The following is a 104,308-nucleotide window of genomic DNA, read 5'->3' on the forward strand; positions in this document are numbered from 1 at the left end:
TGGAATAAACGCATCGTCTTGCAAGGCCTTAACAACAGCAGGATTAATCGCTTCAATCTCGCCGACAAATCCCAAGTCAATTGTTCCGCCAGGCTGCTTCTCATCAGCAACCAGCATTTTCTTAGCGCGAATCAGCCCGCCATCTTTGCCAGTCAAACCAACGGCCTGACCCCCAAAATGGTTAATTAACATCACGATATCTTGTTGCACTTCGCCACCGAGAACCCACTCAACTACTTCCATGGTTTCTTCATCGGTCACGCGCATCCCCTGAATAAAGGTGCCAGTTTTGCCAATCTTCTTGAGGGCTTCATCAATTTGTGGTCCGCCACCATGAACCACTACTGGATTCATGCCAACGAGTTTCAACAAAATCACATCGCGCGCAAAACTTTCTTTTAAGCGCTCTTCAACCATAGCGTTTCCACCGTACTTGATAACGATAGTTTTGCCGTGGTACGAGCGGATGTACGGCAAAGCCTCAGCAAGAATCTCCGCCTTTAATAATAAAGGGGAGATGTCACTAATTGTCGGTAAATGCTTAGTCATTGCTACTTAAATTTATTCGCCAAATAATTTTTGACGGAGTTCGCGACGCTCTTGAGCCTCAAGAGATAAATTGGCTATAGGCCTTGCAATTAAACGGTTCAAACCAATTGGTTCACCAGTTTCTTCACACCAACCATAGTCACCGGATTCAATGCGCGCCAATGCTTGCTCTACTTTTTTGAGCAGCTTGCGTTCGCGATCGCGTGTGCGCAATTCCAACGCATGCTCTTCTTCAATCGTCGCACGATCGGCAGGATCTGGAACCAAAATATTTTCACGCAGATGCTCTGTTGTCTCAGACGCATTCTTCAAAATGTCGTCTTTGAGCGTCAACAATTTTTGACGGAAAAAATCTAACTGCGCAGCATTCATGTAGTCCTTGTCGGACATCTTGAGCAATTCCGCTTCAGTCAATGGCGCACCTTTGGCGACTTTAGCGCTCGCAGCCTTGCCGCTAGTCTTTGCAGCAGTCGCTGGTTTTGTTGCCGTTTTTACCGTCATCTCATTCTTTCCTGGTTTGAAGCATTATTGCCTCATTCTGCCAAACTTTTATTACCTCGGAATCAATCTTCAGCAATATTGACCGTGGCGGCGGATTTTACCCGAATCTTTCTAGGCCAAACATCCCTCAAGCCCAGCCAGTAGGGTGTCTTTGGGCAAATCGATGCCAATAAACACCATACGGGTTTGTTTGGGTTCGGCACCCCATGGACCAGCCGAATCGCTGTCCATCATCTGATGAACCCCCTGAAACACCACTTTTCGAGAGCGCCCCCTCACATAAAGCACCCCTTTATAGCGCAACATCTTCTCGCCAAAGACCTCCAAAATGCCCCCGAGGCAGTCTTCCAACTTTTTGTGATCAAAGGGTTTATCACTACGAAAAACGAAGGATTGGATGCGGTCTGTATGGCCTGCGTGACCATGGTGATGATGGTCATGACTGTGATCATGTCCGTATGCGCTGTGGTCGTGATCTTCTTGCTCCAAGAAATGGGGGTGAATATCTAGCTTGGCATTGAGATTGACGCCCTTAAGATCTAAGACGGCATTCAAAGGCACCACACCATTGGAAATGCCGGCAATAGGCGCCCTTGGGTTCATGTGCATGAGGCGATTACGCAAGGCATCAACTTCGGCAGGCGTAACCAGATCCGTCTTAGTGATAAAGATTTGATCCGCAAAGCCAACCTGGCGTTGCGCTTCTTCATGCTCATTGAGTTGTTGCTGACCGTGCTTGGCATCCACCAGGGTGACAACGGCATCTAGGACATAGTGATCCGCAACATCATCATCCATAAAAAATGTCTGGGCTACAGGGCCAGGGTTGGCCACACCAGTGGTTTCAATCACAACCCGATCAAAACTACTCTTCTTGTCTTTGCGCTGCTCCCAAAGCTCGTTTAGCGCATCCACCAGATCACCACGGATGGTGCAGCAAATGCAGCCATTACTCATTTGCACAATATTTTCTTCCCCGCATTCATTCTCGATCACGGCAATTTTTTTGCCGTGCTCTTCACTCAAGATGTGTTTGAGCAAAGTAGTTTTGCCGCTTCCTAAGAAGCCCGTCAAAATGGTTACCGGAATTAATGCCATGGATGATCCAATCAAAATCTAAAAAAACCATAGATTCCCAAAGCGGGAAACCTTCTGTCTTACCGAGTTCCTCAGCCTTTGCCAGCCTTTGCGCGTGGATGCGCCTTATCGTATGCCTGAGCTAGGTGCTGAAAGTCTAGGGAGGTGTAAATCTGGGTACTGGCGATACTGGCATGCCCCAACATCTCTTGCACAGCACGCAAATCTTGTGAGGACTGCAATACATGACTCGCGAAACTATGCCTCATCATATGGGGGTGCACATGCGTCGGCAAACCAGCGCGCATGGCTAAGGTGCGTAAGCGCGCTTGAGCGGTGCGAGGGGATAGACGCTTGCCGGTAGCGGATAAAAATAAGGCAATTGATCTTTCGGCGTACTCACCGGCATCACGCAATTCTCGCCACGCCGCAAGTGATTTCATCGCTGGCACGCCAACCGGTACAGAACGCCTGTTACCGCCCTTACCCAAAACCGTTACTTCAGCAGCATCCCAATCTAACCAGCCAGCAGATTCATGCTGACGATCTTTGCTTTGCATCACATCAATACCCAAGAGCTCTGACAGGCGCAATCCTGAGGAGTAGAGCAAATCAATCATCGCCGCATCCCGAATGGATTCGAAATCTTTTTGCTCTTCCACCTCCTTGACGGCTTGATTTACCAAAGCCAATGCTTGCTCAACAGATAAGGCTTTGGGCAACGACTTTAGGCGCTTAGGCGCTTTCACGTCATCGACAGGATTTGCAATCAAGCCGCCAGTGACTTTGCCATCACGCACATTGCGCCGCGCATCTTTTTCACTAAGCCAGTCATACCAACCGCGCCATGCGGAAAGGGCTCTTGCAATACTTCTTGAAGATTTGCCTTTGGAATGCAAGCGACCCGCCCAGCGACGCACGTGACCATTACTTACCTTCAGTAATTCAACGGTATCTTCAGATGCAAAATTTTGTAGATCACTCAAATCGATGCCATACGCCTTGAGCGTATGTGGCGAGAGTTGACGCAACACATGTAGCTCATGCAAATACTCTTGCATGAGGGGGTGAAGTTCAGTCGCCTTTAATTTCATAAGCCTGGATACGATCCAAAGCTGCTGCAGTTAGTTCGGCGATCTGGCGCAAATAGAAAGCACCCATATCGGCAGTAAAACGTGATTCATCTTTACTTGCGAACAGCAATACTGCTGGAGATTGATTGGCGCCAACACTCTTCCCCAAAGGCAGGCCAATAGCCACCATGCTTTGCCATTCAGGGTCGATCGTGGTTTGGCTGGCCAATAAATCTACGCTGGCGGCAGCCAATTCTTTTGCCGAACCGCATAAAGGCGTATCTACCCACGGGCTAAAAGCAGAGTTAGGCGATAACAATTGTGCAGGCTCCACCTCAAACACTTCCGCCAAGCCAGAGGTAATTGCAGCCTCCGCATCAGATTTATTGTTTGCCTTCATTAAGCGTAACAACCAGGCAACTAAACTTTGCTGTGTTTTATCGTTGCGACTACCAAAGTGCAACATCTCACTTAAGCGGCGATTGAGCTCCTGATTTTGTGTCCGCAATACTGTCATCTGACGCTCTTGCAAAGAGATGGCCCGATCTTCGTGCGGAGGCTTAATTCGAATCTCATTCAAGAGATCGGCATAGCGATCGAAGAACCCATGGGTTACACGTAACCACTCAGCCACCAACGCTTCTTGCTCGGCTTGCTTTGGATCGATTGCACTCATCTTTCTTCTGACTGTTCGTTTGTTAGCCAAGCTTTTTACGCAAGAGCTCATTCACTTGGCCAGGATTAGCCTTGCCTTGTGAGGCTTTCATAATCTGACCCACCAGCGCATTAAATGCCTTCTCTTTGCCAGAGAGGAACTCTTCAACAGACTTCTGGTTTGCGGCAAGCACTTGATCAATGATGGCCTCAATGGCTCCACTATCGCTAATTTGCTTCAAGTCTTTGGCATCAATCACTTGATCAACCGTGCTAATGGCTTTGCCTGCAAGCGCTTCTTCCCAAAGAATGGCAAAGATATCTTTAGCAATCTTGTTAGAGATCGTGCCATCAGCAACGCGAGTAAGTAATGGCGCTAAATGCGCCGCTTTTAATGGCGCGTCCGCTGTAGCGATGCCGGCACGATTTAGCGAGGAAGCAAATTCACCAGCAATTAAATTGGCCGCCGCTTTTTCCAAAGGCTTACCTACGATAGCCAACAATTCCTCGAACACTTTTGCAGTGTCGCGATCTTGCGTCAGCAGCTGCGCATCATATGCACTCAAACTAAATTCGCTTTGCCACTGTTCGCGCAGTTGCGCTGGCAGCGCTGGCATCTTGCTGCGCACATCCGCAATCCAAGCATCATCAATTACCACTGGCAAAAGATCGGGATCAGGGAAGTAGCGGTAGTCGTTCGCGTCTTCTTTGCTACGTATGCTACGGGTTTCACCACGATCGGGATCATACAGACGTGTTTCTTGAACAACCGTGCCACCATCTTCAATTAATTCAATTTGACGACGCACTTCGTATTGAATTGCCCCTTCCAAGAAGCGGAAGGAGTTCAGATTTTTAATTTCACAGCGAGTCCCAAACTCAGCTTGACCCTTGGGTCGAACCGATACATTTGCGTCACAACGGAAAGAGCCTTCTTGCATATTGCCGTCACAAACACCGAGCCAAACTACGAGGCCATGCAAAGCCTTAGCATAGGCAACGGCCTCGGCAGCACTACGCATGACTGGCTCAGTCACGATCTCGAGGAGCGGCGTACCAGCGCGGTTTAAATCGATCCCGCTTGAAGGCTCACCATGAGGGCCAGCAAAACCTTCTTCGTGAACCGACTTACCGGCATCTTCTTCCATGTGCGCGCGAGTGAGCTCCACCACTTTGATCTCATCGCCAACCAGAATCTCCACCTGACCTCCAACCACAACCGGGATCTCCATCTGGCTAATCTGATAGCCCTTAGGAAGATCGGGATAAAAATAGTTCTTACGCGCAAAAATACTCGCTGGCGAAATCTTGGCATTCACCGCCAAACCAAATCGAATGGCATGCTCAACCGCTTGACGATTCAATACTGGCAATACACCAGGCAGCGCTAAATCCACTGCGCATGCTTGAGTGTTTGGTGCCGCGCCAAAGCGAGTACTTGCACCACTAAAAATTTTAGATTGCGTTTGTAACTGCGCGTGGGTCTCTAGACCAATAACGACTTCCCATTGCATCATGCCACCCCACTTGCTTGACGCAAATGCCAATCGCTGGCTTGCTGATATTGATGGGCCACTTGGAGCAAGCGTGCTTCTGAAAAATAATTGCCAATCAGTTGCATGCCAATAGGTAAATTATTACCGCTAAATCCACACGGAACGCTCATGGCTGGCAAGCCTGCCAAGTTAGTAGAAAGTGTGTAAATATCTTCTAAGTACATTTGCACTGGATCTTTTGATTTCTCGCCTAAGCGCCAAGCTACATCAGGGGCTACGGGCCCGAGGATGACATCACATTGATTAAACGCCGCCTGAAAATCCGCCGCAATAATGCGACGAATCTTTTGCGCTTGAAGATAGTAGGCATCGTAATAGCCATGACAAAGAACATAGGTTCCAATCATGATGCGGCGCTTCACTTCAGAACCAAAACCTTCGGTACGAGACTTTGCATACATATCACCAAGATCGCGATACTCATTCGCGCGATAGCCATAACGCACGCCGTCAAAACGACTCAGATTGCTTGATGCTTCCGCTGGCGCTAAAACGTAATACACCGGAATAGATAATTTTGTTTTAGGCAACCTGACTTCAACTAATGTCGCGCCTAAATTTTCTAAGAGCTTCGCTGCTTCATTTACGGATTTAGCAACATCAGCAGCTAAACCTTCCGCGAAAAATTCTTTTGGCAAACCGACACGCAAACCTTCCAATGGTTTTGCAGCATTTGTATTGCCTTCTTTCCACGCTTGATTTAGATAACGACCATAGTCTTCTCCCGAATCAGCCAAAGAAGTGGAGTCACGAAGATCGTGTGATGACATTGCCGAAAGAAGCAATGCGCAATCTTCCGCAGTCTTGCCCATCGGACCAGCTTGATCAAGTGAAGAGGCATAAGCAATCATGCCGTAGCGAGAAACGCGCCCATAACTGGGCTTAATTCCGGTAAGGCCACAAAATGCGGCTGGCTGACGAATCGACCCACCTGTATCAGTACCTGTAGCGATAGGGGCCAAGCCAGCAGCAACCGCTGCAGCAGAGCCGCCCGAAGAACCGCCGGCTACGTGAGCCGCATTCCAAGGATTTAAAACCGGTCCAAAGGCGGAGTTTTCGTTGGATGAGCCCATAGCGAATTCATCCATATTCGTTTTGCCCAGACAAACCATGCCAGCGCCATGGGGATTGTTTTCATCTGGGAGACCCAGATTGGCTACCACTGTAGCGTCGAAAGGACTTTGATATCCAGCCAAGATTTTTGAGGCAGCAGTGGACTTCCAACCGCGCGTTACAAAGACGTCCTTGTGCGCAACAGGAATCCCCGTTAACTTGCCCGATTTTCCAGAAGAAATCAGCTGATCTGCTTTATTTGCTTGCTCTAAGCTTAACTGAGCATTCACATCAAGATAGGCATTCCACTGTTTTCCAGCATCAATGCGGCCCAAAAAGTATTGGGTTATCTCGGTACTAGAGACCTCTTTGGCCGCCAGTGCTTTTGCCATTAAGGCGATAGAAGTGTTGTGCCAACTCATTCGATCACCCTTGGCACCAAGAAATAGCCATCCTGCTGGGCAGTGGCAGATTGCATGTTTTCAGCGCGATGGTCTGATTCAGTGACTTGGTCAACACGCATTGGTTGGGCCAAATCACGCAAAAAGAGGATGGGGTGAGCCAAAGGTTCAAGACCAGTCGTGTCGACAGCCTGCATGTCCTCAACCAAGGAAAAAATGGCCTGTAATTGAGGCAAAACTGCCTCGGCTTCTGCCTGATTTAACTCAAGCCTAGAAAGGTGCGCAATGCGCTGGACATCATCAAGTTTCATGCGGCGCTAGAGTATCATGCCTATATAGTTTCATTAACACTTTCTATTTTCCCACTACAATCATGTTTGGTTTTTTCCGCAGCTACTTTTCCAATGACCTAGCCATCGACCTAGGAACCGCCAACACCTTAATTTATATGCGTGAGCGGGGTATTGTCCTCGATGAACCATCGGTCGTGGCAATTCGCCAAGAAGGTGGTCCAAACGGCAAAAAGACCATTTTGGCTGTCGGCAAAGATGCGAAAGCGATGTTGGGTCGCGTTCCAGGGAATATTGAAGCAATTCGCCCAATGAAAGACGGCGTTATTGCCGACTTTACGATTACCGAACAAATGCTCAAGCAATTTATCAAGCTTGTGCATGAAAGCAAATTATTAAAGCCGAGTCCACGCATCATCATTTGCGTTCCTTGCGGCTCTACTCAAGTTGAGCGTCGCGCGATTCGTGAATCTGCATTAGGTGCTGGCGCTTCACAAGTATTTTTGATTGAAGAACCAATGGCTGCTGCAATTGGTTCTGGCTTGCCAGTTTCCGAAGCTGCTGGCTCGATGGTTGTCGACATTGGCGGCGGTACAACTGAAGTTGGCGTGATGTCATTAGGCGGCATGGTTTACAAAGGCTCAGTTCGTGTTGGTGGTGACAAGTTTGATGAAGCCATTACCAATTACATTCGTCGCAACTACGGCATGTTGATTGGCGAGCAAACTGCCGAGTTGATCAAGAAAACGATTGGTTCTGCTTTCCCTGGTGCTGAAGTACTCGAGATGGAAGTAAAAGGTCGCAATCTTTCCGAAGGTATCCCACGTAGCTTTACCGTTACCAGCAATGAAATCCTCGAAGCATTGACTGATCCCCTGAAGCAAATCGTAACTGCAGTTAAAGCGGCTCTCGAGCAGATTCCACCTGAGTTGGCCTCCGACATTGCTGAGCGCGGCATGATGCTCACTGGCGGCGGCGCCTTATTGCGCGACCTCGATCGCCTCCTGTTGGAAGAAACTGGCTTGCCGATTCATGTTGCAGAAGATCCTTTAACTTGCGTGGCTCGTGGTTGCGGTATCGCACTTGAGCGCATGGATAAGTTAGGCGGAGTGTTCTCGCACGAGTAAGCGACATACACGTCGACCAGGGAATTGCAACATAGCGCTCCACCACTTTTCAGACAGGGCATTCCGGCCTTACTCAAACTGATTGTCTGCCTGTCGATCAGCATCGCTCTGATGCTGATCGATTTTCGTTTCAAAGCACTCGATCCCATTCGCAATAATGTGAATTGGATTTTGCGTCCTCTTGAATATGTCATGATGGCACCGCGCAATGCATTCGAGGCGACCTCAGAATATTTCACAACCCGTGCAACCCTTGATCAAGAAAATCAAGTGATGAAAGTTCGCCAAGCGGAGCTCTCGTTATTGGCAAATCAATCTGCATTTCTGATGGTAGAGAATCAGAATTTGCGCGAGCTCATGGCCCTACAAAAACAAGTTCCGTTCAAAACACTGCCAGTAGAAATTCTGTTCAATCCACCCAATCCGATTTCACAACGGATTGTGATTAATCGTGGTAGCAACGATGGCCTGAAGCTAGGCAACCCAATCGCCAATGGTTCCGGCATATTGGGCCAGGTAGTCCGCCTCTATGACCGGTCTGCCGAGGTTTCTTTGCTAGAAGACCGAGACTTTGCAGTTCCCGTCCAAGCAGCCCGAAATGGCTTGCGTGCGGCCGTTTTTGGCGCAGGGCGCGGCCATCCTCTAGAACTTCGCTATCTGCCCGTAGCCAGCGATTTAGAAGTCGGCGACATTTTGCTGACTTCTGGAATTGATGGTGTCTACCCTCCCGGTTTTGCGGTAGCTGTCATTAGCAAAATTGAACGCGATGTAGACAAAAATTCATCGAATGTATTTTGCGTGCCAGTTGCCGCAGTCAATCGCTATCGCCAGGCATTAGCGCTTTTATATGATCCGCGGTTTGATGCCAAAGCATCAACGAACAATAAATCAGTAACTGGCGCTCCGCTGACAAATACGCCAGGTCGCCGACAAACACGCGCGCGGGGAATGCAATGATTGATTGCCAGAGCGGCTATATTCTGCGCCAGGTAAATCCGGTCTTTATTTACTTCAGCTTGTTTTGCGCGCTGCTATTAAACCTATTGCCTATTGGTAATTATGGTTGGGTGCCCGATTGGTTAATTCTATGTATTGTGTTTTGGAATATTCATCAACATCGATATGTAAGCGTGATCACCGCCTTCATTTTTGGCTTGATGATGGATGTGCACAATGCTGACTTGCTGGGCCTGCATACGTTTAGTTACTCATTAGTCGCCTATCTTGCGATTTCATGGCACAGACGTATTGTGGCTCTCACGGTGCTGTCACAAGCCCTACACCTACTTCCCATTTTCTTATTGGTATCATTATTTCCCGTGCTAGCCCATTGGCTACTCAGCGGCGAACTCTATTGGTGGGCTCTTACAGGAGCCATGCAGGCCTTAATTGAAGCGATGCTCTGGCCTTTGGCTACACGCATATTGCTTGCACCACAGCGTCGTCCTATAGATGTTGATCACAATCGACCTCTCTAAGAAGCAGCATGGTTTCTTTTAAAAAACCGGGTCTCGACTCATTTCAAGAGCGCATTCATATTGCGACTCTATTTGTCTCATTTTGCTTTCTCTTGCTAGTCACTCGTCTTGTGTGGCTGCAACTCGTTAGCCACGGCAAATACGCGCTACTTGCGGAAAGCAATCGTATCGCCCTCGTTCCTGCACCAGCAAATCGCGGTCTTTTAATTGACCGCAATGGCATCGTCATTGGCAGAAATTACTCCGCCCTCACCCTAGACGTCAATGCTGAAGAAGTAAAAGGTAACGTAGATCAGTTAATCAATGATCTTTCCGAAATTATTGATATTTCCCCTAGAGACCGTCGTAATTTCAAGCGCTCACTGGAAGATTCCCGCAATATGGGCGCTGTTCCCCTGCGCTCCATGCTCAATGAGACCGAAACAGCCCGTTTTATGGCCACTCGCTACCGTTTTCCTGGGGTAGAAATCCACGCTAGAAGCTTTCGGGAGTACCCCTACAACGAATTGGCCTCCCATTTAATTGGCTATATTGGCCGCGTTTCTCAGAAAGACAAGGAACGCATGCAAGCTGAAATTGAGAGTGCAAAAGCAGATAATCCAGATGCTTTACAAGCTTCGTTCTTGCCAGGCATTCAGTACGTTGGAAAAATTGGTTTGGAGCAAAGTTATGAAACTGTGCTGCGCGGAGTGCCTGGATATGATCAAGTAGAAATTACCGCGGGTGGCAAACCCGTTCGCACTCTTTCTAGCTCACCTTCGGTTCCTGGCAAGAATGTGGTTCTCTCGATTGATATCAAGCTGCAATACCTGGTTGAACAACTATATGGAAATTTCCGGGGCGCATTTGTAGCGATTGAACCTAAGACGGGCGATGTATTGGCATTTGTATCTAAGCCTAACTTCAATCCAAATGATTTTGTTGAAGGCATTGATTCACTCACCTGGAAAGAGTTGAATGACTCGCCACAGAAACCCCTCTACAACCGCCCACTTAAAGGCATCTACCCACCAGGATCGACATACAAACCGTTCATGGCATTAGCGGCTTTAGAAAATAAAAAACGCACACCATCACAAACGATTTCAGATCCTGGTTACTTTGGCTTTGGCAATCACACTTTCCGCGACGATAAAAAAGGTGGTCACGGTATTGTTGATATGCAAAAGTCTATTGTGGAATCTTGCGATACTTACTACTACATGCTTGCGCGTGATATGGGTGTCAACATGATCGCTGAATTTATGAAGCCACTGGGCTTTGGCCAAATTACTGGCATTGATCTGCAAGGTGAAGCGAGGGGTGTTTTGCCATCTACCGAATGGAAGAAAAATACTTTCAAAAAACCAGAGCAGCAAAAATGGTACGCAGGTGAAACGATTTCGCTAGGCATTGGTCAGGGCTATAACGCTTTCACTATTTTGCAATTAGCTCATGCCATGGCAAACGTTGCCAATAACGGCATCGTCATGAAACCCCATTTAGTCAACGCCATTGAAGATCCATTTACGCGCAACAGAGTTCTTACAACACCCAAAGAAAGTTATCGCATCGATCTGAATGCGGACAATATTGAAGTGATTAAGAAAGCCATGCTTGAAGTCAATAATTCTGGCACTTCAGCAGCTGCATTTAAAGGAACTGGGTACCAAGTTGGTGGCAAAACAGGGACTGCGCAAGTTTTTAGTTTGAACTCGAAAGAATATAAGCATGGAGCAACTGCAGAGTTCTTGCGTGACCATGCTTTGTATATTGCATTTGCACCCGCTGATAAACATACTATCGTGATCGCGATGGTTGTAGAGAACGCAGGCTTTGGCGCGCAGTACGCGGCACCAATCGCACGTAAAGCATTGGATTACTACATTGAGGGCAAGTGGCCTAAGGAGATTCCTGAATGGAAAAGAGCCCCTTAATTAAAGTAAAAGCATTTTTCTTTGGTATTTTTTCTGGCCTTGATCGCCAGCTCGGCCTTATTTTACTTGGCTTAGCGGCTGTCGGCTTTTTTACTTTTTTATCCGCCAGTCAAAATACGCCCGTACAAATTGCAGATGAATTGCGCAACCTCGCGCTCTCTTTTGTGGTGATGTGGCTTGTCTCTCGTATTCCACCAAAATGGTTGGAGATGGGTGCCATTTGGATCTACGGACTTGGTGTCGCGCTTTTAATTGCCGTGGCCGCATTTGGACTTATTAAAAAAGGCGCGCGTCGTTGGCTCAACATTGGCGTTGTCATTCAACCATCAGAAATTATGAAAATTGCTATGCCGCTGATGCTTGCGTGGTACTTCCAGAAGCGCGAAGGCATACAAAAAACTTGGGACCATGCGGTTGCTGGAATTATTTTGGCAATTCCCGTCTTCTTAATTGCGCGTCAGCCTGACCTCGGTACCGCCTTGCTTGTTTTTGCGGCAGGGCTTTATGTGATTATTCTGGCAGACCTTCCTTGGAAATGGATTCTGCCATTCGTAGGACTTGGTGTTGTTGGCATTTTATTAATTATTATTTTCGGTAGCACCAGTTGCGCCCATGATGTTGTTTGGCCGTTTGTACACAAGTATCAAAAACATCGCATTTGCACTTTGCTAGACCCCACTAGCGATCCATTAGGAAAAGGCTTCCACACCATTCAGTCAATGATCGCAATTGGCTCTGGCGGATTCTTTGGCAAGGGCTGGTTTCAAGGAACACAAGCGCATTTGGAATTCATTCCAGAAAAACATACTGACTTTGTATTTGCCGTTTTCTCTGAAGAGTTTGGCTTACTAGGAAACCTAGTATTGTTAGCACTGTTTTTTGCGCTGATCAAAAGAGGGCTTGCAATTTCGGCAAGCGCGCCAAATTTATTTACCCGTTTATTGGGCGCATCTGTCACACTGATCTTCTTTACTTATGCATTTGTAAACATTGGCATGGTCAGCGGACTTCTGCCAGTGGTTGGCATACCGCTGCCATTTATTAGTTACGGTGGAACGGCGTTAGTCACCCTTGGTTTTGGTGCCGGTATTTTGATGAGTATTCATCGTCACCGCCGTTTAGTACAAAGCTAAATAAAAAAAATTGCTTTAGAAGCCTGAGGTTTCTGTAGGAAATAAAAAAGCCCTGCATGCCGTGCTTTTTTATCAACAAAGGAAGAATTACTTCTTACGCTTGTTAACTGAATCTTTAAATGTTTTACCAGCAGAAAACTTAACAGTTTTTGCAGCAGCGATTTTGAGCGGCTCGCCAGTTTTTGGGTTACGACCCATACGTGCAGCACTTTTGCCAGAAGAAAAAGTACCAAAGCCGATCAGTTGTACTGAGTCACCTTTAGTAACAGCTTTGATGATGTTCTCGATAGCAGAATTCAATGCAAATTCAGCTTTGGCTTTAGAAATCTCCGCGTCGTCAGCAATCGCCGCGATTAGTTCGGATTTGTTCAAGTGAAGCTCCTTATAGATATTGATGTCAGCGCACATTACGCTTACATGATTTTAACCACAAAAAATTACAAAAATATGGTTGCGTTACAGCAATTTTTTACTACGACTACACATTACTCATCCAAAACTGTAATATCAGAAACAAAATACTCGGTATCGCCAAAACAGGTAGTAGGCAATCCAATGTGTTGCTCATACTTTAGTGCTACTTTTTTTCCTAAATTAGCATTTATTTTTTGCGCCACAACATCTTCACGCACCGTAAAGAGGAATTTTTCTGACATGGTGCCTGGCACGGAAACCATCGCTAATTCACCTTCCCAGGTCTTGCATAAATAGCCACGATTAGAGAATGTCTGCACATATCCCGCGCGCTCGCCGCTACCGTAGCTCCAATTTAGCATTTACCAACTAACCCAACTAAAACAAGGCTTAAGAGCCATTTTATAAAGCTATTCATCAAAATTTCCTTGGTAAATCTCCACATAAACCCTACGTGGATATTGATAGTTTCTATATGAAGTATATGAGCATCTCAGCGTAAGAAATAGTCTATTTCGCACTGATATACAAATTAAAATATGAACAACTACCTTACTTCGATAGAGTCCATGGAAATTCGCCACATCATCTTTTTTATATTTGTAGCCTCAGCGGTTTATGTCTATTTCCGATGAAAAGTACGTTTTGGGGTGGTCCGATCACTTACAGACTATCAAGTGCTTTTAGCGCCAGTAAATGCACTCCTATATCTATTCTCCAAAGTAAAAGCGGACGCCTTTATCCCCGTCGACCAATTTCCAGAAATGAAGGTCATTCAAGACAACTGGGACATGATTCGTCAGGAAGCACTTTCTCTTACAAGAGGGTGGCTCGATTGCCGCAGCTACCGGATATAATGACATTGGCTTTAGTTCTTGCTTTAGAGCCGGCTGGAAACGTTTTCATCTTTGCTGGTATGGAAAAGAGGTGCCGTCAGCCCAAGCAAAGTGCCAAAAAACGGTCGCCCTGCTTAAATCAATCCCCCCTGTGAAGGCCGCCATGTTTGCCTCTCTGCCGCCTAGAGCAACGCTAGTACGTCACCCTGACCCTTATGACGGCTTCTTGCGTTACCACATTTGCCTCTACATCCCCAATGACCCGAAGTGCTTTGTTGATGTAGATGGCGAACGCTACTGCTGGATGGATGGCGAAGCGGTCATGTTTGATGAGACCTATATTCATTTCGCAGCCAATGCAACTGATCCACAACGAATCATCTTAGTTTGCGATGTAGAGCGTCCTGTTTATACAAAAGCAGTAGAACTATTCAATCGCTGGTTTGGGCGATATGTAATGAGCGCAGCCTCTTCTCAAAACGTCGAAGGCGAAAAAGTGGGCTTTGTAAATGTGTTGTTTACTTATTGTTACCAACTTCGTGCGCAAGCCAAAAAACTCAAAGCGAAACACCGCTCTGTTTATTACGTTGGCAAGTGGGTACTCATTCTGGGCATTTTGTGGGCCCTATTTTGGTAATTTAAGGCGCTAGGATTTGAGCGATCTGCTCAGGGCTGATAGAACCCCAAATTTCCACGCGTTTCTTGCGACTATTTTGACCAGAAACGAACTGGATTTGTTTTTGAGGAACCCTTAATTGCTTGGAAAGCCATGCCAATAAGAGCTCATTGACCTTATTTTCCAAGGCTGAAGCCTGAAGTGAAATCTTCAAGCAGCCATCATGCAACCCAACCGGTTTTGCTTGTTTTGCCTCTGGTTGGCAGTGCAAATTGAGGATTATTCCAATAGGGGTTTGTTTTAGCCAAATAGGTTTCATCAAAGTACTTTACACTCAAAGCATGCCATACAAAAATTCTCAAGCCTTAGAGCATCTCTTTGCGAGAAATCGGGAGTGGGCCGAAGGCATGGTAGCCACAGATCCCGACTTCTTTAAACGCCTCGTTAATCAACAGGCGCCCGAGTATCTTTGGATTGGTTGTGCAGATAGCCGCGTTCCCGCGAACGACATTGTCAATTTGCTACCTGGCGAATTGTTTGTTCATCGCAATGTAGCAAACGTAGTTGTTCATACCGATCTAAATTGTTTATCTGTAATTCAATTTGCAATTGACTTGCTGAAGGTAAAACACATTCTGGTTGTTGGGCACTATGGGTGCGCTGGTGTTCATGCGGCTCTAAGCAATCGGCGCGTGGGTCTTGCAGACAACTGGTTACGTCATGTAAAAGACGTACATCAAAAGCATGAACGATATTTTGGCGAGTTGCTGCCCACACCCAAACGTCAAGATCGCTTATGCGAATTAAACGTCATTGAGCAAGTAGTCAATGTGTGTGAAACCACCATTGTCCAAGATGCTTGGGCACGAGGACAAGAGCTTACCGTTCATGGGTGGGCGTATCGCCTGGATACCGGTCTAGTAAACGATTTAGGAATGTCGATTAGCTCGACAGAAGAAATGACTGGGCGTTATGCAAAGTCAGTAAAGCGCTATGAATCTGAACAAAACTAATTGGCTCAAATCCTTTTCTAATTAAGTAGGCGTAGCTCTACTCAAAGCCATCGCCCTTCTGCCGTATAAGCTGTTGGTTGGGCTTGGTTATGGACTCGGATACATTGCCGCCCGCATTCCCGGGGATAGAAATCGCGTAGTTAAAACCAATCTGCATGTATGTTTTCCGAAATTAAGCCCGGCTGAAATCGACACTCTTAGTAAACAGCATTGGCGATTACTTGGGCGCAGTCTGGTAGAGAAAAACATTATCTGGTGTGGTAGCTCAAAACAATTGAGCAATATGATTGAAGTGAAATCAGCTGTAGACCTCTCCAGCAAGAAACCTCGCATCTTAGTTAACATGCATTTCACGGGCATTGAGGGCAGCATTATTTTGAGCGCGCTCTCCAAAAAAACACTGGCCTCGTACCTCGGGATTTTTTCAAAGAATGCAAAATCCTTTCTTTAATAAAAAGATTGTCGATTGGCGCAATCGTTTTGGCGGCAATTCGATTGATCGTCAGGGCAGTGCAAAGGCCATCATCCGGGAAATTCATAATGGGGATTTCATCATCATCGCGCCCGATATTGATTTAGGGCTTAAGGATTCTGAGTTTGTCCCTTTTTTCGGACTTCAAACTAATACGATTACCACCATCTCCCGTTTAGCCAAAATTACGAGCGCCGACGCGTGCATGATGACCACCACTTTAAAGGCGGATGAATCAGGATATCTTTGCGAAATCAGTAAGCCGCTAGAGAATTTTCCAGGGCCGGATCCAAAAGCCGATACAGCACGACTTAATCAATATTTTGAAAAAGAAATTCGACTGCGGCCGGCAGAATACTACTGGGTTCACAAGCGCTTTAAAAAAACCGCCCCAATAACGGCCCAAGTCCATATAACCCTTCTATCTAGGGGTCTTTTGTCCTATCACTAAGGGATGACTGAACGCATTGGGCTGTTTGCCGACCTCCATAGCAATTTAGAAGCTTTTGAAGCTTGCATGGCTCGCGCGGAAGAGCTTGGTGTGACGCGCATGGTTTTTGTAGGAGATCTCGTAGGCTACAACGCTGACCCCGTCACAGTCGTAAATCGCATTGCCAATCTGGTAGACAACAAAAAAGCTATTGCCATCCTTGGTAATCACGATGAAGCCGTTTGTAAGGATAGTCGCGATCAAATGAATGTAAGCGCTAATGCCGCGATTGAATGGACTAAATCTCAACTAAACAATACGCAGGTGGATTTTTTGAAGAATCTTCCACTCATCATGCAAGAAGAGAATATTTGCTTTGTACATGCCTCTGCACACAACCCTGCTGACTGGAATTACATTACCGACAGCATGAGTGCGCGGCGTTGCGTACAAAATGCTGGAAAAACCTATACCTTTGTCGGTCATGCGCATGAGCAAGCACTTTTTTATCAAAGTGCCGTCGGAAAACTCATTCGCTTCGCACCACATCCTGGTGATGAAATTCCTGTACTACATCATCGCCAATGGGTAGGCGTTGTAGGCTCACTGGGCCAACCCCGAGATGGCAATCCAGAGGCGTGCTTTGCTATTTTTGAACCAGAAGCCGAAGCCCTCACATTCCATCGCACACCCTATGATCACTTTTCCGCCGCAGAAAAAGTGCGTCGTGCTGGCTTACCGGAAGACCTCGCAAATCGTCTCATTACCGGCAAATAACATCAATGGCAATCAATACTGATATTGAAGCAGTAGACGACATATTTCAAGCAGGCAAAGTGGTTGATGACTTTGTTTTAGGAAAAGAAGTGCATTGCGGCGGAATGGCCAGCCTGTTTGCTGCAACCAAAGATGGCATTGATGTTCCCATTCTTCTAAAAATACCGCGTGTTGGTAGAGATCAGCCTGTTGAGAGTTTGATCGGCTTTGCAACAGAGCTGACGATCTTGCGCTCTCTTAAAAGTCCTTACGTCCCTAAATATTTAGGCTCGGGCAATATGGCAACGCGCCCTTATATTGCAATGGAGCGAGTTGAGGGTCGACCGCTAGAAGACTATATCAAAGAAGGTACAGTTTTTACGATTGATGAAGGCGTGCGTATTGGCGCCGATCTTGCCCAGGCTGTTCAGTCTCTACATTCACAAGATGCCATCCATCTAGATATCAAACCTGAAAATATTTTGGTTGATGAAAAAGGCAAATTAACGCTGATTGATTTTGGTTTATCGCATCATGCGCGCTATCCAGATTTACTCGCGGAAGAAATGCGCAAAGGTGTTGGCTCTGCCCCTTATATTTCTCCCGAACAAGTAGCAGGCATTCGCTCTGACTCACAAAGTGATATTTATTCTATCGGCGCGATCATGTATGAGCTGCTTACTGGCGAATTGCCATTTGGCAATCCTCAAACCATGAGCGGTCTACGTAGACGCATGTGGGCCGAACCCTTCCCGCCTCGCGCGATTCGCCGAAAAATCCCCCGCTGGCTAAAAGAGGTAATTTTGAGATGTCTAGAGCCACGCGCCGCCGATCGCTATCAAAGCGCCGCTCGTTTAAGGCAAATGTTGCGAGATCCCGAGGGCGTTACCCTCACAGAAAGGGCTGATCGTGTTGAGCCGCCAAGCTTTTGGCAAAACCTCAAAGGAATGTTGAAGGCTGCTGGCTATGAACCCTCCCCAAGTCCGCGCCCCATCATGGGGAACGTTGATGCCCCGCTAATGATTACCGTAATTGATACGCGGCAATCTGATGAAGACTTACGTGAGCGCATGCAAATTACCGCGAAGAACTTATTGCAGACCTATCCTGAAAGTCGCTTGGTTTGCTTAAGCACCATTAGCAGCACTCCTACATTCGAAGGTAACCAAGAAAACGAAACCGCCAGTGGAATTGTGCGCGGTCACTTAGTGCCACTAATGGATTGGGCTAAACCGTTAAAGCTGCCACCAGAGAGAATTTCATATCACGTACTAGAGGCACTTCATCCCGCATCGCGCATTGTCGAGTTTGCCAAAGATAATATGCCTCCCTCATTTTGATTGGGGCATCACACAAGCTCCCTAACAAAGTAACTCCATGGAGAACCTCGATAACCAAGATTGTCGAAGAGGCCCCGTGCAGCGTGCATATTGTTAGAGCTTCAGTCGATCTCCAGCGCCAGACCAGCCGGCAATTGACGGATAATGCAGGTATGGAAGAAAAAGTACGGGCCTCAAAATTACTCTCTGAGCTAGGTCTATGCTCACGTCGCGAGGCGGATTCGTATATTGAACACGGCCTGGTAACGGTAGATGGAGAAGTCGTTAACGAATTGGGTGTGCGGGCTTATCGTCACCAAAAAAATTGAGCTGCAATCTGGCGCCAAAGCGCAACAAGCCTCTCGCGTTACAGTAATTTTAAATAAGCCGGTTGGTTACATCTCTCACTATGATGATGAGCAAGAGTACCAACCTGCGGCCTCTTTAATCACTCCGGAAAATTACTTTGCTAGCCCGCTAGACAAGGGGAGAGGTCCTCGCTTTAATACCAAGGGGCTAGCGCCCGCTGGAAGATTGGACATTAACTCTACTGGCATGCTGGTGCTTACCCAAGATGGTCACATTGCTAAATTATTGATTGGGGAAAATAGCCCCATCGAACAAGAATATTTAGTGCGTGTCGCAGGCAGGCTGTCTTTCGAGGATCTGGAGCGCCTAAGGCACGGTCTATCACTAGATGGGGTAGAACGTAAACCCGCGCACGTCAGCTGGCAAAATGAAGATCAGCTGCGCTTTGTATTGCGCGAAGGACGCAAACGCGAAATTCGCCGGATGTGTGAGATGGTGGGCCTCAAAGTGTTAGGTCTAAAACGCGTCAGAATGGGTCGCATGTCACTGGGCCCCCTGTCACCCGGCCAATGGCGCTATGTAAGGCCCGAAGAGCAATTCTGAGCACTCTCACCCGCTTATAATTGCGTCCAAACTTACATTAAGTAGCGCAAAATTACTATCGAATCTCAAACCTCCAGCACTCCCGGCGCAGAAGTCCTTAGACGTCGCAGCTTTGCCATCATCTCTCACCAAGATGCGGGTAAAACGACGCTTACAGAAAAATTATCGCTTTATGCGGGAGCCATTTAAATCGCAGGTAGCGTTAAAGCTCGCAAGGCGAGTCGTCATGCCCCCTCTGACTGGATGGAGATTGAAAAGCAACGGGGCATTTCTGTAGCAAGCTCTGTGATGCAAATGGAATATCGTGATTGCATCATTAATTTATTAGACACTCCAGGACACCAAGACTTTTCGGAAGACACCTATCGAGTACTAACCGCCGCGGATTCCGCCCTCATGGTGATCGACGCCGCTAACGGCGTTGAGTCTCAAACATTGCGCCCGCTTGAAGTGTGCCGTGCTCGCAATACACCTATCGTCCCCTTCATTAGCAAGATGGACCGTGAGGTTAAGCCTCCCATGGAATTAATGGATGAGATTGAAACCGCTCTCGGCATTGAAGTGGTTCCATTTACTTGGCCAGTGGGCGTGGGTAAATCTTTTGCTGGCGTAATTGATATCGCCAACTGACGCATGAGAATGTTCAAAGCAGGCGAAGATCGCGTTACCGAAGACTCCCATGCGGTGGTTGATATCAATGATCCAGCCCTTAAAGAGCGTCTAGGCACTGACCTAGAAAACGCATTGGCTGAAGTGGAGCGTATCAAGGAAGCAATGCCAGCATTTGATCTTGCAGCCTTCTTGGCCGGACGACAGTCGCCTGTCTTCTTTGGTTCCGCTATCAATAATTTTGGCGTGCGTGAGATTCTCAATACCTTGGTTGAGTTGGCGCCATCGTCTGGCTCACGCAAAGCCTTGCGGCGCGAAGTAAGTCCTGCCGAAAATAAATTCTCAGCGGTGGTGTTTAAGATTCAAGCCAATATGGATTCAGCACATCGCGACCGAGTAGCTTTTGTAAGAATTTGTTCTGGTCACTTTCAGCGTGGCATGAAACTCAAAATTTGCCGCATGGTTGGGTCTCCAGATCCCCTGCGCTCAAAACAATTACGCACTGGGCTAATGCAATTAGGTGCAGAGGACGCCATTCAGGTCTTTAGGCCAATGGCTGGTGGCACTATGTTGCTGGGCGCCTTTGGGCAACTCCAATTTGAGGTGGTTAGTCATCGCCTCCAAACTGAATATGGCGCAGCAGTACGTCTATTGCCTACTCGCTATAGCTTGACTCGCTGGGTTAGTTCAGACGACCCGGTGGCACTGAAAAAATTTACTCAAGAAAACATCCATCGCATGGCGGAAGATGTCGTGGGAGCATCAGTCTTCTTGGCGTCGCATAAATCTGAATTAGATGTTGCCCAACAACGCTGAGAATCAATGCAATTGCATGCGCTGAGAGAGCACGCCGGCCTACTTTATCAGTCAGATTTAGCGGGCTAACTTCGCCTTGCAATCAAATACCACCACCATCTGAGTATCGCTACTTCTAAACGAAGCGGTCTTGCCATATTGCTCACAATACGCACTCGCCTTCGTGCTTAATTGCTCAATTGAATCGCCACTACTGTTTAGAAAAGTAACATGATGAGCATCAGAGGCATCCGTGTAGACAGCGGCGCATGAAGCTAAAGCCAAAACACTAGCGCCCAAGATTAGAAACTTTACTAACGCCACCATTGAAAAATCCTTTTATGCAGACTGTTATTTTCCCAAGCCCAGGCGCTCAATTAACTTGGCGCTAATCTTGCTGGCAAGCGGTCTATCAATAAAAATACAAACAATCGCTACTGGATAAACCACAGACCAAACCTCGAGCCATACTCATAAAAAATTTTTCGCAAGCCCAACTCGTACCAATGTAGTGGCAAGCGTAATGCTAAGAGACATTCAAAAGCCAATTACAAAGGCAAAGACTAGATTGGGTACATTCATCATGGCTACATCATAGCGGCTGTTGTATTGAATTAAATAGGATTAATACGCCCTTTTCACCAGCATTCTTTTTCCCAGTATGACGGTTGATACAACCAAAACCGCAAAGACCAGATTCATCCCAGTCAGAGAATCGCCGAGCAAAATACTTGCTGCCACCAGAGTGCAGAATGGCTGAATTAATTGCACTTGGCTGACTCTTGCAATGCCACCTATCGCAAGACCCTCATACCAAAAGAAGAAGCCAAGAAACAGGGGAAATAGGCTGAGATACACGAAACTAGACCATGCCACTGCGCTAGCCTGAATATATTCAGGGTTGTAGGTCAAATAAGTCATCACCAGATTTAAAGGCAAGGAAATAACCAATGCCCATGAAATCACCGCGCGAGGATTCATCTTTCTTGAAAGTTCGCCGCCCTCCACATAGCCGATGCATGCGCTGGTGCCACCCAAAACTAAAAGGCCATCAATATAAGTAAAGCCGCCCGAATTCTTTAATAGGGCATACAAAACAACTAGGCCAGCACCCAATAGAGATACAAACCAAAAACCCAAATAGGGTCGCGCTTTAAAACGCAGCACCCCAATCACTGTCGTTGCCAGCGGCATCATTCCCAAAATAACAGCGCCATGCGAAGAAGAGCCTTGGGTCATTGCGACAGTAGTAAAGATGGGACAGCCAAATACAACGCCAAGGGCTATCACTAAACACTTCACAAAATCAACCTTGGATGGCATAGCCTCTTGTTTGTAGACAAGATAGGCAATGCCACCAACCCCGCTAAGCTTGCTCTACCAAAGGCAATAAAGTAGGGGGTAAAGCTTAAAACAGCGATCTTACTCACTGGCAGCGTTAAACTAAAAAAAAATAAGAATGCCTATAAAGTCGATCGGCGGGCTGTAATACGCAAGTACTGCTTATGAAAATCAACGCCTCTATTCAAGCTATTTATCTTGCCGCTTCTGCTGGCGCCCCGATGCGATCTGTAGAAAATATCAAAATCAACTCGGGCATTGGTATTGAAGGTGATCGATATGCGCTAGGAACGGGAGCGTATTCCACAACGGAGCCAATTAAAGTTCGCCATATTAGTCTCATCGCCTTGTCGGGCATTGAGACGGCAAACGACTGGTTAAAACAGGCGATGCACCCACATTTGATACTTCTGAAACACGTCGCAATATCGTCCTAGCGGGCATTACAGTCACCGAACTCAATAACCCAGTGGAACGGCGATTCCAGTTTGGCAAGCTTTGGCTGCGGCGTACAGAGCTTTGCGCGCCCTGCGAAAGACCTGCGCAACTCCTCGGTAGACAAAGCTTCATGGAGGCATTTGAAGGGAACGGGGGATTCGCGCCGCAGTTCTAGATTCCGGAATCCTGACTATCGGCGATAAATTATGTTTAGAGGGTGACAAATGATTGAATTTCGCGACAATGCCGCACTCACGGCCGAGCAGGCTATTGCTCTTTATCAGCGCTCCACCCTTGGAGAGCGTCGACCAATTGATAACGTTCAGACATTTGAGGCTATGATCAAAAATGCCACCCTTACTATTACCGCGTGGGATGGTGAAACATTGGTAGGCATTTCTAGATCCTTAACTGACTTTGCCTATGTCGCCTATCTCGCAGACCTGGCAGTTGATCAGCAATATCAACGCTCAGGAATCGGTAAACAGTTAATTGAAGAAATCAAATCTCGCCTTGGTCCAGAATGCATGATCGTGCTACTGGCAGCGCCCAAAGCAAACGAATACTACGAACATATAGGCTGCGAACATAATCCGCACGCTTGGCCCCTGAAAAAATAATTAAGTCTTTATCATTGCCGCATGACTATTGCTCGATTTTGTTTAGTTCGCCACGGCGAAACTGACTGGAATGCGGCTCGTCGCCTACAAGGCCACACGGATATTGAACTAAATACTCGCGGCCTAGCTCAAGCCAGGCAAATGGCACACGCTCTAAAAAAAATCTATTTGCAATTTGATGTTTTATATACCAGCGATCTTCAGCGAGCCGCAAAAACCGCTCAAGCTATTGAAGAATTATTTAATGTCTCTGCAATTCAAAATGCCGCATTAAGAGAGCGTCATCTTGGTGCGCCACAAGGACTCACCACTGATGAAGCTCCAGCGCGCGAACCTGAACTCTGGAAATTCCATGTGAGCAGAAATATTGAAGAGAATTTGCGCGATGGTGAAAGCATTCAGCAATTTTCACAGCGCATCGAAACCGCGCTTAATCAAATTCGCGCTCAGCATTTTGGAAAAACCATTTTGCCAGTAAGTCATGGTGGCGCATTAGACATGATGTACAGAATTGCAAGCAAGCAACCGCTCCATGCTGAAAAAGCAGTATCTGTACCCAATGTCTCTCTTAACTGGATCAGCCATGACGGACTTACATGGCAAGTTGATAGCTGGGCGGATACGCGCCACTTAGAAGATTCGGCTCTAGACAATTTAGACCTCTAACGCCTTTGTCTTGCGGGGCTTATCATGCACCCATGAAAATCATTGCTCGCATAGCAGCTCTTTTGGCGATTTATACCATATGCACATCGTCCAACGCAATGGATGATGTACCGGACGGATTTCCTGACCACATTGTTGGTGACGTCGGTGTCGCCATATACACCTCCAACCTTCACATCGGGACCGAAGGGATGCAGTCTTTTGCATTGCCCTATGCGTTTCCGAATTACAAACGAGCATTTATTCGGATCGATGAAGTAAGCATCAAAACACTCAAAATGGGCTATGGCTACCTTGAAGTCATCGGCAAAATTAATTTAGACAACTACAAAGTCAAGTCGCCATTCAACGGTAACTCCATTAACCGCAGCGACCCAATACCTCTTGGCATCGGGACATTTCACGAAACACCTATTGGTGGTTTTTTCGTGAATGCTTATCACGACTTCGGCAAATCTAAAGGCGCGCTATATGAGTTTTCATATTTCGCAGAGATAGAAACATTTAAAAAGTAGTTCTGTATCCGCAACTAGGAATTGAAAGACAATCTAGTCAATACGCAAATTACTACTATGGAATAAACCCCGCGGAGTCTGCGCTTACAGGCTATAACGCTTATACGGCGCCTGCGACAAATAACCTATTAGCAGGCGTGATGATTGAAATTCCCGTTGTAGAAAACTGGTACGTCAACATTTACGGCAAACGAAAATGGATTGGCGGAGGAATCAATAACAGCCCCGTCATGAATCGCTCATTCCAAGATAACGTCCTTATGGCTTTGGCATACCGATTTAAATAATCAGCAATAAATAAGCCGCCAGAAGGTGGCTTATTGTGTTTGAATTTACTTTGCAGGATGAAGTTTGTTTTATTTAATCTGACACACAAAACGCAACAATCACATCGGCAAAGCTTAAGTAACGTGAGTTGCTTTTTCTAAAGCCGTCAATTTCAGCAGCCAAAGGCGACGTAGCGCCCTTAAAGCCTGCATCTTCATACCCAGGATGATATGAAGCCTCTTCAACAAATTTGTTCGTCATATATTTACCTTAATTAATTAGCACCCAAAATGAAATGCATTGCGGGGAAAGTGGATTTAAAACCGCAACAGCGGCACAATCAGAATAGGCGAACTATTGAATCGAAATGCGCATAGAGACTCTCACAAAGCAGCCCATCATTAACGAAGCAAAGCTACGCCGATGGATGCCGCTCCCCCTGTCCTTGATACCTGAGAGATTCACTCTAAGCGTGGCTTAGAGCTTGCTCCTTCGGTGCACCATAACGATGGTGACTCCCCAGACGGCTATTTAGGATAAGCAGTACCTTCCTGGTGGATACCTGAGCATTCATGGGAGTTTGCGCATTCCGTGGAGGGAAATCCCTCGATCCCCCGCTTCACGCAAATTATAGCTTGCTGATAGTTTTATCAAACTAGTGATTTATACCAATCTGAGCTTAAAAAGACATGCCTCAAATGCATGCGCCCGCAATCAACATCACCAACTCCATGAGCAATAACAATTTCTGCTCCGGCAATGCCAAAACAATCTTCTTGGAAAAAATAGAGCCAACCAAAACACAACTCCCGATACGCAACCCCTGAGCAATAGCCATCAGATTCAAAAAAACCGAGCCAATGAAAGGTAATGTCCTTGGTAAAAAGAATTGACAGGGTGCTGGCTGCCTCTGTACCCAAGAAAGCGCCTTTGCTTAAGCCATACGCCAGAAAAAAAGTGTGTTGATAGCGCCTGTTGTGGCCACAATGTCTGTCAAATAACCAATAGCAGCGCCAACCCAGCCCATTTGCCAAAGCTTTAAATAAAAAATTCTTCTGACGCATCCAACGACGAATTGGAATCAGCAAGATTAGAAAGGCTCCTAACGCCATCTCTATTAGACGCTCATCAAGCCGAACTAAAGTGTTCACACCCAAGATAGTGAATGGTATCGCCGTCAGACTATATACAAAACAGGGGCGCCACTGAATAACACTCCACCACAAAAAAATTCGCGAGAGATTGGCAACGGTCGCAACCAAAGCGATCACAGGGATCGCTTGAATGAGTCCGTAAAAATACACCAGGGCAGGCATCAAGATAATAGCGGTACCAAAACCAATAACGCCACCCAAAACCCCAGCACCCATGCCAAATACACCAAGGACTAGGGCCTGAATCATGAACTCAAACAAGTTTGGTAATCTGAAGTAAATTTCGAAAAAAGTTAGCGCTCCTGACAATCTAAAGGCATCTCCCATAAAAGCTTGCCCTGACTATAGTCACAATTCACGCCCACGGGCGATGTTGTGCTCGCAAGACAGCCCACTAAAAGCAAGACAATCAAAGTTGTAGCAAAAGTTTGGATGAATTTTTAACAAGCTTCTTAATATCGCACTCGGTCACCCTTGCTGTACTAACAATAATGATCGCCATACCTATGACGGCTTTGAGTGTCAGTTGCTCGCCTAAAAACAAGGTGCCCCACAAAGTTCCAAAGACAGGAATGAGAAATGTCACGGTTAGAGCCGATGCAGCGCCTACATCCCTCATGAATCGAAAATACAACAAATAAGCAATTCCGCTACAAAGAACGCCTATAGCAATAACGGCGCGCCATACTAACGCCGTTGGCTCGCTACGAATCGGAATAAAAAATAATGCGGGGATTAGCAAAATAGCCGAGGCTCACATACTGCCGTGTGCGTTATCAAAAGGCTCTACACCTTTAGATTTCTTCGCATAATTGCTCGCCAATCCATAGGAAAAAGCTGCTCCCAGCCCTAAAGCAATTGACTGATATGCGCTCGCATCAGCTGAAGTTGGCGATGTACCAAATAAAACTCCGACACCGCTCATCCCCAACAATAAACCCAGCCCACGCTTCATCTTAAATTTTTCATTGCCAATAAAAAGGCCAATGACAAATGCCCAAATAGGTGCCGGCGCATTTAGGATAGACAGCTGGGAAGTTGAGAAATTTAGAGCGGCAAATCCAAATAGCACAAATGGAAACGCTGAATTAAAGACGCCCATTATCAAATAATGCCGCCAATGCCCTAGAAGATTTCTATTCTTTTTTTTAAATACAGCGCTAAGCAATATAGAAAGATGGCGGCCAATAGCACCCGCCCCTCAGCCAAATAGGCGGAGCCCAAAACGGGTGAGGCGATTCTTATAAATAGGAATGAACCACCCCAAATAGCAACCAACAAGAGAAGGCGAATAATGTCTGAAGAATTCACTATTCCATTCTAGCAACCGGAAATGAAAAAACCACCCGAAGGTGGTTTTAATGTTTCTTGGTGGCCCGGGGCGGAATCGAACCACCGACACAAGGATTTTCAATCCTCTGCTCTACCGACTGAGCTACCAGGCCAAGAGCATTAATTATAGCGGAAGTGGGTTTTAAGCCTGGGAAATGTGTCTGCTGTGGCGCACTCTTGGGTAAATGCTGTAAAGCTTGGCTTAGTGGGGATGTTTCATCCTGCGGGACGGTAAGAGGTGGGATAGAGGGTTACTTTCCAAACAAAGAGCTAACGCCACCAAACAAGCTGATTACGAACAATGCGGCTACCAGTATGGCAATGGCCTTGGCGAATATTGTTGCGAGCTTGTGTGAAGTATTGCCAGCGCAACGCCAGAGAGATACCGCCAACCAAAACTCGTAGGGAAGAACCAATAAAAACAGAACCGCTGAGCTTAAGGGGTCAACATTTGACATTTCAACCTTGCCGCTTAACATTCTGTCAGCGAGGATACTTGTGGCAACCATAACGGCTACATACCCAACAAAGCCAATTAAAGATGTCTTGCCAAGTGTCTCGTTACTGCCAAAAGCATTCTTAAAAAAAGTAAGCATAGATATCCTCTTATAAGCATAACGCATTTAGTACTCACTTAATCCAATAACTCGACGTGAACCATCATAAGAGCGGCGCGCTACCAGCGTGACGACACTATCTGGTAGATTGTGAAATAGACTTAATTAGTCAAAAATCATCAACTTTTTAAAAAAGAAAAACAATGGTCCAGTTTGCGTTAATAGTATTCGCAAGCATAGGAGTTGCCACATACCTAACGGCCAGTGGTGTCAGTTTATTGCTGTCTCAATATGGAACACCATCTCTAGTGGCAGGGTCATTGCCAATTACCGCGCTAATTGTCGCAGTCGCATCGCTATTATTAAGCAATGTGGCGCTCCGGTGCTTACCTTTAGGCAAAACAAGGGCAGTAGCAGTCCGCACTTGTACGGGAGTCTTCTTGGTATCGAACACAATTATGTTCATTAGTTTTTTTAGTTCGCTTGATTATTTATGGCACTTAATTACAAATTAGCTAACTAACGCCGCTGATCTTGGCGGATTAATTCTCTGCGCTTTTTGTGGCAACCTCATAAATCCTTTGGTGGTGAGGATGTTTAATCCTGGTTAACGGTACTGCAACTAGGTGGATATAGCAGAGATGTGGAAATCCTCTATCTGGTCAGCCTCTTACAATCTAGCCATGAAAACAATTATTCGCTGTCCATGGTGCGAAGGATTTGATTTATATCGCCAGTATCACGATACCGAATGGGGTGTTCCACTTCATGACAGTAAGCGATTATTTGAATTGCTTATATTAGAGGGTGCTCAGGCCGGGCTTTCTTGGTCAACCGTTTTAAAGAAGCGCGACACTTATCGAGAGGCATTCCACTATTGCGATCCAAATAAAATAGCCAATTACAACGATCAAAAAGTGGCTGAGTTATTGGCAAATCCCGGAATTATTCACAATCGTCTAAAAGTGGCCGCGACAATTAACAATGCAAAGGCTTATTTAGCGTTGGAGAAAAGTGGCCAGCCGTTTAATCAATTTCTTTGGTCGTTTGTGCAGTATAAACCCATTCAGAACCAACGCCGCTCATTAAGCGAAGTTCCAGCTAGTTCGCCAGAATCTGACGCGATGAGCCAGGCATTGCTAAAGGCTGGATTTAAATTTGTTGGAACAACCATTTGTTATGCGTTTATGCAAGCTAGTGGAATGATTAACGATCATCTCATCGCTTGCCATCGATACTCCGCTTTAAATAAGTAAGCGGTTATGCAATATCCATCGGATGGGTATTTAACTTTCACCTTTGTTGCGCGAGGTGTCAATTCCCAAGGCTTTGAGCTTGCGGTACAAATGAGTACGCTCTAAGCCTGTGTACTCTGAAATCTTGGTCATGCTTCCACCCATGATTTGCATTTGATGCTCAAAGTACGCCTTTTCAAACCGATCTCTCGCCTCTCTTAATGGCAGATCGAAATAGGTTTTTGCGATTCCACTAATGAACTCACCTTCGGCAGGTGCAGCGGTTGCTTCAACAACAGCCTGTTTTGGTGCTGCAACTGTATTTGTTAATTGCACGGCCCGCTCTTGCTCTGGCTCCACATGTTTAGGAGAGCTTTCTAATGCTTTACTAACGGTCTTCAAAAGCTTTTGTAGGGCGATCGGCTTTTCTAAAAAGTTTAGAGCGCCAATACGACTGGCCTCAACGGCGGTATCAATCGTTGCGTGTCCAGACATCATCACCACTGGCATTGTGAGTTGGCCTGTATTGGACCATTCTTTTAATAGGGTAATGCCGTCAATCTCGGGCATCCAAATATCTAGCAAAACTAAATCCGGGCGCATTTGCTCACGGATAGTGCGCGCTTGCACAGCGCTTTCTGCAGCGTAAACAGTATGGCCTTCGTCCGTAAGAATCTCATTGAGAAGCTCACGAATACCCATCTCGTCGTCAACAACCAAAATACTAGCCATACTTAGGCTGCCTCTTTTGCTAGATTCATAAACAATATTGACACTTGCGCACCAATTACTTCTTCGCCCTGCATACGGTTCCGAATTTCTATTTTCGCAGAGTGATCATCAACGATTTTCTTCACTACCGCCAAACCCAATCCCGTACCCTTGCTCTTTGTTGTTACATATGGCTCAAATGCTCTTGCCAGTATCTTAGCTGGAAATCCAACGCCGCTATCACTTATTGTTAGTCGCACCGCATTTTGAACCTTGCCATTTTGCTCACCATAAGGCACTAATTCTGTTTTTACCTCAACAGGATTGCTTGGATTAGAGCCCTCAAGCGTAGCATCTTGAGCGTTCTGCAATAGGTTATGAATCACCTGCCTCAATTGCGTATGGTCGCCCAAAATAGCTGGACAACGCGGATCCAATTGTGTTTTCAACGGGCTTCCTTCATAAAGCCCCAAAATTTCAGAAGTAAGCGTATTGATAGAGACCGGCTTTAGCTGGGGTGTTGGTGTCTTTGCAAAATCCCTAAAATCATTCACCATTTCTTTCATAGCTTGCACCTGGCCAATAATGGTTTCAGTGCTGCGATTCATCATCTCTTCTTGCTCGGGACTCAACTTGCCAGCAAGCTTATGCTGCAGCCTTTCGGCTGAGAGTTGAATTGGTGTTAATGGATTTTTAATTTCATGGGCAAGGCGTCTAGCAACCTCACTCCAAGCAATAGATCTTTGCGCGCTCACCACGTCGGTAATGTCATCAAAGACAACCATGCGCAATTCACCAGTGAGCTCTGTGCCACGAACAAATAAGGTGACGCCCAATTCATTTTCAAACTCATTCGTACTATGTATCTGGATTTGTTTTTGCCACACCGGCGCACCAGACTGTGCGGGTTTTTGTTCCACTTCACCATCACCAAGAACTGCCAACTTCATCGTGACAAAGCCCTCTTTAATGGCCTCCTCAAACTCCTGTAAAGCGGGGCTGCTACTCAGCGGCTTTCCATCGAGCTGCGTAAGATCTTGACAAAAAATTCTGTCTGCGCCCGCATTACTAGAAACAATGTTGTAATTTTTATCAAAAATACATACGCCTGCAGTAAGACTTCCTAGTACGCGCTCCAAAAACGCTTTGGACTCTTGTAAAGAAGTGCGGGTATCGGCCAACTGCCTTGTCATGACATTAAATTGGCGCGTCAGCATTCCAAGCTCATCACCAGTATCCAACTCCGGCTTAGGCGACAAGTCACCCTGTGCCACTGCTTGCGTGCCCTTTAAGAGCATCAACAGAGGGCGGGCAAGTTGTCTGCCCAACATCAACGCCAAGGTAATTGCCACAAATACCGCAAAAAACAAAGTAAGCGTCAAGGTTCCTACAAACATCTTGCGCAAGCCTGTGCGTCCAAGTGATTTTTCTTGATACTCACTATAAGCAGTCTCAACCGCAAAAATATTCTTTGCTAATGGAGTCGGCATGTAGCGTACTAGCTGTAAAAAATATTTATCCTCTCCATCTTTTCCAGGGTATGCTTTGTTGTTAATGGATTTTTTACGAACAATCGGAACAAGCGCTCTAATACGATAACCACGCTGACCGCCATCTAGCTCAATCTGATCTAAAAAGGTAATACCTTTTTTTTTAAATGCTTCGGTAACCACGTCGGCGCTAGGCGCGGGAAAGTATTTTTTTGGACTTAACTCACTTGTGACTATCAAGTTACGCTGCATATTAAAGAGACTCACCTCTTGGATGCCAAATTGATTACGAATCTTCATAATCGCCGCACCCACTTGATCAGACGTGGTCCCAGCAGGAATCTGGACAATCTGTTCGGCAATAAAATTACCTTCGCCCAAAATTTCTTCTTGAGCAACACGCAAAGTTACTCGCCCCAACTCCAAACCAGAATTTAGCGCTGATTCCACCTGCACATCAAACCAAGTTTCAATACTGCGCGATACGAATTGCAAAGAAACACCATACAAAATTAAGCCCGGAACGATGCCGACCAAGGCGAAAATCATCGCCAACTTGGCTATCAAGCGCGTTCCAAAATGACCTCGATACCAACGCACCGCGATCACTATTACTAAAGTCAAAATAACTAAGGTCAGACAAACGCCAATCACTACGTTGGCTGCATACAGCCAAATGAAATAGTTATCAAAAAACTCGGTATTAGATGAAGCGATTGCCAATAAAGCCAAAAGCAATAAAGCAAATGCACCGATCAATCCAATCGTGATTGGGATTAATTTTTTTCTCCAGACCTTAGATGTAAAAAAGCCTGAATCCAGCAGATTGGCCATGGATGTCATCGCTTAATTAGATTGAGGCCATTAGGTGAGAATGGAAAACGATACCAATCACTTGATACATTCCAGTCGCGATTATTAAGGGCGTTTACCTGGAACGGTTTTGGCAACTTACTCAGGTCGAGGGTCATGCGCACACTCGCCGTATATGATTTACCGGGGTCTAGCTGGAAATTTTCCATAACTCGCCAGCCACCAATACTGCCGACCGCCTGCAACGCTTCCGTCATAGATTTAGCGGAAAAAGTAAATCTTTCGGAAGCAATACGATACTGCTGCGTCAGCGGTTGATAGGACAAGCGTGTTTGTCTTTGTACAAGCGCGGGCTTTTCATCAAACCAATACCAGCGTGAGCGTGTTAAATCAAACTCAGTCTGGAAATAGAGAACAACACCTTTTTGCACCGCATCTTCCAGGCCGGGAGATAACTCAATTTGAAACGCGGCATTTAAAAGCAAATCGTTATCCACCCTCTCCAACTCAAAGGATTTAATTTTTATTCCTTCTGCGCTAACAGTAGTCGAGAATATTCCCAACACCATCAAGAACAAAAAAAGAAATTGTTTAATGCTTCGGCTCATGGCCCATTTTTCTTAAACAAGGCATAGTAAAAACCATCATTTAATTCGCTGGGCAAAACCTGCCCGGGAGCGTCTAATCGTACCGCATCGGGGTGCTCTCCAGCAAACCAAATGGCTTGATCTTCACCCTCTTCGTTAAATATTGAGCAAGTGACATACAAAAGCTCACCCCCTGGCTTCAGCATCTTCCACGCCTGATCCAGTATGGCGCGTTGTCGTTCTTGCAGAGCTATAACATCCGCCTCTCTTCTCAAAAATGGAATGTCTGGATGTCGAGATACTATGCCTGAAGCCGAACAAGGGGCATCAAGCAATATTTTGTCGAAAGGGACGCCATCCCACCATGCGGCTTTCGATGCATCGCCACGCAATACGCGCACCCGATCAGAGTGCAAACGAAGACGATCTAAATTACCGCTAATTTTCCCAATGCGTTCCCCGTCCAACTCAAGGGCTCGCATTGAGCAATCGGCCATTTCCAAGAGATGCGCTGTTTTGCCACCCGGGGCAGCGCAAGCATCCAATACCAACTCTCCATTTTGAGGGCTTAATAAGACTGCGGCCAATTGCGCGCCTGCGTCTTGTACAGATACAGCGCCACTGTAAAAACCCGGCAGATCAGAGACCGGCACGGCCTCTGACAACCAAATTGCGCACGGCAAAGAAACCCCAGCAATTTCTTTGATGGGCTTTGATGAAATGCCCACATCCGCCAATAAAGATTGATATTGCTCACGTGGGTATTGCTTTTGATTTACACGCAAAATTAATGGCGCGCGCTTAGCCTGTTGAAACAATATCGATTGCCACCGCTTGGAATGGTTACGCTTTAGATTTGCGCGCCACCAAGCAGGCACGTACATTGGAATCGGATCAGGTGGATAACGCTTCTCGCCTTCTAGCGGCTGCGCCAAGAGGCTCACCTTGCGCAAAACCGCATTGACCAAACCCTTGGCATACATCGTCTTGTCATATTCACCACACGCCTTTACAGCCTGATCAACAGTGGTGTGGGCTGGATACCCCTTGCTATCCGTGGCGTCTTGTAAAAATAAGGCTATCGCAACGCTGAGCAGATGATCGACCTCAGGCGGTGGAGTCTTCGGAATAAATTGCGTGATTAACTCATGGGAGCGAACCCATTTTCGTAATGCATCAAAGCTTAAGCTCTGCACAATCGGACGCTCATGAGCATCCAGTTGATCTAAAACCTCTGTAAGCGATCTGCCGCTCATGACCTCACTGATCGCTTGCGCGGCAATCGTGATTGCTTCAGAAAGTGGGGGACTGCATGGTGTTTTTTGATCAGTCAAATTAATTTGCTCCGGGATATGTCCCGTTTTTAGCCATACTCATTAAGCGTGCTACCCGCTCTTCAGTAGGCGGATGGGTGGAAAAAAGTTGCGCAAGTCCGCCAGCACTGAGGGGATTCAGAATCATCATCTGCGCAGTTTCAGGATGCTGTTCAACAGCCTGAAAGGGGATGCCTTGCGCGTAGTTATGAATTTTTTCTAAAGCATGCGCAAGCGCCTCGGGGTCCGAGCTAATCTCAGCGCCGCCGCGATCAGCCTCGAACTCTCTTGCACGCGAAATACTCATCTGAATCAAACTTGCCGCTATCGGAGCCAAGATGCCCACTATCAAACTGGCTATTGGATTATGAGGGCGACCTTCAGAATCGCGTCCACCAAAAAACATGGCGAAATTTGCCAATGCAGAAATGGCGCCTGCCATTGTTGCGGCGACCGTTGAAATCAAAATGTCTCGATGGCGCACATGGGCAAGCTCATGTGCCATAACGCCACGTAGCTCACGATTAGAGAGAATTTTTAGACTTCCAGTGGTTGCGGCAACTGAAGCATTGTCTGGATTGCGGCCCGTGGCAAAGGCGTTGGGCGCATCTTCATTAATTAAAAATACTTTGGGCATTGGCAAGCCCGCCTTCTCAGACAGCTCTTTCACCAAACCATAAAACTGGGGCGCAGATCTTTCGTCAACCTGCTGCGCATTCGTCATCTTGAGCACCATGGTGTCAGAAAACCAATAGCTAAAGAAGTTCATGCCGACAGCCATCAGCAAAGCCATCAACATTCCTTGCTCGCCGCCCAGCATGCCACCAACCACAATAAATAGCGCAGTAATTGCTGCCATCAAAACAGCAGTTTTTGCAAAATTAAACATTTCTACTCCTTTGACTGAAAGCGCAATTGTTTTTCACCAAGGCCTATCGATTGCAAACAGGTCTTGGCGTCTGTTTTTTTACCACCCGGTTTTTGCATTTCCAAAACTTCGAGGACGCCGTCACCACACTGAATATATACGCCATGATCACTAAGCCCAAGCACATCACCAGACTCTTGAGATGGGTTTTCAACCCCAATGGCTGCGAGTCTTGAATTCCAAAATTTGACTGCAAGCCCATTTGCTTGACTGCTTGCGCCAGGAAAAGGATTGAAGGCGCGAATACGTTGATCAATTTCTTTAGCGCTTAAATTCCAATCAATCTCCGCCTCGCTCTTGAGTATTTTTTCTGCGTAGGTGATGCCCTCGTTTGCTTGTGGCATCCGCACTAAGTGGTTGCCTTGCTGCAAAACATTTAAGACATGCACAATTGACTCGGCACCAAGTCGCGCCAGTCGATCATGCAGGGTCGCACTTGTTTCATTTCCTGCAATGTCTAAGATGGCAACTAAAACTGTATCGCCCGTATCGAGCCCTGCGTCCATTTGCATGATGCAAATGCCCGTCTTGGGGTCACCCGCTTCAATCGCGCGCTGAATTGGCGCAGCACCCCTCCAACGCGGCAACAACGAAGCATGAATATTAAAACTGCCGTGCCTATCGGCCCTCTCGCTAATATCCAAAATCTCTTGCGGCAGGATCAAGCCATGGGCAACAACCACCATGGCGTCAAATTCCATCGAAGCAATCCGCTCGTAAGCTGCTTGAGCCTGCGCTTGTTTTTGTGGGTCGGCACTATTTCGCCTAAGTGTTTCTGGCTGCAACACCGGTATATTTTTTTGTAACGCAAACTCTTTGACTGGGCTTGCTTGCAAATGCATACCTCTGCCAGCGCGACGATCTGGCTGAGTAAGCGCTAAGACAATTTCATGTCCAGAGGCATCAATGGCGCGCATTGCTTGCGCAGCAAACTCAGGTGTTCCAGCAAAGATGATTTTCATTGAGGCGCTTAGCGCTGACCTACTAATTCTTTGGCGCGCTTTTTCATTTTTTGCGAGATACGGGTTCGTTTAAGGAGTGATAAATATTCAACGAATACTTTTCCTTGAAGGTGGTCTAACTCGTGCTGCAAGCACACTGCCAACAAACCATCGGCTGCTATTTCAAACTCTTTGCCGTTAATGTCTAAAGCCTTCACGCGAATTTCTGCTCGCCTTTCTACTTCGTCATAAAACTCAGGCACAGATAAACAACCCTCACGCCAAGATTTTGTTTCCGCACTTGACCAAACAATCTCTGGATTAATAAACACCATCAATTCATTTTGCTCATCTGAAACATCAATCACCACAATGCGCTCATGAATATCAACCTGTGTCGCAGCCAAGCCAACGCCAGGCGCGTTATACATTGTGTCGGCCATATCGGCGACTATTTTTTTAATATGAGCATCTACCTGCGCAACTGGTTGTGCAACCTTGTGCAGACGGCGGTCTGGATAGCAAAGGACGTTTAATAAAGCCATATAAGAATTATCCAACAGAGCTATCCGTCTGTCCTGATTGCGCCAATTTCCCTGCGGAACAAAATTGGTTGATGCAATCATCGCCACCCGCAAACCCCAAAATTCGCGTTGATGTTGGCAGCGGCCACTATCCTCGCCGTCTCTACGATTTATTTGACCCCCAAGATCGCTCTATATATATGCGAATAAGGCGCTGCTGGAAATGCCCATGATTGCTATTGTCGGCTCCAGAAACGCCAGCCCAGAGGGCCTAAAAAATGTCCGCTGGTTGGCTCAAGGACTTTCAAAAGCCGGCGTCCTCATTGTGTCTGGCATAGCAAAGGGGGTAGATAGCGCGGCGCATCACGCCGCCCTAGCGCTTGGCCCTGGGCACTTCACTGCTGCAGTGTTAGGAACCGGTCTAGACCTTGTTTATCAACACCAGAATCTTGGCCTCTCCCAAGCTATTGGACAGAATGGGCTTTTAATTACTGAGCTGCCACTAGGAGCTGGGCCTAAAGCATAGCGCTTTCCAAGGCGGAATCGCATCATTGCAGCCCTGGCGCTGGGTGTTTTGGTGGTTGAGGCAGCGGAAAAATCAGGCTCGCTGATTACAGCCAAACTGGCGGCAGACCTAGGAAGAGAGGTTTTTGCCATCCCAGGACCAATCCAAAACCCAAATTCGGCTGGTTGCCACCTACTCATTCAACAGGGCGAAAAACTGGCATTTAGGCCAAACGATGTGTTGGAAGAGCTTCTTATTTACCCAAAAACCCACTTTAAATAGCTTTAAATGGAGGTTGAACTCTAAAAATGGGCATTACCCCGCATCAAAAATAGGCCAGAAATAGGGGTTTTTGGACTTTTCCTCATTGATCGGTTAATAATAAAAAGGGTGTGCAATTGAGTGGGCTCTATTTTGGTTTACATTGGCCCTCCGTTTTACACCTTAAAAACACCATTTCTAGCTCAAATTTAGGCAAAACGCGTGGCAACTAAAGCAACTACCAAAAAAAGCGGCTCAAAAACAACCGCCGGGGACCACCCAAAAGCGCTCATCATTGCAGAGAAGCCTTCTGTTGCGAATGATATTGCCAAGGCCTTGGGTGGCTTTACAAAGTATGAGGATTATTTTGAGAGCGATGACTTTCTAATTTCTTCCGCGGTTGGCCACTTATTGGAAATTGCTGCCCCAGAAGAGTTTGACGTCAAGCGCGGTAAATGGTCTTTCGCTAATTTACCAGCAGTGCCTCCTTATTTTGATTTACGCCCAATTGCGAAAACTGAATCGCGCTTGAAGGTTTTACAAAAACTCATTAAACGTAAAGATGTCACCGCACTCATTAATGCATGCGACGCAGGGCGCGAAGGGGAGCTCATTTTCCGCTTGATTGCGCAACACGCAAAAGCATCGCAATCAATTAAGCGCCTATGGCTCCAATCAATGACACCAGCGGCCATTCGCGAGGGCTTCGCCAACTTACGAACCGATGAAGATATGCAGCCCCTTGCTGATGCAGCGCGCTGTCGCTCTGAGGCAGACTGGCTAGTCGGTATCAATGGTACGCGTGCCATGACTGCATTTAATAGCAAAAGCGGTGGCTTCTTTTTAACTACTGTTGGCCGTGTGCAAACTCCAACACTTTCCATTGTGGTGGAACGCGAAGAGTTGATTCGCAAGTTCATTTCCAAAGACTACTGGGAAGTCAAGGCGGAGTTCATTGCTGCTGCCGGTGTGTATGAGGGCCGTTGGTTTGATCCTAAATTTAAAAAGGATGCTGCCGAACCAGATGCGCGTGAGAACCGCTTGTGGAGCGAAGCAGCAGCCCAAAGCATTGTGGCAGCATGTCGCGGTAAAAAGGCAAATGTCACGGAAGAAGCAAAGCCCGCTACGCAACTTGCTCCGCAGTTATTTGATCTCACCAGTTTACAGCGCGAAGCAAACGCACGCTTTGGCTTTTCCGCAAAAAATACTTTGGGTCTCGCGCAAGCCTTATACGAGCGCCACAAAGTATTAATGTATCCACGTACCGATGCAAAAACGCTTCCTGAGGACTATCTCGATACAGTTAAACAAACCATGGAAAACCTTGCTGAGCATTCACAAGACTACCGCGGCTTTGCTAAACAAATTTTGCAAGGCGATCCTAAGGATCCAAAGACAAAAGCGGGTTATGGCTGGATTAAGCCCAACAAACGCATTTTCGATAATTCCAAAATTTCTGATCACTTTGCGATCATTCCAACCCTAGAAACGCCTAAGATCCTAAGCGAGCCTGAGGCGAAGCTCTACGATTTGGTGGTCCGTCGTTTCTTGGCCGTGTTTTATCCTGCCGCGGAATTCCGCGTCACCACTCGCATCACTGAGGCATCCGGACACCACTTCAAAACTGAAGGACGCGTGCTCGTAAACCCCGGCTGGCTAACTGTTTATGGCAAATCCAATCAAGCGGATGATGAACTAGTGCCCGTTCAAGAAGATGAAGCGGTTCAAAATGAATCTATCGCTGCAGTGCCTTTAAAAACCAAGCCGCCCGCTCGCTACACCGAAGCGACATTGCTCTCCGCAATGGAAAACGCCGGCAAATGGGTTGATGATGATGAGATGCGTGAAGTCATGGCTGAAAAAGGCCTAGGCACTCCTGCGACACGCGCTGCCATTATTGAAGGCTTGCTTGCTGAAAAATACATCGTGCGTGAAGCTCATGAACTGATTCCGACTGCGAAAGCATTTCAGTTAATGACTTTATTGCGCGGTCTAGATGTTGAAGAATTAACTCGCCCCGATTTAACCGGCAGCTGGGAAAACAAACTTTCCTTGATTGAGCTGGGCAAGATGAATCGCGATACCTTCATGCAAGAGATTGCGCAAATGACTCAGCGCATTGTGAAACGCGCCAAAGAATACGATAGCGATACCATTCCGGGCGACTATGCCACTATGGCCACGCCATGCCCGCACTGTAAGGGTCCGGTAAAAGAAAACTATCGTCGTTTCGCCTGTGAAAAATGTGGTTTTACTATCAGCAAGACACCAGGTGGGCGCGCATTTGAATACCACGAAGTAGAAGAATTATTGCGTGAAAAAACGATTGGTCCCTTGCCAGGATTCCGCAGCAAAATGGGAAGACCATTTGCGGCGATTATTAAGTTAAACGAAATTCCAGAGGACGATAGAGATTACCCAAATGCTGGTTTCAAACTCGAGTTTGATTTTAGCAATACCCAAGATGATGAAACCGAAGCGGTTGATTTCACTAATCGTCAAGCATTAGGCGTTTGCCCAAAATGCTCTGACGCAGTCTATGAAGATGGTATGCGCTATGTTTGCGAAAACAATACTGGCCCTAGCAAATCATGTGATTTCAAAACTGGGAAAGTGGTTTTACAACAAGAAGTGTCGCCAGAACAAATTCAGAAATTGCTGAAAGAGGGCAAAACCGATCTTTTGGCGAACTTTAAGTCAAACCGTACTGGGCGTGGGTTTAAGGCCTATTTGGCCTTAGATTCAGCAGGCAAAATTGGTTTTGAATTTGAAGCAAAAGCGCCAAAAGCTGCAGGTGCTGCTAAAGCTACAGCAAAGAAACGGGCAGGCGCAAGTGCGGCAACCAAATCCGCAGCAAAACCTAAACGCGCAAGCAAAGCAAAGTCATCCTCTAGCAGTTGAGCTGTAATCAGCTTGGCCGCTAGAGCAGACCACAACATCCCTCTCGACCCCAGAGCGATCGCTAAAAATATTCCTGGGAGTTGAGTGAGCGCGCCAATAATTGGTAAACGATCTCCAGCCACGCAACGAACGCCAACAAATTCTCCGGCTTTCGTTAGCGAGTGAAGATCGCCTTCTGGATAATTCACCAAACCCCTTGCTTGTTCTCGATTGAAATCATCGCTTGCTTCTCTTGGGACAAGATCATCTTCACCCTCATCAAAACTGGAGCCCACAATCCATTGATAACTACCGTCTTCCAGCCGCTTTGCGGGCAAGCAATACCCATCACCGGACATACCAACCCTAGGTAATTTTTTCGCCCAAGGATCATTCTCTTGAACCGAAAAAATACTGAGTTGGCCGCGTACGGGCTTTAAAGGTAGGCGTACATCAATAGAGGTAAGCAAGGCTTTAGCCTCCATGGCGCACGCTACAACCACCTTATCAGCAGAAGCGATCAATTGGTTTGTGCCATCAAATAGATGCCATGTGTCGCCCGCTTTTTCCAAGCGCGCTATACGTGTGTTCCAGATGCAAGTCAGCTGATTGTGAGTTTGTAATAAGCTCTTACTTGTTTCATGCAAATTTAGACAGGCGCCGCGCGGCAACCAAACTCCACTTTGTTTAACTCCAAAAACACGATCAGCCTCTTGAGCGTCCATAGCAATTGCCATATCCTCGGCAAGCTCAAGAGAACGCAGATGCTCCACCATTTGCGCGCGATCAAATGCTTTATCTTTTTTGGTCGGCTGAAATATTCCATGTTGTCGCCAAACGCTTTTCCAGCGAACCTCGGCAAGCAAAAAAGCAATTCTCGTTAAACGCAATAAACGGGGAGAGCCCTTGCCAATATGAGGGTGCGCAATCGCGTAAGCATGGCTAGAACAGGCGGCGGCTGGGGATGCGGCGGCATCAATAACGCAAACCACCTTGCCGCGCTCAAGCAACTCATTTGCAATGGTTGCTCCGCAAATGCCTGCCCCAATCACCACTATTTCATGATGTTGGGGTTTGGTCATTGAAAAAATCTAAATGCAACGTTTGGTGTTACTAAAGGCTTGTGGGCATTAAGCATTCAAACGTTGCTCAATCTTAGAGCGGGTTTCTTTCAGCTCTTTTGGCAAACGATCGCCAAGATGTTCGAACAACTCTGTATGGAGCTTCAGCTCCTTCTTCCAGTCCTCAACTGCTACGTGGATTGCTTTTGAAAACTTCTCCGCAGAATATTCGAGACCATTCCAATACATGTCGCTATGCTCTGGGCAAATGCCGAACGGCGTTTCTTTGCCTTTGGCTTTTCCTTCAGCGCGCCCCAAAATCCAAGAAAGAACGCGCATATTTTCACCAAAACCAGGCCATACGAACTGGCCGTTTTCATCCTTGCGGAACCAATTCACGCAATAGATCTTCGGCAATACCGCACCCTCGGCTTCAAGCTTCTCACCAATGTTGAGCCAGTGCTGGAAATAGTCACTCATGTTGTAACCAGCGAATGCAATCATTGCAAATGGGTCGCGACGCACAACACCAATCTGTCCTGTAATAGCCGCAGTGGTTTCTGAGCCCAAGGTTGCGGCCATGTACACGCCCTCAACCCAATCACGCGCTTCGCTAACCAAAGGCACTGTGTTTGAACGACGGCCACCAAACAAGAAGGCGTCAATTGGAACGCCAGCAGGATCATCCCAGTTTGGATCCACTGCTGGGTTGTTGGTTGCAGCCACTGTGAAGCGTGAATTAGGGTGTGCGGCTTTGCGGCCAGCGGCCCCATCAGCAGGAGTCCAGTCTTTACCTTGCCAGTCGATCAAATGTGCTGGTGGAGTTTCTGTCAAACCCTCCCACCAAACATCGCCATCATCAGTTAAACCAACGTTAGTGAAGATCACATCTTGATTCAATGAATCAATACAGTTCTGATTTGTTTGGCGGTTAGTGCCCGGAGCAACACCGAAATAACCAGATTCAGGGTTGATCGCGAATAAACGGGTTTTACCAGTAACAGGGTCTTTGCGTGGCTTGATCCAAGCAATGTCATCACCAATCGTTGTTACCTTCCAACCATCAAATCCCTTAGGAGGAATCATCATAGAGAAGTTGGTTTTGCCACAAGCAGATGGGAATGCAGCCGCAATGTGGTATTTCTTACCTTCAGGTGAAGTCACACCCAAGATCAACATATGCTCAGCCAACCAGCCCTGCTCGCGACCCATATTGGATGCAATGCGCAAAGCGAAACATTTTTTACCCAACAAAGCATTGCCGCCATAGCCTGAGCCAAAAGACCAGATCTCACGTGTTTCTGTGTAATGAACAATGTATTTGTTTTTATTGTTAGGCCATGCCATATCCTTTTCGCCAGCAGCCAAAGGCTTGCCAACCGTGTGGATACAAGGAACAAACTCGCCGTCTGCACCAAGCTGATCAATCACTGCTTTGCCCATACGAGTCATCAGGCGCATATTGATCGCAACATATGGGCTATCAGACAACTGAACACCAATGTGCGCAATTGGTGAACCAATTGGGCCCATTGAAAAAGGCACAACATACATTGTTCTGCCACGCATGCACCCATCAAATAACGGGTTCAATGTTGCGCGCATTGCGCTTGGCTCAACCCAATTATTGGTTGGACCAGCATCTTCTTTCTTTGCTGAACAAATAAATGTCCGGTCTTCAACACGCGCAACATCTTCAGGGTCGGATAGGGCCAAAAATGAGTTTTTACGCTTAGCGGGATTAAGGCGCTTAAAAACGCCGGCCTTTACCAATAACTCACAAAGCTCATCGTACTCAGCCTGCGAACCATCGCACCAACGGATGGCATCAGGTTGAGTTAGGGCGGCAACTTCGCCAACCCATGCAATTAAACGCTTGTTTTTTACGTAGGCTGGCGCATTTACATTAATTTGGCCGCTAGTAGTTGAGGTCATATGTTTCCCTATGAAGATTGAATTTTTTAATCAAGCAATTTTAACATTTTGGTCACATTTGCGGAGTACGCCCTACACCGCACAAACCTTTTACTTGCCAATACAGAACTGGCTAAAGATTTTTCCCAAAAGGTCGTCTGGAAGCAGTTTTCCGGTAATCTCGCCTAGATGTTTTTGAGCTAAAGATAGCTCTTCTGCAAACAATTCAAGCGAATTGTTGCCATTTACAGCGAATTGTTCTGATTTTTCAATATGTTCAGACGCCCGCTCTATGCAGTCTAAATGCCGCCTGCGGGCCAAAATTGCACCTTCTTGGAGGCCGTCCCAGCCCACGGTTTCCAAAATTCTCCGTTTTAGCTGGTCAATGCCCATCCCTGTTTTGGCAGAAATCAAAAGAGCTTCGCTGGACCCACTCTTATGGGGGTCTTGTAGCAAATCAACCTTATTAATCACCTCAAGAACGGCGCACTTAGGGGGCAATTCTTGCAAAATCTGGGCTTTTAGATCATCTGGTTGATCGCTCGACTGTGCATCGGTTAAAAAAATCACCAAATCAGCCAAACGAATCGAATCCCAAGATCTTTCAATTCCTTTTGCTTCAACTAGGTCAGCGGTGTCTCGTAGACCGGCGGTATCAATGATGTGCATCGGCACGCCATCAATGGTGATACTTTCTTTTACCCGATCACGCGTTGTTCCCGCAATAGGAGTGACAATAGCGACCTCTTCGCCAGCCAATCGGTTTAATAAAGAGCTTTTCCCAACATTGGGTGCGCCAGCCAGAACTAGTTGAATCCCATTGCGCAAAATTTTTCCCTGCTTGGCGCCAGCACGCAAAGTATTGAGCTTTTCTTTTACAGCCGCCAGGCGCTGACGCGCTTGTGCATTCTCCAAAAACTCAATCTCTTCCTCTGGAAAGTCTAGGGTCGATTCAACCAAAATTCTGAGTTGAGTAATTTCTTCAATTAAGTTGTTGATGTCGTCAGAAAAAGCGCCCTGCAGGGAGCGTGCGGCTCCACGCACAGCGGCTTCACTCTGCGCATCAATCAGATCGGCAATCGCCTCTGCCTGCGTTAGGTCAATTTTGCCGTTTAAGTAAGCGCGCAGAGTAAATTCACCAGGCTCCGCAATTACTAGGCCTTCGGCTTTTCCCAGCGCAAGGCAACGCTTTACCACCAACTCAAGCAATTCGGGACCACCATGACATTGAAGCTCTAAAACATCCTCACCAGTAAAAGACGCTGGCCCAGCAAAATAAATCGCAATCAGTTGATCAATCGCGTGGCCATGCTCATCAAAAAGCGTTAATAGATTGGCCTGCCTTGGAGAGAGTTTTTTTTGAAAAAGCGCGCTTGCGAGAGCGATCAAATTTTGACCGCTGATGCGCACAACCCCAACTCCAGCCCTGCCTGGCGCAGTGGCAACAGCAATGATGGGTAATTTTCTCGTCATCATTGCTGCCTGTTATTACAAAGTTTTTTTATACAGCTCGCGAATTACTTAGCGGGCTTTTGTCCAAACATTTGGTTGATCTGCCACTGCTGTGCAATTGAAAGCAAGTTGTTCACAACCCAATATAAAACCAAGCCCGCTGGGAAGAAGAAGAACATGACCGAGAAAACAATTGGCATGTACATCATCACTTTCGCCTGAATTGGATCTGGTGGTGTTGGGTTCAACTTGGTTTGCACGAACATGGAAACGGCCATGATGACCGGAAGGATGTAATACGGATCAGGCACTGAAAGATCATGAATCCACAAAATCCATGGGGCGCCACGCATTTCAACCGAAGACAATAAGACCCAATACAAAGAAATAAATACCGGGATCTGAATGACGACCGGCAAGCAACCGCCCAATGGGTTGATCTTCTCCTTGCGGTACAGCTCCATCATGGCTTGATTGAGTTTTTGTGGCTCACCCTTGTACTGTTCTTTCATGTCAACCAAACGCGGTTGCACCTCTTTCATGCGAGCCATTGATTTGTAGCTTGCGGCCGACAAAGGGAAGAACATCAACTTAATCAAGATGGTTAGGAGAATGATGGACAACCCCCAGTTGCCAATGTAGGAGTGGATGTTATCCAAAAGCCAGAAAATGGGTTTGGCCAAAATAGTTAAGTAGCCATAATCTTTGAGCAACTCAAAACCAGGCGCGATCGTTTCTAAAACACGCTCTTCTTGTGGGCCAACAAATAGCTTGGCTTTTTCAACCACCGTAGAGCCTGAAGCAATAACACCGAGCGGTGTTTGCATGCCAATTCGATATAAGCCATTATCAATTCTGCCTGCGTAAATATCGCGCGCATCTTTATCGCCTGGAATCCATGCGCTTGCAAAATAGTGTTGAACCATTGCAATCCATGCTGGCTCACCAGCAGCCACTTGAGTTGGGATGGTGATTTTGTTTTTATCAATCGATGTGAACTCGAGCTTATTGAACTTTTCCTTATCGGTATAGGCCGCAGGACCGGTGAAGGTGCTAGCTGAGAAAGCGCCGCCAAATGGGCCGATTTTTTGTTTTTGTGATGCGTCACGTACGATCTCTGTATAGAGAACCAGTGGATTTGAATTGTTCGCTGATTGGGTAATGCGATGCCCAACATCCACAACATAGCTACCTGGGTTTAGGATGAATGTCTTTTCGAGCTTTACGCCATTGCGCTCACTAGCAAAAACAGCAAACGGTCTGCCTGAACCATCTTTGCCAGACTGAATCAATTTGAAGGCGCTGGTATGGTTTGGAAGATCATTGTTGTTTAATGCAATTAAACCTGAACGAGCAAAATACTTGTGTGTAGGTGTGTACTGAAATAGTTCAACCGGCTTGTTTTCAGCAGTTAAAGATTTCAACAACTTTGCGTCGATTACATTTGCGCCACTTGCACTAATTTCCAGCACTAAAACATCGTTTTGTAGTGTGAACCGTTCTGCGCTTTCAATCGCGCCACCATTAACCACTGGTGTTGCGGCAACCGCGGGTGAGCCAGAGATTTGCGCAGGAACGTCAATCTTGTTGTTGGCGGCTGTTTTATCTGCAGCAACCGGTGCGCTTGCTGTGGTGCCACCAAACAAAGATGGCTTTCCTTCATGAACCTGCCAATTGTTGTAGAGCATCAAACCCGACATCGAGAATACTGCCCAAAGAATTGTTTTTTTAAAGTCCATTTACATTCACTTAAGTTGGTGTTGTGTATCTTTTAAAGCAGGGTCATATCCGCCATGCGTCCATGGGTTGCAGCGCAAAATGCGCCACATCATTAAGCCAAAGCCTTTCATAAAGCCGTAATAGCTAAAGCAGTCACAAGCATATTGCGAACAACTAGGTACGTATTTACAGTGCATACCCAAGTATGGGCTAAGAGTTAGTTGATAAACTTTGACCAACTTGATTGCAGCATTATTTAAAACGCGCACCCTTAAATCAACCCTGAAATTTGAGAGAGTAGCATTTCTTTTTCTTTTTTCCGAAGCCTGCCCCGCGTCTCGCGACCAATTGGCTTTTTGAGCTTAACCACAACATCTTTATTTAAGGCGTTGGCTTGGGCTGCCCAAACTAATTCGCGAATCATCCGCTTGAGGCGGTTTCGGTCAACCGCTCTTTTGGCTAGCTTCTTTGCTACCGCCACACCCAAATCGGGATTAGCGCCTTCTTGGGCGGGTGCAGCATACACACCCCAATACAAACTTGTCTTTGGGCATATTTTTAGTAATTCAGAAATCCTTGCGCTATTCAATGACTAAATTAAACAGCCAAACGCTTGCGGCCCTTTTCGCGACGTGCGTTCAATGCGGCGCGTCCGCTTTTGGTTTTCATACGAATACGAAAGCCGTGAGTGCGCTTACGACGGGTTACTGAGGGTTGGTAAGTTCTTTTCATGATCGATCCCTGGAAAACCAAGTATTTTCCTTGTTGCAGAGCAAAAGGTCAATCCATTTTGATGAATATGTAGGTGTTTTTCTCTATTTTTCCTTAAATGTATCTTAAATCATTAATTTCAATAGAGAATTTTTGATTATTCACAAGTTATACACAGCTTTTCCACGTTTTTGTGGCTTGTGGATAACTTTGGAGGATCGCTACAATGGATCCTCCAAAAATATGAGCAACCTACACAATCCCCCCGCCTTGAATTCAATTACCCCACTGGGGTTTTGGGATGATGCTATCAGCATTTTATCCCGCGAACTGTCTCCCCAACAGTTTAAAACATGGATTCAACCATTAACCCTATTATCTTTTATTGAAAGTGATCACTCACTAATAATAGGAGCGCCAAATCGATTTAAGTTGGATTGGATTAAAAAAACGTTTTCCGACCGATTTCAGGAGTTGGCCTCCCAATATTTTGGTCGCCCCATAAATGTTAGTTTTGCGCTTGCGGCGGAGGCCAAACCAACAATAAATACAAAAACGCTAGCCGAAGAGTTACCGCAAAATACCACAACCCCTGCAACTTTGGAGCCGGTAATTTCCGTTGAAGAAGGGGGGTTTGAAATAGAGGATCACTCAAAATTAAATCCAAACTTAACTTTTGAGACCTTTGTTACCGGAAAAGCCAATCAACTAGCTAGGGCGGCCTCAATTCAGGTTGCCAACAATCCAGGCACATCCTATAACCCTATGTTTTTATACGGCGGGGTTGGTTTAGGGAAAACCCATTTAATTCATGCGATTGGCAATCACCTTCTTAAGGACAAGCCCAATGCCCGCATTCGCTATATTCATGCGGAGCAATATGTCTCTGATGTAGTGCGCGCCTACCAGCAAAAGGCTTTTGACCGCTTTAAGCGCTACTACCACTCTCTCGACCTTCTATTAATTGATGATATTCAGTTTTTTAGCGGCAAATCGAGAACTCAAGAGGAGTTTTTTTATGCTTTTGAGGCCCTGTTAAGCAACAAATCTCAAGTCATCATTACTAGTGATACTTATCCCAAAGAAATGGCTGGAATTGATGACCGCCTGATCTCACGTTTTGATTCTGGATTAACGGTCGCAATTGAGCCGCCAGAACTGGAAATGCGGGTAGCAATTTTGATGAAGAAGGCAATTAGTGAGGGCATCCCTATGAGTGAAGATGTCGCCTTCTTTGTAGCCAAACACCTCCGCTCCAATGTTCGGGAGCTTGAGGGCGCCCTAAGGAAGATTTTAGCTTTTGTGCGTTTTCATGGGCGCGAAGTCACTATTGAGGTTGCCAGGACGGCCCTCAAAGACCTGCTTTCTATTCAAAATCGTCAAATCTCGGTTGAAAACATTCAAAAAGCGGTTGCTGATTTTTATAGCATTAAGGTTGCCGACATGTATTCCAAAAAACGTCCGGCCAATATCGCCAGACCACGTCAAATTGCAATGTTTATGGCTAAAGAGTTAACTCAAAAGAGTTTACCGGAGATTGGTGAGTTATTTGGCGGTCGAGATCACACAACCGTTTTGCATGCCGTTCGCAAGATTGCAGACGAGCGAGCCCATGACAGCCAGCTAAATCATGAGATTCATGTGATTGAACAAACCTTAAAGACTTAATTTGTGTTTGTGGATAACCCAAGGGATAAGTTTGGGGATTGGTTGTGGATAAAGTGTGGAAAGACTCCGCTTCATGCAAAAATAGGGTGTTGATAAAAAGTTATCCCCGTTTTATGCAGTCCTTATACAAAAGTTTTCCACAGGTTTTTTATCGTTTAAGATGTTATTTTATAAAGGTTTTTTGACTTATCCACAGAATTTCAATCCATTATTACTATTATTACTAATATACAAGGATTTAAAAGTAATGCAACTCATTAACACTTCACGCGATCACTTACTAAAACCCCTTCAGGTTGTTAGTGGAATTGTTGAACGTAGACACACACTCCCAATCTTGACAAATCTTTTGTTTAAAAAGATTGGTGAAAAAGTTTCTTTCATCTCCACTGATATTGAAATTCAAATTACAACCAACGCTAACTTTGGTGTTGGTGCGGAGGATGTCACGACGACCGTAGCCGCAAGAAAATTACTGGATATTTTGCGCGCCCTACCAGATGGACCGGTATCTTTGAGTTTAAAAGATAACAAAATGGTGATGCAGAATGGTAAAAGTCGTTTTTCATTACAGACACTTGCCGCAACCGAGTTTCCCGTAATGCAGAGTGTTGGTGAAGTTACTGCCGCATGGAAGATGTCTCAAAAAAGCTTCCGTCAACTCATTAGCCAAGTACATTTTTCGATGGCGCAACAAGATATTCGTTATTACCTGAACGGCATGTTGTTAGTGATTGAGGGTAAAGAGGTTGTTGCGGTTGCAACCGATGGTCATCGTCTTGCTTATTCACAAGTTGAGCTGGCGGAAGCACCCTCAGGATCCGGTCAGAAGCAGGAAATTATTATTCCACGCAAAACCATCTTAGAGTGTCAACACTTACTTGAAGACTCTGATGAGCCTCTTGAGATCAGCATGACTGCAAATCAAGTGAAGTTTTCTTTTTGGGATATTGAGTTAATCTCAAAATTAGTTGAAGGTAAGTTTCCAGATTTCCAGAGAGTTATTCCAAAAGGACAAAAAAATTCCTTAGTGGTTGGACGCGATGCGTTGCAATCAGCACTTCAACGGGCCGCCATTCTAACTACGGACAAATTTAAAGGTGTTCGCTTTTCCTTATCCCCTGATCGCATCACAATTCAATCCACCAATGCTGAGCAAGAAGAGGCGCAAGAAGAGATTGAAACTGAATACGCAGGAGATGCTGTGGAGATCGGGTTTAACGTGAGTTACTTACTTGACGTTTTATCAAACCTAAAGAATGAAAAAATTCAAATGAGTTTGGGTGATGCAAACAGCAGTGCTGTGATTACTCTGCCTGGCTCAGAGAGCTTTAAGTATGTTGTGATGCCAATGCGTATTTAACTTAAAAAAATGACTGAAGAAAAAAAAGTAGTAGAGCAGTACGGCGCTGCATCGATTCAAATCCTAGAGGGTCTTGAAGCTGTTCGTAAACGTCCTGGTATGTACATCGGGGACACGTCTGATGGAACAGGTCTACATCACCTCGTTTTTGAGGTTTTAGATAACTCCATTGATGAGGCGTTGGCAGGTTATTGTTCTGAAATTACGGTAGTTCTTCAAACCGATAACTCAATTTCTATTGTTGATAATGGTCGCGGTGTCCCTACTGGAATTAAATACGACGACAAACACGAGCCAAAAAGAAGTGCTGCTGAAATCGTCATGACTGAGTTGCATGCTGGTGGTAAGTTTGACCAAAACAGCTATAAAGTTTCAGGTGGTCTGCATGGTGTGGGCGTTAGTTGCGTAAACGCATTGTCTAAATGGTTAAAACTAACCATTCGTCGCGATGGCAAAACCCACCGTATGGAGTTTGCGCGTGGCGCTATTCAAAATCGTAACGTTGTAGATGAAAACGGTGTGTTGGTTTCTCCAATCACCGTTACAGGGGACACGGAACTTTCAGGAACCGAAGTGCACTTTCTGGCGGATGAGGAAATCTTTGGGAACATAGAGTTCCATTATGAGATTTTGGTTAAACGTATTCGCGAGCTCTCATTCTTAAATAATGGTGTACACATCAAACTCATCGACCAGCGCACTGGTCAAGAAGAGGATTTTGCTTTCTCTGGTGGTGTAAGGGGATTTGTTGAGTACATCAACCAAACTAAAAATGTTTTACACCCTAATATTTTGTATGCTGAAGGCTTTCGGCCATCTGATCTTGGTGGTCAAATTACCGCTGAAGTTTCTATGCAGTGGAATGATAGTTTTAGCGAACAAGTACTTTGTTTTACTAATAACATTCCACAGCGCGATGGCGGAACACACTTAACTGGTTTGCGCGTAGCAATGACTCGTGTCATCAATAAATACATTGATGAAAATGAGGTTGCTAAAAAGGCAAAAGTAGAAATTTCTGGCGATGATATGCGTGAAGGCTTGGCGTGTGTTTTGTCTGTGAAAGTTCCCGAGCCAAAGTTCTCCAGTCAAACCAAAGATAAATTGGTTTCTAGTGAAGTTCGTGGACCCGTAGAAGAAATTGTTGCCGAAGCTTTGAGTGCTTACTTACAGGAACGCCCTGCAGACGCAAAGATTCTTTGCGGCAAGATTGTTGATGCGGCGCGCGCTCGAGAGGCGGCGCGTAAGGCACGCGATATGACGCGTCGTAAAGGCGCTTTAGATGGTTTGGGTTTACCTGGGAAGTTAGCTGATTGCCAAGAGAAAGACCCATCAAAATCTGAATTGTTTATTGTCGAGGGCGATTCCGCGGGCGGTTCTGCTAAGCAGGGCCGCAATCGTCGCTTTCAAGCCATTCTTCCTTTAAAAGGGAAGATTCTGAACGTTGAAAAAGCGCGTTTTGACAAAATGCTTACCAGCCAAGAGGTAGTCACCTTAATTACCGTTTTAGGTACGGGTATTGGCATTGAGGAATATAAAGCGGACAAACTTCGCTATCACCGCATCATTATCATGACCGACGCGGACGTGGACGGCAGTCACATTCGTACATTGCTATTAACTTTCTTCTATAGACAGATGCCAGAGTTGATCGAGCGTGGCCACATTTATATTGCTCAACCACCGCTTTACAAGGTGAAGTTTGGCAAGAGTGAGCAATACATTAAAGATGACAATGAGTTAAATCAATTGTTATTAAAAATCGCATTAGAAACCGCATCTTTACAAACGCCTGCAGGTGAAATTATTGAAGGTGCAGCGCTGAATGAGTTGGCAAAACACTATCAGGCGATTCAATCAATCGTTGATCGCCTATCCCGAACCATGGATGAAGATGCGCTTCGCGCAATCGCCTCTGGCACATCATTAAATTTGGATACAGAAAAGTCGGCGCATGAATCCGCAGCGCGTCTCAGGCAGGCGCTTTCCGATTCATTAAACCCGTTGGCAGCGCCACCGGAAACTATTGTGCAAAAAGAAGATCGCACTGAGCGCTTCCGCTTGCTGATCTCCCGTCGCATCCATGGAAACCTAAAACTGTCTTCCATCAATTCAGATTTTGTGCAGGGCGATGACTATCAAAGTCTTGCCAATGCCGCTGCGGTTTTATCTGGCAAGGTTGTTCCAGGCTCTAAAGTGCGTCGTGGCGACCCAGATAAAAATCAAAAAGAACAAACCATTGGCGACTTCATGGCTGCTTTTGCATGGTTGCTATCTGAGGCGGAGCGAGTATTAAGTCGTCAGCGCTACAAAGGTCTTGGTGAGATGAATTCATCACAGCTATGGGAAACCACCATGGACGCAAACTCAAGAACGCTTTTGCAGGTGAAGATTGAAGACGCAATTGCTGCCGATCAAGTGTTTACAACGCTAATGGGTGATGAGGTTGAGCCTCGTCGCGCGTTTATTGAAAAGAATGCGCTTATTGCGCGCAACCTAGACGTTTAAATATGGCATCTCAAAAATTGAAACCACCAAAGGTGGATCGATCCTCTATTGTTGTGAAATCTTCACCGATTCATGGCAAAGGCGTTTTTGTTGTTAAACCTATTAAAAAAGGCCAGGCAATTATTGAATATAAGGGCGAGCGCATTAGTTGGAAGTTGGCTAAAAAACGGCATCCGCACGACCTCAAAGACCCCAATCACACCTTTTACTTTTCATTAGAAGATGGGCGAGTAATTGACGCCAATCATGGTGGCAATGCGGCGCGCTGGATTAATCACTCTTGCGAACCAAGTTGTGAAACTCGCGAAGATAATTTTGAAGGTGAGCCAAGGGTCTTTATTTACGCCAAGCGCGCCCTTAAAGTGGGAGAGGAGTTGTTTTATGACTACTCGCTGGATATCGAGGGCAAGATCACCAAGCAGATGAAAAAAGATTATGAGTGTCGTTGCGGCGCCAAGAAATGTCGTGACACCATGCTTGCAGGCAAATGAATTAAATAAACCCCATATGTTGTTTGTAACAATCCAAGAGCTAGAGGCCGCCATTAACTATTGGCGTAGTCAGTCACCATCGGCAGGTGATGAGTTGCGCCTTTGCCCAGAAGCTTCTGCGCTTGCAAAACTTTACGCATTGATGATTGTTCAGGGTCCCCAACGGGTGCCGGTAGATGTGTTGGATGATTTGGCTCGCTCAGCCATTCAACAATTTCAAAAAATCTCGTAAATATTTTTTGTGTCCCTGCGCCAAGATTTTTAGGGTTATTGCTATATATATGGCAAACCAATCTTGGAGTATTCTCATATTTTTGCTCCCAAGTATGGGGTAGAGGGTATGAGATTGCACGAAACAATATTAAAAACAATTGGATTGGGCAAATCCTTCAAAGGGTTTTCTGCGGTCACCGATGTGAATTTAGATGTCACCCGGGGAACCATTCACGCCTTAATTGGTCCGAATGGGGCGGGCAAGACCACATCTTTAATTTATTAACCAAGTTTTTGGTGACCAGTAGCGGCCAAATTTTGTTTACTGGTTTTGATATCACCAATGAGGCAGCCGCACAGATTGCCCGGCGCGGTGTTATTCGCTCTTTTCAGATTTCAGTAGTGTTCCCACATTTGACGGTTTTGGAGAATGTTCGTGTTGCACTACAGCGAGGATTGGGCACCGAATTGTACTGTTGGAAATCAGGAAACTCTCTAAACGTGCTCAATGAACGAGCTTTAGAGCTTTTGCATGATGTTGGCCTCGAGGATTTCGCTCATGAGGAAACCTTGAATTTAGCTTAAGGCCGCAAAAGAGCCCTAGAAATAGCCACTACATTGGCTATGGAGCCAGAGTTTATGCTTCTGGATGAGCCAACCCAAGGTATTGGTCGCGAAGATGTAGAGCGTGTAACAGAGTCGATTGATCGCGTCGCTAAGGGTCGCACGATTTTGATGGTTGAACACAATATGAAGGTGGTTGCTTCGATTGCCGATCGAATAACTGTGTTGCAGCGAGGCTCCATTTTGGCTGAGGGCTATTATAACGAGTTTTCTAATAACCCACTCGTTGTTGAGGCTTACATGGGTAGCCATGGGGGAGACAACCTATGAGCACCATGGCATTATAGGTTAAGAATCTAGAGTCTTGGTATGGCGAGACTAATATTTTGCACGGCGTTAATTTTGCGGTTCGTGATGCCGAGGTGGTTACCTGGCTTGATAGAAATGTTGCTGGACGCAGCAACATTTTAACAACCATTCTGGGGTTAACTAGTAAACGAACGGGTTCAGTAGAGATCTATGGCGCAGAGACCATCTCAATGCCCACCTACAAAATTGCTCGCTTTGGCGTGGGTTTTTTCCCGAAGAGCGCGGAATCTTTGCTAGCTTAAGCACCGAAGAAAATTGACTGTTACTGCCGGAAATAGCTCCTGTCGGCATGGGTTTGGATGAGATTTATGAAATGTTCCAAAACCTGTATGAAAGAAGAAATAGTCCAGGCACGCGTTTATCTGGCGGAGAGCAGCAGATGCTAGCAACGGCGCGAATCTTAAGGACTAGTGCCAAATTATTATTGCTCGATGAGATTACCGAAGGTTTGGCCCCCGTGATTGTGCAGAAGTTAGATGAAGTGGTTACCAGCTTACGTAATAAGGGCTTCACCATTGTTTTGGTCTAGCAAAATTTCCGTTTTGCGGCATCCTTGACTGAGCGTCATTATGTGGTGGAGCATGGAAATGTAGTTGAGGTTGTGAATCAGAATGAGCTTGCTGAAAAGGAGGCCTTATTCAACGAGTATCTTGGTGTTTAGTGGATTTCTATAGGAGACGGTAATGAAGTTAAAGCAAATAACTGCGTGTCTGGTTGCGGCGGCCATATTTTTTTCCAATCCAGCATTTGCGCAAAACGCACTGAAAGTTAGTGGCGATGTTATTAAGATTGGCGTGTTGACCGATCTTTCATCAACCTATTCTGACATGGCTGGTTCTGGCGCGGTCATTGCGGCAAAGATGGCGATTGCCGATTTTTCTAAAGACGGCACTGTGATTGGAAAAAAGATCGAGCTAGTTAGTGCTGATCACCAAAATAAGGCTGATATCACAGCCAACAAGGCACGCGAGTGGTATGACAAAGATGGCGTAGATGTGATTGTTGAGTTGGTATCAACCAACGTTGCTTTGGCTGTAATGGAAGTGGCCGAACAAAAGAACAAGATTACTTTGGTTTCTGGTGCAGCCTCTTTGCCAATTACCAATGAAAAATGTACCGCTACTAACGTGCATTGGACTTATGACACGTATGCGCTTTCCAAATGGCACCGCTAAGGCTGTTGTAAAGCAGGGCAAGAAAAATTGGTACTTCATTACTGCTGACTATGCTTTCGGTGCAGCTTTAGAGCAAGACGCAACCAACGTTGTTAATGCAAACGGCGGCAAAGTATTGGGAACTAGTAAACACCCGTTTCCAAACGGCGACTTTTCTTCTTATCTTTTGAAGGCTCAAGCAAACGGCGCGGATGTGGTTGCTTTAGCTAATGCTGGTCAAGACACTATTAACAGTGTTAAGAAAGCCTCCGAGTTTGGCATCAACAAAACACAAACCGTTGTTCCCCTGCTAATGTTTATGACTGATGTTCACTCTTTGGGTTTCAGTGCCGCACAAGGCATATGCCTTACAGAAGGTTTCTATTGGGACAAGGATGAAAAGACCCGCGCTTGTGCGAAGCGCTTCATTTTGCAACACAAGCGTATGCCATCTAGCGTTCAGGCCGGCGTTTACTCGTCTGTTCTCGCCTACTTAAATGATGTACAAAAGGCCGGCACTGATGACACTCAAGCGATTATGAAAGCCTTGAAGTCCACTAATATTGATGACGGCCTCTTCAATGGCAAGATTCGTGCTGACGGCAAATTTGAGCATGATATGTATTTGTTGGAAGTGAAGAAGCCATCTGATTCTAAGAGCCCATGGGATTATTACAACGTCAAGGCGGTGATTCCTGCTGCTGAAGCGACTCAACCAGTTTCATTGTCACGATGCAAGCTGGTTACTAACAATTAATTGATCTCTATCTCGTATGTTTGCACTTCTTGGAATTACCCCTCAAGAGCTGGTAGCCCAGCTCTTGGTGGGGCTTATTAATGGCTCGTTTTATGCCATTTTGAGTTTGGGGCTGGCCATTATTTTGGCCTTCTCAACATTATTAATTTTGCACATGGTGCGCAATACACCATGGGTGCGTTTCTTGCCTGGATTGGTTTAACTCAGATTAGCCCATGTAACTCAGATTAGCCAATGGCTGGGATTCCCCGCGTTATCAATTAATTATTGGTTTGCCCTCATTGTCGTGCCCTTGGTTTTGGCTGGGTTTGGTCTGATCCTTGAGCGGACAATGTTGCGACGCCTGTATCACCTTGATCACCTATATGGCCTTTGGTTGACATTTGGTTTGGCGCTCATTGTTGAGGGCATGTTCCGCCATGGGTATGGAATTTCTGGTGAGAGCTATCCAGCCCCAGAGATTTTGCAAGGAGCAATTCCATTGGAATCGATTGGCATTATTTTGCCAAAGTACCGCGTTTGGGTGGTTGTGATTTCTTTGGTGGTTTGTTTTTCAACTTGGTACGTCGTCGAAAGAACAAAATTAGGCGCTTATTTGCGCGCTGGAACTGAAAACCCTAAGTTGCTTCAAGCTTTCGGCATTAACGTTCCTTTCATGATTTCTTTGGCTTATGCCTATGGCGTTGGCCTAGCTGGTTTTGCTGGCGTCTTGGCTGCTCCGATTTTCCAAGTACACCCTTTAATGGGCTCAAACCTCATCGTCGTTGTTTTTGTGGTTGTGGTGATTGGGGGCATGGAATCTATCATGGGCGCTATTTTGACTGGCCTGGGTTTAGGCTTGGTTGAGGGCCTCACCAAGGTCTTGTACCCAGAGGCTTCTGGCGTTGTACTGTTCGTCATCATGACAATTGTTTTGTTGATTCGTCCTGCTGGACTATTTGGGCGGGAGAAATAAATATGAATCCAAAAACAAAACTACTCTACGGAATTTTGGTTCTCATCGCCCTACTATTGCCGTTCCAATATTTTACTTATTTGATATTCGACATGAAGGTGTTGTGTTTTGCGCTTTTTGCCTGCGCATTTAATTTGCTGTTGGGGTTTACGGGCCTCCTTTCCTTTGGTCATGCTGCTTTTTTTGGAACCGCCGCCTACATTACTGCGTACTTTTTTAAAGAGGCTGGCCTCTTCCCTGAGCTCGGAATGATTCTGGGTGTTTTAGATTCCGGAGTGCTGGGTTTTTTTGATTGGCTCATTGGCTATTCGCAGGCAGGGTATCTATTTCGCAATGGTGACACTCGCCCTGTCGCAGATGGTTTACTTCCTGGCGGTTCAATTTGGGCGGTGAAGATCGCATTCAGGGTGTGCCTCGTGGAATGTTGTTGGGTTTTATTGGCCTCAAGGATGATGTTGCGATGTACTACTTTGTGCTCGCCATTTTCTTGTTTGGTTTTGCGTTGATCATGCGCGCAGTTCACTCTCCGTTGGGGCAGGTGCTTAAGGCTGTTCGTGAGAACGAGCCTCTCGCAATTTCATTGGGTTATGACGTAGATCGATTTAAGCTGATGTCTTTTGTCATCTCTGCCGCCCTTTCTGGCTTGGCTGGCTAAATGCAATCTTTGGTATTCCAGTTGGCCACACTAACTGATGTTCACTGGCATATGTCTGGTGAAGTGGTGTTGATGACTTTGTTGGGTGGTATGAGAACTATTCTTGGCCCAGTAGTAGGCGCAGGAATCGTTGTTGGTCTGCAAAACTATTGAGCCAATATTGGCTCTTGGAGTACGATTGCAACCTGCTTTATTTTTTGTTTTATCTGTGTTTTGGCTTTCCGTTGTGGCGTTGTAGGTGAAGTTGCCGCACTCTTCAAAACCAAAAACTAGTTTTTGGTTTTTCCTTTTATTATTTGGTTTTAGTGTGGCGTCCATTTTTAATGGCGCCGCACTCATTTAAGAGGCTCTCATCGAATTTTCAATTTATATTTGGCCATTGTTGTTGGCGATGGCTTTTTTTTCCGGCTTGGTTGATGCGGTTGCTGGCGGCGGCGGTCTAATACAGGTGCCCGCTTTATTTGCCGCTTATCCAGATGCGCCGCCTGCGACGCTGCTTTCAACAAATAAAGTTTCTGCGGTTGGGGGAACTCTAAATGCCGCAAGAAACTATTTGCGCCATGTGTCTTTGCCGTGGACAATCGTTTTGCCGGCAATTGTGGCTGGTTTTATCGGGTCCCTCCTTGGCGCAAATGCAGTTAGCAATTTTCCGGCTGAGCCCTTGCGCAAGGCTTTGCCTTTTGTGTTGTTATTTCTGATGCTGTATACCTGGTTTCAGAAGTCGCTTGGTGAAGCGCATACACCAAAAGCAATGGGCCGCTTTCAACAGCTTAAGGGTGTAATTCTAGGACTAACAATTGGTTTTTATGATGGTTTCTTTGGTCCCGGTACGGGGAGTTTTTTGCTTTTTGGGTTTGTACGTTTTTTTGGCTTTGATTTCTTACATGCCTCTGCCGCAACAAAACTGGTGAATGTCGCAACGAATCTAGCGGCAATTTTGATGTTGGCCAGTCTTGGGCAAATCAATTGGACGCTGGGCTGTGCCATGATGATTGCCAATATTGCTGGTAGTCAGTGTGGCAGCCGACTCGCAATTAAGCATGGCAGCGCCTTTGTCAGAAAGGCTTTTTTGCTTATTATGACCATTCTGATATTGAAATCAGCCTGGAATGCTTATTTCATTAATTAAATCAATGGCTTAGAAATTACCGATCTCTTTTCTGAGGTTTTTGATGATTGTTGTTTCACGTGAAACAAACAAAATGCTATGATCATCGCCTTATCTAAGGTAAATCATGCGTTATTCCAAAAGTTTCGATGTCATTGTGGTTGGTGGCGGTCACGCTGGGACCGAGGCCGCCCTTGCGTCGACGCGCATGGGTTGTGACACCCTCTTAATTACCCATAGCATTGAAAATCTAGGTGCCATGAGTTGCAATCCCTCGATTGGTGGGATTGGTAAAGGCCACTTGGTAAAGGAGATTGATGCGATGGGTGGCGCTATGGCTGCCGCTGCCGATGAAGCTGGTATTCAGTTCCGAATCCTCAATTCCAGCAAAGGCCCTGCTGTGCGCGCAACTCGCGCCCAAGGCGATCGAGTTCTATATAAGGCCGCTATTCGCCGTCGCTTAGAAAATCAACCCAATTTAACCCTGTTCCAGGCCGCAGTTGACGATCTATTGGTTAAAGGCGATGAGGTCCAGGGCGTGGTTACACAAATGGGCCTGGAGTTTATGGCTAAAAAAATAGTGCTGACAGCAGGCACCTTTTTAGACGGCAAGATTCACGTAGGCTTAAATAATTATGCTGGTGGGCGCGCTGGTGATCCAGCGGCCGTTTCCCTGTCTGCCAGATTAAAAGAGTTGAAGCTCCCTCAGGGAAGATTAAAAACGGGTACTCCCCCGCGCATTGATGGCAGAACAATTGATTTCTCAGTCATGTTGGAGCAGCCCGGGGATGTAGACCCTGTGCCAGTGTTCTCTTATTTTGGCCGTCCAGAGCAGCACCCCAAGCAAGTCCCTTGCTGGATTTCGCATACAAACGAGCGAACCCATGACATTATTCGGGGTGGTTTAGATCGTTCGCCGATGTATACAGGCGTTATTGAGGGGGTCGGCCCGCGCTATTGCCCTTCTATTGAAGACAAAATACATCGCTTTGCCTCAAGAAATAGCCATCAAATCTTCTTGGAACCTGAGGGGCTCACAACAAATGAGTTTTACCCTAATGGCATTTCTACTAGCCTACCCTTCGATGTTCAGTGGGACTTGGTTCGCAGTATTCGAGGCATGGAAGCGGCAGTGATTGTGCGCCCTGGCTATGCCATTGAATATGACTTCTTTGACCCGCGCCAGCTGCGCCATAGTCTAGAGACAAAAGTTATTGGCGGCTTATATTTTGCGGGGCAAATTAATGGCACCACAGGCTATGAAGAGGCTGCGGCGCAGGGAATGCTGGCTGGAATTAATGCTGGCTTAGCCGCCAAAGGGAAAGAGCCTTGGTTGCCCAAGCGTAGCGAGTCCTATATTGGCGTTCTCGTTGATGACCTAATTACCCGTGGAGTTCAGGAGCCTTATCGCATGTTTACCAGCAGGGCTGAATATCGCCTGAGCTTGCGTGAGGATAATGCGGATATGCGCCTAACTACTATTGGCCGAGAGTTGGGATTGGTTGACGATTATCGCTGGGAAGTGTTTTGTAGAAAACAAGAGGGTGTTTCACGTGAAACATCTCGTTTACAAAATATTTGGGTGGGGCCTAAGAGTGAGGCCGCCCCTTTTGTTTCCCAATTATTGGGGCAGGACATTTCTCATGAGTGTAGTTTGGCTGAGCTTTTAAGGCGCCCCGGCGTTACTTATGAGGCAATTACTAGTCTGTATAATGGAATATGGGCCCCAGAGTCTTTGGATGAAGATTTTGGACTGGCCTCTCAAATAAGTGACCAAGTAGAGATTTCTGTGAAATATCAGGGCTACATTGATCGCCAGACGACCGAAATTGCTCGTCAAGAGCATAACGAGACCTGTCCACTGTCAGAGTCGCTCGACTATTCACAGGTTGTTGGTTTATCTAAGGAGGTCCAACAAAAACTCAACCTGCATAAGCCCACAACATTGGGTCAGGCTGGCCGAATTTCAGGTGTAACGCCTGCTGCCATTTCCCTATTGTTGGTGCACCTTAAAAAAGGCTTGGGTCGAACCCAAGAGGCCCATGAATGAGGATTTGCTGGCGCTAGGTATAAAAGAGCTTTGTCTGGAATTGAGCCCAGCCAACATTGCCGATTTGGAGCTATTTTTGCAGGAGATGGGGCGCTGGAATCAGATTCATAACCTCACAGCTATTGAGGGTGAGGAAGAGTCTGTGCGCTTACATCTGATTGATTCCATTGCGGTTTTGCCGGTATTGAGGCGCTTTTTAAAAGCCCCTTCCCCGCGAATTGCAGATCTTGGTTCGGGGGGTGGTTTGCCGGCGATCCCGATTGCGATTATTCAGTCTGATTGGCGGCTCTCCCTGATTGAGGCGGTTCGAAAGAAAACCGCTTTCTTACAGCACGTGCGTGGAAAGCTAAAGTTAAACCACATTGAAGTATTAAGTGCAAGAGTTGAAAATGTTGCGGTGCATCAACCCGGTCAGTTTGATGCGGTGATTTCCAGAGCATTTACTAATCTTGCCCGTTTTCTGGAGCTCTCACTACCTTTTTTAAAACTAGATGGACTGGTATTTGCGATGAAGGGTAAGCGCGCCGATGAAGAAATGCGGGATGTTTGCATGGATGATTGGTGCTTAGTCGCTGATGAACCCCTTCGTATTCCGAATTTAGCGGTCGAGAGACGCCTTTTGGTGTTGGCCCCCGTGAGAAAATCCTTTCTCACCTTTTAAGTAAAACCAAAAGTAGCCATGGCAAAAATTTTCTGCATTGCAAATCAAAAAGGTGGGGTTGGTAAGACCACTACAGCCGTTAATTTGGCAGCGGGATTGGCCGGGCTAAAGCAGCGTGTTTTATTGGTTGATTTAGACCCCCAGGGCAATGCAACGATGGGTTCAGGCGTTGAAAAAGCCGATCTACATACCAGCGTATATCAGGTGTTGATTGGCATGGCATCTGTTAAAGAGTGTGCACAGCGTTGTGAAAGCTCTGGCTATGACGTGTTGCCTGCGAATCGTGATTTGGCGGGCGCTGAAATTGAGTTGGTGGATTTAGATGTGCGCGAAGTCCGTTTGAAGAATGCGCTTGCGCAAGCGGCGAATGATTACGATTTTATTTTGATTGATTGCCCACCCGCCTTATCTTTGCTAACCCTTAATGGGTTGTGCGCAGCAAACGGCGTGATTGTCCCCATGCAGTGCGAATACTTTGCATTAGAAGGCTTAACCGATTTGGTGAATACCATCAAACAAGTGCATGCAAATTTAAATCCGGATTTAGTCATTATTGGTTTGCTGCGCGTGATGTTTGACGCGCGCATGACATTGCAACAACAGGTGTCTGATCAGTTGCTTGAGCACTTTGGCGATAAAGTCTTTAAGACTATTATTCCGCGGAATGTTCGCCTTGCAGAGGCCCCGTCTTACGGCCTTCCGGGGGTTGCGTTTGATAAGTCGTCGCGTGGTGCAAAAGCCTATTTGGAGTTTGGCGCCGAAATGGTTGAGGGCATCAAACACATGTAATTTGTAGAAAGAAAAAGATCATGGTTGCTATTAAGAAAAAAGGTTTGGGTAGAGGTCTTGAGGCCTTGCTTGGAGAGAAGACTCAAGCAGCAAGCCCTACTGCCGAGATCAACCGCTTGCCGCTAACCGCGTTACAGGCGGGTAAATATCAACCGCGTCAAAAAATGGAAGCAGGCGCTTTGCAAGAGTTGGCAGAAAGCATTCGTGAGCAAGGTGTAATGCAGCCATTGTTGGTGCGATTTGTGGCATCAGGCAAGTACGAAATTATTGCAGGTGAAAGACGTTTTCGCGCAGCAACGATTGCGGGCTTAAAAGAGGTTCCAGTTTTAGTGTCGGGCGCAGATGATCAAGCTGCCGCTGCAATGGCCTTGGTGGAAAACATGCAGCGTGAGGATTTGAATCCTCTTGAAGAATCACAAGGTTTGGCTAGGTTGATCGAAGAGTTTGGCTGTACACATGAGCAGGCGGCCAAGGCGGTGGGCAAATCACGCAGCGCGATTACCAATTTATTGCGCCTTATTCAGCTGGCAAAGCCTGTGCAGGCAATGCTATTGGCTGGCGATATCGATATGGGCCATGCGCGCGCTCTGTTGCCTCTTCCGGACGCCAGTCAGGTGGTTTTGGCACAAAGAATCTCATCTCAAGGCTTGTCTGTTCGTGAAGCAGAAAGAATGACGGCTGCACTGGTGATTGCTGGCGGACAAATAGGGGACAAAAAAACCAAAAGTAAGCCGGGAACCTCTTCTCCAAGCGGCGATCCTGATATGCAGCGGTTGATGCAAGAAATTGCAGATTTAATCGGATTAAATACCGAATTTAAGCTTAAGGGCAAAGGCGGAGAGCTCAGAATTCGCTTTAGCCAATTCGATGAGCTTGATGCTCTATTAAAAAAGTTGGGTATTGAATCCTAAAATTAAGCAGAAAAATGTCCTCAAATTCTTTGACATATTGCAGTGCACACATTAAACTCTCGGGGCTAAATTGATTCCTCAAAAAATCATTTTTCCTAGGCAAATGAATGGGATGAGCCCGAAGAAGAGGTCATTCGGGTCTACGGTAGAAGAGATTGCTGCATTGCAGCAATTCGATGCAGCAAAATATCGCGCCCTTTCACCTTGGAAAATTATTTTGACCCAAGTGCTGATTACAGCTATCAGCATGTTGTTTTGGTCAATTTTTGGTGAGCCGGTAGGGGTAAGTCTTTACACTCAGTCGGCCTTTTTAGGTGGTTTAATTAGCGTCTTGCCTACAACCTTATTTTTAATTAAGTTGAAATTGGCAAAAAAATCGCAAAGATTAAATCCAGGAAGAGTTTTAGCGGCATTAGTTTCTGGCGAATTTATCAAAATCGCCGTGACGTTAATGTTGTTTATAGGGATTGCGTATTACCTCCCTGGCGTGCTTTGGGTCCCCTTGTTGGTGACTTACCTGCTTGTCTTGAAGTGTGTTTGGCTGGCGTGGTTGTGGCGTTAAGTGGTGACAATTGAGATTGAAACAAAGGACTAGTTAAGAGATGTCTAGCGAAGTAAACCAGGCCCACGGGGCAGCAGAACAAATGACGCCAACAGCGTACATTTCTGAGCACTTACAAAATCTCACCAACTCTGGTGGACCTCAGTCATCCATTATTGATTTCAGTGTCATTAATTTAGACACCATTTTTTGGGCCTCTTTGATGGGCTTCTTGGCCGTGTTTATTTTGTTGATTGCAGCTCGTCGCGCAACGCCCGGCGTTCCAGGCCGCTTCCAGTGTTTGGTGGAAATGATTGTGGAAATGGTCGATACACAAGCTAAGAGCATTGTTCATGGCAACCGCACTTTTATTGCTCCACTCGCTCTCTTCGTATTCTTCTGGACAATCCTCTTAAATACACTCGACTTAATTCCTGTGGATTGGGTGTTGGGCGTAAATCATTTCATTGAAAGTTGTGGTGTGCATGTGCCACACCACAGATTGGTTCCTACTACTGATTTGAATGCCACTATGGGCATGTCACTTTCTGTATTGCTTTTGGTGTTCTTCTACAGCTTCAAAGTAAAAGGTGTTGGCGGCTTCTTGCATGAGCTCGTTTCAGCCCCATTTGGCGCTAAATGGTATTTGGCACCATTCAATCTTGCATTGAACATCATTGAATATTTGGCGAAAGGCGTTTCTTTGGGGATGCGACTTTTCGGAAACATGTACGCTGGCGAATTGGTCTTTTTATTGATTGCCTTGCTCGGTAGCGTATGGACATTTAATTTAGATTTATCCCTGTTCGGATTGGTGGGCCATGTTATTGCTGGCTCAGCTTGGGCCATCTTCCACATTTTGGTTATTTTGTTGCAGGCCTTTATTTTCATGATGTTGACTTTGGTTTACATCGGGCAGGCGCATAGCCATCACTAAGATTTTATTTTTAACTTACCTCTTTTAACTTCAGGAGTCAGCAACATGCAAGCATTTTTAGCAACTATTCAAGGTTCAACAGCTATCTGTATCGGCATCATCATCGGCCTCGGCGCGATCGGTGCTTGTTTGGGTATCGCATTGATGGGTGGTAAATACATCGAAGCTTGTGCACGTCAACCAGAATTGATGGAGCCACTCCAAACTAAGATGTTCCTGTTGGCTGGTTTGATCGACGCTGCGTTCTTGATCGGCGTTGGTGTTGCAATGTTGTTTGCTTTCGCAAACCCACTGCTCGCAGTTATTAAGTAATTGTTTTTGCGTGGATGACCAGCGGGTCATCCAACTGTTCTCAACAATACGGAAAGGAATATCGTGAATCTGAACGCGACCCTATTCGCGCAAATGATCGTTTTTTTCGTCTTATGGTGGGTTGTTGCACGCTTTGTGTGGCCGCCGCTAGTAAAGGCGATAGATGAGCGTTCAAGCAAAATTGCTGATGGTTTAGCTGCTGCCGAGCGCGGTAAAGAAGCTCTCGCACTAGCCAGCAATGAAGCTGAGCAAGAATTAACTAAAGCACGCCAAGAAGGTGTTCAACGCGTTGCTGAAGCTGAAAAACGTGCACAAATATCAGCCGAAGAAATTCGTGCTAACGCACAGGCCGAAGCCGCTCGAATCATTTCTCAAGCACAACAAGATGCAGCTCAACAAGTTACCCGCGCTCGTGAAGTATTGCGCGCTGAAGTTGCCTTGCTTGCTGTTAAAGGCGCTGAGCAAATTTTGCGTCGTGAAGTAGATGCAAAAGCGCACGGCCAATTGCTTGACCAACTAAAGGCAGAACTTTGATATGGCTGATTTAGCCACTATTGCACGTCCTTATGCGGAAGCGCTTTTTCAAAGCGCCAAGCCAGCTGAGCTTGCTGGATGTTTGGAGCAGTTAAATGAATTGGCGCAGTTTGCTGCTTTGCCAGAAGTTGCTGCTTTGTCAAACAACCCAAAAGTATCTGCTGATGATTTGAGTAAATTGCTTTCTGGCATGGTGAAGACCAAATTAGATGGCAAGGTTGCCAGCTTTTTGAATCTTGTAAATCAAAACCACCGCTTAGCAGCTGTTCCGGAAATTGCACATCAATTTGCAGCAATGAAGAACAATAGCGAAGGCGCAGCAGAAGTAAACATTACCAGTGCATTCCCTTTAGAGGGTTCTGCGTTAAATGATTTGTTGTCAAGTTTGAAGAAGCGCTTTGGGGGTAAGGAATTGCGCCCAACTATTCAAGTTGATCCAACATTGATTGGCGGAGTTCGCATTCAAGTTGGCGACGAAGTAATGGATAGTTCAGTTAAGGCTCAGTTAGCTCAAATGCAAGCAAGTCTTGGCGCATAAGTGATCCCTATTAAGAACATACGAAATAAGACCCAGGAGTAAGTAATGCAACTCAACCCTTCCGAGATCAGCGAGCTGATCAAAAGCCGAATTAGCGAATTGGGCGTTGACTCCCAAGTTCGCAACGAAGGCACTGTAATTTCAGTGACCGACGGTATTTGCCGCGTACATGGCTTGTCAGGCGTGATGCAGGGCGAAATGTTGGAGTTTCCGAACAACACTATCGGCCTCGCGTTAAACCTTGAGCGTGATTCTGTTGGTGTCGTAGTGTTGGGTGAGTACACTCACATTAAAGAAGGTGACCCAGTTAAATGTACTGGCCGAATTTTGGACGTTCCAGTTGGTCCAGAGTTGCTTGGTCGCGTTGTAAACGCACTTGGTCAGCCAATTGATGGCAAAGGCCCAATCAACACTAAGTTAACTGACTTTATTGAAAAAGTTGCTCCTGGCGTTATCGCACGTCAATCCGTTAGCCAGCCAGTGCAAACTGGTTTGAAGGCGATTGACACCATGGTTCCAATTGGCCGTGGTCAGCGTGAGTTGATCATTGGCGACCGCCAAACTGGTAAGACAGCTGTTGCGGTTGACGCGATCATTAACCAAAAAGGTAAAGGCGTTTATTGCGTTTACGTGGCGATCGGTCAAAAAGCTTCTACTATTGCTAACGTGGTTCGCAAGCTCACAGAATTGGGCGCGATGGAGTACACTGTTGTTGTTGCAGCAAGTGCTGCTGAGTCTGCAGCGATGCAGTACCTCTCTGCTTACGCAGGTTGCACTATGGGCGAATACTTCCGTGACCGCGGTGAAGATGCTTTGATTGTTTACGATGACTTGACCAAACAAGCAGTTGCTTATCGTCAAATCTCCTTGTTGCTCCGCCGCCCACCGGGTCGCGAAGCATATCCTGGCGACGTTTTCTATCTCCACTCACGCTTGCTTGAGCGCGCTGCTCGTGTAAATGCTGAGTACATTGAGAAGTGCACCAACGGCGCAGTAAAAGGCAAAACGGGTTCTTTGACCGCATTGCCAATTATTGAAACTCAAGCCGGTGACGTTTCTGCATTCGTTCCAACCAACGTAATTTCGATTACTGACGGACAGATCTTCTTGGAAACCGACTTGTTTAACGCTGGTATCCGTCCTGCGATTAACGCCGGTATTTCTGTGTCCCGCGTTGGTGGTGCTGCACAAACTAAAGTCATGAAGAAATTGTCTGGCGGTATTCGTACCGACTTGGCGCAATATCGTGAATTGGCGGCGTTTGCTCAGTTCGCCTCTGACCTTGACGAAGCAACCCGAAAGCAGCTCGAGCGTGGTCGTCGCGTTACTGAATTGTGTAAGCAAGCTCAATACAAGCCACTCCAAGTTTGGGAAATGGCCGCTTCACTCTACGCTGTTAATAATGGCTTCTTCGATGACCTCGAAGTGAAGAACGTATTGGTCTTCGAAAAGGGTTTGCAAGATCATTTGAAATCTAAGTACGCTGACTTAGTTGCGCGTATTGAAGAAACCAAAGATTTGAGCAAAGATGACGAAGCTGCGTTGCGTGCCGCTATTGAGGATTACAAGCGTTCTGCCTCTTTCTAAGAGGGCTCGCATAAATCATGGCAAGCACAAAAGAGATACGATCTAAGATCAAGAGCGTGCAAAACACGCGCAAGATCACGAAGGCAATGGAAATGGTCGCCGCATCCAAGATGCGTCGCGCCCAAGAGCGCATGCGTAATGCGCGTCCATACGCTGAAAAAATTCGTGAGATTGTTGCCAATCTTTCTAAAGCAAATTCTGAGTTCCGCCCTGCTTACATGGCAACTCGCGAAGTGAGGAAAGTTGGCACGATTTTGGTTACTACAGACAAAGGCTTGTGCGGCGGTTTAAATACCAACGTCTTACGTTTGATCGCTAACCAAGTGCGCGATTTGCAAGAAAAAAATATTGAGATTGCGTACACCGCAATTGGTGCAAAAGGTTTGCAATTTTTGAATCGCTCAAAAGCAAAACTCATTTCTCAAACAATCCAGATTGGGGATACGCCTCATATGGATGTTTTGATTGGCGCAATTGTTAGCCAATTAGAAGCGTTTGAGCGTGGCGAGATTGATGCTGTTTATTTGGCATACACCCGCTTTGTAAATGCAATGAAACAAGAGCCTGTTTTAGACAAACTCTTGCCTTTGGAGCCAGAGGCTTTGACTCAACAAGAAAAAACAGGCAATTCTTGGGACTACATCTACGAGCCGGACGCAGAGTCCATCTTGAATGGCCTGCTTAAACGTTACGTTGAGGCAATGATTTATCAGGCGGTTGCGGAAAACATGGCTTCTGAGCAGTCTGCACGCATGGTCTCAATGAAGGCTGCTTCAGATAATGCGAAGAACGTTATTGGTGAATTGCAATTGGATTACAACAAGACACGACAAGCTGCTATTACTAAAGAGTTGTCGGAGATTGTTGGCGGAGCGGCCGCGGTTTAAGCGGTCAGCGTTTAGGAATACGAAAGAATTCAGGAATTAAAAGCGGAGACATGCGATGAGTAACGGAAATATCGTGCAGTGTATCGGTCCAGTGGTGGACATTCAGTTCCCACGCGACAAAATGCCAAACATTTATGATGCATTGACATTAGTTGATAGCGGCGAAAAATCATTCGCTGAAAAAGGATTGACCTTTGAAGTGCAGCAACAAATCGGTGACGGCGTAGTTCGCGCGATTGCCATGGGCGCTAGCGATGGCTTGCGTCGTGGCATGGAAGTGAAGTCTTCCGGAAAGCCAATTTCTGTGCCAGTTGGTCCAGCAACTTTAGGTCGCATCATGGACGTTTTAGGTCGTCCAATCGATGACGCAGGTCCGATTGCCACTGAAGAGCGTCGCGCTATTCACCAGCCAGCACCAAAGTTTGATGAGCTCTCCCCTTCTGTTGACTTGCTCGAAACAGGCATTAAGGTTATTGACTTAGTTTGCCCGTTCGCTAAAGGCGGTAAGGTTGGCTTGTTCGGTGGTGCGGGTGTTGGTAAGACCGTGAATATGATGGAATTGATTAACAACATCGCTAAGCAACACTCAGGTTTGTCTGTGTTTGCCGGTGTTGGTGAGCGTACTCGTGAAGGCAATGACTTCTATCACGAGATGAAAGAATCTAATGTTATCGACAAAGTGGCGATGGTGTTTGGCCAGATGAACGAACCTCCTGGCAACCGTTTGCGCGTTGCGTTGACTGGTTTGACAATGGCTGAAGCGTTCCGTGATGAAGGCCGTGACATTTTGTTCTTCGTTGACAACATCTACCGTTACACATTGGCCGGTACTGAAGTTTCTGCGTTGCTCGGTCGTATGCCTTCTGCTGTGGGTTACCAACCTACATTGGCTGAAGAGATGGGTAAATTGCAAGAGCGTATTACTTCCACTAAGACTGGTTCTGTTACCTCTATTCAGGCCGTTTACGTTCCTGCGGATGACTTGACCGATCCGTCACCAGCGACAACCTTCTTGCACTTAGACTCCACAGTTGTGTTGTCACGTGACATCGCTGCATTGGGTATCTACCCAGCGGTTGATCCATTGGATTCAACCAGCCGTCAGCTCGACACACAAGTGGTTGGCCAAGAGCACTATGAAGTGGCTCGTGATGTGCAAATGACATTGCAGCGCTACAAAGAATTGCGCGACATTATTGCGATTTTGGGTATGGACGAATTGTCGCCAGAAGACAAATTGGCTGTATCACGTGCTCGTAAGATTCAACGTTTCTTGTCCCAGCCTTTCCACGTTGCTGAAGTGTTTACTGGTTCACCAGGCAAATACGTTCCATTAAAAGAAACTATCCGTGGTTTCAAAATGATCTGCAGCGGTGAATTGGATCACTTGCCTGAGCAAGCGTTCTACATGGTGGGTGCAATTGATGAAGCCATCGAGACAGCCAAGAAGCTTTAATCGAACTCATCTAGGGAAATTATGTCAACCATACGTGTCAATGTAGTAAGTGCTGAGCAGTCTATTTTCAGCGGAGAAGCCAAGTTTGTTGTGCTTCCTGGCGAAAGTGGTGAGCTCGGTGTTTTGCGCGGCCACACTCCTTTGATTACACGCATTCGTCCAGGCTCAGTTCGTATTGAAAAAGCTGACGGTGATGAAGAGTTTGTTTTCGTAGCTGGTGGCTATTTAGAAGTTCAGCCAGATCACGTGACCGTATTAGCAGACACTGCTATTCGCGGGCATGATCTTGATGAAGCCAAAGCTCTTGAAGCCAAGAAACGCGGTGAAGAGGCTATGCAAAATCGTGATACCGACTTTGATTTGGCCTTGGCCCAATCCGAGTTTGCAATGGCAGCTGCGCAGCTGGCAGCGATTGCGCGCTTCCGTCGTAAAAAGTAATATCCGGTCATCTCCTTGCTGTTAAATGATCGGTTTTTAAAGGCCTGCCTGGGCGAAGCGGTTGATCAAACACCGCTTTGGCTCATGCGCCAGGCCGGCCGATATCTCCCCGAATACAACGCCACACGGGCTAGAGCCGGAAGTTTTCTTGGCCTCGCACAAAATCCTGCTTACGCTACTGAAGTAACCCTTCAACCTTTGGATCGATATCCATTGGATGCGGCAATTTTGTTCTCAGATATTTTGACGATTCCTGACGCTATGGGATTGGGACTCAAATTTGCTGCCGGCGAAGGCCCAAGCTTTGACCACCCCCTTCGCACTGAAGAGGCGGTTAAAAAATTGCGCGTCGCCGATATGGACCAGTTGCAGTATGTCTTCGATGCTGTTTCAGAAATCCGCAAAGCCCTCATTCAGGATGGCAAGCAGCGCGTCCCATTAATCGGTTTCTCTGGAAGCCCATGGACATTGGCGTGCTACATGATTGATGGCTCTAGCGCAGATGGTTTCGGTTATGCTAAAATCATGATGTTTAGTCGTCCTGATTTGATGCAGCATATCTTAGATATCAATGCACAATCTGTTGCCACTTACCTAAATGAGCAAGTAAAAGCGGGCGCACAGGCGCTCATGATTTTTGATACTTGGGGCGGCATGCTCCCAGATGGCTGGTATCAAAAAGTCTCATTGGCATCCATGCAAAAAGTGATTGCTTTATTGCCGCGTGAACATGAGGGTCGACAAATTCCGGTGATTATGTTGACTAAGGGCGGCGCAATTTGGCTAAATGATATGGCCCAAGTGGGTGCCGATGTCATTGCTATTGACTGGACGATGTCGCTCAGTCGTGCTAGAAAACAATTACTCGCTTTGAACAAACCTCTGGCATTACAGGGCAATCTAGACCCACTTATTCTGTTCTCAGAGCCAAAACAAATTGCGGCACAAGCAAGCCTTCTTCTAGAGGATTTGGCGAGTGCTCCAGCTCTTAAAACGGGTTTGCATCCACTAGATGGCCATGTGTTTAATTTGGGCCACGGCATCTCTCAGTTCACACCCCCAGAAAGTGTTTCCGCTCTTGCAGAAGCTGTAATTGAGCGCTCAAGGTCGCTTAGGGTAAAGTCATAATCCTGAGTAATCGCTAACTTGTACATTGAATTGATGGCGCAAGTTATGCACAGACGGCGACAACATTCGAAATTCAGTGAGATTGCGAATAACGATGTAAATTATTGATTTATATATAAAATAACTAAAAAACGTTAAAACACTGCAAAAATGGAAAGCTGATAAATTGATATACAAATCAGAATGTTTCGATGATATCCACAGACTTATCCACAAGCCAAATAGAGATTTTAAGCAATAAATGTCCATTCCGATTGTTGTTCAAGTTGTCGTTGATAAGCCTCTTGCCCAGGGCTTTGACTACTTGTGGGACGAAAGTGAGCTGGGGGCGCGGCCTGAGGTGGGTATCTTGGTTGAGGTGCCATTTGGGCGCAGTCATCTCGCGGGACTTGTAATTAAAGTAAGTGCTTACTCTGATTATGAGATTCATAAATTAAAGTATGTAACGAGAAGGTCACCACTCCCCCCTTTAGGCTCGGCTGTTCTGCGTCTAATGAATTTTGCGAGTCAGTATTACATCCACGCCCTTGGGGAAACCATCATCCCCACGATTCCATTAATGTGGAAAAAGCCCGATGACTGGGAAAAGATTCCAAAGAAATTAGTTGCTGATGCAGAAAAGCAAAAGAAAAAAAACAAACAAGAGGCAATAGAAGGTTTTGTTGATGAGAGCTTTTTAAATGCCGGTCAGAAGCTCGCGTTAGAACAATTACGCACATGCTCTGCGAGTGAATTCACACCAATCCTTTTACAAGGACAAACTGGCAGCGGAAAGACTGCTGTATTTTTAAATTGGCTTAGTGGAATTTTGGATGACGCAAGCGCGCAAGTTTTATTGCTTGTTCCTGAAATTAATTTAACGCCACAGCTAGAGCGCAGAGTACGTGCCTATTTTCCAGATAAAAAAATGGTTGTATTGCACAGCGGTGTGAGTGAAAGAGTAAGAGGTATTGCATGGCATGATGCGATGACTGGTAAAGCCCAAATTATTTTGGGCACACGCTTGGCCGCTTTGACGCCATTGCCAAATTTGCGCGCGATTGTGGTGGATGAGGAGCATGACCCGTCCTATAAGCAGCAAGATGGCATTCGCTATTCGGCACGCGACCTCGCTATATGGCGCGCCCACGATTTAAAGATACCCATCCTTTTAGCGTCCGCTACACCATCACTGGAAACTTGGATGGCTGCGAAAGCAGGTCGTTATGAATATGTGCGCCTAGATCAACGCGCGCAAGGCGCGAGCTTGCCCAAAGTGCATTTGGTGAATATGCGTGATCCACAAACCCAATTTAGTCCAGGCGACGCAGGGAAGCCTAAATCAAAAAGTCTAATTTCTAAAACCATCTGCAATGCGGTGAGCCAAAGTTTAGAAAACAAGCAGCAAAGTTTAGTTCTCATCAATCGCAGAGGTTACGCGCCTGTACTCAGTTGCGGCGCATGCTCATGGCTATCTAAATGTGAGCAATGTAGCGCATATATGGTTCTCCACAAAGCTGGTGCTTGGGGCAGGAAGTCGGTTTTGAGGTGCCATCATTGTGGCTTGGTTAAGGCAATACCAAGTCATTGCCCTGATTGCGGAAATACCGATTTGAAGACCTTGGGACAAGGCACTCAAAAGATCGAAGACTCTATTGAAGAGATGTGGCCCGATGCCAGGGTTTTACGCGTTGACACAGACTCTAGCAGGAAGCGTAAAGGCGCCGAAGAGCTCTTTCAGGAGATCCATACGGGAAATGTCGATATCGTTGTTGGCACCCAAATGATTGCCAAGGGGCATGATTATCAAAACATTGGCTTGGTTGCCGTATTGGATGCTGACAGTAGATTGTTCTCGCAAGACTTTAGGGCGGCAGAGAGATTATTCGCACAATTAGTTCAGGTTGCTGGGCGTGCTGGAAGATCTAGTAAAGATGGCGAAACTGGTGGCGTAATTTATATTGAAACCCAGCTTCCCGAAGCAGCAGTTTTTCAATTTTTACTGCGCCATGATGTGGATGGGTTTTTATCCTTTACGGCGAATGAAAGAAAAGAGGCGGGCTTGCCACCATTTGCGTATCAGGCATTGGTCCACGCCGAGGCTAAGAGCCTCGATAAGGCCATTCAGTTTTTAATTGCCTTAAAGGGGTATTGGAAGTCCCAAGGCCATATATCTAAAGGGCTTAGAGTCTATGACCCAGTGCCCAGGGCGATGATGCGGGTGGCGGGCTCGGAGCGCGCCCAGTTGCTAGTTGAGTCTGATGATCGCAAAAATCTGCAAGAAATTTTAGAGGCGATGGATCGCTATTTGCGTGAACACTCTCAGGGGCGTATTAGCAAAGAGGGTCGCATTCGATGGTTAATTGAACGCGATCCGATTTCAATCTAAGTTTTAAGCCCCTGGGCCGGCGCTATATTTTTCTAGCGTGAAAAGYGTTTCTAATTCAGATGCAAGACTTTCATTAGAGGCGGGCTTAATTTTGAATGGCCAAACTCCATAAGGTTTTCGTTGACGATTTCGGGTGAGGTGTCTACCTCTTCATTAAGCGCAACAATTTCTCCGCTCACCGGCGCATGAATATCGCTCGCCGCTTTAACTGATTCGATGAGTGCAATCGCTTCGCCCTGCTTTACTTGCTGCCCCAGCTTTGGCACTTGAAATAACATCACATCACCTAGAGCATCCTGCGCATGGTTGCTAATGCCAACCCATACCAAGCCATCCTCTTCGAGGTCAGCCCACTCATGGGTTTCTGCACACTTACAAGTATCTTGAGTATTCATTGTGCATCCTTTGACTTCATTTTATGCTGACTCCCATCAAATGCTGAATCAGCAAATGATGAATTTATCTTCTGGATATATATGCCAATTAAATTAGGAATTGTCCCTGTTACACCCTACGAGCAAAATTGCTCAATTCTGGTTTGCCAAGAAACCGGTGGCGCCGCAGTGGTTGACCCGGGGGGAGATATTGAAAAAATCCTTGAGGGCGTTAAGCAAATGGGTGGTAATGTGAAGAAGATCTTGCTAACCCACGGACACCTTGATCATTGCGCCGCTGCTAAGGATTTGGCGGATCAGTTGGGCGTCCCCATTGAGGGGCCACAGGAAGACGAGCGGTTTTGGATTGACCAATTGCCAGAGCAAACGGTGCGTTTTGGTTTTGGGCATGCTAAAGTTTTTGAGCCAGACCGCTGGTTAAACAATGGCGATCATGTGCAGGTTGGCAATGTCGATCTTGAGGTGTTGCATTGCCCTGGCCACACGTCTGGTCACGTAGTATTTTTTGACAAAGAAGATCGCTTGGCAATTGTTGGGGATGTCTTATTCGCAGGCTCAATTGGGCGCACAGATTTTCCGCGTGGCAATCATGCGGATTTAATTAACGCAATTACAACGAAATTGTGGCCGCTAGGCGACGATGTTCAGTTCGTGCCAGGCCATGGACCAATGTCGACATTTGGCCAGGAGCGTAAGACGAATCCATATGTTGGGGATGGCGCTTAAAAACTTTTACAACGAGTGAAATTAGGTTTTTGCTGAGCCGGTACGATGTGTACGGTTGTATACACAGCTAGCGCAGATCCAGCGTTGCTTGCGATTGCTTGTTGAAATCCAAGTGCCACCCTCGAGTCGTTTTTCACGGCTGCAAGAAGAGCAAAATTTAAGGCTCTGAGAGGTTTCTTGGGTAGCTGCTGGAGTCGAGGTAGTCATGGGCAATCCGGGTAAGGCAAATCTTATACAGAAGATCTATTTTACCCGTTTTGTCCCGCTGGGGCTTGGCTCAGCACAACCCGGACTGAATCAGCCGTCTTGTTGCCATCAAAATCGAGCCAAGCCTTGTTTTCAAAGTCGTAAAGCTTGCACTTGCGTGCAGTATCAAAATACCAAGCCCATGAGAACTTTTGTACAAAAATACGCTCTGGAAGGATAGTTTCTAGGGTTTGTTGGGCCTCTGGCAGGCGATACAGCGGTACGCTCATATCCACATGATGAGCTGTGTGCTCCATGATGTGGTGCATCAATTTGCCCCAAATCCAGTTGAAGGTCAGATGAACAGTTGTGGATACAAACGGCTGGGCGCGCAACCACTCAGATTTCTTGTCGTACCAAGAGACCTTTGGGTGGGTGTGATGCACGTACACCACAAATCCAATCATGCCGTTCCAAAACAAAAATGGCACCGCAAAACCGGTAATCAAGCCAAGCCAAATAGATTGATCAGTAACGATAGCGCCAGCAATTAAGCAAGCAATCCAAACAATCGCAAATGCGGTAACAAGCAAGTTGTCTTTTAAGAAAATGGGGCGATCACCAGGTTTGTTTTTGGCGTTCGGAAAGTACTCGCGTCTCCACCAAATTTCAATTAAGTAGTAAAAAACCGGGCCCCAGCCACTGCGGTAAAGGCGCTCTAGAGCCTTACGCCATGGGGGCAGCGCGTCATATTCTGCTGTAGATAAAGGCGCCCAAACAAAGTCAAAGCCCTTTAGGTTGGTTTGCCCGTGGTGTACAACGTTATGACCAACATCCCACAAACTGTAGGGCGTCAAAGAAGGTAAAAATGCGATGCGACCTAGAACTTTATTGAGCTCACGATTCGGCGTGTAACTCTGATGGCAAGCGTCATGCCCCAAAATAAAGATGCGGCCAGTTACAAAGCCAGCAACAACGCCAAACACCACTTTCAGCAGGATGCTTTCTACAAAGATGGTTCCAGCGATACAGCCCAACCACAACAGGGCATCAATCACGAGAAGCATGATTGCGCGCCCAGTTTCCCCCTGAGCCATTGGAATTAGCCAGCTTCGAATGATTTTTCGATGCGGTAATGGCGCCTCTGGCGGCAAGGGGTTGGTCAGGGATGGCTCTGAAGGGGCGGAATTTAGATGTGTAGACACGACAAGAATCAATAAGTTAGGTGCAAATGATAGCGGTTTTCGTAATAATTCACGCATGATATAAGTCAAAAAACCCTTGAGTGTTGGCGCGCCCGGCAGGAATCGAACCTGCGACCCTTGGCTTCGGAGGCCAATACTCTATCCACTGAGATACGGGCGCTAGCGAAAAACGAATTACCTTCCTATTGTAAGTGCCCATATCCCTACTCTCTAGTTATAATCACGGCAAAACAACCCTAAAACCCGTCAAACGATAAATTCTTATGGGCAACGAGCACGGAAGTCTGATTAAGTCCCCAAAACAACTCATCATGGTGTTTCCAAGCTTTTTTGTGCCACTCATCATTATTTTGTTGTGAATGGTGTTTGTGAACAATGGCAAGCGTGGTGATTCTTCCACGACTACTGAGCAGTTAATTAAGCCTGTTGCGCAACTAAATTTTAAAGATGCCAGCACTCCACAAGAGCTTCAAACTGGCGAGCAAGTTTATAAAGCCGTTTGCGCAGCATACCATGCAAGTGGCGCCGCAGGCGCGCCTAAATTTGGTGATGCGAGTGCATGGGCGCCTCGCTTGGGCCAGGGTTACGACGGTTTGATGGCTTCTGTATTAAAAGGCAAGGGCGCAATGCCTGCGCGCGGTGGATAAAGCCCTGCCAATGTAAGCGATTATGAGTTTGGCTGTGCTGTGGTTTATTTGGCCAACTCTGCTGGTGGAAAACTGCCAGAACCAAAAGCGCCTGCCGCAACATAATTTTTTATTACGCATATTTAAAAGCTGGCACCTGGACAGCTTTTTTGATTTTCATTTATTCGCTTTTTGCATCCAAGGCAATTTGATAGACCTCTTTTTTTGTGAGCCCTAGCGTTTGCGAAAGCACCGAGGCGATTGCTTTGCTACCCATATATGGGCTTAGTGCATTTGCCCATAGCAAAAGAGATGCATGCTCCGGAGCCTCGTCACCATTGCTTGAGCGCCCCGCCACCACAATCACAAACTCACCCTTGAGGCTTTCTGCCCCCTCTAGCCAGTTAGCGATATTGCTGGCTTGCAAAGAAACAATCTCCTCAAATTTTTTGGTTAACTCACGGCAAATCAAAAGCTGACGATCAGACTCTAGATGCTTCACCAGCAACGTAAGCGTATCTTTAATGTGATGTGGAGATTCAAAAAAGATGCTGGCTTTTTTAGAGCCCGAAATGTCTTTTAAGAGCGCATCTCGGCCTTTGGTTTTATTGGGCCAAAAACCTAAAAATTGAAAGCGCCCTTCCGAGTTGTGCATCACAGATCCTGCGGCTGAGATGGCGCTAGAAACTGCACTCGCGCCGGGAATGGGTATTACCCGCAGCCCTGCTTTTTGAACTTCATTGACTAACTTTGCCCCAGGATCAGAGACGCCCGGCGTTCCTGCATCTGAGATATAGGCCCAGCGCTCATTGTTGGAGAGGTGTTGAATAACTGTTTGAGCGCCGCTGATTTCATTGTTCTCATGGAGCGCTAAACATTTTTTATGAATGCCAAATTGTTGGAGTAATGCAGCGCTATGTCTGGTGTCTTCACAAGCAATCCCATCAACCGCATTTAAGACGTATAGGGCACGCAAGGTAATGTCCCCCAGATTGCCAATAGGTGTTGCAACCATGTAAAGCGCCCCAGCAGGCAAATCTTGCTGCTTTAAAAAATCGAATGAGCTAAGTTCCATGGGGCTACCTGAGAAAAGTTAGAGAATTAGCAAGAGAATACGTTGCTTTTGAGAGAGGCTTATAAGTACTGAAATTAGGCTATCTTTGGCGCATAATATTGCTATGGAAAAAGACATCAATGAACGCTTGCGTAAGCGCGCCTCACAACATTTTCTAGATAGCATTGCGGTAAAGCAAGAGGCTGAGAGGGTGTTTCCAGATTCGGTTGCTATGGGCGTATTGGCAATGGTGGATTGTTTGCGTGCCGGTGGTAAAGTAATGGCTTGCGGTAATGGCGGTTCTGCTGCGGATGCCCAGCATTTTGCTGCAGAGCTCATTGGACGATTTGAAAGAGAGCGCCAAGAATTGGCAGCGATTGCCTTGACGACGGATACCTCTATTCTGACCGCGGTTGGAAATGATTACAGCTACGACGAAGTATTCAGCAAACAAGTTCGTGGACTTGGAAAACAAGGCGACATCCTTGTGGGGATTTCAACTTCAGGAAATTCAAAGAATGTTGTAAAGGCAATTGAAGCCGCAAAAAAAATAGGCATCAAAATTATTGCACTGACTGGAAACTGTGGCGGAAAGATCGCTCAACTTTTAGATAAAGATGACATTCATTTGTGCGCACCATCAACACGTACTGCGCGTATTCAAGAAACACATTTAGTTTTACTTCATGCGCTATGCGATGGCGTTGATCACGTCTTGCTCGATTAAGCTCCGCTCCCACTTCTATACAGAAAATATCTAAATGAAAATTTCCTTGCTCAAAAGATTGTTCTTTGCCACCCTCATTGCATCTCAACTTTCAGCTTGTGCAGTAGTTGCTGTTGGTGGTGTAGCTGCTACCGCTACTGTTGCGGCAGATCGTCGCTCACCATCTGTGCAAGCAATTGATAAAGGGATTGAGCTTGAGGCGGAGAACGCATTGGCAAAACGATTTGGCGAAAGCGCTCACATTAATGTCACCTCATTCAATCAAAAAGTATTGCTGACCGGTGAAGTAAGGGATGCCGATATTAAGAGCGAGGCAGGCGCTTATGTAAAAGCAATGAAGAATGCACGCTCTGTCTTTAATGAGTTGGTTATCGGGTCTAATACTAGCTACACCTCACGCGCAAACGATTCTTATCTTGAGTCTAAAATCAAAACACAGATGATCTTTGCTGATCAGTTGCCTTCAAATTCTATAATTATTGTGGCTGAAGGAAGCAGCGTGTATCTCATGGGAATGCTCACGCAGAGCGAATCTGAGCTCGCGAAAAAAGTCACCAGAAATACTAATGGTGTGAAAGACGTTTACGCTTACTTTGACATTATTTCTGAAGCAGAAAAAGTGCGCTTAGAAAAACAAGGCAAAGCTGATCAAACACAACCAAGCAGCCCTCCAAAATATTAATCATTTTTTAAAGCTTGAAGATGTTTAAAAAGCGAGTGACGATAAACATCGTTTGTTTGTTTGCGATACTCGCTTATTTCTTACCTAATGCGTATGCAAATACTGAAGACGAAAAGACATTCTCGATTGCGAAACAAAATGCGTGCTTAGGTTGTCACGCAATCAATAAAAAAATTGTTGGCCCAACTTTTGCGGCAGTCGCAGAAAAATATAAGAATGACCCGAACGCCCAAACATTTTTAAAAAATAAAATTGTTAAAGGCGGTTCTGGATCATGGGGTGTTGTGCCCATGCCTGCGAATACAAAATTAAATGATGCGGAGCTGTCTGCAGTAACCAATTGGATACTGCGTGGTGCACCCAACAAAAATTAATTAGAAAATTAACGCACCAGTCCTGGTCTGCCCAAGAACCACCACCAGGCTTCATTGGAGCGTTTGAGATTTTCTTTCAGGGCGTAATCCATGTCGGCCCACTGCTCATTAGCCGCTTCGTCCACAATGGTTGCGGGATTTGCACGCGGTAATTTAAGACAAGCATCGGCATAGGCATATTCAACAGTCATGCCAGCCTTTTGTGCCAAATGCATCATTGCCTTATTGTTTGCAAGACAGTGAACATAAAGCGTCTCGATGCGAGTATTGCGGGAGTGGGCCACAGGGCGCTGTAACAGTGCAGTGCCCAAGCCCTGGCCACGCCCTTCTTGGCAATACAGAAACACCAAACTCCGCTGCTCTTGCCTCCCCGTTATGCTCTGGCAAGTAGTCCAGGTGAGCCATGCCCATGAGCTTTAGGTCTAAATTAAATACGCCAAAAACCGCATCCCCATTGAAATTAAGCCCTTCTAGATAGTGACGTATGACTTCATCTGGGGTGTGCGTACCAAAGCGCAGGGGTCTATCTTCATCATTTAGCTGTAGCAGATGATTCAATATCTCTTGCCTATAGCCGGCATGAAGTTCGCGAACGCGGACTGCCAGCCCGGCCGTATATAGGGCCTGAAGGTGAGTGACTGTTCGCTCATTTATTGTGCATAGCAATATCTTAGCAGTAATTAGAATAATTTTCAGGGTTTTCCCTGATAGGTGGCTGATACGCCATAAAGGACAAAAAACGGGTTTAAAGATGGTTAAGGTGGGGATAAATTTTGTGGGATTTCCTTGCAAACCTTAAAAAATCAGAAATTTAAGAATTAAGAAAAAAAGTTGAAATTTTTTTTTCAAAACTAACCCTTTGTTTTTATTGAATTAATTTTAATCGTAGGAAAAAACCCTGCCTTTTTGAAGAAAAAGAGTACGAAAGGTATTGACGACCCAAAAAAAATGGGATATAGTTTCACCTCTATGTGCTGAAATGTTTTTTGAAATACGAGACAAGTCAGTCCTCTTTAAAAATTAGTCAACCGATAATTGTGGGTACTAAGTGTGAAAGCATCCAGTCTTTCGGGATAGATGTAAATAAATAGTACTCATAGACAGTAAGTAAAAAGATTTGGTTTTATTACCAAGTCAATTTCTTGAATGAGTGCGACGATCCGCAAGGATCACAGGAATTGAACTGAAGAGTTTGATCCTGGCTCAGATTGAACGCTGGCGGCATGCCTTACACATGCAAGTCGAACGGCAGCACGGGTGCTTGCACCTGGTGGCGAGTGGCGAACGGGTGAGTAATACATCGGAACGTACCTTATCGTGGGGGATAACGCAGCGAAAGCTGTGCTAATACCGCATACGCCCTGATGGGGAAAGCGGGGGATCGAAAGACCTCGCGCGATTAGAGCGGCCGATGCCTGATTAGCTTGTTGGTGGGGTAAAAGCCCACCAAGGCAACGATCAGTAGCTGGTCTGAGAGGACGATCAGCCACACTGGGACTGAGACACGGCCCAGACTCCTACGGGAGGCAGCAGTGGGGAATTTTGGACAATGGGGGAAACCCTGATCCAGCAATGCCGCGTGAGTGAAGAAGGCCTTCGGGTTGTAAAGCTCTTTTGTCAGGGAAGAAACACCGGCTCTAACACAGTCCGGGAATGACGGTACCTGAAGAATAAGCACCGGCTAACTACGTGCCAGCAGCCGCGGTAATACGTAGGGTGCGAGCGTTAATCGGAATTACTGGGCGTAAAGCGTGCGCAGGCGGTTATACAAGACAGGCGTGAAATCCCCGGGCTTAACCTGGGAATGGCGCCTGTGACTGTATAGCTAGAGTGTGTCAGAGGGGGGTAGAATTCCACGTGTAGCAGTGAAATGCGTAGATATGTGGAGGAATACCAATGGCGAAGGCAGCCCCCTGGGATAACACTGACGCTCATGCACGAAAGCGTGGGGAGCAAACAGGATTAGATACCCTGGTAGTCCACGCCCTAAACGATGCTGACTAGTTGTTCGGGATTTACATCCTGAGTAACGTAGCTAACGCGTGAAGTCAGCCGCCTGGGGGGTACGGTCGCAAGATTAAAACTCAAAGGAATTGACGGGGACCCGCACAAGCGGTGGATGATGTGGATTAATTCGATGCAACGCGAAAAACCTTACCTACCCTTGACATGTCACTAACGAAGTAGAGATACATTAGGTGCTCGTAAGAGAAAGTGAACACAGGTGCTGCATGGCTGTCGTCAGCTCGTGTCGTGAGATGTTGGGTTAAGTCCCGCAACGAGCGCAACCCTTGTCTTTAGTTGCTACGCAAGAGCACTCTAAAGAGACTGCCGGTGACAAACCGGAGGAAGGTGGGGATGACGTCAAGTCCTCATGGCCCTTATGGGTAGGGCTTCACACGTCATACAATGGTGCATACAGAGGGTTGCCAACCCGCGAGGGGGAGCTAATCTCAGAAAATGCATCGTAGTCCGGATCGTAGTCTGCAACTCGACTACGTGAAGCTGGAATCGCTAGTAATCGCGGATCAGAATGTCGCGGTGAATACGTTCCCGGGTCTTGTACACACCGCCCGTCATACCATGGGAGTGGGTTTTGCCAGAAGCCGTTAGCCTAACCGCAAGGAGGGCGACTGCCACGGCAGGGTTCATGACTGGGGTAAAGTCGTAACAAGGTAGCCGTATCGGAAGGTGCGGCTGGATCACCTCCTTTCTAGAGAAAAGATGCTGGAGCTATAGTGCCCACACTTATCGGTTGACAATAATAGCCACGGGTCTGTAGCTCAGCTGGTTAGAGCACTGTGTTGATAACGCAGGGGTCGTAGGTTCAAATCCTACCAGACCCACCAATCAGTAGTGATATGGTCTTGGTGGACGTTGGGGGATTAGCTCAGCTGGGAGAGCACCTGCTTTGCAAGCAGGGGGTCGTCGGTTCGATCCCGTCATCCTCCACCAACTCTTAAATGTCAAAATTAAGCTTATTAGTTAATTGTTTAGTTTTGCCATTTATGGCTGTTCTTTAAAAATTTGAGTAAGCAAAGTGTCAAATGTTTTTTGAGAGGACATTTGACAATGTAAATAAGGGTAAAGATTGAATCATCAATCAGTAATATCAAACGAGTTTTACAAAGTTCTTAACAAGTACTTACAGTTTGGATTACGGCAAACATGTCAGAAGTAGAAGTAAACCTGTAACAGTTACTAGCAATGGTGCTCGTTATAGGATCAAGTGAATAAGTGCACATGATGGATGCCTTGGCGATTACAGGCGACGAAAGACGTTATAACCTGCGATAAGCCCCGGGGAGCTGGTAAATAAGCTTTGATCCGGGGATTTCTGAATGGGGAAACCCACCACTTTTGTGGTATCCATACCTGAATACATAGGGTATGAGAAGCGAACCTCGTGAACTGAAACATCTAAGTAGCGAGAGGAAAAGACATCAACCGAGATTCCCAAAGTAGTGGCGAGCGAAATGGGAAGAGCCTTCTAGTGATAGGTCAGTAATTAACAGAATGGAATGGAAAGTCCAACAATAAAGGGTGATAGTCCCGTATGTGAAAATTATTGAGTGGTACTAGGCTAGAGACAAGTAGGGCGGGACACGTGAAATCCTGTCTGAATATGGGGGGACCATCCTCCAAGGCTAAATACTCGTGATCGACCGATAGTGAACAAGTACCGTGAGGGAAAGGCGAAAAGAACCCCGGGAGGGGAGTGAAATAGATCCTGAAATTGTGTGCATACAAACAGTAGGAGCCTCGTAAGGGGTGACTGCGTACCTTTTGTATAATGGGTCAGCGACTTACATTCAGTAGCAAGCTTAACCGAATAGGGAAGGCGTAGCGAAAGCGAGTCCGAATAGGGCGCTAGTTGCTGGGTGTAGACCCGAAACCAGTTGATCTATCCATGGCCAGGTTGAAGGTGCGGTAACACGTACTGGAGGACCGAACCCACTAACGTTGAAAAGTTAGGGGATGAGCTGTGGATAGGGGTGAAAGGCTAAACAAAACTGGAAATAGCTGGTTCTTTCCGAAAACTATTTAGGTAGTGCCTCGTGTATCACCGTAGGGGGTATAGCACTGTCATGGTAGTGGGGTCCATTGCGGATTACTGCGCCATAGCAAACTCCGAATACCTACGAGTGCAAGCACGGGAGACAGACATCGGGTGCTAACGTCCGGTGTCAAGAGGGAAACAACCCAGACCGCCAGCTAAGGTCCCTAATATATGCTAAGTGGGAAACGAAGTGGGAAGGCTAAAACAGTCAGGAGGTTGGCTTAGAAGCAGCCATCCTTTAAAGAAAGCGTAATAGCTCACTGATCGAGTCGTCCTGCGCGGAAGATGTAACGGGGCTAAGCATATAACCGAAGCTGCGGATCACGTAAGTGATGGTAGGAGAGCGTTCTGTAAGCCTGTGAAGGTGCCTTGTAAAGGATGCTGGAGGTATCAGAAGTGCGAATGCTGACATGAGTAGCGATAAAGGGGGTGAAAAGCCTCCTCGCCGTAAGCCCAAGGTTTCCTGTTCAACGTTCATCGGAACAGGGTGAGTCGGCCCCTAAGGCGAGGCAGAGATGCGTAGCTGATGGGAACAAGGTTAATATTCCTTGACCATTGTTAGATGCGATGGGGGGACGGATCGCGGAAAGTTGTCCGGGTGTTGGATGTCCTGGTTCTTGCGTTGGAGATGGCTATTAGGTAAATCCGGTAGCGTAATTCAAGGGCGTGAGACGAGCGAATTTATTTGCGAAGCAATTGGAAGTGGTTCCAAGAAAAGCCTCTAAGCTTCAGTCTAACAAGACCGTACCGCAAACCGACACAGGTGGGCGAGATGAGTGTTCTAAGGCGCTTGAGAGAACTCAGGAGAAGGAACTCGGCAAATTTGCACCGTAACTTCGGGATAAGGTGCGCCCTGGTAGTTTTATCCTGAACAAGGTGAGGACGAAAGGGTTGCAATAAAAAGGTGGCTGCGACTGTTTAATAAAAACACAGCGCTCTGCAAACACGAAAGTGGACGTATAGGGTGTGACGCCTGCCCGGTGCTGGAAGATTAAATGATGGGGTGCAAGCTCTTGATTGAAGTCCCAGTAAACGGCGGCCGTAACTATAACGGTCCTAAGGTAGCGAAATTCCTTGTCGGGTAAGTTCCGACCTGCACGAATGGCGTAACGATGGCCACACTGTCTCCTCCTGAGACTCAGCGAAGTTGAAATGTTTGTGATGATGCAATCTACCCGTGGCTAGACGGAAAGACCCCATGAACCTTTACTGTAGCTTTGCATTGGACTTTGAACCGATCTGTGTAGGATAGGTGGGAGGCGTTGATATCAGGATGCTAGTTCTGATGGAGCCATCCTTGAAATACCACCCTGATTTGTTTGAGGTTCTAACCTTGGCCCGTTATCCGGGTCGGGAACAGTGCATGGTAGGCAGTTTGACTGGGGCGGTCTCCTCCCAAAGTGTAACGGAGGAGTACGAAGGTACGCTTGGTACGGTCGGACATCGTACCTAAAGTGCAATGGCAAAAGCGTGCTTAACTGCGAGACCGACAAGTCGAGCAGGTGCGAAAGCAGGTCATAGTGATCCGGTGGTTCTGTATGGAAGGGCCATCGCTCAACGGATAAAAGGTACTCTGGGGATAACAGGCTGATACCGCCCAAGAGTTCATATCGACGGCGGTGTTTGGCACCTCGATGTCGGCTCATCTCATCCTGGGGCTGTAGCCGGTCCCAAGGGTATGGCTGTTCGCCATTTAAAGAGGTACGTGAGCTGGGTTTAAAACGTCGTGAGACAGTTTGGTCCCTATCTGCCATGGGCGTTGGAGATTTGACGGGGGCTGCTCCTAGTACGAGAGGACCGGAGTGGACGTACCGCTGGTGTGCCTGTTGTTTCGCCAGAAGCATCGCAGGGTAGCTATGTACGGAAGAGATAACCGCTGAAAGCATCTAAGCGGGAAACTTGCCTGAAGATGAGATCTCCCGTAGGTTTAACCTACATAAAGGGTCGTTGAAGACCACAACGTTGATAGTTTGGGTGTGGAAGTGCAGTAATGCATTAAGCTAACCGATACTAATTGCCCGTTAGACTTGATCCTATAACCAGCACTATTGTGTTGGATGTTTGCCAGATTTAATCTGCATCCTTAATTACATGCTTACTCAAATAGAGTTGTTGATTTATCAGAAACTCAACCCTCTACGCCCGGTGACCATAGCGAATTGGAACCACTCTTTCCCATCCCGAACAGGACAGTGAAACGATTCTACGCCGATGATAGTGCGGATTACCCGTGTGAAAGTAGGTAACTGCCGGGCACCAATGCGACGCCCAGACCCTTTTAGGTCTGGGCGTTTTTACTTGTGCAAAGCGTTTAGAGTGATTGACAGAAACTCCATTTGGAGTGAGAATGTTGGGTTCGCGGAGGGGTGTCCGAGCGGCTAAAGGAGGCAGACTGTAAATCTGTTGGCTATGCCTACGTAGGTTCGAATCCTACCCCCTCCACCAGATGTGCGGGATTAGTTTAGTGGTAAAACAGCAGATTTCCAATCTTCGGTCAAGAGTTCGATTCTCTTATCCCGCTCCAGAATTTGTTGCATTAGATTTCGCCCATGTGGCTCAGTGGTAGAGCACTCCCTTGGTAAGGGAGAGGTCGGCAGTTCGATTCTGCCCATGGGCACCATGTTTGATTTATTGATTGTGTATTTCGTGTTTGGTTTAAGAGTTAACTAAAGGCAGAAAAAAATGGCAAAAGAAAAGTTCGAGCGGACAAAACCGCACGTAAACGTAGGCACCATCGGTCACGTTGACCACGGTAAAACCACATTGACAGCAGCAATCGCAACCGTGCTTTCTAAAGCATTCGGTGGCGAAGCAAAAGCATACGATCAGATCGATGCTGCTCCAGAAGAAAAAGCACGTGGTATTACGATTAATACAGCGCACGTTGAGTACGAGACAGCGGGTCGTCACTACGCTCACGTTGACTGCCCAGGACATGCTGACTACGTTAAGAACATGATTACTGGTGCCGCTCAGATGGACGGCGCAATTTTAGTTTGCTCCGCAGCTGACGGCCCAATGCCACAAACTCGTGAGCACATCCTCTTGGCACGCCAAGTGGGCGTTCCTTACATCGTGGTGTTCCTCAACAAGTGCGACATGGTTGATGATGCTGAATTGCTCGAGTTAGTTGAAATGGAAGTGCGTGAGCTTCTCTCCAAATACAACTTCCCTGGCGATGACACACCAATCATCCGTGGTTCTGCTAAGTTGGCTTTAGAAGGTGACGAAGGCCCATTGGGTAAAGAGGCCATCATGAAATTGGCTGAAGCATTGGACTCATACATCCCAACTCCAGAACGTGCTGTTGACGGCACGTTCTTGATGCCAGTAGAAGACGTGTTCTCTATCTCCGGTCGCGGTACTGTTGTTACAGGCCGTATCGAGCGCGGCATCATCAAGGTTGGTGAAGAGATCGAAATTATCGGTATCAAACCAACACTCAAGACTACTTGTACTGGTGTTGAAATGTTCCGCAAATTGCTCGACCAAGGTCAAGCAGGCGATAACGTTGGTATCTTGTTACGCGGTACAAAACGTGAAGAAGTTGAGCGCGGCCAAGTATTGGCTAAGCCAGGTTCAATCACCCCACATACTCACTTTACAGCCGAGGTTTACATCTTGGGCAAAGACGAAGGTGGCCGCCATACTCCATTCTTTAACAACTATCGTCCACAGTTCTACTTCCGTACTACGGACGTAACTGGTTCAATCGAGTTGCCAAAAGACAAAGAAATGGTAATGCCTGGGGATAACGTAACCATTACCGTAAAACTCATCGCTCCAATCGCGATGGAAGAAGGTTTACGTTTTGCGATCCGTGAAGGTGGCCGTACTGTTGGCGCCGGAGTGGTTGCAAAGATTTTGGCTTAAGTGTTTTTTTATAAAGGGGTGTAGCTCAATTGGCAGAGCGTTGGTCTCCAAAACCAAAGGTTGGGGGTTCGATGCCCTCCGCCCCTGCCACGATTTGAACTGAAAGCAATATGTCTCATCAAACAGCAAGTCAATCTGAAGAAAAAAGCAGCTGGGTCTCTGGACTCGTTGCTTTAATCGTTGTCGCAGCGTTAGTGCTTTACTACACGCTGGTTGACCAGTCTATGTTGGTGCGTCTCACCGTTTTATTTGGCGGTATTGCTGCTGCGGTTTTGATTGTGGCGATTTCACCAGGTGGACGTCGTTTTATTCATTACGCAAAAGATTCTTGGTATGAAGTAAAAAAGGTTGTTTGGCCGACTCGTAAAGAGACTACCCAAATGACTCTAGTCGTATTTGGCTTTGTTCTGATCATGTCCTTGTTTTTGTGGATTGCAGACAAATTAATTGAATGGCTAGTTTTTTCAGTCTTTTTGGGCTGGAAGTGAGCAAGAAAAAATGATTGATTCTGAAGTAGCCGAAAATTCACAAGCTACCGGCAATATGCGCTGGTACGTTATTCATGCTTATTCCGGAATGGAAAAGAGCGTCAAAAAAGGTCTCGAGGAGCGTATTGCACGTTCTGGCATGCCAGAAAAATTTGGCCGTATTTTGGTTCCTTCCGAAGAGGTTGTAGAAATGAAATCCGGCACAAAGTCTGTGTCTGAGCGTCGTTTCTTCCCGGGATATGTCCTAATTGAGATGGAAATGACCGACGAAAGCTGGCATTTGGTGAAAAATACGCCAAAAGTGACCGGTTTCGTAGGCGGTGTACGTAACCGCCCAAGTCCAATTTCTACAGCAGAAGTCACCAAAATCATGGATCAAATGCAGGCTGGGGTGGATAAACCGAAGCCTAAGACCCTGTTTGAGGTGGGTGAGATGGTTCGCGTTAAAGAAGGTCCGTTTACTGACTTCAACGGCAACGTTGAGGAAGTGAACTACGAGAAGTCAAGATTGCGCGTTTCTGTTACAATTTTTGGCCGCAGTACCCCAGTTGAGTTGGGGTTCGGCCAGGTAGAAAAGATGTAAAAAACAAGGACTTAGTCAAGTTTTGCAGTGCAGCAGTAAAAGTAGTTTTAGATGGTTATTTAGATTTTGTATTTACCAGAGGAGCGGAGCTAGAAAGCCAAAAAATAGCGAAGCGTTAACTCAACGGCGGTCTTTCCTAATGAGGTTGGTCGCGCTTTAAGGAGCAACACATGGCAAAGAAGATTATTGGCTTTATTAAGCTTCAGATCCCTGCAGGCAAAGCAAATCCATCACCACCCGTAGGTCCAGCATTGGGTCAACGCGGCCTTAACATTATGGAATTCTGTAAGGCGTTTAATGCTCAAACTCAGAGCATGGAATCTGGCCTGCCAATTCCAGTCGTGATTACAGCGTTCGCTGATCAGAGCTTCACATTCATCATGAAGACTCCTCCAGCAACCATCATGCTTAAGAAGGCTGCGAAGATCGAAAAAGGATCGCCACGTCCTCATACCGACAAGGTAGGAAAAATTACTCGTGCTCAAGCGGAAGAAATTGCTAAAGCAAAAATGCCAGATTTGACAGCGGCCGAAATGGATGCGGCTGTTAGAACTATCGCTGGCAGCGCCCGTTCCATGGGCATCACTGTGGAAGGAATCTAATCATGCCTAAATTATCTAAGCGCGTAAAAGCAATTCAATCTAAAGTTGATCGCAATAAGTTTTACCCATTAGAAGATGCATTGAACCTCGTTAAAGAGTGTGCAACTGCCAAGTTCGATGAGTCTATCGATGTTGCTGTTCAGTTGGGTATTGATGCTAAGAAATCTGACCAAGTTGTGCGCGGCGCGGTAGTGCTCCCAGCTGGTACTGGTAAGTATGTTCGTGTTGCTGTTTTTTCTCAAGGCGAGAAGGCTGAACAAGCTAAAGCTGCTGGCGCAGAAATTGTTGGCATGGAAGAGCTTGCCGAACAAATCAAGAGCGGCAAAATTGATTTCGATATTTTGATCGCATCCCCAGACACAATGAAAATTGTTGGTACTTTAGGTCAAGTATTGGGCCCACGTGGTTTGATGCCAAATCCAAAAGTGGGAACAGTGACTCCTGACGTTGCTACTGCAGTTAAAAATGCAAAAGCAGGTCAAGTTCAGTTCCGTTCGGACAAAGCCGGTATCGTGCACGCAAGCATTGGCCGTCGTTCATTCGAGCCAGCTGCATTGAAATCCAACTTGCTCGCATTGCTTGAGGCTTTGAATAAAGTAAAACCTCCTGCATCTAAGGGCGTTTATTTAAAGAAGGTTGCCGTAAGCAGCACCATGGGTGCAGGCGTACGCGTAGACCAAGCATGGTTACAGGTAGCAGCTTAATAACCGGTAACAAAAAAGAACTTTGGGTCGACTCTCACTCTTTGATTAAGAGTCGAACATCAAAGACCGTTGGTGGATTGGTTTGCTTGCTCAGAAATTAATTCTTAATCGTTACGAAAGTAATAGCCAGCGCAGATGGCGACCCTGAAAAGATTTTCACAAGAGTCTTTGTGAACAAATGATCAGACGCTGGTGTGTAACCCCAACTGGAAACAGTTGGTTTTTATGGAGTTAAACCGTGCCTTTGAATGTACAAGACAAAAAAGCGATTGTTGCTGATGTCCGCGCTCAATTGGCTGGAGCCCAAACTGTCGTGCTCGCTGAATACCGTGGTATTTCAGTAGCGCAGTTGACAAAGCTACGTGCTAGCGCACGTGACCAAGGTGTATATCTGCGCGTTTTGAAGAACACATTGGCACGCCGTGCTGCACAAGGCACACGGTTTGAGCCTCTTGCTGATTCGATGGTTGGCCCCTTGATCTATGGCATTTCTGCAGATCCAATTGCGTCGGCAAAAGTATTGCAGGCCTGTGCCAAGACTCAAGATCAGCTGGTCATTAAAGCTGGCTTATATAACGGCAAGTTGTTAGACGTTGCAGGCGTAAAAGCCCTGGCAACAATTCCAAGCCGCGAAGAGTTGTTATCTCAGTTGTTGGGCGTGATGTTGGCCCCAGTTTCTGCGATGGCTCGCGTATTGGGCGCAGTAGCAGCACAAAAGGCGGCTGGAGCACCTGCTCCGTTAGCGGCACCTGTAGAAGCAGCAGCCACAGCAGCAGTAGTCGCTGAAGCCGTTCCTGAAGCAGCCGCTGAGTCTGCAGCCGTAGCCCCAGAAGCTGGCACAGAAGCAAACGAAACCCCTGCCGCTGAATAAGCGACAGATTAACTATTTAAGGATTAGGAGCTAACAATGGCGATTACTAAAGAAGAAATCATTGAAGCAGTAGGTAGCATGTCCGTTATGGATTTGAACGATTTGGTTAAAGCGTTCGAAGAGAAGTTTGGTGTTTCAGCTGCAGCGATGGCTGTTGCTGGTCCTGCAGGCGGCGGTGATGCTGCTGGCGGTGGCGAAGAACAAACTGAATTCACTGTAAATCTCGTTGAAGCTGGCGCAAATAAAGTTTCAGTAATTAAAGCGGTTCGTGAGATTACTGGCCTTGGTTTGAAAGAAGCAAAAGATTTGGTTGACGGTGCACCGAAGTCAATCAAAGAAGGGGTTGACAAGAAAACTGCTGAAGAAGCCAAGAAGAAGCTTGAAGAAGCTGGCGCTAAAGCAGAACTCAAGTAATACGCACAATGCTAGCGCCTCTCACAAAGGGGCGTTAGCCATGTTGGGTTTGCCTTCTGATACGACTGCAGAATGCAAGTTTGGTCGGACACTGAATCGAAACGATTTAGTGTTGTCCGCCAGTGATTGGTAGTGGCCAATCGCCAAATCTTTGTACAGTCGCTGAATTCGGAGATGAAATGAACTATAGCTTCACCGAACGTAAGCGAGTCCGTAAAAGCTTTGCTAAGCGAGTAAACAACCACCAGGTTCCGTACCTGATCGCAACGCAGCTGGAATTCTACGCTAAATTTTTACAGGCTGATAAGCCGGCAATGTCTCGTCTTACTGAGGGACTTCAAGCCGCCTTTACATCAGCATTCCCAATTGTGTCTAACAACGGCTATGCACGTATGGAATACGTGTCTTACCAGTTATCACAACCACCATTTGACGTAAAAGAATGTCAGCAACGTGGTTACACATACCACTCTGCCTTACGCGCCAAAGTTCGCTTGATTATTTATGATCGCGAAGCGCCTACGAAGGTTAAAGAGGTAAAAGAGAGTGAAGTCTACATGGGTGAAATTCCACTCATGACAGAAAACGGCTCGTTTGTGATCAACGGTACTGAGCGCGTGATCGTTTCTCAGTTGCACCGTTCCCCAGGCGTGTTCTTCGAGCACGATAAGGGCAAGACACATAGCTCAGGTAAGTTGCTGTTCTCAGCACGCATCATTCCTTACCGTGGTTCATGGCTCGATTTCGAGTTTGATCCAAAAGATATTCTCTATTTCCGCGTTGACCGTCGTCGTAAGATGCCTGTCACCATTTTGCTTAAGGCAATTGGTTTAAACAACGAACAGATTCTGGCGAACTTCTTTAACTTTGACCATTTCTCATTGACTGCTAATGGCGGTTCAATGGAATTTGTGCCAGAGCGTTTGCGTGGTCAGTTGGCTAGCTTTGATGTGCTCGACAAGAATGACGTTGTAGTCATTCAAAAAGACAAGCGTATCAATGCAAAGCATATCTGCGAACTCGAAGCTGCAAAAACAAAAACAATCGCTGTACCAGATGACTATTTAATTGGTCGTGTAGTTGCGCGCAATATTGTCGATCCAGACTCTGGTGAAATCTTGGCGTACGCTAACGATGAAATCACTGAAGAGTTGTTGGCGACATTGCGCGATGCAGGTATCAAGCAATTAGAAACCATCTACACCAATGATTTGGATTCTGGCGCGTACATTTCTCAGACATTGCGTACTGACGAAACTGCGGACCAAATGGCTGCTCGTATCGCCATCTACCGCATGATGCGTCCTGGTGAGCCTCCAACGGAAGATGCTGTTGAGGCTTTGTTCCAACGCTTGTTCTATAGCGAAGATACATACGATTTGTCACGCGTTGGCCGCATGAAGGTCAACAGCCGTTTGAACCGTCCAGAAATGGAAGGTCCAATGGTTCTGTCAAACGAAGATATTCTCGACACCATTAAGTCCCTCGTAGATTTGCGTGACGGCAAAGGCGAAGTAGACGATATCGATCACTTAGGTAATCGTCGTGTACGTTGCGTTGGTGAGTTGGCTGAAAACCAATTCCGTGCTGGTTTATCACGTGTTGGGCGTGCGGTTAAAGAACGTCTCGGCCAAGCCGAAACAGAAAACCTCATGCCGCATGACTTGATTAACAGCAAGCCAATCTCTTCTGCTATTCGTGAGTTCTTCGGTTCGTCACAGTTGTCCCAGTTTATGGACCAAACCAACCCACTCTCAGAGATCACGCATAAGCGTCGTATTTCTGCATTGGGACCTGGTGGTTTGACCCGCGAGCGCGCAGGTTTCGAAGTGCGCGACGTGCATCCAACCCACTACGGACGTGTTTGCCCAATCGAAACTCCAGAAGGGCCAAACATTGGTTTGATCAACTCACTCGCGTTATTTGCGCGTTTGAATGAACATGGCTTCCTTGAGACTCCATACCGTAAGGTTTCCAATAGCAAGGTAAGCGATGAAGTGGTTTACCTCTCTGCGATTGAAGAAGCAAAGTATGTGATTGCTCAGGCAAACGCAACAATCGACACAAGCGGTAAGTTAGCTGACGAATTGGTTTCCGCTCGTCAAGCTGGTGAAATCATGATGGTTAGCCCAGAGCGCATCGATTTCATCGACGTTGCTCCTAGCCAGATCGTTTCTGCTGCTGCTTCACTCGTTCCATTCTTAGAGCACGATGATGCGAACCGTGCGTTGATGGGTGCGAACATGCAGCGTCAAGCAGTTCCTTGCTTGCGCCCAGATAAGCCATTAGTTGGTACAGGTTTAGAGCGTATTGTTGCGGTTGACTCCGGCACTATTGTATTAGCAGCGCGTGGCGGTATCGTTGATTACGTTGATGCGAATCGTGTTGTGATTCGTGTGAATGATGATGAAACTGCGGCTGGTGAAGTTGGGGTGGATATTTACAACCTCATCAAGTACACCCGTTCAAATCAAAACACCAACATCAACCAACGTCCAATCGTGAAAGTTGGCGATCGCGTAGCCCGCGGCGACGTAGTGGCTGACGGCGCATCTACCGATTTGGGTGAATTGGCATTGGGTCAAAACATGACTGTGGCATTTATGCCATGGAACGGTTACAACTTCGAAGATTCCATTTTGATCTCTGAGAAGGTTGTTGCTGACGACCGCTACACCTCTATTCATATTGAAGAGTTGTCAGTAGTTGCGCGTGATACCAAGCTTGGTGCAGAAGAAATTACTCGCGACATTTCTAACTTGGCGGAGTCACAACTCTCCCGTTTGGATGAGAGCGGTATTGTGTACATCGGTGCTGAAGTTGAAGCTGGCGACGTATTGGTTGGCAAGGTAACTCCAAAGGGCGAGACTACTCTCACTCCTGAAGAGAAACTCCTTCGTGCGATCTTCGGTGAAAAAGCATCTGACGTTAAAGATACTTCTTTGCGCGTTCCATCAGGAATGATTGGTACCGTTATCGATGTTCAAGTCTTTACGCGTGAAGGTATTGAGCGCGATGCACGTGCACAGTCAACCATTCAAGAAGAATTACAGCGCTATCGTTTGGATTTGAATGACCAGTTACGTATTGTTGAAGGCGATGCCTTCATGCGTTTAGAAAAACTGTTGATTGGCAAAGTTGCCAACGGCGGCCCTAAGAAATTAGCTAAAGACACCAAGATCGACAAGGAATACCTTGCTGATTTGGATAAATACCATTGGTTTGATGTTCGTCCAGCAGATGATGAAGTTGCCTCACAAGTTGAAGCAATCAAATCTTCTATCGAAGCGAAACGCAAACAGTTTGATGAGGCTTTTGAAGAGAAGCGCACCAAACTTACCCAGGGCGATGATTTACAGCCTGGCGTAACGAAGATGGTTAAGGTGTACTTGGCAGTTAAGCGTCGCTTACAGCCTGGTGACAAGATGGCCGGTCGTCACGGTAACAAGGGTGTGGTTTCTAAAATCGCTCCAGCGGAAGACATGCCATTTATGGCTGACGGACGCCCTGTTGACATCGTCTTGAACCCATTGGGTGTTCCTTCCCGTATGAACGTTGGTCAGATCTTGGAAACCCACCTAGGTTGGGCAGCTCAAGGTATTGGTAAGCGTATCGACGAGATGGTTCGTCAACAAGCTAAACAAGCTGAGTTACGTAAGTTCCTCAAGCAGCTTTACAACGAAACAGGCCGCATTGAAGACATCGACAACTTCACTGATGAGCAAATCACAGTGTTGGCTGAGAACCTCCGCCAAGGCTTGCCATTTGCAACCCCAGTGTTTGACGGTGCTACAGAAGCCGAAATCGGACGCATGCTCGAGTTGGCTTATCCAGAAGAAGTAGCTACTTCTTTGAAGATGACCCCTTCACGTCAGCAAATGATTTTGTGCGACGGTCGTACTGGCGATCAATTCGAGCGTCCAGTCACTGTTGGCGTAATGCACGTCTTGAAACTCCACCATTTGGTCGACGACAAGATGCATACTCGTTCAACTGGACCTTACTCTTTAGTAACGCAACAACCATTGGGCGGTAAAGCCCAGTTCGGTGGTCAGCGCTTTGGTGAGATGGAAGTCTGGGCCCTCGAAGCATACGGTGCTTCATATGTCTTGCAGGAAATGCTGACAGTGAAGTCCGATGACGTCGCAGGCCGTACCAAGGTTTACGAAAACATCGTCAAGGGCGAGCACACGATTGATGCTGGCATGCCCGAATCCTTCAACGTGCTGGTAAAAGAAATCCGTTCGTTGGGTATTGACATTGACATGGAGCGCAACTGATATGAAAGCATTGCTCGATTTATTTAAGCAAACGCAGGGTGATGAGCAGTTTGATGTAATCAAGATTGGTCTTGCATCCCCTGAGAAAATTCGCTCATGGTCTTTTGGTGAAGTGCGCAAACCAGAAACCATCAACTACCGGACTTTTAAGCCCGAGCGTGATGGTTTGTTTTGCGCCAAGATTTTTGGACCAACCAAAGATTACGAGTGCTTATGCGGTAAGTACAAGCGCTTAAAGTTCCGTGGCGTTATCTGCGAGAAGTGCGGCGTTGAAGTTACTCTCGCTAAGGTACGTCGTGAGCGCATGGGCCACATTGAGTTGGCAGCCCCTGTAGCGCACATCTGGTTCTTGAAATCATTGCCATCCCGTTTGGGTATGGTTCTCGATATGACATTGCGTGATATCGAGCGCGTTCTCTACTTTGAAGCATATGTCCTGGTTGATCCTGGCATGACTCCTGAAGGCGCGATGAAGCGCGGTCAAATCATGTCTGAAGATGAATACATTGCTAAGACTGAAGAGTATGGTGATGGTGCGTTTACCGCCATCATGGGCGCTGAAGGAATTCGTGATCTCTTGCGTTCGATTGATATCGATCGTGAAGTAGAGACTATTCGTGCTGACTTGAAAGCCACTGGTAGCGATGCCAAGATCAAGAAATACGCTAAGCGCTTAAAAGTGCTCGAAGCGTTCCAGACTTCAGGTATCAAGCCTGACTGGATGATCATGGAAGTATTGCCAGTATTGCCACCAGAATTGCGCCCATTGGTGCCATTGGATGGCGGTCGCTTTGCTACCTCTGATTTGAATGATCTCTACCGTCGTGTGATCAACCGTAACAACCGTTTGAAGCGTTTGTTAGAGTTGCGTGCACCAGAGATCATCGTTCGCAACGAAAAACGCATGTTGCAAGAAGCCGTTGACTCATTGCTCGACAACGGTCGTCGCGGTAAGGCTATGACTGGCGCTAATAAGCGTCCTCTCAAGTCCTTGGCCGAGATGATTAAAGGCAAGAGCGGTCGTTTCCGTCAAAACTTGTTGGGTAAACGCGTTGACTACTCTGGTCGTTCAGTCATCGTGGTTGGCCCTACATTGAAATTGCATCAGTGCGGCTTACCAAAATTGATGACCTTGGAATTGTTCAAGCCATTCATTTTCAACAAGCTTGAGACTTTGGGAATTGCAACCACGATTAAGGCTGCGAAGAAAGAAGTTGAAAGTCAGACTCCAATCGTTTGGGACATTCTCGAAGAAGTGATTCGTGAACATCCAATCATGTTGAACCGTGCGCCTACATTGCACCGTCTCGGCATCCAGGCTTTCGAGCCAATGCTGATTGAAGGTAAAGCAATCCAATTGCATCCATTAGTCTGCGCGGCATTTAACGCTGACTTTGATGGCGACCAAATGGCGGTTCACGTTCCTTTGTCGCTCGAAGCGCAAATGGAAGCGCGTACATTGATGTTAGCTTCGAACAACGTGTTGTTCCCTGCCAACGGCGAACCATCCATCGTTCCTTCACAGGACGTGGTGTTGGGTCTGTACTACGCTACACGTGACAAGATCAACGGTAAAGGCGAAGGCATGGTTTTCGCCAACATTACTGAAGTAGTGCGTGCATATGAAGCAGGTCAAGTTGAATTAGCTTCTCGTGTTGCTGTGCGTATTACTGAGCATGAGATCGTTGACAAAAAAGCAGAAGGCGATGCGCGTTTTGCTGAGAAGACCAAGATCTATCAAACTTCAGTTGGCCGTGCAATCTTGTCTGAGATTTTGCCTAAAGGCATGTCTTTCGAGGAAATTAACAAGCCTTTGAAGAAAAAAGAAATCTCACGCTTGATCAACACATCATTCCGTAAGTGCGGTTTGCGTGAAACAGTGATTTTTGCTGACCGTCTCTTGCAGTCTGGTTTCCGTTTGGCAACCAATGCCGGTATCTCTGTTGCGATTGACGATATGTTGATTCCAACTTCTAAGGACCGCATCATTACTGAGGCTTCTTCCAAGGTTAAAGAGTATGACAAGCAGTTCATGTCAGGTCTCGTAACCAATCAAGAACGTTATAACAACGTGGTTGATATTTGGGGTGCCGCAGGCGACCAAGTTGGCAAGGCCATGATGGATGAGTTGTCACACGTTGATGTGCTTGATCGTAACGGCAAATCTGTGCGTCAAGAATCTTTTAACTCCATCTATATGATGGCGGATTCTGGGGCGCGTGGATCTGCAGCGCAGATTCGTCAGTTGGCTGGTATGCGTGGTTTGATGGCTAAGCCTGATGGCTCCATTATTGAAACCCCAATTACTGCGAACTTCCGCGAAGGTTTGAACGTGTTGCAGTACTTCATTTCAACTCACGGTGCTCGTAAAGGTCTGGCCGATACAGCGTTGAAGACAGCAAACTCTGGTTACTTGACTCGTCGTTTGTGCGACGTTACTCAAGATCTCGTGGTGATCGAAGAAGATTGCGGCGCGACTACTGGCGTAACTATGAAGGCGCTTGTTGAAGGCGGCGAAATTATCGAAGCATTGCGCGATCGTATTTTGGGTCGTGTGTGCATCGGTGACATCGTGCGCCCTGATACACAAGAAGTTATCGTTCCTAACGACACATTGCTCGACGAAGATCATGTTGATCAAATCGTGGCATTGGGTATCGATGAGGTTAAAGTTCGCACAGTATTGTCTTGCTTAACCCGCTTTGGCTTATGCGCTAAGTGCTACGGACGTGATCTAGGTCGCGGTGGTTTGGTAAACGTTGGTGAGGCAGTGGGTGTTATCGCTGCTCAATCCATCGGTGAGCCAGGGACACAGTTGACTATGCGTACTTTCCACATCGGTGGTGCAGCGTCACGTGCTTTGGTTGCAAGCAATATTGAAGCCAAATCGAATGGTGCTTTGAAGTTCTCCGGCACGATGCGTGTTGTGAAGAACGCGAAGGGTGAGCAAATCGTGATTTCACGTTCTGGCGAAGCCTTGATCGTTGACGAAAATGGTCGTGAGCGCGAGCGTCATAAAGTGCCTTACGGCGCAACTCTTTTATTAAAAGAAGATGCGGCTGTTAAGGCTGGTGCAAGCTTGGCAACATGGGATTCATTAACACGCCCGATTATTTCTGAGTACGCTGGTATCGCTCGCTTCGATAACGTTGAAGAAGGCGTAACCGTTGCTAAGCAGGTTGACGAAGTTACTGGTCTTTCCACCTTGGTGGTCATTGACGGTAAGCGCCGCTCTGCAGCAAGCAAAGGCGTTCGCCCAGTGATCAACTTGATTGATGACAAGGGTAACGATGTCATGATCGCTGGCACTGATCACCCAGTAAATATTGGCCTCCAAGTGGGCGCTTTGATTACCGTTAAGGATGGTCAGAAGGTCGAAGTTGGTGAAGTGTTGGCACGTATTCCAATTGAATCGCAGAAGACTCGCGACATTACCGGTGGTTTGCCACGTGTTGCAGAATTGTTCGAGGCACGTTCACCAAAAGATGCGGCTGTATTGGCGAAAGTAACTGGAACAGTTTCCTTCGGTAAAGAAACCAAAGGTAAACAGCGTTTGGTTATTACCGATATGGATGGTGAAGCCAATGAATTCTTGATTCCTAAAGAGAAGCAAGTTCTCGTTCATGATGGTCAAGTTGTGAACAAGGGCGAGATGATTGTGGAAGGCCCTGCTGATCTACATGACATCTTGACTCTCAAAGGTATCGAAGAGTTGGCAATCTACATCGTTGATGAAGTTCAAGACGTTTATCGTCTCCAGGGTGTGAAGATCAATGACAAGCACATTGAAGTCATCGTGCGTCAGATGCTGCGTCGTGTTCAGGTAACGGATCCAGGCGATACATCCTTCATCACTGGTGAGCAAGTTGAGCGTTCTAAGTTATATGACGCTAACGATGCTGTGATCGCCCAAGGTAAGCACCCAGCGCAGTTCGACAACGTATTGCTCGGTATTACCAAGGCATCTTTGTCGACCGACAGCTTCATTTCAGCGGCTTCTTTCCAAGAAACCACGCGTGTATTGACCGAAGCCGCAATTATGGGCAAGACCGATACACTCCGTGGCCTCAAGGAAAACGTCATTATTGGTCGTCTGATCCCTGCTGGTACTGGCTTGTCATACCGCCGTGCACGCAAGGTCAGAGAGCAATTCGAGCGTGATCGCGCTCAAATGATTGCCGCCGAAGAGGAAGCAATGGCCAATATGCCTGTAGACATTGAGGCTGAAGTCGTTGCTCCTGCTGGGGAGGCTGATCCGAGCTAATTTGGTAATTCTGGCCAGAAGTAGCCAGTTTTTTCCTTCGAGGTTGACGGAAAAGGCTGGCCAAGCTAGAATGCTAAGTTCTACTGATTCAGAAGGGGGGTCTTTTTGACCTAGAAATTCTCTAAGTCATTGATTTTCTTGAAGAAAGCAACAAAGAAGTACTAACCGAGCTATTTTATGCCAACAATTAATCAATTATTACGCAAGCCAAGAACAAGGCTTACCGTTAAAAGCAAGAGCCCTGCGTTGCAAAACAGCCCGCAGCGCCATGGTGTATGTACACGTGTGTACACAACCACTCCTAAAAAGCCTAACTCTGCGCTCCGTAAAGTAGCCAAAGTTCGCTTAACCAATGGTTTTGAAGTGATTTCATACATTGGTGGTGAAGGACATAACCTCCAGGAACACTCAGTAGTTTTGATCCGCGGCGGTCGTGTAAAGGATTTGCCAGGTGTGCGTTATCACATCGTTCGCGGTTCTTTGGACTTACAGGGCGTTAAAGATCGTAAGCAAGCCCGTTCTAAATACGGTGCTAAGCGCGCCAAGAAAGCTGCTTAATTTTTTAAAGAATTAAGCAGTAGTAGTGTCGCAGTAAGTAATTTGTGTAGCAAGTCATTGTTTGTTAGACTTACAAGACAAGTAAGTGGTTGTTCCGTCTAGGAATCTTTCTTGGATAGTAGAACAACTGGAGTGGATGGTTCATGTGAATCATCCCCAACTGAACTATAAGGGAGTAATGATGCCACGTCGTCGTGAAGTTCGCAAGCGGGAAATTTTGCCGGATCCAAAATTCGGTAATGTAGAAGTAGCTAAATTCATGAACGTCCTCATGTTGGACGGCAAGAAATCGGTTGCAGAGCGTATCGTTTACGGTGCCTTTGATCACATCAAGCAAAAAGCAAACAAAGAACCACTCGAAATTTTTTCAACAGCCATGGGCAACGTCAAGCCAATGGTTGAGGTAAAGAGCCGTCGTGTTGGTGGCGCCAACTATCAAGTTCCTGTTGAAGTTCGTCCATCACGTCGTTCCGCTTTGGCAATGCGCTGGTTGCGCGAAGCCGCTAAGAAGCGTGGCGAAAAATCGATGGCTCAACGTTTGGCTAACGAATTATTAGAGGCTGCTGAAGGTCGTGGCGGCGCAATGAAGAAGCGTGAAGAAGTTCACCGTATGGCAGAAGCTAACAAAGCTTTCTCACATTTCCGCGTCTAATCGAATAGTCAAGAAAAGGCATAAACAGTGGCACGTAAAACCCCCATCGATAAATACCGCAATATTGGTATTTCTGCGCATATTGACGCAGGTAAGACAACAACTACAGAACGCGTTTTGTTCTACACCGGTGTTAATCACAAAATTGGTGAAGTGCATGACGGTGCAGCGACCATGGACTGGATGGAGCAAGAGCAAGAGCGTGGTATCACGATTACTTCTGCTGCTACCACCACGTTCTGGAAGGGCATGGCTGGTAATTTCCTAGAACATCGCATCAATATTATTGATACCCCAGGACACGTAGATTTCACTATTGAAGTTGAGCGTTCAATGCGCGTTTTGGATGGCGCTTGCATGGTTTACTGCGCGGTGGGTGGTGTACAGCCACAATCTGAAACTGTTTGGCGTCAAGCGAATAAGTATCAAGTTCCACGTTTGGCATTCGTTAACAAGATGGACCGTACAGGCGCGAACTTCTTTAAGGTCTATGACCAAATGAGAACTCGTCTCAAGGCAAACCCAATTTTGATTCAAATTCCTATCGGCGCAGAAGAGAATTTCAAAGGCGTTATCGACTTGGTAAAAATGAAGGCCATCATTTGGGATGAGGCTTCACAAGGAACTAAGTTCACCTACGAAGAGATCCCTGCTGAATTGCAAGCTTCCGCTGAAGAGTGGCGCGAGAAGATGCTCGAGGCTGCTGCGGAGAGTTCAGAAGAATTGATGGAAAAATATCTCGGCGGTAAAGGCTTGACCGAAGAAGAAATCAAAAAAGCATTGCGTCAACGTACGATCGCTAATGAAATCGTTCCAATGTTGTGCGGAACCGCGTTTAAAAACAAAGGCGTTCAGGCGATGTTGGACGCTGTAGTTGAATTGTTGCCATCTCCATTGGACGTTCCACCAGTTCCATGCGAAGAAGAAGACGGCACACCTACAACACGTAAAGCTTCTGATGATGAGAAATTCTCAGCATTGGCATTTAAGATCATGACTGACCCATTCGTTGGCCAGCTCATCTTCTTCCGTGTTTATTCAGGTGTGATGAAGTCTGGCGACACTATCTACAACCCAATTAAGGGTAAGAAAGAGCGTGTTGGCCGTTTGTTGCAAATGCATGCGAACGAACGTGAAGAAATTAAAGAAGTATTTGCAGGTGATATTGCTGCTGCTGTTGGTCTGAAAGACGCGACAACTGGCGAAACATTGTGTGATCCAGATAGCATCGTGATTTTGGAGCGCATGGTGTTCCCAGAGCCAGTGATCTCTCAAGCTGTTGAGCCTAAGACAAAAGCTGACCAAGAAAAAATGGGTCTTGCATTGAATCGTTTGGCTCAAGAAGATCCTTCTTTCCGCGTGAAGACTGATGAAGAATCAGGCCAAACTATTATTTCCGGTATGGGCGAGCTCCATTTGGAAATTTTGGTTGACCGTACGAAGCGCGAGTTTGGTGTTGAGGCGACTGTTGGTAAGCCACAAGTTGCCTACCGTGAAACGATTCGTAAGACTTGCGACGAAGTTGAAGGTAAGTTCGTTAAGCAGTCTGGCGGTCGCGGTCAATACGGTCACGTTGTATTGAAGCTTGAGCCACAAGAGCCAGGTAAAGGTTTTGAATTCGTTGACGCTATTAAGGGCGGTGTAGTTCCACGTGAATACATCCCTGCGGTAGAAAAAGGAATTATTGAAACATTGAACTCCGGTATCTTGGCTGGTTATCCAGTGGTTGATATCAAGGCAACCTTGTTCTTCGGTTCATACCATGACGTTGACTCCAATGAAAACGCATTTAAGATGGCGGCTTCAATGGCGTTCAAAGACGGTATGCGTAGAGCGGCTCCAGTGTTGCTCGAGCCAATGATGGCTGTTGAAGTTGAAACACCAGAAGATTTCATGGGTAACGTAATGGGTGACCTGTCATCCCGTCGCGGTATTTTGCAAGGTATGGATGACATTTCAGGCGGCGGCAAGATTGTTCGCGCTGAAGTGCCATTGGCAGAGATGTTTGGTTACTCAACTGGCTTGCGCTCGTTGACCCAAGGGCGTGCTACCTACACCATGGAATTTAAACATTATTCCGAAGCACCGAAGAACGTTGCTGAAGCAGTGATGGCTGCTAAAGCGAAGTAATTGATCCACATTAATTTTTAATATTGACTAGCTAAAGAGAAGGCAGAAAAAAATGGCAAAAGAAAAGTTCGAGCGGACAAAACCGCACGTAAACGTAGGCACCATCGGTCACGTTGACCACGGTAAAACCACATTGACAGCAGCAATCGCAACCGTGCTTTCTAAAGCATTCGGTGGCGAAGCAAAAGCATACGATCAGATCGATGCTGCTCCAGAAGAAAAAGCACGTGGTATTACGATTAATACAGCGCACGTTGAGTACGAGACAGCGGGTCGTCACTACGCTCACGTTGACTGCCCAGGACATGCTGACTACGTTAAGAACATGATTACTGGTGCCGCTCAGATGGACGGCGCAATTTTAGTTTGCTCCGCAGCTGACGGCCCAATGCCACAAACTCGTGAGCACATCCTCTTGGCACGCCAAGTGGGCGTTCCTTACATCGTGGTGTTCCTCAACAAGTGCGACATGGTTGATGATGCTGAATTGCTCGAGTTAGTTGAAATGGAAGTGCGTGAGCTTCTCTCCAAATACAACTTCCCTGGCGATGACACACCAATCATCCGTGGTTCTGCTAAGTTGGCTTTAGAAGGTGACGAAGGCCCATTGGGTAAAGAGGCCATCATGAAATTGGCTGAAGCATTGGACTCATACATCCCAACTCCAGAACGTGCTGTTGACGGCACGTTCTTGATGCCAGTAGAAGACGTGTTCTCTATCTCCGGTCGCGGTACTGTTGTTACAGGCCGTATCGAGCGCGGCATCATCAAGGTTGGTGAAGAGATCGAAATTATCGGTATCAAACCAACACTCAAGACTACTTGTACTGGTGTTGAAATGTTCCGCAAATTGCTCGACCAAGGTCAAGCAGGCGATAACGTTGGTATCTTGTTACGCGGTACAAAACGTGAAGAAGTTGAGCGCGGCCAAGTATTGGCTAAGCCAGGTTCAATCACCCCACATACTCACTTTACAGCCGAGGTTTACATCTTGGGC

The 104,308-nt window shown here is 46.6% G+C and carries 97 protein-coding genes, 8 tRNA genes, 3 rRNA genes, 9 pseudogenes and 1 riboswitch (1 of these 118 only partly in view); of the genes and pseudogenes, 76 read left to right on the forward strand and 41 right to left on the reverse strand.

Translation table 11 applies throughout. The features are described from left to right. The 8 genes from argB to gatC form a co-directional block, all read right to left on the reverse strand. Positions 1 to 549, reverse strand: partial view of an acetylglutamate kinase gene (argB, locus tag DXE35_RS08605; RefSeq protein WP_114690247.1) — the 5' portion only. 357 nt of this gene lie to the left of the window's left edge; the window shows 549 of its 906 coding nt (coding positions 1-549); the start codon lies at positions 547 to 549; the stop codon falls past the left edge of the window. Between the two features lie 12 nt (positions 550 to 561). Then, positions 562 to 939, reverse strand: coding sequence for an RNA polymerase-binding protein DksA (gene dksA, locus DXE35_RS08610; protein ID WP_114690427.1), 378 nt, complete (start codon positions 937 to 939; stop codon positions 562 to 564). Positions 940 to 1,161: 222 nt separating this feature from the next. Then, positions 1,162 to 2,148 (reverse strand): CobW family GTP-binding protein, encoded by a 987-nt coding sequence (locus tag DXE35_RS08615; RefSeq protein WP_114690248.1) that lies wholly within the window; start codon positions 2,146 to 2,148, stop codon positions 1,162 to 1,164. 71 nt (positions 2,149 to 2,219) lie between these two features. Continuing rightward, positions 2,220 to 3,221: a tyrosine recombinase XerC gene (locus DXE35_RS08620; protein WP_114690249.1), complete on the reverse strand. Its 1,002-nt coding sequence runs from the start codon at positions 3,219 to 3,221 to the stop codon at positions 2,220 to 2,222. Beyond that, complete coding sequence (locus DXE35_RS08625; RefSeq protein WP_114690250.1) at positions 3,202 to 3,876, reverse strand: DUF484 family protein; 675 nt, start codon at positions 3,874 to 3,876, stop codon at positions 3,202 to 3,204. The genes DXE35_RS08620 and DXE35_RS08625 overlap by 20 nt, the downstream gene beginning before the upstream one ends. 22 nt (positions 3,877 to 3,898) lie before the next feature. Continuing rightward, a complete protein-coding gene (gene gatB, locus DXE35_RS08630) occupies positions 3,899 to 5,371 on the reverse strand; it encodes an Asp-tRNA(Asn)/Glu-tRNA(Gln) amidotransferase subunit GatB (protein WP_114690251.1) in 1,473 nt (490 codons plus the stop codon). Then, the gene (gene gatA / locus DXE35_RS08635; RefSeq protein ID WP_114690252.1) at positions 5,368 to 6,885 is read right to left on the reverse strand and encodes an Asp-tRNA(Asn)/Glu-tRNA(Gln) amidotransferase subunit GatA; all 1,518 of its coding nucleotides are present in this window, start codon (positions 6,883 to 6,885) and stop codon (positions 5,368 to 5,370) included. Before gatA ends, gatB begins: the two co-directional genes overlap by 4 nt. Next, entirely contained in the window at positions 6,882 to 7,175 is a 294-nt protein-coding gene (gene gatC, locus DXE35_RS08640; protein ID WP_114690253.1) for an Asp-tRNA(Asn)/Glu-tRNA(Gln) amidotransferase subunit GatC, read from the reverse strand. The genes gatA and gatC overlap by 4 nt, the downstream gene beginning before the upstream one ends. 62 nt (positions 7,176 to 7,237) lie before the next feature. Between gatC and DXE35_RS08645 the strand changes: the two genes are divergently transcribed. The 5 genes from DXE35_RS08645 to rodA are packed head-to-tail and all read left to right on the forward strand — an operon-like array spanning position 7,238 to position 12,808. Further along, complete coding sequence (locus tag DXE35_RS08645) at positions 7,238 to 8,281, forward strand: rod shape-determining protein (protein ID WP_114690254.1); 1,044 nt, start codon at positions 7,238 to 7,240, stop codon at positions 8,279 to 8,281. 24 nt (positions 8,282 to 8,305) lie between these two features. Next, a complete protein-coding gene (gene mreC / locus DXE35_RS08650; protein WP_114690255.1) occupies positions 8,306 to 9,238 on the forward strand; it encodes a rod shape-determining protein MreC in 933 nt (310 codons plus the stop codon). Further along, entirely contained in the window at positions 9,235 to 9,759 is a 525-nt protein-coding gene (mreD, locus tag DXE35_RS08655) for a rod shape-determining protein MreD (protein ID WP_114690256.1), read from the forward strand. Before mreC ends, mreD begins: the two co-directional genes overlap by 4 nt. An 8-nt stretch (positions 9,760 to 9,767) precedes the next feature. Next, positions 9,768 to 11,675 (forward strand): penicillin-binding protein 2, encoded by a 1,908-nt coding sequence (gene mrdA / locus DXE35_RS08660; protein WP_114690257.1) that lies wholly within the window; start codon positions 9,768 to 9,770, stop codon positions 11,673 to 11,675. Then, complete coding sequence (gene rodA, locus DXE35_RS08665) at positions 11,657 to 12,808, forward strand: rod shape-determining protein RodA (RefSeq protein ID WP_114690258.1); 1,152 nt, start codon at positions 11,657 to 11,659, stop codon at positions 12,806 to 12,808. The genes mrdA and rodA overlap by 19 nt, the downstream gene beginning before the upstream one ends. 87 nt (positions 12,809 to 12,895) lie before the next feature. On the opposite strand, the gene DXE35_RS08670 is transcribed toward rodA, so the two are convergent. After that, positions 12,896 to 13,216, reverse strand: a complete 321-nt coding sequence (locus DXE35_RS08670; protein ID WP_114690259.1) for an HU family DNA-binding protein — start codon at positions 13,214 to 13,216, stop codon at positions 12,896 to 12,898. Between the two features lie 77 nt (positions 13,217 to 13,293). Continuing rightward, positions 13,294 to 13,584: a hypothetical protein gene (locus DXE35_RS08675; protein WP_197714034.1), complete on the reverse strand. Its 291-nt coding sequence runs from the start codon at positions 13,582 to 13,584 to the stop codon at positions 13,294 to 13,296. 288 nt (positions 13,585 to 13,872) lie between these two features. Here DXE35_RS08675 and DXE35_RS10780 point away from each other — a divergent pair, with 288 nt between their 5' ends. Together DXE35_RS10780 and DXE35_RS10785 are read left to right on the forward strand one after the other, a co-directional pair. Next, positions 13,873 to 14,079: an aspartyl/asparaginyl beta-hydroxylase domain-containing protein gene (locus tag DXE35_RS10780; protein ID WP_231970111.1), complete on the forward strand. Its 207-nt coding sequence runs from the start codon at positions 13,873 to 13,875 to the stop codon at positions 14,077 to 14,079. Positions 14,080 to 14,083: 4 nt separating this feature from the next. Continuing rightward, on the forward strand, positions 14,084 to 14,695 hold the full coding sequence (locus DXE35_RS10785) for an aspartyl/asparaginyl beta-hydroxylase domain-containing protein (protein WP_331851959.1): 612 nt from the start codon (positions 14,084 to 14,086) through the stop codon (positions 14,693 to 14,695). Between the two features lies 1 nt (position 14,696). Here the strand turns inward: DXE35_RS10785 and DXE35_RS08685 are convergent, their stop codons facing one another. Beyond that, a complete protein-coding gene (locus tag DXE35_RS08685) occupies positions 14,697 to 14,993 on the reverse strand; it encodes a DUF167 domain-containing protein (protein ID WP_114690260.1) in 297 nt (98 codons plus the stop codon). Positions 14,994 to 15,015: 22 nt separating this feature from the next. On the opposite strand from DXE35_RS08685, the gene can reads away from it, so the two are divergent. From can to DXE35_RS08715, 7 genes and pseudogenes are all read left to right on the forward strand, one after another. Continuing rightward, positions 15,016 to 15,687 carry a carbonate dehydratase gene (gene can, locus DXE35_RS08690; RefSeq protein ID WP_114690261.1) on the forward strand — a complete coding sequence of 224 codons (672 nt, stop codon included), beginning with the start codon at positions 15,016 to 15,018 and terminating at the stop codon, positions 15,685 to 15,687. Positions 15,688 to 15,760: 73 nt separating this feature from the next. Then, complete coding sequence (locus tag DXE35_RS11090) at positions 15,761 to 16,138, forward strand: LpxL/LpxP family acyltransferase (RefSeq protein ID WP_269459887.1); 378 nt, start codon at positions 15,761 to 15,763, stop codon at positions 16,136 to 16,138. Continuing rightward, on the forward strand, positions 16,119 to 16,610 hold the full coding sequence (locus DXE35_RS11095; RefSeq protein ID WP_269459888.1) for an LpxL/LpxP family acyltransferase: 492 nt from the start codon (positions 16,119 to 16,121) through the stop codon (positions 16,608 to 16,610). Before DXE35_RS11090 ends, DXE35_RS11095 begins: the two co-directional genes overlap by 20 nt. A gap of 3 nt (positions 16,611 to 16,613) precedes the next feature. Next, entirely contained in the window at positions 16,614 to 17,366 is a 753-nt protein-coding gene (locus tag DXE35_RS08700; protein ID WP_114690262.1) for a metallophosphoesterase family protein, read from the forward strand. Between the two features lie 5 nt (positions 17,367 to 17,371). Further along, a complete protein-coding gene (locus tag DXE35_RS08705; RefSeq protein ID WP_197714035.1) occupies positions 17,372 to 18,685 on the forward strand; it encodes a serine/threonine protein kinase in 1,314 nt (437 codons plus the stop codon). A gap of 152 nt (positions 18,686 to 18,837) precedes the next feature. Further along, positions 18,838 to 19,576: pseudogene (locus tag DXE35_RS08710) on the forward strand (pseudouridine synthase). Positions 19,577 to 19,633: 57 nt separating this feature from the next. Further along, positions 19,634 to 21,070 (forward strand): annotated as a pseudogene (locus DXE35_RS08715) (peptide chain release factor 3). On the opposite strand, the gene DXE35_RS08720 reads toward DXE35_RS08715, so the two are convergent. Together DXE35_RS08720 and DXE35_RS08730 are read right to left on the reverse strand one after the other, a co-directional pair. Next, complete coding sequence (locus DXE35_RS08720; RefSeq protein ID WP_114690263.1) at positions 21,059 to 21,307, reverse strand: hypothetical protein; 249 nt, start codon at positions 21,305 to 21,307, stop codon at positions 21,059 to 21,061. The pseudogene DXE35_RS08715 and the gene DXE35_RS08720 sit on opposite strands and share 12 nt — an antisense overlap. 297 nt (positions 21,308 to 21,604) lie before the next feature. Further along, positions 21,605 to 22,303 (reverse strand): DMT family transporter, encoded by a 699-nt coding sequence (locus tag DXE35_RS08730; RefSeq protein WP_114690264.1) that lies wholly within the window; start codon positions 22,301 to 22,303, stop codon positions 21,605 to 21,607. A gap of 182 nt (positions 22,304 to 22,485) precedes the next feature. On the opposite strand from DXE35_RS08730, the gene DXE35_RS09900 reads away from it, so the two are divergent. Genes DXE35_RS09900 through DXE35_RS08755 form a run of 6 tightly spaced genes read left to right on the forward strand, consistent with a single transcriptional unit; the run spans position 22,486 to position 24,847 of the window. After that, positions 22,486 to 22,758, forward strand: coding sequence for a hypothetical protein (locus DXE35_RS09900; RefSeq protein ID WP_197714036.1), 273 nt, complete (start codon positions 22,486 to 22,488; stop codon positions 22,756 to 22,758). 5 nt (positions 22,759 to 22,763) lie between these two features. Next, positions 22,764 to 22,934, forward strand: a complete 171-nt coding sequence (locus DXE35_RS11465; protein ID WP_415070317.1) for a hypothetical protein — start codon at positions 22,764 to 22,766, stop codon at positions 22,932 to 22,934. Positions 22,935 to 22,983: 49 nt separating this feature from the next. Then, positions 22,984 to 23,379 carry a GNAT family N-acetyltransferase gene (locus DXE35_RS08740; RefSeq protein WP_114690265.1) on the forward strand — a complete coding sequence of 132 codons (396 nt, stop codon included), beginning with the start codon at positions 22,984 to 22,986 and terminating at the stop codon, positions 23,377 to 23,379. Positions 23,380 to 23,400: 21 nt separating this feature from the next. Next, positions 23,401 to 24,045, forward strand: a complete 645-nt coding sequence (locus tag DXE35_RS08745) for a histidine phosphatase family protein (protein ID WP_114690266.1) — start codon at positions 23,401 to 23,403, stop codon at positions 24,043 to 24,045. Between the two features lie 32 nt (positions 24,046 to 24,077). Beyond that, positions 24,078 to 24,560 (forward strand): hypothetical protein, encoded by a 483-nt coding sequence (locus DXE35_RS08750; protein ID WP_114690267.1) that lies wholly within the window; start codon positions 24,078 to 24,080, stop codon positions 24,558 to 24,560. 2 nt (positions 24,561 to 24,562) lie between these two features. Then, complete coding sequence (locus DXE35_RS08755) at positions 24,563 to 24,847, forward strand: MipA/OmpV family protein (protein ID WP_114690268.1); 285 nt, start codon at positions 24,563 to 24,565, stop codon at positions 24,845 to 24,847. A 73-nt stretch (positions 24,848 to 24,920) separates the two neighbouring features. Here the strand turns inward: DXE35_RS08755 and DXE35_RS09350 are convergent, their stop codons facing one another. The 7 genes from DXE35_RS09350 to DXE35_RS08780 all read right to left on the reverse strand — a co-directional run bounded on the left by DXE35_RS09350 (position 24,921) and on the right by DXE35_RS08780 (position 28,336). Beyond that, complete coding sequence (locus tag DXE35_RS09350) at positions 24,921 to 25,088, reverse strand: hypothetical protein (RefSeq protein WP_162785009.1); 168 nt, start codon at positions 25,086 to 25,088, stop codon at positions 24,921 to 24,923. 168 nt (positions 25,089 to 25,256) lie between these two features. Next, positions 25,257 to 25,360, reverse strand: a riboswitch (glycine riboswitch). A gap of 117 nt (positions 25,361 to 25,477) precedes the next feature. Continuing rightward, positions 25,478 to 26,230 carry a sulfite exporter TauE/SafE family protein gene (locus tag DXE35_RS08760; protein ID WP_162785010.1) on the reverse strand — a complete coding sequence of 251 codons (753 nt, stop codon included), beginning with the start codon at positions 26,228 to 26,230 and terminating at the stop codon, positions 25,478 to 25,480. Between the two features lie 160 nt (positions 26,231 to 26,390). Continuing rightward, positions 26,391 to 26,723, reverse strand: a complete 333-nt coding sequence (locus tag DXE35_RS10795) for a DMT family transporter (RefSeq protein WP_231970114.1) — start codon at positions 26,721 to 26,723, stop codon at positions 26,391 to 26,393. Positions 26,724 to 26,735: 12 nt separating this feature from the next. Continuing rightward, positions 26,736 to 27,149, reverse strand: coding sequence for a DMT family transporter (locus DXE35_RS10800; protein ID WP_331851947.1), 414 nt, complete (start codon positions 27,147 to 27,149; stop codon positions 26,736 to 26,738). A gap of 201 nt (positions 27,150 to 27,350) precedes the next feature. Then, positions 27,351 to 27,426, reverse strand: a tRNA-Phe gene (locus DXE35_RS08770). A 138-nt stretch (positions 27,427 to 27,564) separates the two neighbouring features. Further along, positions 27,565 to 27,909 (reverse strand): hypothetical protein, encoded by a 345-nt coding sequence (locus DXE35_RS08775; protein ID WP_162785011.1) that lies wholly within the window; start codon positions 27,907 to 27,909, stop codon positions 27,565 to 27,567. 247 nt (positions 27,910 to 28,156) lie between these two features. Further along, on the reverse strand, positions 28,157 to 28,336 hold the full coding sequence (locus DXE35_RS08780; protein WP_114690271.1) for a hypothetical protein: 180 nt from the start codon (positions 28,334 to 28,336) through the stop codon (positions 28,157 to 28,159). Between the two features lie 217 nt (positions 28,337 to 28,553). Here DXE35_RS08780 and DXE35_RS08785 point away from each other — a divergent pair, with 217 nt between their 5' ends. Then, positions 28,554 to 29,126, forward strand: a complete 573-nt coding sequence (locus DXE35_RS08785; protein ID WP_114690272.1) for a DNA-3-methyladenine glycosylase I — start codon at positions 28,554 to 28,556, stop codon at positions 29,124 to 29,126. 30 nt (positions 29,127 to 29,156) lie between these two features. Here DXE35_RS08785 and DXE35_RS08790 read toward each other — a convergent pair whose 3' ends face one another. The 7 genes from DXE35_RS08790 to def are packed head-to-tail and all read right to left on the reverse strand — an operon-like array spanning position 29,157 to position 36,433. Then, complete coding sequence (locus DXE35_RS08790) at positions 29,157 to 29,837, reverse strand: response regulator (protein ID WP_114690273.1); 681 nt, start codon at positions 29,835 to 29,837, stop codon at positions 29,157 to 29,159. Positions 29,838 to 29,839: 2 nt separating this feature from the next. Continuing rightward, entirely contained in the window at positions 29,840 to 32,149 is a 2,310-nt protein-coding gene (locus tag DXE35_RS08795; protein ID WP_114690274.1) for a sensor histidine kinase, read from the reverse strand. Further along, positions 32,146 to 32,727, reverse strand: coding sequence for a DUF4390 domain-containing protein (locus tag DXE35_RS08800; protein ID WP_114690275.1), 582 nt, complete (start codon positions 32,725 to 32,727; stop codon positions 32,146 to 32,148). The genes DXE35_RS08795 and DXE35_RS08800 overlap by 4 nt, the downstream gene beginning before the upstream one ends. Then, positions 32,724 to 34,040, reverse strand: coding sequence for a 16S rRNA (cytosine(967)-C(5))-methyltransferase RsmB (gene rsmB / locus DXE35_RS08805; protein WP_114690276.1), 1,317 nt, complete (start codon positions 34,038 to 34,040; stop codon positions 32,724 to 32,726). Before rsmB ends, DXE35_RS08800 begins: the two co-directional genes overlap by 4 nt. A gap of 1 nt (position 34,041) precedes the next feature. Further along, the gene (htpX, locus tag DXE35_RS08810) at positions 34,042 to 34,908 is read right to left on the reverse strand and encodes a zinc metalloprotease HtpX (RefSeq protein ID WP_114690277.1); all 867 of its coding nucleotides are present in this window, start codon (positions 34,906 to 34,908) and stop codon (positions 34,042 to 34,044) included. A gap of 2 nt (positions 34,909 to 34,910) precedes the next feature. Then, positions 34,911 to 35,909: a methionyl-tRNA formyltransferase gene (gene fmt, locus DXE35_RS08815; protein WP_114690278.1), complete on the reverse strand. Its 999-nt coding sequence runs from the start codon at positions 35,907 to 35,909 to the stop codon at positions 34,911 to 34,913. 8 nt (positions 35,910 to 35,917) lie between these two features. Beyond that, positions 35,918 to 36,433, reverse strand: coding sequence for a peptide deformylase (def, locus tag DXE35_RS08820; RefSeq protein WP_197714063.1), 516 nt, complete (start codon positions 36,431 to 36,433; stop codon positions 35,918 to 35,920). Between the two features lie 208 nt (positions 36,434 to 36,641). Between def and dprA the strand changes: the two are divergent. Both dprA and DXE35_RS08830 read left to right on the forward strand, forming a co-directional pair. After that, positions 36,642 to 37,199, forward strand: a pseudogene (gene dprA / locus DXE35_RS10805) (DNA-processing protein DprA). Positions 37,200 to 37,400: 201 nt separating this feature from the next. After that, complete coding sequence (locus DXE35_RS08830) at positions 37,401 to 40,079, forward strand: DNA topoisomerase III (RefSeq protein WP_114690279.1); 2,679 nt, start codon at positions 37,401 to 37,403, stop codon at positions 40,077 to 40,079. On the opposite strand, the pseudogene mnmC1 reads toward DXE35_RS08830, so the two are convergent. From mnmC1 to rpmH, 7 genes and pseudogenes are all read right to left on the reverse strand, one after another. After that, positions 40,049 to 41,140: pseudogene (mnmC1, locus tag DXE35_RS10810) on the reverse strand (FAD-dependent 5-carboxymethylaminomethyl-2-thiouridine(34) oxidoreductase MnmC1); the annotation flags it as partial. The gene DXE35_RS08830 and the pseudogene mnmC1 sit on opposite strands and share 31 nt — an antisense overlap. Before the next feature lie 48 nt (positions 41,141 to 41,188). Further along, positions 41,189 to 43,054, reverse strand: coding sequence for a phosphoenolpyruvate carboxykinase (GTP) (locus tag DXE35_RS08840; protein WP_114690281.1), 1,866 nt, complete (start codon positions 43,052 to 43,054; stop codon positions 41,189 to 41,191). Between the two features lie 90 nt (positions 43,055 to 43,144). Continuing rightward, entirely contained in the window at positions 43,145 to 44,506 is a 1,362-nt protein-coding gene (gene mnmE, locus DXE35_RS08845) for a tRNA uridine-5-carboxymethylaminomethyl(34) synthesis GTPase MnmE (RefSeq protein ID WP_162785012.1), read from the reverse strand. A 44-nt stretch (positions 44,507 to 44,550) separates the two neighbouring features. Then, entirely contained in the window at positions 44,551 to 46,224 is a 1,674-nt protein-coding gene (yidC, locus tag DXE35_RS08850) for a membrane protein insertase YidC (RefSeq protein WP_114690283.1), read from the reverse strand. A 6-nt stretch (positions 46,225 to 46,230) separates the two neighbouring features. Then, entirely contained in the window at positions 46,231 to 46,473 is a 243-nt protein-coding gene (gene yidD / locus DXE35_RS08855; protein ID WP_114690284.1) for a membrane protein insertion efficiency factor YidD, read from the reverse strand. Positions 46,474 to 46,475: 2 nt separating this feature from the next. After that, entirely contained in the window at positions 46,476 to 46,730 is a 255-nt protein-coding gene (rnpA, locus tag DXE35_RS08860; protein ID WP_231970117.1) for a ribonuclease P protein component, read from the reverse strand. A gap of 71 nt (positions 46,731 to 46,801) precedes the next feature. After that, a complete protein-coding gene (gene rpmH, locus DXE35_RS08865; protein ID WP_114690286.1) occupies positions 46,802 to 46,936 on the reverse strand; it encodes a 50S ribosomal protein L34 in 135 nt (44 codons plus the stop codon). 222 nt (positions 46,937 to 47,158) lie between these two features. Here rpmH and dnaA point away from each other — a divergent pair, with 222 nt between their 5' ends. The 26 genes and pseudogenes from dnaA to priA all read left to right on the forward strand — a co-directional run bounded on the left by dnaA (position 47,159) and on the right by priA (position 73,857). Further along, entirely contained in the window at positions 47,159 to 48,583 is a 1,425-nt protein-coding gene (dnaA, locus tag DXE35_RS08870) for a chromosomal replication initiator protein DnaA (RefSeq protein WP_114690429.1), read from the forward strand. A 247-nt stretch (positions 48,584 to 48,830) separates the two neighbouring features. Continuing rightward, positions 48,831 to 49,946, forward strand: coding sequence for a DNA polymerase III subunit beta (dnaN, locus tag DXE35_RS08875; RefSeq protein ID WP_114690430.1), 1,116 nt, complete (start codon positions 48,831 to 48,833; stop codon positions 49,944 to 49,946). 9 nt (positions 49,947 to 49,955) lie between these two features. Beyond that, a complete protein-coding gene (gene gyrB / locus DXE35_RS08880; RefSeq protein ID WP_114690287.1) occupies positions 49,956 to 52,454 on the forward strand; it encodes a DNA topoisomerase (ATP-hydrolyzing) subunit B in 2,499 nt (832 codons plus the stop codon). Between the two features lie 2 nt (positions 52,455 to 52,456). Then, positions 52,457 to 52,945, forward strand: a complete 489-nt coding sequence (locus DXE35_RS08885) for an SET domain-containing protein (RefSeq protein WP_114690288.1) — start codon at positions 52,457 to 52,459, stop codon at positions 52,943 to 52,945. A 16-nt stretch (positions 52,946 to 52,961) separates the two neighbouring features. Beyond that, positions 52,962 to 53,177, forward strand: a complete 216-nt coding sequence (locus tag DXE35_RS08890) for a DUF3717 domain-containing protein (RefSeq protein ID WP_114690289.1) — start codon at positions 52,962 to 52,964, stop codon at positions 53,175 to 53,177. A 108-nt stretch (positions 53,178 to 53,285) separates the two neighbouring features. Further along, positions 53,286 to 54,052: pseudogene (locus DXE35_RS08895) on the forward strand (ABC transporter ATP-binding protein). Positions 54,053 to 54,105: 53 nt separating this feature from the next. Further along, positions 54,106 to 54,752: pseudogene (locus DXE35_RS08900) on the forward strand (ABC transporter ATP-binding protein). Between the two features lie 22 nt (positions 54,753 to 54,774). Further along, a pseudogene (locus DXE35_RS11470) lies at positions 54,775 to 56,002 on the forward strand (ABC transporter substrate-binding protein). Between the two features lie 16 nt (positions 56,003 to 56,018). Beyond that, positions 56,019 to 56,957: pseudogene (locus tag DXE35_RS08910) on the forward strand (branched-chain amino acid ABC transporter permease). 2 nt (positions 56,958 to 56,959) lie between these two features. Further along, a pseudogene (locus DXE35_RS08915) lies at positions 56,960 to 57,885 on the forward strand (branched-chain amino acid ABC transporter permease). A gap of 118 nt (positions 57,886 to 58,003) precedes the next feature. After that, on the forward strand, positions 58,004 to 58,741 hold the full coding sequence (locus DXE35_RS08920) for a sulfite exporter TauE/SafE family protein (protein ID WP_114690431.1): 738 nt from the start codon (positions 58,004 to 58,006) through the stop codon (positions 58,739 to 58,741). 106 nt (positions 58,742 to 58,847) lie between these two features. Continuing rightward, positions 58,848 to 60,770, forward strand: a complete 1,923-nt coding sequence (mnmG, locus tag DXE35_RS08925; protein WP_114690290.1) for a tRNA uridine-5-carboxymethylaminomethyl(34) synthesis enzyme MnmG — start codon at positions 58,848 to 58,850, stop codon at positions 60,768 to 60,770. 40 nt (positions 60,771 to 60,810) lie between these two features. Further along, positions 60,811 to 61,431, forward strand: coding sequence for a 16S rRNA (guanine(527)-N(7))-methyltransferase RsmG (gene rsmG, locus DXE35_RS08930; RefSeq protein ID WP_231970118.1), 621 nt, complete (start codon positions 60,811 to 60,813; stop codon positions 61,429 to 61,431). Positions 61,432 to 61,449: 18 nt separating this feature from the next. Further along, positions 61,450 to 62,220 carry a ParA family protein gene (locus DXE35_RS08935; protein ID WP_114690292.1) on the forward strand — a complete coding sequence of 257 codons (771 nt, stop codon included), beginning with the start codon at positions 61,450 to 61,452 and terminating at the stop codon, positions 62,218 to 62,220. A 20-nt stretch (positions 62,221 to 62,240) separates the two neighbouring features. Further along, positions 62,241 to 63,131, forward strand: coding sequence for a ParB/RepB/Spo0J family partition protein (locus tag DXE35_RS08940; protein ID WP_114690293.1), 891 nt, complete (start codon positions 62,241 to 62,243; stop codon positions 63,129 to 63,131). Positions 63,132 to 63,243: 112 nt separating this feature from the next. After that, the gene (locus tag DXE35_RS08945; RefSeq protein ID WP_197714037.1) at positions 63,244 to 63,693 is read left to right on the forward strand and encodes an ATP synthase subunit I; all 450 of its coding nucleotides are present in this window, start codon (positions 63,244 to 63,246) and stop codon (positions 63,691 to 63,693) included. 40 nt (positions 63,694 to 63,733) lie between these two features. Next, on the forward strand, positions 63,734 to 64,609 hold the full coding sequence (gene atpB / locus DXE35_RS08950; protein ID WP_114690294.1) for a F0F1 ATP synthase subunit A: 876 nt from the start codon (positions 63,734 to 63,736) through the stop codon (positions 64,607 to 64,609). A gap of 45 nt (positions 64,610 to 64,654) precedes the next feature. Beyond that, on the forward strand, positions 64,655 to 64,921 hold the full coding sequence (gene atpE / locus DXE35_RS08955; protein ID WP_011901869.1) for a F0F1 ATP synthase subunit C: 267 nt from the start codon (positions 64,655 to 64,657) through the stop codon (positions 64,919 to 64,921). Positions 64,922 to 64,984: 63 nt separating this feature from the next. After that, positions 64,985 to 65,455 carry a F0F1 ATP synthase subunit B gene (locus DXE35_RS08960; protein ID WP_114690295.1) on the forward strand — a complete coding sequence of 157 codons (471 nt, stop codon included), beginning with the start codon at positions 64,985 to 64,987 and terminating at the stop codon, positions 65,453 to 65,455. A 1-nt stretch (position 65,456) separates the two neighbouring features. After that, positions 65,457 to 65,993, forward strand: coding sequence for a F0F1 ATP synthase subunit delta (locus DXE35_RS08965; RefSeq protein ID WP_114690296.1), 537 nt, complete (start codon positions 65,457 to 65,459; stop codon positions 65,991 to 65,993). A 45-nt stretch (positions 65,994 to 66,038) separates the two neighbouring features. Then, the gene (atpA, locus tag DXE35_RS08970; RefSeq protein ID WP_114690297.1) at positions 66,039 to 67,580 is read left to right on the forward strand and encodes a F0F1 ATP synthase subunit alpha; all 1,542 of its coding nucleotides are present in this window, start codon (positions 66,039 to 66,041) and stop codon (positions 67,578 to 67,580) included. A 17-nt stretch (positions 67,581 to 67,597) separates the two neighbouring features. Continuing rightward, positions 67,598 to 68,467 carry a F0F1 ATP synthase subunit gamma gene (atpG, locus tag DXE35_RS08975; RefSeq protein WP_114690298.1) on the forward strand — a complete coding sequence of 290 codons (870 nt, stop codon included), beginning with the start codon at positions 67,598 to 67,600 and terminating at the stop codon, positions 68,465 to 68,467. Positions 68,468 to 68,522: 55 nt separating this feature from the next. Then, entirely contained in the window at positions 68,523 to 69,923 is a 1,401-nt protein-coding gene (atpD, locus tag DXE35_RS08980) for a F0F1 ATP synthase subunit beta (protein ID WP_114690299.1), read from the forward strand. A 21-nt stretch (positions 69,924 to 69,944) separates the two neighbouring features. Further along, positions 69,945 to 70,361 carry a F0F1 ATP synthase subunit epsilon gene (locus DXE35_RS08985; RefSeq protein WP_114690300.1) on the forward strand — a complete coding sequence of 139 codons (417 nt, stop codon included), beginning with the start codon at positions 69,945 to 69,947 and terminating at the stop codon, positions 70,359 to 70,361. 9 nt (positions 70,362 to 70,370) lie between these two features. Then, the gene (hemE, locus tag DXE35_RS08990) at positions 70,371 to 71,489 is read left to right on the forward strand and encodes a uroporphyrinogen decarboxylase (RefSeq protein ID WP_114690301.1); all 1,119 of its coding nucleotides are present in this window, start codon (positions 70,371 to 70,373) and stop codon (positions 71,487 to 71,489) included. Positions 71,490 to 71,730: 241 nt separating this feature from the next. Beyond that, positions 71,731 to 73,857, forward strand: coding sequence for a replication restart helicase PriA (gene priA, locus DXE35_RS08995; RefSeq protein WP_114690302.1), 2,127 nt, complete (start codon positions 71,731 to 71,733; stop codon positions 73,855 to 73,857). Between the two features lie 50 nt (positions 73,858 to 73,907). Here priA and DXE35_RS09000 read toward each other — a convergent pair whose 3' ends face one another. Beyond that, a complete protein-coding gene (locus tag DXE35_RS09000) occupies positions 73,908 to 74,252 on the reverse strand; it encodes a glycine cleavage system protein H (protein ID WP_415070242.1) in 345 nt (114 codons plus the stop codon). Positions 74,253 to 74,333: 81 nt separating this feature from the next. Between DXE35_RS09000 and DXE35_RS09005 the strand changes: the two genes are divergently transcribed. Beyond that, positions 74,334 to 74,978, forward strand: coding sequence for an MBL fold metallo-hydrolase (locus DXE35_RS09005; protein WP_415070244.1), 645 nt, complete (start codon positions 74,334 to 74,336; stop codon positions 74,976 to 74,978). Between the two features lie 21 nt (positions 74,979 to 74,999). Here DXE35_RS09005 and DXE35_RS10815 read toward each other — a convergent pair whose 3' ends face one another. The 3 genes from DXE35_RS10815 to DXE35_RS09015 form a co-directional block, all read right to left on the reverse strand. Then, entirely contained in the window at positions 75,000 to 75,185 is a 186-nt protein-coding gene (locus DXE35_RS10815; RefSeq protein ID WP_231970119.1) for a hypothetical protein, read from the reverse strand. 41 nt (positions 75,186 to 75,226) lie between these two features. Further along, the gene (locus DXE35_RS09010) at positions 75,227 to 76,378 is read right to left on the reverse strand and encodes a fatty acid desaturase (protein ID WP_415070319.1); all 1,152 of its coding nucleotides are present in this window, start codon (positions 76,376 to 76,378) and stop codon (positions 75,227 to 75,229) included. A 75-nt stretch (positions 76,379 to 76,453) separates the two neighbouring features. Next, positions 76,454 to 76,529 (reverse strand) — tRNA-Arg (locus DXE35_RS09015). Between the two features lie 208 nt (positions 76,530 to 76,737). Between DXE35_RS09015 and DXE35_RS10820 the strand changes: the two genes are divergently transcribed. Then, the gene (locus DXE35_RS10820) at positions 76,738 to 77,016 is read left to right on the forward strand and encodes a c-type cytochrome (RefSeq protein WP_231970121.1); all 279 of its coding nucleotides are present in this window, start codon (positions 76,738 to 76,740) and stop codon (positions 77,014 to 77,016) included. Positions 77,017 to 77,176: 160 nt separating this feature from the next. Here the strand turns inward: DXE35_RS10820 and rsmI are convergent, their stop codons facing one another. Next, complete coding sequence (gene rsmI / locus DXE35_RS09025) at positions 77,177 to 78,070, reverse strand: 16S rRNA (cytidine(1402)-2'-O)-methyltransferase (RefSeq protein WP_114690303.1); 894 nt, start codon at positions 78,068 to 78,070, stop codon at positions 77,177 to 77,179. Positions 78,071 to 78,173: 103 nt separating this feature from the next. Between rsmI and DXE35_RS09030 the strand changes: the two genes are divergently transcribed. Genes DXE35_RS09030 through DXE35_RS09040 form a run of 3 tightly spaced genes read left to right on the forward strand, consistent with a single transcriptional unit; the run spans position 78,174 to position 79,832 of the window. Continuing rightward, positions 78,174 to 78,776, forward strand: coding sequence for a phosphoheptose isomerase (locus tag DXE35_RS09030; protein WP_114690434.1), 603 nt, complete (start codon positions 78,174 to 78,176; stop codon positions 78,774 to 78,776). 34 nt (positions 78,777 to 78,810) lie between these two features. Continuing rightward, positions 78,811 to 79,458 (forward strand): BON domain-containing protein, encoded by a 648-nt coding sequence (locus DXE35_RS09035; RefSeq protein WP_114690304.1) that lies wholly within the window; start codon positions 78,811 to 78,813, stop codon positions 79,456 to 79,458. Positions 79,459 to 79,493: 35 nt separating this feature from the next. Then, on the forward strand, positions 79,494 to 79,832 hold the full coding sequence (locus tag DXE35_RS09040; protein WP_231970122.1) for a c-type cytochrome: 339 nt from the start codon (positions 79,494 to 79,496) through the stop codon (positions 79,830 to 79,832). Positions 79,833 to 79,840: 8 nt separating this feature from the next. On the opposite strand, the gene DXE35_RS10825 is transcribed toward DXE35_RS09040, so the two are convergent. Both DXE35_RS10825 and DXE35_RS10830 read right to left on the reverse strand, forming a co-directional pair. Continuing rightward, positions 79,841 to 80,116: a hypothetical protein gene (locus DXE35_RS10825; protein ID WP_231970123.1), complete on the reverse strand. Its 276-nt coding sequence runs from the start codon at positions 80,114 to 80,116 to the stop codon at positions 79,841 to 79,843. Next, the gene (locus DXE35_RS10830) at positions 80,055 to 80,390 is read right to left on the reverse strand and encodes a hypothetical protein (protein ID WP_231970173.1); all 336 of its coding nucleotides are present in this window, start codon (positions 80,388 to 80,390) and stop codon (positions 80,055 to 80,057) included. The genes DXE35_RS10825 and DXE35_RS10830 overlap by 62 nt, the downstream gene beginning before the upstream one ends. Positions 80,391 to 81,012: 622 nt before the next feature. Between DXE35_RS10830 and DXE35_RS09050 the strand changes: the two genes are divergently transcribed. The 22 genes from DXE35_RS09050 to tuf (DXE35_RS09155) all read left to right on the forward strand — a co-directional run. Next, positions 81,013 to 82,545 (forward strand): 16S ribosomal RNA (locus tag DXE35_RS09050). Positions 82,546 to 82,604: 59 nt separating this feature from the next. Beyond that, positions 82,605 to 82,681, forward strand: a tRNA-Ile gene (locus DXE35_RS09055). A 30-nt stretch (positions 82,682 to 82,711) separates the two neighbouring features. Beyond that, positions 82,712 to 82,787: transfer RNA gene (locus DXE35_RS09060), tRNA-Ala, on the forward strand. 268 nt (positions 82,788 to 83,055) lie between these two features. Then, a 23S ribosomal RNA gene (locus DXE35_RS09065) occupies positions 83,056 to 85,927 on the forward strand. A 106-nt stretch (positions 85,928 to 86,033) separates the two neighbouring features. After that, a 5S ribosomal RNA gene (gene rrf / locus DXE35_RS09070) occupies positions 86,034 to 86,147 on the forward strand. The 16S, 23S and 5S rRNA genes sit together here with 5 tRNA genes alongside, the layout of an rRNA operon. Positions 86,148 to 86,252: 105 nt before the next feature. Next, positions 86,253 to 86,337 (forward strand) — tRNA-Tyr (locus DXE35_RS09075). Between the two features lie 5 nt (positions 86,338 to 86,342). Then, a tRNA-Gly gene (locus DXE35_RS09080) sits at positions 86,343 to 86,416 on the forward strand. Positions 86,417 to 86,437: 21 nt separating this feature from the next. Then, a tRNA-Thr gene (locus DXE35_RS09085) sits at positions 86,438 to 86,512 on the forward strand. A 62-nt stretch (positions 86,513 to 86,574) separates the two neighbouring features. After that, complete coding sequence (gene tuf / locus DXE35_RS09090) at positions 86,575 to 87,765, forward strand: elongation factor Tu (RefSeq protein WP_114690306.1); 1,191 nt, start codon at positions 86,575 to 86,577, stop codon at positions 87,763 to 87,765. A 14-nt stretch (positions 87,766 to 87,779) separates the two neighbouring features. Then, positions 87,780 to 87,855: transfer RNA gene (locus DXE35_RS09095), tRNA-Trp, on the forward strand. A gap of 20 nt (positions 87,856 to 87,875) precedes the next feature. Beyond that, complete coding sequence (secE, locus tag DXE35_RS09100) at positions 87,876 to 88,253, forward strand: preprotein translocase subunit SecE (RefSeq protein ID WP_114690307.1); 378 nt, start codon at positions 87,876 to 87,878, stop codon at positions 88,251 to 88,253. A 10-nt stretch (positions 88,254 to 88,263) separates the two neighbouring features. Then, positions 88,264 to 88,836 (forward strand): transcription termination/antitermination protein NusG, encoded by a 573-nt coding sequence (gene nusG, locus DXE35_RS09105; protein ID WP_114690308.1) that lies wholly within the window; start codon positions 88,264 to 88,266, stop codon positions 88,834 to 88,836. Positions 88,837 to 89,006: 170 nt separating this feature from the next. Continuing rightward, positions 89,007 to 89,438 carry a 50S ribosomal protein L11 gene (gene rplK / locus DXE35_RS09110; protein ID WP_114690309.1) on the forward strand — a complete coding sequence of 144 codons (432 nt, stop codon included), beginning with the start codon at positions 89,007 to 89,009 and terminating at the stop codon, positions 89,436 to 89,438. A gap of 2 nt (positions 89,439 to 89,440) precedes the next feature. Next, positions 89,441 to 90,142 carry a 50S ribosomal protein L1 gene (rplA, locus tag DXE35_RS09115; RefSeq protein ID WP_114690310.1) on the forward strand — a complete coding sequence of 234 codons (702 nt, stop codon included), beginning with the start codon at positions 89,441 to 89,443 and terminating at the stop codon, positions 90,140 to 90,142. Positions 90,143 to 90,380: 238 nt separating this feature from the next. After that, on the forward strand, positions 90,381 to 91,013 hold the full coding sequence (gene rplJ / locus DXE35_RS09120; protein ID WP_114690311.1) for a 50S ribosomal protein L10: 633 nt from the start codon (positions 90,381 to 90,383) through the stop codon (positions 91,011 to 91,013). Between the two features lie 36 nt (positions 91,014 to 91,049). Continuing rightward, positions 91,050 to 91,427, forward strand: a complete 378-nt coding sequence (gene rplL, locus DXE35_RS09125) for a 50S ribosomal protein L7/L12 (protein ID WP_114690312.1) — start codon at positions 91,050 to 91,052, stop codon at positions 91,425 to 91,427. 179 nt (positions 91,428 to 91,606) lie between these two features. Then, on the forward strand, positions 91,607 to 95,707 hold the full coding sequence (gene rpoB / locus DXE35_RS09130; RefSeq protein WP_114690435.1) for a DNA-directed RNA polymerase subunit beta: 4,101 nt from the start codon (positions 91,607 to 91,609) through the stop codon (positions 95,705 to 95,707). Between the two features lies 1 nt (position 95,708). Then, positions 95,709 to 99,971 (forward strand): DNA-directed RNA polymerase subunit beta', encoded by a 4,263-nt coding sequence (gene rpoC / locus DXE35_RS09135; protein ID WP_114690313.1) that lies wholly within the window; start codon positions 95,709 to 95,711, stop codon positions 99,969 to 99,971. A 177-nt stretch (positions 99,972 to 100,148) separates the two neighbouring features. After that, positions 100,149 to 100,529 carry a 30S ribosomal protein S12 gene (gene rpsL / locus DXE35_RS09140; RefSeq protein ID WP_114690314.1) on the forward strand — a complete coding sequence of 127 codons (381 nt, stop codon included), beginning with the start codon at positions 100,149 to 100,151 and terminating at the stop codon, positions 100,527 to 100,529. A gap of 181 nt (positions 100,530 to 100,710) precedes the next feature. Continuing rightward, positions 100,711 to 101,181 carry a 30S ribosomal protein S7 gene (rpsG, locus tag DXE35_RS09145; protein ID WP_114690436.1) on the forward strand — a complete coding sequence of 157 codons (471 nt, stop codon included), beginning with the start codon at positions 100,711 to 100,713 and terminating at the stop codon, positions 101,179 to 101,181. A gap of 27 nt (positions 101,182 to 101,208) precedes the next feature. Further along, on the forward strand, positions 101,209 to 103,311 hold the full coding sequence (gene fusA / locus DXE35_RS09150; protein ID WP_114690315.1) for an elongation factor G: 2,103 nt from the start codon (positions 101,209 to 101,211) through the stop codon (positions 103,309 to 103,311). 52 nt (positions 103,312 to 103,363) lie between these two features. Continuing rightward, positions 103,364 to 104,308 (forward strand): elongation factor Tu (gene tuf / locus DXE35_RS09155; RefSeq protein ID WP_114690316.1); only part of this gene is annotated, 945 nt, incomplete at its 3' end.

Source organism: Polynucleobacter necessarius, assembly GCF_900095215.1.
Lineage (GTDB): Bacteria > Pseudomonadota > Gammaproteobacteria > Burkholderiales > Burkholderiaceae > Polynucleobacter > Polynucleobacter necessarius_H.

Bases quoted from the DNA above. Each gene is read 5' to 3' on its own strand.
- dksA (WP_114690427.1), bottom strand. From the start codon at position 939: ATGTCCGACAAGGACTACATGAATGCTGCGCAGTTAGATTTTTTCCGT.
- DXE35_RS08615 (WP_114690248.1), bottom strand. From the start codon at position 2,148: ATGGCATTAATTCCGGTAACCATTTTGACGGGCTTCTTAGGAAGCGGC.
- DXE35_RS08620 (WP_114690249.1), bottom strand. From the start codon at position 3,221: ATGAAATTAAAGGCGACTGAACTTCACCCCCTCATGCAAGAGTATTTG.
- DXE35_RS08625 (WP_114690250.1), bottom strand. From the start codon at position 3,876: ATGAGTGCAATCGATCCAAAGCAAGCCGAGCAAGAAGCGTTGGTGGCT.
- gatB (WP_114690251.1), bottom strand. From the start codon at position 5,371: ATGATGCAATGGGAAGTCGTTATTGGTCTAGAGACCCACGCGCAGTTA.
- gatA (WP_114690252.1), bottom strand. From the start codon at position 6,885: ATGAGTTGGCACAACACTTCTATCGCCTTAATGGCAAAAGCACTGGCG.
- gatC (WP_114690253.1), bottom strand. From the start codon at position 7,175: ATGAAACTTGATGATGTCCAGCGCATTGCGCACCTTTCTAGGCTTGAG.
- DXE35_RS08645 (WP_114690254.1), top strand. From the start codon at position 7,238: ATGTTTGGTTTTTTCCGCAGCTACTTTTCCAATGACCTAGCCATCGAC.
- mreD (WP_114690256.1), top strand. From the start codon at position 9,235: ATGATTGATTGCCAGAGCGGCTATATTCTGCGCCAGGTAAATCCGGTC.
- mrdA (WP_114690257.1), top strand. From the start codon at position 9,768: ATGGTTTCTTTTAAAAAACCGGGTCTCGACTCATTTCAAGAGCGCATT.
- rodA (WP_114690258.1), top strand. From the start codon at position 11,657: ATGGAAAAGAGCCCCTTAATTAAAGTAAAAGCATTTTTCTTTGGTATT.
- DXE35_RS08670 (WP_114690259.1), bottom strand. From the start codon at position 13,216: ATGTGCGCTGACATCAATATCTATAAGGAGCTTCACTTGAACAAATCC.
- DXE35_RS08675 (WP_197714034.1), bottom strand. From the start codon at position 13,584: ATGCTAAATTGGAGCTACGGTAGCGGCGAGCGCGCGGGATATGTGCAG.
- DXE35_RS08685 (WP_114690260.1), bottom strand. From the start codon at position 14,993: ATGAAACCTATTTGGCTAAAACAAACCCCTATTGGAATAATCCTCAAT.
- can (WP_114690261.1), top strand. From the start codon at position 15,016: ATGCCATACAAAAATTCTCAAGCCTTAGAGCATCTCTTTGCGAGAAAT.
- DXE35_RS11095 (WP_269459888.1), top strand. From the start codon at position 16,119: ATGCAAAATCCTTTCTTTAATAAAAAGATTGTCGATTGGCGCAATCGT.
- DXE35_RS08700 (WP_114690262.1), top strand. From the start codon at position 16,614: ATGACTGAACGCATTGGGCTGTTTGCCGACCTCCATAGCAATTTAGAA.
- DXE35_RS08705 (WP_197714035.1), top strand. From the start codon at position 17,372: ATGGCAATCAATACTGATATTGAAGCAGTAGACGACATATTTCAAGCA.
- DXE35_RS08720 (WP_114690263.1), bottom strand. From the start codon at position 21,307: ATGGTGGCGTTAGTAAAGTTTCTAATCTTGGGCGCTAGTGTTTTGGCT.
- DXE35_RS08730 (WP_114690264.1), bottom strand. From the start codon at position 22,303: ATGCCATCCAAGGTTGATTTTGTGAAGTGTTTAGTGATAGCCCTTGGC.
- DXE35_RS09900 (WP_197714036.1), top strand. From the start codon at position 22,486: ATGAAAATCAACGCCTCTATTCAAGCTATTTATCTTGCCGCTTCTGCT.
- DXE35_RS08740 (WP_114690265.1), top strand. From the start codon at position 22,984: ATGATTGAATTTCGCGACAATGCCGCACTCACGGCCGAGCAGGCTATT.
- DXE35_RS08745 (WP_114690266.1), top strand. From the start codon at position 23,401: ATGACTATTGCTCGATTTTGTTTAGTTCGCCACGGCGAAACTGACTGG.
- DXE35_RS08750 (WP_114690267.1), top strand. From the start codon at position 24,078: ATGAAAATCATTGCTCGCATAGCAGCTCTTTTGGCGATTTATACCATA.
- DXE35_RS09350 (WP_162785009.1), bottom strand. From the start codon at position 25,088: ATGACGAACAAATTTGTTGAAGAGGCTTCATATCATCCTGGGTATGAA.
- DXE35_RS08760 (WP_162785010.1), bottom strand. From the start codon at position 26,230: ATGATTCAGGCCCTAGTCCTTGGTGTATTTGGCATGGGTGCTGGGGTT.
- DXE35_RS08775 (WP_162785011.1), bottom strand. From the start codon at position 27,909: ATGCTTACTTTTTTTAAGAATGCTTTTGGCAGTAACGAGACACTTGGC.
- DXE35_RS08780 (WP_114690271.1), bottom strand. From the start codon at position 28,336: ATGAACATAATTGTGTTCGATACCAAGAAGACTCCCGTACAAGTGCGG.
- DXE35_RS08785 (WP_114690272.1), top strand. From the start codon at position 28,554: ATGAAAACAATTATTCGCTGTCCATGGTGCGAAGGATTTGATTTATAT.
- DXE35_RS08790 (WP_114690273.1), bottom strand. From the start codon at position 29,837: ATGGCTAGTATTTTGGTTGTTGACGACGAGATGGGTATTCGTGAGCTT.
- DXE35_RS08795 (WP_114690274.1), bottom strand. From the start codon at position 32,149: ATGACATCCATGGCCAATCTGCTGGATTCAGGCTTTTTTACATCTAAG.
- DXE35_RS08800 (WP_114690275.1), bottom strand. From the start codon at position 32,727: ATGAGCCGAAGCATTAAACAATTTCTTTTTTTGTTCTTGATGGTGTTG.
- htpX (WP_114690277.1), bottom strand. From the start codon at position 34,908: ATGTTTAATTTTGCAAAAACTGCTGTTTTGATGGCAGCAATTACTGCG.
- fmt (WP_114690278.1), bottom strand. From the start codon at position 35,909: ATGAAAATCATCTTTGCTGGAACACCTGAGTTTGCTGCGCAAGCAATG.
- def (WP_197714063.1), bottom strand. From the start codon at position 36,433: ATGGCTTTATTAAACGTCCTTTGCTATCCAGACCGCCGTCTGCACAAG.
- DXE35_RS08840 (WP_114690281.1), bottom strand. From the start codon at position 43,054: ATGACCTCAACTACTAGCGGCCAAATTAATGTAAATGCGCCAGCCTAC.
- mnmE (WP_162785012.1), bottom strand. From the start codon at position 44,506: ATGACGAGAAAATTACCCATCATTGCTGTTGCCACTGCGCCAGGCAGG.
- yidC (WP_114690283.1), bottom strand. From the start codon at position 46,224: ATGGACTTTAAAAAAACAATTCTTTGGGCAGTATTCTCGATGTCGGGT.
- rpmH (WP_114690286.1), bottom strand. From the start codon at position 46,936: ATGAAAAGAACTTACCAACCCTCAGTAACCCGTCGTAAGCGCACTCAC.
- dnaA (WP_114690429.1), top strand. From the start codon at position 47,159: ATGAGCAACCTACACAATCCCCCCGCCTTGAATTCAATTACCCCACTG.
- dnaN (WP_114690430.1), top strand. From the start codon at position 48,831: ATGCAACTCATTAACACTTCACGCGATCACTTACTAAAACCCCTTCAG.
- gyrB (WP_114690287.1), top strand. From the start codon at position 49,956: ATGACTGAAGAAAAAAAAGTAGTAGAGCAGTACGGCGCTGCATCGATT.
- DXE35_RS08885 (WP_114690288.1), top strand. From the start codon at position 52,457: ATGGCATCTCAAAAATTGAAACCACCAAAGGTGGATCGATCCTCTATT.
- DXE35_RS08890 (WP_114690289.1), top strand. From the start codon at position 52,962: ATGTTGTTTGTAACAATCCAAGAGCTAGAGGCCGCCATTAACTATTGG.
- DXE35_RS08920 (WP_114690431.1), top strand. From the start codon at position 58,004: ATGGCTTTTTTTTCCGGCTTGGTTGATGCGGTTGCTGGCGGCGGCGGT.
- mnmG (WP_114690290.1), top strand. From the start codon at position 58,848: ATGCGTTATTCCAAAAGTTTCGATGTCATTGTGGTTGGTGGCGGTCAC.
- DXE35_RS08935 (WP_114690292.1), top strand. From the start codon at position 61,450: ATGGCAAAAATTTTCTGCATTGCAAATCAAAAAGGTGGGGTTGGTAAG.
- DXE35_RS08940 (WP_114690293.1), top strand. From the start codon at position 62,241: ATGGTTGCTATTAAGAAAAAAGGTTTGGGTAGAGGTCTTGAGGCCTTG.
- DXE35_RS08945 (WP_197714037.1), top strand. From the start codon at position 63,244: ATGAGCCCGAAGAAGAGGTCATTCGGGTCTACGGTAGAAGAGATTGCT.
- atpB (WP_114690294.1), top strand. From the start codon at position 63,734: ATGTCTAGCGAAGTAAACCAGGCCCACGGGGCAGCAGAACAAATGACG.
- atpE (WP_011901869.1), top strand. From the start codon at position 64,655: ATGCAAGCATTTTTAGCAACTATTCAAGGTTCAACAGCTATCTGTATC.
- DXE35_RS08965 (WP_114690296.1), top strand. From the start codon at position 65,457: ATGGCTGATTTAGCCACTATTGCACGTCCTTATGCGGAAGCGCTTTTT.
- atpA (WP_114690297.1), top strand. From the start codon at position 66,039: ATGCAACTCAACCCTTCCGAGATCAGCGAGCTGATCAAAAGCCGAATT.
- atpG (WP_114690298.1), top strand. From the start codon at position 67,598: ATGGCAAGCACAAAAGAGATACGATCTAAGATCAAGAGCGTGCAAAAC.
- atpD (WP_114690299.1), top strand. From the start codon at position 68,523: ATGAGTAACGGAAATATCGTGCAGTGTATCGGTCCAGTGGTGGACATT.
- DXE35_RS08985 (WP_114690300.1), top strand. From the start codon at position 69,945: ATGTCAACCATACGTGTCAATGTAGTAAGTGCTGAGCAGTCTATTTTC.
- priA (WP_114690302.1), top strand. From the start codon at position 71,731: ATGTCCATTCCGATTGTTGTTCAAGTTGTCGTTGATAAGCCTCTTGCC.
- DXE35_RS09000 (WP_415070242.1), bottom strand. From the start codon at position 74,252: ATGAATACTCAAGATACTTGTAAGTGTGCAGAAACCCATGAGTGGGCT.
- DXE35_RS09005 (WP_415070244.1), top strand. From the start codon at position 74,334: ATGCCAATTAAATTAGGAATTGTCCCTGTTACACCCTACGAGCAAAAT.
- DXE35_RS10815 (WP_231970119.1), bottom strand. From the start codon at position 75,185: ATGACTACCTCGACTCCAGCAGCTACCCAAGAAACCTCTCAGAGCCTT.
- rsmI (WP_114690303.1), bottom strand. From the start codon at position 78,070: ATGGAACTTAGCTCATTCGATTTTTTAAAGCAGCAAGATTTGCCTGCT.
- DXE35_RS09030 (WP_114690434.1), top strand. From the start codon at position 78,174: ATGGAAAAAGACATCAATGAACGCTTGCGTAAGCGCGCCTCACAACAT.
- DXE35_RS09035 (WP_114690304.1), top strand. From the start codon at position 78,811: ATGAAAATTTCCTTGCTCAAAAGATTGTTCTTTGCCACCCTCATTGCA.
- tuf (WP_114690306.1), top strand. From the start codon at position 86,575: ATGGCAAAAGAAAAGTTCGAGCGGACAAAACCGCACGTAAACGTAGGC.
- secE (WP_114690307.1), top strand. From the start codon at position 87,876: ATGTCTCATCAAACAGCAAGTCAATCTGAAGAAAAAAGCAGCTGGGTC.
- nusG (WP_114690308.1), top strand. From the start codon at position 88,264: ATGATTGATTCTGAAGTAGCCGAAAATTCACAAGCTACCGGCAATATG.
- rplK (WP_114690309.1), top strand. From the start codon at position 89,007: ATGGCAAAGAAGATTATTGGCTTTATTAAGCTTCAGATCCCTGCAGGC.
- rplA (WP_114690310.1), top strand. From the start codon at position 89,441: ATGCCTAAATTATCTAAGCGCGTAAAAGCAATTCAATCTAAAGTTGAT.
- rplL (WP_114690312.1), top strand. From the start codon at position 91,050: ATGGCGATTACTAAAGAAGAAATCATTGAAGCAGTAGGTAGCATGTCC.
- rpoB (WP_114690435.1), top strand. From the start codon at position 91,607: ATGAACTATAGCTTCACCGAACGTAAGCGAGTCCGTAAAAGCTTTGCT.
- rpoC (WP_114690313.1), top strand. From the start codon at position 95,709: ATGAAAGCATTGCTCGATTTATTTAAGCAAACGCAGGGTGATGAGCAG.
- rpsL (WP_114690314.1), top strand. From the start codon at position 100,149: ATGCCAACAATTAATCAATTATTACGCAAGCCAAGAACAAGGCTTACC.
- rpsG (WP_114690436.1), top strand. From the start codon at position 100,711: ATGCCACGTCGTCGTGAAGTTCGCAAGCGGGAAATTTTGCCGGATCCA.